Consider the following 108,239-nt stretch of genomic DNA (forward strand, 5'->3'; position numbering starts at 1 on the left):
CTTGTGGAAACACGTGGAGGAATTGGAGCGGCTCATCGAAGAAGTCGACCAGCACATCGACCGCCTGCTCGAGCCGTATCGCGAGGAAGTGAACCTGCTGATGACCATGCCCGGAGTGAAAAAACAAACCGCCGCCGTCATCATCGCCGAGATGGGAACCGACATGAGCGTCTTTGAAACGCCGGAACGGGCGGCTTCATGGACTGGATTGTCCCCCGGCAACCATGAAAGCGCCGGAAAGCGAAAGAGCACGCGCACGACAAAAGGCAATCCCCATCTCCGATCGGCGTTATGCGAGGCGGCATGGTCAGCAGCTCGATCCAAGACGCATCCCTTGTCCCGAAAGTTTTGGTCGTTGGCGGCCCGGTGCGGGAAGAAAAAAGCCCTCATCGCCATTGCTCGGCGGATGTTGGTGATCATCTTTTGCATGATCTCCCGCAAAGAGCCGTTCCGCCAACCACAACTTATTTAGTCTAGCCAAAAGGCAGACAGGTTATACGAGATGCCTAAAATCGGGCACCTCTGCTTTCCTATTGCCTTTTTTGGCCATTTTCAGTATACCCTCACGGATCAGGAGCGTATACCGCACTCACCAAGTGGTGGGGATTTTCACGGAAAAGTGAATTTGTGCCTTTCGTCGTGTTGAGACAGGCCCGCCAGTTGCCGCCAACGGTGATCTATGGTATAGTGAAAGTATTGCAATGTCGGTCGTTGGAGGTGTCAGGCATGCATGCCTTTCTTGTGACGCTGCTTGTCATTGTGTCGATCGCGCTGATCGCGGTGGTCTTGTTGCAGTCGGGCCGCAGCGCCGGGCTGTCGGGGGCGATCACCGGCGGCGCCGAGCAATTGTTCGGGAAGCAGAAAGCACGCGGGCTCGATGCGGTGTTTCAGCGCGTGACGGTTGTGTTGGCCGTTTTGTTCTTTGTGTTGGCGATTCTTGTTGTTTATGTCCAACCATCATAAGCAAAAAACGGGGGCGGTCCAAAGAGAAGCGGGCTGCCTTTTCTATTTCAGCAAGAAAGGAAGGAGAACGAATGATGAAAATTGTTCCGCCGAAGCCGTTTTTCTTTGAAGCCGGGGAGCGGGCGGTGCTGCTGTTGCATGGGTTTACCGGCAATTCCGCTGATGTTCGGATGCTCGGGCGTTTTTTAGAATCCAAAGGCTATACGTGCCATGCGCCGATTTACAAAGGACACGGCGTGCCGCCTGAGGAGCTCGTCCACACCGGGCCGGATGACTGGTGGCAAGATGTCATGAACGGCTACGAGTTTTTGAAAAACAAGGGCTACGAAAAAATCGCCGTCGCCGGACTGTCGCTTGGAGGCGTATTTTCATTGAAATTAGGTTACACTGTACCTATAGAGGGCATTGTGACGATGTGCGCGCCGATGTACATCAAAAGCGAGGAAACGATGTACGAAGGCGTGCTCGAGTATGCGCGCGAGTATAAAAAGCGGGAAGGAAAATCAGAGGAGCAGATCGAACAGGAGATGGAGAAGTTCAAGCAGACGCCGATGAAGACGTTAAAGGCGCTGCAGGAGCTGATCGCCGATGTGCGTGACCATCTTGATTTGATTTATGCCCCGACGTTTGTTGTGCAGGCGCGCCATGATGAGATGATCAACCCGGACAGCGCGAACATCATTTATAACGAAATTGAATCGCCGGTCAAACAAATCAAGTGGTATGAGCAATCAGGCCATGTGATTACGCTTGATCAAGAAAAAGATCAGCTGCATGAAGATATTTATGCATTTCTTGAATCGTTACATTGGTAATGGAGAAAGGAGGGGGTGGACAATGGATCATGTGTTGGCCGAACGCATCTTAACGTTTATGCGCGATGAGGCGTATAAGCCGCTGACGGTCGAAGAATTGGAAGAAGCGTTTGGCATCGAGGATGCCGATGGATTCAAGGAGTTTGTCAAAACGCTTGTCGCCATGGAAGAAGAAGGACTCATCGTCCGGACGCGCAGCAACCGCTACGGTGTGCCCGAGCGGATGAATCTCGTGCGCGGCAAGGTGATTGGCCACCCGAAAGGATTCGCGTTTGTCACACCGGAGGAGCCGGGACTGGATGATATTTTCATCCCGCCGTCCGAACTGAAAAACGCGATGCATGGCGACACGGTGCTTGTGCGCGTCCAAGCCGATTCATCGGGGGCGCGCCGCGAAGGAACGATCGTCCGCATTGTGGAGCGCGGGGTGAAAGAAGTCGTCGGCACGTACACGGAAAGCAAATATTTCGGCTTTGTCATCCCGGATGACAAACGGATCGTCAACGACATTTTCATTCCGAAAAACGCGGCGAACGGCGCGGTCGAAGGGCATAAAGTCGTCGTCCGGCTCACCTCGTATCCAGAAGGACGGATGAGCGCTGAAGGGGAAGTCGTCCGAATTCTCGGCCATAAAAACGACCCGGGCGTCGACATTTTGGCGATCATCTATAAATACGGCCTTCCGCTTCAATTTCCAGAAGACGTGATCGAGCACGCCAACCGGGTGCCGGATGTCATTACGGAGAAAGACTTGGAAGGGCGCCGCGATTTGCGCGGCGAGATGATCGTCACCATTGACGGCGAGGATGCGAAAGACTTAGACGATGCGGTGACGGTGACGAAGCTGGAAAACGGCAACTATAAGCTCGGCGTCCACATCGCCGACGTGAGCCATTACGTCGAAGAAGGCTCGCCGATCGACCGCGAGGCGTATGAACGCGGCACGAGCGTTTATTTGGTTGACCGCGTCATCCCGATGATTCCGCACCGGCTGTCCAACGGCATTTGTTCGCTCAACCCGAAAGTCGACCGGCTGACGCTGTCGTGCGAGATGGAGATCACCCCGCAAGGCGAAGTCGTCCGCCATGACATTTTCCAAAGCGTCATCCGCACGACAGAGCGGATGACGTATTCCGATGTCAATAAAATTTTGGTGGACAAAGACGAAGCCTTGCGGGAAAAATACGCGCCGCTTGTGCCGATGTTTGAGCTGATGGCTGAGCTCGCCGACATTTTGCGCACGAAGCGGATGAAGCGCGGGGCGATCGATTTTGATTTCAAAGAAGCGAAAGTGCTCGTCGATGAAAACGGCAAGCCGTACGATGTCGTCTTGCGCGAGCGGTCGGTCGCCGAGCGGTTGATTGAAGAGTTTATGTTGGCGGCGAACGAAACGGTCGCTGAGCATTTCCATTGGCTGAACGTACCGTTTATGTACCGCGTCCATGAGGATCCAAAGCCGGAAAAACTGCAACGTTTCTTGGAGTTCATCACGAACTTCGGCTATGTCGTGAAAGGAACGGGCAACCAAATCCATCCGCGCGCTTTGCAACAAATTCTCGAAGCGGTGCGCGGCGAGCCGGAAGAAATGGTGATCTCGACCGTCATGCTTCGGTCGATGAAGCAGGCGCGCTATGACGCCGAGAGCCTCGGCCATTACGGCCTGTCGACTGAGTTTTACACCCATTTTACGTCGCCGATCCGCCGCTATCCGGACTTGATCGTCCACCGGCTCATCCGGACCTACTTGATCAACGGGCAGATGGATCCGGAGACGCAGCGAAAATGGGCGGAAAAGCTGCCGGAGATTGCCGAGCATGCATCCAACATGGAGCGGCGCGCCGTCGAGGCCGAGCGGGAGACGGACGATCTGAAGAAAACCGAGTTTATGGAAGACAAAATCGGCATGGAATTTGACGGCATCATCAGCTCGGTGACGAACTTCGGCTTGTTCGTTGAGCTGCCAAACACGATCGAAGGCCTGGTGCACGTCAGCTACTTAACCGACGACTACTACCGCTATGACGAGCGCAGTTATGCGATGATCGGCGAGCGGACGGGAAAAATGTACCGCATCGGCGATGAAATCACCGTCCGTGTCATCAACGTCAACAAAGACGAACGGATCGTCGATTTTGAAGTCGTCGGCATGAAAGGACGCCGCCCGCCGAAGGCAAAAGCCGCGCCGGTCGTCATTGAAGGGAAAAAGCAAAAGAAAGGAAAAGCGAAGGCGGAGCCGAAAGCGCAAAGCGGCTCAAACCGCAGCGCGAAGGCGAAAAAGAAGAAAAAGAAAAAACGGTGAGGAAAAGCCGAACGGGCGGCTTTTCCTTCTTTTTCGTTTTTGGTAAAATAAGAAACGCTACAATGAGGAGGGGGAAAACGGATGCCGAAAGGCGAAGGAAAAGTGATCGCCCAAAACAAAAAAGCGCACCACGACTATTTCATCGAAGAAACGTATGAAGCCGGCCTCGTTTTGCAAGGGACGGAGATCAAATCGATCCGCAACGGCCGGGTGAACTTGAAAGATTCGTTCGCCAAAGTGGAAAAAGGGGAAGTGTTTCTCCATAACATGCATATCAGCCCGTACGAACAAGGCAACCGCTACAACCACGACCCGCTGCGGACGAGAAAGCTTTTGCTGCACCGGCGCGAAATCAACAAGCTGATCGGCTATACGAAAGAGCAAGGGTATACGCTCGTGCCGCTGAAATTGTATATTAAAAATGGCTTTGCCAAAGTGGAGCTTGGAGTGGCCAAAGGGAAGAAAAAATACGACAAACGGGAAGACATGAAGCGGAAAGAAGCGCAGCGCGAAATCGAGCGGGCGTTCCGCGAGCGGCAAAAGCTGTAGAGAGGCAAGCCGCCGAGCGGGCATTTGTCGAGGGCGGGAGCCTGAAACATCGGGCTTTTGGCGGGCATTGCCGGTTTGGGAACGGCGGAGGGATGTTTGGTTCATCGCGGCAAGCGGGGGCATTTCTTGCGTCGCCGTGTACGGAAAATGGGATGGGCTGATTTTTCTTGGCAAGTGCCAAGAAGCCGTGTTCTCAATCATCCGGCACAACATTCGGAGAAGAGCCTGTTTTTTGGCGAGATTGAAAACATTCCCATTGAAAATGCACCGCGTCATGGTATAATAAAAAGTGCAACAGCCAGTTATCCGATGCTTAAGCTGTTCCGATCTCTTCGCACCGCGGGGACGATCCGGATTCGACAGGGGTAGGTCGAGCTTAAGCGGCGAGCCGAGGGGGACGTCCTCGTAAAAACGTCACCTAAAGATAACTGGCAAACAAAACTACGCTTTAGCTGCCTAATTGCTGCAGCTAGCTCCTCCCGCCATCGCCCGCGTGGCGTTCGAGGGGCTCATATGAAGCGGGCTACGCCCAAATCCGCCGCCTGAGGATGAGGGAAGAGACGAACCAGGCTAGCCGCCGGGATGCCTGTCGGTAGGCGGAACGGACGGCGAAGCGAAATATACCGACTACGCTCGTAGATGCTTAAGTGGCGATGCCTCTGGACGTGGGTTCGACTCCCACCGTCTCCATTTCCAACATCCGAACGGTTCGGATGCGAAATCGTGAAACCCTTGATGCGACCGCGTTTGCGGTCGTTTTTCATTTTTGGGGAATCCTAAAGAGATCGATAGAATCCGAAAAAAACTAGCTGTTGCCCGGCTTGTTTCCATTCACCGAGCACTTCATCGCGTTGAGAAGTGAGCTGATCAGTGACAAATGCGCGGGAGACAGTGAGGAATAAGGTGCCAGTCGTGTCCGAGTGGGTTAAGGTGTACAGACGGCCGTTCACTGGTGACAGCTGGGTGATTCCAGCGGTCTGGGTGACGTGCAGTCGCTCGGGAGAGAGGTATTTCATGGCGGTCCTCCTTCTTCTGTGGAAAGTGGTCGATCTCATTCATCTATATAAGTTGAAACTTTGTTTTACATCCAGTAGAGCGCCCACCGCATTCTATCAAAATGACTTGTTATGAAGGAAAACAGAATCGAACAATCGGAAAATCTTTATTGCAACTTATATATATGTGCCTTTATTGGCGGCGATGACAAAACAAAACCGAACGGGACGGTCGATCCGCGTTCGGTTTTGCTTTATGGTTTTTCATGAGGTGGCGGTGGTTGCTTCTTTGTCCGCAGCGGCTTCATGATGGGCCAGCGGGGCGGCAGGATCGGCCCATTGCGGGCGCCAGGCGATGCAAAGCGCCCCGTCGATGATGCCGAGAATCGTGCCGACTAAGAAGCCGCCCAAGGCGCCCATGATCGACAGAATGGCACTGAACATGCCGATGATGCCGAGCAAGGTGGATAGCCGCGGCATGGCGTAGGAAAGAATCCCCATCAACATGACCATGCCGCCAAGGAAAAAGCCGGCGAACACCATGCTTCCGGGGACAAGCGAAATTTCATACAGCTGCATCGGAATCCATAAAATCACAAGGCTTGATAACAAGAGAAACGTCGCTCCCCAAAACGGGCGGCGTTTCCGCCAGCGACCGAACGCCTGCCAGCTGGAACGAATGATGCCCAATGTCCCTCATCCTTACCGAGAATTAGTTGAGTTTTTCAAAGTACACTTTCATGCCCGGCAGCGATACTTTTTGCTGGAACAAGTAGACGTTTTTGATATCACCGTTTTCGATCGTAATGCTGTCGGCTCCTTGTGTGAATTCTTTGGCCGCCTTCTCGACTGGGTTGCTCGTATCGCCGACATAGCTTTCTTTCATCGTCAAGCTGCCGAAGGAGATGTTGCCGTTGATTTGCGTCGCTTTTTGCACGAGGCCGTCAATCGAGACCGGTTGGCTCGCCACGATGACGACGCGAATGCCCAAGGCCGGGAAGTCTTTCGAAATCCGAAGACCTTGAATCGTCGCTTTGTCCATTTCATTGACGAAGACCGGCGTCTGTGGGGCATTGCCTGCTTCCGCCACGCCGCCGTACATTTTAAATCCGCTGCCGTTCAGTTTGTCAAATTGAACGGTGAACTCCCCGGCCCCACTGATCGGCACGGCATAGGCGACGCCTGTCAGCCCGAAGATCGACAGCAAGGCGCCTAACAGCAGGAACCCTCCCAACAGTGCGGCGATCAGCGGCTTTTTCGCTGTACGCCCCCCAATGATGACCGGTTTTGTTGCCATTTCCATGGCGTTTCTCCTCCCCCTTTTTTGAATGATCAGCGCTGTAAGCGCTTTAGTGAATCTGTTTAAATTTTATGACAATTATGCATTCCATTAAATCCCTATGTTTGTCGGATTTTTTTAGTGCTTTGGACAACCGTGACGGGCAAAAGAAGGAATTGACCGATCGAATTAAGAAAGTAGATGATCAAAGTAGTCGATCACTAGCGGGGATGCGGGGGGAGGATGGGGATGTCGAAGGAATTAAATGATCATTTGCTTCGTTTGCTTCATGAAGCGGCCGACATCTTGCATAGGTATGCGGCGGAATTGAACCGGGAATGGAAACGGATCGGCGAGGCGCTTGGCAAGCGGAATGCGCGGGTTCAAGAGGTGTTTTCCACGCTATGCGCATTCGTTCAGGCAAGATTGCTCCCGTACGGGGGCGAACATCCAGCGAATGGGCAGCTCGAACGCATTGCGGCGTTTCATCCGGAGATGGTCATATTTTCCCTGAATTTAATGGAAAATACGGTTCATCAAGTGTTGAAGGCGCATGCGTCAGCGGCTGCTGCGCTGCACCCAGCCGTGCGGTATTTGTTTTTCAAATGGAATGAATGGTTGTTGTATGAAGTGAATGAACAATCATTCAAACCCAGTAGCGATTCCGCGTGGAAAAAAGAATCCTTGTGGAAAGATGCCGTCATTTTGTTCAACGAATGGATTTTGCGGGCGCAGACGTTTGAGGAATCGGCGGCGCATATTTGTTTTGGTTTTTCCTATTTTCTTCCTTTCAGCCGCTGCGCTCTGTTTCAATTTGTCAATCAGGAGAGCACAGCCATCGGTCTGCACGGGCATGGCGTGGACAATGGGCAAATTCAGCGCTTGCGCGTGGAATTGGACAGCATTCCGATGTTGAAAGAAAGCGTGGGGAAATTGAAAGCGGAAGTGCATGAATTTCGCCATTTTCGTCCGATTTATGTGCCGAGGGCGAGCGAACAGTTTCCGCGCCTGTATGTGGATTTGTTCGGTTTGGCCTCACTGGTGATCGTTCCGGTGTATGTGCCGACGGAAGGGCGGATGATTGGAGGCGTCGTTCTCGACCGCGGACCGGGCCGCTTCTTTGCCGTTGACCGCCGTCTGTTTCCCGCGCTGATGAAATTTGGCCAAAGCGCGGGGGAGTTGTTGTTGAAATTGATCGAAGCGCCGGCGAGAAAAAAGGATGAGGGAGAGCATGAGCCGCTGTCGCCGCGGGAAATCGAGGTGTTGAAGCTGCTCGCTGATGGGGCATCGACATTGGAAGCGGCCTGTCAGCTTTATTTGAGCGAATTTACGGTGCGCGACTACATTTCCAGCGCCTTAAGGAAACTCAACGCGAAAAATCGGACGGAAGCGGTGGCAAAAGCGCTGCGTCTTGGGTTGATCGGATGATGAGGCGGACTGGTCTGTCCGGCCGTTTCATTTCACACCATTTTCGCCGATTGCTCACCGTTTTTTGGCTGTTTGACCGTTTTGTGGTGCAAAAGATTCCGAGCGTTCGCCGCTTTCTCGCGGCGTAACCATCGTTGGAAGCGGCTTGATGAGTAGGCATCAAGGCCGCTTTCTTTTTTAGGGCGCTTGGTTTTTTGTCATGTTTGGCACGGGGCGGCATATGGATAAAAGGGAATCTTCTTCAACGCATCAAAAGGGAGGAAATGAGAATGAACCAGCCCTACGTGTCCCATGCTTCGTCACCGCAGCTCATTGCCCTGGTTGACCCGTATGTGTACCACGCTTTCCAAGCTTTGAACGGCAAAGAAGTGGTAGTGGAAACCGTCCGCGGTTCGATCCAAGGAACGGTGAGGGATGTGAAGCCGGACCATATCGTCATCTCAGCGAATCAGGCGGTTTATTACATCCGCTTGGCGCAAGTGGTGTCTGTTCGCCTCGGCGATTAATGGAAAAGGAGGAAAAGAGTCGTGGTATTTCAGCGGATCGACCGGCTGGCGATTGAATTGCCGAAGCCCAAATACGCGGACCCCAATGCGGCTGCCGCTGTCCAGGAGCTGCTTGGCGGCCGTTTCGGAGAAATGTCGACGTTAAACAATTATTTGTTTCAGTCATTCAATTTTCGGCAAAAACAGAAGCTGCGCCCGTTTTACGAGTTGGTGGCGAGCATCACCGCCGAAGAGTTTGGCCATGTCGAGCTCGTGTCCAATGCGATCAACCTTTGCTTGACCGGCTCCACCCATCCAGGTGATCCGGATACAGCGCCGATGAAGGATGCGAAAGACAAGCGCAATACGTATCATTTTATCGCGACGGCGCAGACGGCGTTTCCCGGCGATTCGATGGGGAAGGCGTGGACGGGGGAGTACGTGTTCAACAGCGGCAACTTGATTTTGGATTTGCTTCACAACTTTTTCCTTGAATGCGGAGCGCGCACGCATAAAATGCGCGTCTATGAAATGACGGACCACCCTACCGCCCGCGAGATGATCGGCTACTTGCTTGTGCGCGGGGGCGTTCATGTTTTGGCGTACGCCAAGGCGTTGGAAGTGGCGACGGGCGTTGATGTGACGAAGCTTCTGCCAATCCCGAACCTCGATAACCGCGTGTTCGATGCGGCGAGAAAGTATGAGGATCAAGGCGTCCACCGCCGACTTTATACGTTCAGCGATCGCTATTACAAAGAAATCGTCCGCATTTGGAAAGGAACCCATCCAAGCGACGGCCAGCCGCTCGAGGTGGTCGAAGGAGCGCCCCAAGGGGGGGCGATCCCCGATTTGGACGAAGTGCCGGAAGAATTCGCTCCCGGGATTTCGGCCGAAGATTTTTTGGAAATCGCCAAGCGGCTGCAGCGGTCGGCAGGGTTGTGATGAGGCGCCCAACGGCGCCTGATTTTTTTTGGAAAGCCGGTCGTTGAACAAAAAGGGCGGCGCAACGAAGAGATGACGCCAATGTTGTTTTTTCCCTTCACTTGAGCGTCCATGATTGGAGGAATCGCTATCTTTCTTCATGTTGTCCGCCGGCGGCGCGGGCCGCAGCGGTTTGGAGCACGTCGAGGAATGTTCAGGCGCTTTTTGGCAAATACCGTTGTCGGTCGAGGATGGCGGCGGCTTCCGCTGTCATCGAAGAGTCGATGATCTCCAGCACCTTGATGACGGGGAGGCGAAACAAGGCTACAGTGGATTGCGGCACAATGGTGGCTCCGAGGCCTTGGGCGACAAGGGAGAGCAATATGGTCGCGTCCGGGCATTCGCATAGAACGTTCGGTTCAAAGCCATGGCGGCGGCATTCCTCGATGACCCGCTCGTACTGTCCGGCGCCGTGCACCCGGTGGAGAAGGAGAAGCGGCCGATCCGCAAAATCGCGCATGTATAACGCGGTTTGGCCGGTCTTCCATTGCGCCGGCAACACGCCGTTTGATGAGGAAGGAAACGTGGATTTTGCGGCGCTTGCCGCGCTCATCGATTGGCATATTGAAAGCGGCACGCACGGCATTTCCGTCACGGGAACGTCTTTTACGCGGAAATGGTGAAGACGCGCCTTGTTGGCGAGGCGTATCATGTGAATGGTCAGTTTTTAAACTATACCGTTTATAAACCAGTCGGCGTCGCCGGGCTCATTACGCCGTAATACGCCGTTTATGCTGGAAACGTGGAAGGTGGCTCCCGCGCTGGCGACCGGCAACACCGTTGTCTTGAAGCCGGCCGAATGGTCACCGTTGACGGCGAATAAACTGGCGGAAATCATCGATGAAGCCGGGCTGCCCCGCGGGGTGTTCAACGTCGTGCACGGGTTTGGCGAAACGGCGGGCGCCGCATTGGTTGCCCACCCGGATGTGCGCCTCATCTCGTTTACCGGCGAGACGACGACCGGCATGGAGATCATCCGCAACAGCGCGGCAACGTTGAAAAAAACATCGATGGAGCTCGGCGGCAAGTCGCCGCTCATCGTGTTCGCCGACGCCGATCTCGATCGGGCGCTTGACGCGGCGGTGTGGGGCGTGTTTTCGCTCAATGGCGAACGGTGCACGGCCAACTCGCGGCTGCTGCTCGAGCAGTCGATTTACGACGAATTTGTCGTCCGGCTGAAAGAGCGCGTCGACCGCATCGTCATCGGCGATCCGATGAACCCCGCGACCGAACTGGGACCGCTCATTCATCGCGATCATTGGGAGCGGGTGAACCGCTATATTGAGATCGCCAAACAGGAAGGGGCGGACGTCTATGCCCCGGGCGTTCCGAAAGGGCTGGAGCGCGGCAACTTTGTGCCCCCGACATTATTGCTTAACTGCCGCAACGATATGAAAGTGGCGCAGGAAGAAAATTTCGGACCGGTCATGGCCGTCATGTCTTTCACGAGTGAAGAAGAGGCTATTCGGTTGGCGAACGATGTGAAGTACGGATTGGCGGCGTACGTCTGGACGAACGACATGAAGCGCGGCCACCGCGTCGCCCAAGCGATCGAAAGCGGGATGGCGTGGGTCAACTCGCCGAACGTCCGCGATTTGCGCATCCCGTTTGGCGAGACGAAATACAGCGGCATCGGCCGCGAAGGCGGGCATTACAGCTTTGATTTCTATACGGAAGTGCAAGTTGTCCACGTCGCGGTCGGCGATCCGCCAATCCCCGCATTCGGCAAAGGGGAGAAACAGACCGCCTTGTCTGCCGAACAGGCATAATGGCTAGTCAATGTATACGATCTAGTATATGATAAACGTATGGAAACGAAAGCGAAAAACAAAACCCAATTGGCTTACGAGTATATTCTTTCTCGCATTGAAAACGGCGTCTATGGCCCGGGATACCGGGTCGTCATCGGCCAAATCGCCCGCGAGCTTGGACTCAGTAGCATCCCGGTGCGGGAGGCGATCCGCCAGCTTGAAGCGGAAGGGCTTGTCGAGCTCAAACCGTATACGGGCGCCGTTGTGAGCAACATCAACGAGAAAGAATATATCGAGACGCTGTCGGTGTTGGCTGTGCTGGAAGGCTATGCGACCGCGCTCGGCTCCCCCCATTTGACAAAGGAGGCGATCGATCGGCTTGAGCAAGTAAACGAGCGGATGGAGCGGGCGCTTGAAGAGCTGGAGCTGGAACGGTTCAGCGAGCTGAACTATGAATTTCACTCTCTGATTTACGCCCATTGCGGCAACGCCTATCTTGAAGAGCAAATCAAGCAAATTTGGCAGCGGATGAAGCGCATCCGCGCCTACGGCTTCACCTTTGTGCCGCAGCGGGCGAAAGCATCGATCGAAGAACATCGAGAGATCATCCGTCTGTTGCGTGAACAGGCGCCGCCGCATGAAATCGAACAATACGTTCGTCAACACAAAATCAACACCGCCGAAGCGTTTAAGCGGCGGCGCTGACCTTCTTCCGCTGAGCGGGTGGCAGAGGCGTACCTTGGAGCGGCGGGCCGCCGATGACAGCCGTATATCGTCGTTGTTTCTTTCCCCTATTTCTGCTATGATGGGGGTAGATTTGACCCTCATTTCGGCATGAATGGGGCCTAGCCATAGAGGCAAGATGTCGGACGAAGCGCCCGTCGTGTGGAAACATCAAGAAGGAAAGCCGCCCAACCGCCAGCTGAAGGCGTAGGGCTGCTGGATGACGAAAAGGGAAGGATGGGAGAAACGTATGGATGATCGTACATTTCGCAGAGCCATGGGAAAATTTGCGACCGGCGTGACGGTCGTGACGACCGACTTTCAAGGGGAAGCGAAAGGAATGACGGCGAACGCGTTTATGTCCGTTTCGCTCGACCCGAAACTTGTCGTCGTCTCCATTGGCCATAAAGCGCGAATGCATGACATTGTCAAGCAAACGGGGAAATTTGCCGTCAACATTTTGCGGCGCAATCAAGAGGAGTTGTCGCGCTTGTTTGCCAGCCAGTTGAAAGAAGAGCGCCCCGTTTCGTTTGATTGGGTGAACGGCCATCCGATTTTGCCGGAGGCGTTGGCGAATATTTTATGCAACGTCCACAGCACGTACGTGGCCGGCGATCATACGCTTTACTTTGGGGAAGTGACCGATATTTTGATGAAAGACGAACCGGGCGACCCGCTCTTGTTTTTTGAAGGGAAGTACCGGAGCATTGGACAATAAGCGCCCTTGGATGGATCGGGGCCGCTATTGTCATGCGGGGACGACGCGACAGACGTTTCAGGCCCGTCATCTTGCATTTCGGCCGTTTCCATGGCGCTATTTAGAAAAGGTGTCCCGCTGTTTGGGACACCTTCGTTGTTATTTTTTCAATACATCGTGATCGACGTACCGTTCGCCGTTCAGCTCGCTGATGACGTTGATGGCGACTTTCGCACCGTCGCCCGCTGTGATGATCGTATGGACGCTGACGCCAGCGACCGTCCCGGCCGCCCAAATGGCCGTCGATGTTCGTCTTGCCGTTGGCGTCGACGTCAAGCACCGTTTTAATGCGCGGCTCCGTACCCGGTTTGGTGCGCAGGCCGATTTTTTCCGCTAAATCGGTCGCCAAACCGGTGGCGAAGATGACGTGTTTCGTTTCATCCTATTTCGCGCAGGAGACTCCCACTTCAACGACCAAAGGGAGTAAGTGGGAGAGGAATGCGCGTTCCCCTTTTCTTTTGTGTATGATAGAATAAAGGCGTGGAGAAAACCGTTTAATAAAGGCACTCCAATAACTGTTACTCGATGTATGGAGTTGGTTACAGGAAACGTTGTAACCGTAAAACATCGAGCGTAGATCCGTCTGTTGTGTGTGGAATCCAAGTACTGCCAACAGACAGACCGAGAGAATCGGTAACGATGCAGGCATGACCTGCGTCGTTGGGTAGTTGTCAACCTGCCCTGATGCAACCCCAAGTCAAGGAAGGAGGACGAAGTCCGCTTGTACTTCTGGGGAGTTGCAAGCCCCCACTTCAAGCGTTAGCTAAGTGGGGGTAGTTGACAGGATCCAGCTTCTGTTTCGAGACGGAATCCCCCGTCTGTTTTTTGCACATCCGTCACTTGTGCTTCCACCAATTCTGCTCCGAATTTTGCGGCTTGTTTTTTCCCGGTTTCCACCAATTCCGGGCCGCTGATTTGCGGAACGCCGTAATGGTTTTCCACCCAAGCGCGCTTTGTCATGCCTTTGTCGCTGTCAAACAAGACCGTTCTCTTCCCGGCTTTGGCGGCGAAAATGGCGGCGCTTGCCCCTGCAGGCCCGGCGCCGATGATGGCGATGTCGTACATCGTGCATCCTCCCTTTGTTATTTGTTAGAATATTAACACTATGAGTGTAGCACAAATGGGAAGCGGAACAAAATCATCCGCACTATCATTTAATAATAATTTTTAATTTATATTTACTATAAACAAAAAGTGTGTATAATAGAATGTAGAAGGAGTGCAAAGGGGAGAAAGATCGATGAACAAGCCGATGATTTGTGAACAATGCCGCCAGCCTATTCGGCGGCTGAAACATTCATTGCTTTGCCAGTGCGGGATGAAAATGGTTGTGCAAAAATAATACAGCGAAAAGCGGCTTCCTGTTTCTGTCGCATTCAACCGGCGAATGGCGCCGGTTTTTTTATCTTCTCATTTACGAAATCGGAAAATCTTTATTGCAACTTATATAGGTACTGGCCTAAGCAACGGGCGTTTTTTCTGCATACAGTGGGACTAAAGCAAGTGGAAGGAGGAAAGCAAGATGAGCCATCTCCAAGCAGCGGATGAACGCATTTGGCGGCCGCACCCGTTTTTCTTCGGCGCTCCGTTTTTTGGCGGCTTTTTAGGCGGTTTGCTCGGGAGCGCATTAGTTCCGCTGTTTTTCTATCCGTTGTGGTATGTCCCCATTTGGTGGTGAGAAACCGGCAAGGGTTGGGCGGACGACCCACCCTCTTTTCTTGTTTGTTGCATATGAATACAGTGTAGCATTCTAGCTTTGGGGAAAGGAGAAGGAACGATGCCATTTCCAGGATTGTTGTTTGGCGCCCCATTTGTCGGCGGCTTCTTGGGCGGACTGCTCGGCGGCGCGTTAGCTCCGCGTCCGTTTTACCCGTATCCGCCGTATCCGCCGTATCCGCCGTATCTGCTATATCCGCCGTATCCGCCGTATCCAGACTGGTGGGATTGATCGTCTATTCATGAAAGAATAAGCATCCCTGTGGAACAAGAAGGGGTGCTTATTCAATGATCTCGGTGTCGCGGATGCGGACGTCGGCTGTTTGCAGCATGTTCCACACGGATTCGGATGGCGCTGCCATCCCTTTCTCCCCTTTCTGCACCCGGTCTTCTTAACGGATTGAGAAAGAGGATGTCCTTTTGCTGTTCGGACATCCTCTTGCTTTGTTATTGCATGACATTCCCTTGATAAGGGAGCTGATTCGTATACCCTTGGAACTGCTGGTACATTTGCTGAAGCTTTTGCGGATCGGCGGCTTCAAGTTTGTACCAGCCTTTTTTGAACATCAACTGTAGATGAGCAAATTCACTTACATAAATTGACAACTAAACAAAAAAGGAGACATGAACCGGACTCCTTGGGTAAAATAGATGTGCTCAAAACCCATTCACACAAGGAGGTTCATGTCTCATGAATAGATTAGCACATCACCAAGGAATCCACAAGTTTTTCTTCACGCTGGGGTTGACGCTGCAGCTTTCCAAACCGGTCATCAAGCATCTCATTCATATTGTCGATGCCTTGACCACCAAGGGATTCTCGGGAACATTGACTGATATTCATTACTGGAGCTTTCATCCGAATCATCGAACGACGCTCAGTCACTTTTTCACGAAAAGCCCTTGGAACGAGGAAAGGCTGCTTGGGAAGCTTCAAGAGTGGATCCTTTCCCAGGTCGAACGACTGGCCAAACGGAAGAATCAACCCCTTTTKGTTTCGATTGATGATACGATTTGCCAAAAAACAAAGCCTTCGTCACGGGCTGTGCACGCCATTCAAGGGTGCGACTGGCACTACTCGCATAAAGATCATCAATCGGTCTGGGGGCATTCGCTCGTTTGGCTGATGGTGCACACCTTCACGCAGGCGTTCCCATTTGCGTTCCGCCTGTATGACAAGAAAGCGGGAAAAAGCAAGATCGACCTGGCGATCGAGATGCTTTCCTCGCTCAAGGTGAAGCGGGCTCAGCGGGTGTATGTGCTCATGGATTCGTGGTATCCGTCYAARAAGCTCATCGAAGCCTGTCTGAAACAGGGATTCCATGTCATCGCGATGCTCAAGACGAACCGGATTCTCTACCCGAAAGGCATCGCCATCCAAGCCAAGCAGTTTGCCCGCTATATCGAGTCCAAAGACACCCGCCTCGTCACGGTGGGGCAGGAGCGTTATCGCGTGTATCGCTATGAGGGGGCCATCCATGGCCTCGATGACGCGGTGGTGCTGCTGGCTTGGAAGGCGGATCAGCCGATGGCGCCGGAACATCTTCATTGCATCTTGAGCACCGACCGGGAACTCGGGGACGAAGACATCTTGCGTTACTACGCCCAGCGCTGGACGATCGAGTGCTTTTTCCGGCAGGCGAAAGATCAACTGAAGCTGGATGGATACCGCGTTCGCCACATTCGGGCGGTGAAACGGTATTGGGCGGTGGTGCTGTTGGCCTGCGTGTACAGCATCGCCGAATCCCGACAAAACCTCTCCACCGGGCTGGAGCTTCTTCGGTCGCGGAAAGACCACAGCGTCGTCGAGTTCATTTATGACGCTGCAAAGCAAGAGATTCCCATTGATGTGATCAAAAAACAGCTCCGTATCGCGTAAGGGGTATCCTGTTTGTCTCTCTAACCATGGAAATTATTGTAATGAAAAATGCTCATCTACAGTATTCATTCCTTCTTCTTTGCGCAAATCCAACGTGAGCGACCGTTTATTGCGCGCCAGTCCGGGCCAGCGGAGCGGCTCCCCATCCTTGAACGGCCCGACATGGCGGAGCGTATCCCCTTTTCCTGGCAATTCCACCTTGATGACATCGGCGCCAAAATCACCGAGCAAAACCGCCCCAAACGGCGCCGCGATCATTGTCGACACATCGAGCACTTTGACGCCTTCCAGCGGCAAACGCGCCATGACAATCTCCTCCCCCATTTCGATTTATTGTCCGTATGTCATGATGACCGACAACGCGGTCCGGACGTCTTCAATCGGAATTTGCCCCGGCGCCGAGCTTTGCCGTCCGACTGCAAAGGTGACGGCAGAGCCGAACAATCCGCCTGCCAGGCGGGTGATGGCGCCCGATGCCCCCATCGACATCGTGATCAGCGGGATGTCCACCTCTTTTCGCGCTTCTTCCGTCGCCTGCAGCAGCGTGAGCACATCCCCCCGCGTTTTCGGCATCACAGCTGCTTTCGCGATGTCGGCGCCGCATTGTTCCGCTTGACGCATTTTCGCGACAAGCTCTTCCTTCGATGGCGTATGATCAAAATTGTGGTAAGACAACACAAGGCGCACTCCATATCGGCGCGTCAGCTCCCGGACGATCGGGATGCGCGGCCCATGGGCAAGCTCGTAATCAAGCAAATCGATCGCCCCGCTTTCACAGACGGTTTCAAACAACCGAATCTTTTCCTCTTCCGTCAACGAAATCGGTTGCCCGCCTTCCTGTTCGGAACGAACCGTAAACAAAATCGGGATGTCTCCGGCAATCGCCCGCATCTTTCTCGATGTGGCCGCCACTTCCTGTTCGTCCCGAATCGCCTCGAAAAAGTCCGCCCTCCATTCAATGAGATGCGGCTTTTTCTCCGTGATTTGCCTTGTTTCCTCCAACACTTGCTTCGCGTCCGCTCCGACGACCGGGGCGCAAATGCACGGTTCGTCTCCCCCGATCAAGACATTGCGCACACGGACAGCACGCTTTGCAATCGCCATATGCTCTCCCCCTTATGGTCGATAACCTAGTTTTTCGGAAATGGCTTGTGCTCCTTCTTTTACGAGCCTCTCGAATTGTTCCATCACTTCCCGTGTAAATCGATGCGCCGGCCCAGAGACGGACAAGCAGGCGCCCACTTCCCCGCGGATGTCGAAAATGGGCGCCGCAACGGCCGCAGAGCCGACTTCCCGTTCATCGATGCTAGACGCAACGCCGCGCTCCCGAATCACCTCAAGCTCCGCCGCTAGACGATCCAATCGTTCCTTTGTCGGCACTTGCGCAAAAATCCGCTCTTGAACTTCGGGCGATTGATAGGCCAACAATACTTTTCCCCCCGCCCCCGCCCAAAGCGGCAGCCGCTCGCCGATTCTCACCATATGGCGCAGCGCCTGAAGCCCCTCGCACTGTTCGACGCAAACGCGGGCATCTTGTTCCAGCACGTATAAGTTCACCGTCTCCCGCGTCTCGTCGCGCAGCCGCTCCATCACCGGCCGCGCGATTTCCCGCACTTTAATCGATTTGCCGGCAATATATCCTAAATAGTACAATCCTTGTCCAAGACGGTACTTTAACGTCTCCGGATCTTTGACGACCAAGCGGTTTTGCTCCAGCGTGGCGAGCAGGCGCGTCGTCGTCGATTTGGCGAGCGAAATCTTTTTCGCAATTTCCGTGAGTGATAGCTCTTGTTCCTCGAGGGTAAAACAATACAAGATGTCAATGGCCCGCTGCACCGTGCGCAAGCCGGCTTCGTGTTTTTTTTCTTCCTGCACCTGTTTGTTCCCCCCTTCCTTATGTTCCGTTAAACGGAATTTCATTTCTTTCAGTGGAAAATTACTCCCATTTTAGCATCTTCATTCACCGCCGTTCAAGCTTTTTTTCGCGTTTCTTTCCTTTTTGCTTTCAACAAGAGAAAGGGCGGCGAAGCCTTTTTTCATTTAAACGTCTGTGTGAAGGGACATATGCTGCGTTAGGCCTGTCTTCCTGCCCGTCCATTGTCTGAACGGATTGCATAAACAGTTCAAATTTTTCAGTAAGTTATGGACAAACGAAAGCGAACTTTGTTATAATTCATTCAAGAATTCCATTTAAAGAAAACAAGTTACATACAATGGAACAAAAAAGAGGGGGGATGATCAGCGAACATTTGAGAACCGATCACTTCATGGAATGATCGAACATCAAAACGCGATGTCCAGCGATTCCTCCCCCACTTACTCCCTTTGGTCGTTGAAGTGGGGGTCTCCTCGCCAAAGACAATGAAAGGGAACTCGCTATTTTGAACATATCCCTGTCAAGTAGACAGTGTGAAAAATACCCACCTTCTTCAGCTGCTTGTTAGGATAGTGGAATGAGGAAACGTTGTCAAGGAAAGCACTTGACAACGTCTCCTTCATTCCACTTCATCGTTGGCAAGCTGAAGAAGGAGACATTCTCAGCCGTTCGTCTGCTATATAGGTGCAATTTGAATCTTTAACATTTGTAGTTTTTACAGAGCGATTGGATCGACTGTCGGGCGAGCGAACAATGCCGCTTCCGGAACCATGTATGGGGCTGCGAAGCGGGTGATTGTTCGGTCACCGCCAGTCGAAAAGTGGATAAGCGACTTTTCCGTCAATGATATGTTAAACTTTTTCGTTGCATGTATATACACTTCGTTTTTTCACAGCGGCGCGAATTATCTGCTGATCGATTTGCAAGTTCATTTGTCGGAAAAAATGTGCAAAGGAAACTCTTAGTATTCTGCAAAAACAGAAACTTGTCCCTGAAAAAAGTTATAACTTGTTTGAAACTCACCCTAGTATTAAGAAGAGAATAGAAAATATTATATAGACTCCCATGACAAAAAAATTTCGTCACCATCGGAAGGATGAAAACAACCTTCTGTCGAATGGTCTCCTTGCAGCTGGGGTCATGAGGTCGTTGTATCTATGGTACGTAAAAGTCCGATATATAGACGGACCCCAGTAGTCTGGTGCACTACGGAATGTCGCTCCCTTGAGGGAAGCACGCAGGATAGAATGCTTGAACAAAGGCTACTGCACCAGCTGTTTTTGAGAACGAAGCAGGGAGGGAGACCGATGCGCGTCTTGTATGAACGCTGTTGCGCCCAGCTCGCCAAAGGGCGGCTGAAACAAAAAACGGAAGAGCTCCGGCGCGCGTTGAAAGGAGTGATAGGGCCGCATCAACGCATGATGCTGGCCGAGCAATGTGTAAACTAGCACATTATTTCAGAATCCCTTTTTCAAATTATTTCAGGCGGATTCGGAAATAATGTGCAAAATTTTTGCGGATTGCTCCGGATTTTGCACATTCTTTCGGAACGTTTGCACGCTCTTTCAGATGAAGATTTCCAGCGCGCCTGATGGACCTATGGAAAAGAGAAAGCACAAAAGAGGCCGATTCGGCCCCTTTCRTGCTAATACCCCATTTCCTCTGCGGCCATGCGCACCAYTTCTTCGTCAATGGCGTCCTTTTTCAGCTGATACCCGTATAACAGGCACGTCGTGGCCAACGTGTTGATCACCCGAGGCCATCCCCGCGACTGCAGGGCAATCGCCTCTAACGCCGATGGGGTGAAGATCGGATGCTTCGCCCCGGCCTGTTTCATCCGATGTTCGATGTAGCCCGCCACCTCTTCCTTCTCCAGMGGCCCCATCCGGTATCGCATGATGATCCGCTGGTCGAGAGGGCGGTGCTGATTGAGCCGCAGCTTCCCCTGTAAATGGGGCAGCCCGGCCAAAATCAAGACAAATGGGTTGGTCGAATCCATCTCAAAGTTGAACAAGATCGCGATGTCCTGTAAAAATGCATCCTTCGCTAAATGCATCTCATCCAAAATGAACACCGGCGTGATCCGCCGTTCATGATACAATCGCTCGATCGCCTGCTGGATTTGGCGGAAGAGGTCTACCTTGCGGTACTTCGGTTCCTCTCCTAATCCCAAGGCCAGTCCACGGTAAAAATCCATCACGCCTCCGGTGGATAACGGAAAGTAGACGACATGATACAATGATGGATTCAATGACTCTTTCAGCGCCCGAAGGGCGAACGTCTTGCCCGCCCCCGGCTCTCCGATCAACAGCCCGATCCCCCGGGTTCGTTTCACGTACTCCAGCGCCCGCAACGCTTCCTGAAATGACGCCCCTTGATACGCCTCGGACGGGTCTGTTTCTTTCGCAAACGGCTCCCGCGAAAGGGAGTAAAACGATTTATACACCGTGTTCTCCCTCCTTCGCCGGAATCGCCGCAAACGGGGACCGATGGCGTTTTACATAGGCRTTGTCCTCCAAACGCACCCGAATGGCTTCCGCCACCCGTTTGCCMTCTTCGTACACATAGACGCCTCGTTCGTCATAGCGGAGCTCAATCGATTGCCCAATGAACCGAGGCGGCACTTCGTATAGCTGTTTATTCAGGGTGATCGTGCCATCGGCTTTCACCTTGCGGTGCTCCCGTTTCAGAAAAATCGCATCCAGCCAATCGCCATCTTCGATGAACGACACGAGATGCACTTGCGATTGAAACACCTCATGCGGCGTTTTTCCGTCCAGTGAGGCGTGCGGTTTTCGATGATACTCCTCTTCAAGCCACTTCCAAAAACGCTCGTTCAACTCGTCAAGCGATTTCGGCGGATTCAGCTCCAACAGTGGATAAAACCGTGTCTGTACGGTGCGGAAGAACCGTTCGATTTTCCCTTTGCTTTGCGGRTCATACGGCTGGGTGTGGATGAGYGTAATCCCCATCTCGGCGCACGCATACTGCAGCACCTCGGACCGATAAATTTTCCCGTTGTCCGAGTAAATGCGYTTCGGCTTCCCGCAACGAAGCACCGCTTCCTTCGTGACGATCCGCAGCCCGTCAAACTTCTCCGAAGGGAAAAATTGGGCATATGGCACTAACCGCGAGCAGTCATCGATATACGCGATCAAAAACGTTTTCTGGGCTTTCCCATGGACGCGAATCGTGGGTCCATGGGATAAGTCCCCTTGCCATAGCTCATTGATCTGGTCATACGCAAAACGCTTTCGCTCCGGCATCGGCAAGATTTCTTTTCCCACCAGGTTGTGTTTTTTCAACAATCGGTATATAGTAAAGTARGAGGTATGATTTTCTGGGATTTCCCCCTGCTCGATCAGGTGTTCGTAGAACACCGTCACGGGCATGGTGGGATGTTCTTTTCTTAGGGCTAAAATATGATCCTCATCATCGGGCGACAGACGCCTTGAGTGGCCGCGGTCCGAACGGCGCTTCGGCTTTAAGGCGTCAAAGCCCCCTTTTTTGTATCGGGTGCACCAATCGAGGATCGTCTTGGCTGCGATTCGTTTGTCGCCCTGGTGGGGAACATGGTGCACTCGCTCGCTCACCTCTTTCAGATACGTCTTCGGTTCCACCTGCCCATTCACCAACGGAGCGATTAGCCCGTACCGAAACAGGGCAATGTCGTGTCTCATCGACTCATYCATTCRAATCTCCTCCTKGTCTCACTTGGAATCAGGACCGTTCCGGTCCGTCTGCCCTTATCGTACCGGATCGCTTTTTCTCCGTCGATAGGAAAGGTTTGTGGGAACCTCAACTATTTCCAATTTAGGATATGTATGTAAAATCAGGATCCCATTTGATTCGCAAAAGGGTGTCGGAATCCGTCCTTCCACATGTCTCTGATGACCGAATCAAGACCGTGTTTCTCCAACGTCCGGATCCACCAGGAAGCCCGTTCCTTTTCTTTTTTCACGATAGGGCCTATGATCCTCCACCGCCTCGCAAAAAAGCTGTGAAGGCTTGATAGGTTTCGGCAGAACCGTCGGACATAAAAGATGATGCCGTCCTTTGTCGGGAGAAACGGAGCCCGGTTCGTCCCCTCGGTCAATCCTAACTGCTCTTTCACGACTTGCCATATGGCGGACAACGTATACTGAAAATACGGGAGGAGAAAGGAAGGCAGCACACTCACCGTCTTCAAGCATTCCCGACAGCGATACCGGACAATCCAAATGCGATAATCACCATGTGGGGTCAATGCGTTTCGCTCATAGTAACCGTGGCGGTGCAACGGGCGCTTGGCCCGGCAATGCGGACACTTTTTCAGAAGAGGGAAGTCGTTTTCTTTTCCACGCTCTGCATACGTTTGGACGTCAATGCCAAAGTCATGAAATTGAATCACGTCCTCYTCCCCCTCCTATGAACCGATGGATTTTCTCTTCCGAAATAATTCACAAAAAATTTAGCACATTCTTTCAGAAAAGGGGAGAGGGCTTTCTGAAGGAATGTGCAAAAAAATGTCTCTTTTGTTCCGAAATAAAGTGATAATTTACATTTCCACTCTCATTTCCATAAATACCATTAAGAAAAAGGGAAAGAAGGTGAAGTTTTATACTGCAGCTGCGCTAGTGAATGCGTTATTAGAAGCAAATGACAAGGGATCACTAGGCAAATTTCTCAAACAAATCGAGAAATTAGACCTCTTGGTCATAGACGAATTGGGCTACATCCCATTGCATAAACAAGGAGCAGAATTGTTATTTCAAATTATTTCCATGTGTTATGAAGCTAAAAGTATCATCGTAACGACAAATTTACAATTTGGACAATGGAACAATGTATTTGGTGATCCAATATTAACAGAAGCAGTGATTGATCGATTGATACATCACTCCCATTTAATCATTTTTAAAGGCGATAGTCATCGCTATAAAGATTCAATCTCACTCAACCAATAACGGAATTTGGCAAGTGGCATTTTTAATTGCCATTTCATGCATTTTTTACTTGCCAAAAACACCCGGAAGCAATACTCATCACCCGGATTCCTAAAGATGCGAATTCTCTTGCTAGCGGTAATGTCATTCCGACAATGGCCCCTTTAGAGGCGCTGTAGGCAGCCTGTCCAATCTGTCCGTCAAAAGCAGCAACGGAAGCAGTATTGATAATCACGCCCCGCTCCCCGTGTTCATTCGGCTCGTTTTCAGCCATCTTTTCTGCTACCAGACGAATCATGTTAAACGTCCCGACAACATTAACTTGCAAAACTTTCTCGAAAAAAGCGAGATCATGCACGCCTTTTTTCCCTAATGTTTTTTTCGCAAGCGCCATGCCCGCACAATTTACTAAAATATGTACAGCACCAAAAGTTTCAATTGCTTTTTCAATCCCCAATCGAGTCTTTTCTTGTATTTTGCAAGTGAGTTTTATAAATACGGAATCAAGGTGATTTTTACATCAAGATGGTGTTGCAAAACTAGAGTAAAAACTCGAAGTTATGCATAAGGATGCAACATAACACATGCAGTACATATCGATGAAATCCATACCATCTTGGCTGTTCCAACCCGTCACTCTTTAACTCATTAAATACTCGTTCAATCTCACGACGAAGTCCAAACAGCCATTGGCCAAATCTCGTTTTCAAAAAGACAGGAAGAACCCGGCCATAGACATCTTTTCGTTCCTCGCTATTGCGGCGGTTGATAGGGGAAATGAATAGGATTCCTGACTGCTCTGCTGTTTGACGAACCTTTTCACTGTCATACGCGGCATCGCCCAATACAAATTCGATATCCCACTGCTTTAAAGAAACAAGCAATTCTGGTGCTACTGCCGCATCATTTCGATTCGCTGTGGTCAACACATGAGATAAAATGATTCCCTCGGCGGTGGTGCAGAGATGGAGTTTATATCCTTTAAACCAGTGATATCGGGTGGACACTCCCCACTTCGCCTGTGAATCGTAAAGACTGCTTCGAAGGGCCGTGCTGTCGATCAGCACGATTTGGGGATAACGTACTTCTAGATCTTTGAGTAGCTGTGCATGAAAAACAGGAAATCCTTGTTCCCGGAACCACTTCGCCGCACGGGAAAACGTAGAAAGGTGAGGGACTTCACCAAGCCCACAGGCCCGTTGAAAACAGCGAAAACGCTGCAGGATGCGCACTAATTTTCGCAAGGAATCAATGGAAAAATAGGTTTTCAAAAAGAAACATTTCAACAACGATTTTTTCGACACCGGCGGTCTTCCTGTCACATACGGTGTTTCCGGCAATGATAGCGAGTCGATATACCGAAATAATGCTTCTAAAATTGGGTCAATTTCATAAGTCCATGCATGTTCGCTGTTCCAATTGGAAATCATAATAGTGTCCACCCCTTGGAGAGTTGTTTTTTTGGTCACTGTATATGATTTCCAAGGTGGTGGATTTTTTATGTGCATTTATGCATTCGTTATGCGTTTTGCAACACGTTCATCAACAAAACAACCACCGTTCTCTCCTAAACTGTCGATCGAAGCACTATATGGGATTTTCGCACAAGTCGAGGGCCAGAATATTTCCGGTAGAAGAAAGGATACTATGAAACAATTTCCTTCTTCTATATTTGGATATAAACGGATTGGAAAAAGAAAAGATGTTAAGTACCCGTGGTGCTAGATAAAATCAAACAAGCATAAAAATAGCCCTTGCATGAAGGATCTCCTTTAAAATGAAAGTGCTACCAAACATTTAAAAGGAGAAGTCCCATGCAAGAGCACTTTCATTTTACAACAGACGAAGCGAAAATTCAAAAACAATATGCAGCGATTTTGTTCTTTGTATCTGGACAATTGTCTTTGATTCAGATGTATTTACAACGCCGAAATCACCATTTGTTGAAGCAAGAAGATGAAGTCATCATCGTCGTCCATGTTCTTGGAAAGTTGTTAGGTTTTACATCCGAACGAGCTTGGCACCGATTTGTGATCGGAAACTTATTTTCGAAAGATTTATTTCCTGAACGCTCTCGATATAACCGCCGTTGTCGAAATCTTGGCTTTGCCGTCAAATGGATACGATATCAACTAGCCAAACGCGGGCAACATCACGCTTATGCGGTAGTGGATAGCTTACCTATTGAACTCTGCCACCACGCACGAATGTATCGCGCCAAACGGTTTCAAGGAATCGCAGATATCGGGTATTGTGCATCCAAAAAGATGGCTTACTATGGTGTAAATTATCACTTTATTTCGGAACAAAAGAGACATTTTTTTGCACATTCCTTCAGAAAGCCCTCTCCCCTTTTCTGAAAGAATGTGCTAAATTTTTTGTGAATTATTTCGGAAGAGAAAATCCATCGGTTCATAGGAGGGGGAGGAGGACGTGATTCAATTTCATGACTTTGGCATTGACGTCCAAACGTATGCAGAGCGTGGAAAAGAAAACGACTTCCCTCTTCTGAAAAAGTGTCCGCATTGCCGGGCCAAGCGCCCGTTGCACCGCCACGGTTACTATGAGCGAAACGCATTGACCCCACATGGTGATTATCGCATTTGGATTGTCCGGTATCGCTGTCGGGAATGCTTGAAGACGGTGAGTGTGCTGCCTTCCTTTCTCCTCCCGTATTTTCAGTATACGTTGTCCGCCATATGGCAAGTCGTGAAAGAGCAGTTAGGATTGACCGAGGGGACGAACCGGGCTCCGTTTCTCCCGACAAAGGACGGCATCATCTTTTATGTCCGACGGTTCTGCCGAAACCTATCAAGCCTTCACAGCTTTTTTGCGAGGCGGTGGAGGATCATAGGCCCTATCGTGAAAAAAGAAAAGGAACGGGCTTCCTGGTGGATCCGGACGTTGGAGAAACACGGTCTTGATTCGGTCATCAGAGACATGTGGAAGGACGGATTCCGACACCCTTTTGCGAATCAAATGGGATCCTGATTTTACATACATATCCTAAATTGGAAATAGTTGAGGTTCCCACAAACCTTTCCTATCGACGGAGAAAAAGCGATCCGGTACGATAAGGGCAGACGGACCGGAACGGTCCTGATTCCAAGTGAGACAAGGAGGAGATTCGAATGGATGAGTCGATGAGACACGACATTGCCCTGTTTCGGTACGGGCTAATCGCTCCGTTGGTGAATGGGCAGGTGGAACCGAAGACGTATCTGAAAGAGGTGAGCGAGCGAGTGCACCATGTTCCCCACCAGGGCGACAAACGAATCGCAGCCAAGACGATCCTCGATTGGTGCACCCGATACAAAAAAGGGGGCTTTGACGCCTTAAAGCCGAAGCGCCGTTCGGACCGCGGCCACTCAAGGCGTCTGTCGCCCGATGATGAGGATCATATTTTAGCCCTAAGAAAAGAACATCCCACCATGCCCGTGACGGTGTTCTACGAACACCTGATCGAGCAGGGGGAAATCCCAGAAAATCATACCTCTTACTTTACTATATACCGATTGTTGAAAAAACACAACCTGGTGGGAAAAGAAATCTTGCCGATGCCGGAGCGAAAGCGTTTTGCGTATGACCAGATCAATGAGCTATGGCAAGGGGACTTATCCCATGGACCCACGATTCGCGTCMATGGGAAAGCCCAGAAAACGTTTTTGATCGCGTATATCGATGACTGCTCGCGGTTAGTGCCATATGCCCAATTTTTCCCTTCGGAGAAGTTTGACGGGCTGCGGATCGTCACGAAGGAAGCGGTGCTTCGTTGCGGGAAGCCGAAACGCATTTACTCGGACAACGGGAAAATTTATCGGTCCGAGGTGCTGCAGTATGCGTGCGCCGAGATGGGGATTACACTCATCCACACCCAGCCGTATGACCCGCAAAGCAAAGGGAAAATCGAACGGTTCTTCCGCACCGTACAGACACGGTTTTATCCACTGTTGGAGCTGAATCCGCCGAAATCGCTTGACGAGTTGAACGAGCGTTTTTGGAAGTGGCTTGAAGAGGAGTATCATCGAAAACCGCACGCCTCACTGGACGGAAAAACGCCGCATGAGGTGTTTCAATCGCAAGTGCATCTCGTGTCGTTCATCGAAGATGGCGATTGGCTGGATGCGATTTTTCTGAAACGGGAGCACCGCAAGGTGAAAGCCGATGGCACGATCACCCTGAATAAACAGCTATACGAAGTGCCGCCTCGGTTCATTGGGCAATCGATTGAGCTCCGCTATGATGAACGGGGCGTCTATGTGTACGAAGATGGAAGGAAGGTGGCGGAGGCCGTTCGGGTTCGTTTGGAGGACAACGCCTATGTAAAACGCCATCGGTCCCCGTTTGCGGCGATTCCGGCGAAGGAGGGAGAACACGGTGTATAAATCGTTTTACTCCCTTTCGCGGGAGCCGTTTGCGAAAGAAACAGACCCGTCCGAGGCGTATCAAGGGGCGTCATTTCAGGAAGCGTTGCGGGCGCTGGAGTACGTGAAACGAACCCGGGGGATCGGGCTGTTGATCGGAGAGCCGGGGGCGGGCAAGACGTTCGCCCTTCGGGCGCTGAAAGAGTCATTGAATCCATCATTGTATCATGTCGTCTACTTTCCGTTATCCACCGGAGGYGTGATGGATTTTTACCGTGGACTGGCCTTGGGATTAGGAGAGGAACCGAAGTACCGCAAGGTAGACCTCTTCCGCCAAATCCAGCAGGCGATCGAGCGATTGTATCATGAACGGCGGATCACGCCGGTGTTCATTTTGGATGAGATGCATTTAGCGAAGGATGCATTTTTACAGGACATCGCGATCTTGTTCAACTTTGAGATGGATTCGACCAACCCATTTGTCTTGATTTTGGCCGGGCTGCCCCATTTACAGGGGAAGCTGCGGCTCAATCAGCACCGCCCTCTCGACCAGCGGATCATCATGCGATACCGGATGGGGCCKCTGGAGAAGGAAGAGGTGGCGGGCTACATCGAACATCGGATGAAACAGGCCGGGGCGAAGCATCCGATCTTCACCCCATCGGCGTTAGAGGCGATTGCCCTGCAGTCGCGGGGATGGCCTCGGGTGATCAACACGTTGGCCACGACGTGCCTGTTATACGGGTATCAGCTGAAAAAGGACGCCATTGACGAAGAARTGGTGCGCATGGCCGCAGAGGAAATGGGGTATTAGCACGAAAGGGGCCGAATCGGCCTCTTTTGTGCTTTCTCTTTTCCATAGGTCCATCAGGCGCGCTGGAAATCTTCATCTGAAAGAGCGTGCAAACGTTCCGAAAGAATGTGCAAAATCTGGAACAATCCGCAAAAATTTTGCACATTATTTCCGAATCCGCCTGAAATAATTTGAAAAAGGGATTCTGAAATAATGTGCTAATTTACATCGGGCGTTTAAGGAATCCCTGAATCTGTCACTGTATCACGTCGTTTATTTTCCATTGTCAACGGGAAGCGTGATGGACTTTTATCGCGGCCTTGCCTTCGGGCTCGGGGAAGAGCCGAAATACCGCAAGGTCGACTTGTTTTATCAAATCCAACAAGGGATCGAGCGCTTGTATCATGAACAACGGGTAACGTCAGTGTTCATCCTCGATGAAATGCATTTAGCGAAGGATGCCTTTCTGCAGGATATCGCGATCCTGTTCAACTTTCACATGGACTCAACAAATCCGTTTGTCTTGGTTTTGGCGGGGCTGCCCCATTTACAGGCAAAACTACGGTTGAATCAACACCGTCCGCTTCACCAACGAATCATCATGCGATACCAGATGGGGCCTCTTGATAAGGAAGAAGTGGTAGGATATATCGAACACCGCCTGAAACAGGCGGGGGCGAAACACCCGATTTTTACCCCAGCTGCCTTAGAAGCGATCGCCCTGCAGTCGCAGGGGTGGCCGCGGATCATCAACAACCTCGCCACCACTTGCCTGTTATACGGCGCTCAATTAAAAAAACATATGATTGACGAAGACATTGTGCGTATGGCAGCCGAAGAAATGGGGTACTGACACAGCAGGGGCTGATCGGCCCCTGTTATGTTTCATCCCGATCCATCCTCATTCTAGTTAATCATCCGAAATAATGTGCAAATGTTCGGAAATAATCTGCAAAACCTGGAATAATTCGCAAAGATTTTGCACATTATTTCCGAATCCGTCCGAAATAATTTGAAAAAGGGATTCTGAAATAATGTGCTAATTTACACAGGAGGGACATCAAACACTTGACGGATATCGACTTTGAACGGTTTGACTTCACGCAAAGAAGCTCCACATCCTTGACACGTATGCACACGGTGGACGACACGATGATGTGGATGTTCCACTTGACGGAGCGTCTTCCCCTCATGTCCCTCTTGCCCACCAGGCTTTTTGCCAGACGGCTCGCGGGAGGAACGCTTTTTCTCAAAACGGTCAGAAGATGGGGGCAAATGGCTATTGGAGCTGTTTTTTTTCGTGCGTGCTTCCAGCTCTTGAACACGGTACTTCAGTTGTTCATTTTCTTTGCGTAGCTGTTTGTTTTCTTTCAACAGTTGCTCAATGACTTGTTGCTGGTGAGTAATGAGCTGCTTTTGTTGTTGGACTTTGCCGATTAAGCTCTCAACTGTAAATACAGCTTGTTGTACCGTCAACATGTGATTCACCTCCTTGTCTATCAGTATTCACATCATAGACAAGGAAAGAAGAAAATATTCAGCTCACTTTATGATGTGGCTGAATAGTTACCCCGTACCCTTCTTCCTCAATCATCCCCTTTTTGCGTTTGATGGTTGGTTGGACAGAAATGTCTCCATCTGCGTATTTCTTGACCGTTCTCCAGTTATATCCCGTTTCACGGGAAATTTCCGCAATCGATAACCCTTTCTTTTCACGCAGTTTTCTGATACGATTAATTTCGGGCATTGCCAGCATCCTTTCGCTCCTCCACTGTTTGGTTATGTGTTCACAACTTCCACAGTAGAGGAAATGTTAGAGGCTGGCAAGCCTTTTTTCTTTGCCTTCAGCTCTGCACTTTTCGTTGCAGAACTCTGTATTTTTATTTTGCACTAAACAAGTATCGCCTTTGGATCGCGCGGTACGCTTCTGAGAATGCCGCAAAACCGTGAGTGTGCTGCCTTCTTTCCTCCTCCCGTATGTTCAATTCAATATACCCAATCCGTCATCTGGCAAGCGGTCAAAGCATGGCTCGAAACGCCAAGACGAGGAGCGAAGACCAAACAGGTTGGTTTTCCCACCAAGGAGGTCATCTTATTTTATGTCCGACGATTTTTACGGAATCTCTCCCGCTTGCATCACGCGGCGGTGAGAAGGTGGGGGATCATCGGCCCTGTGGGGAACGCAAGAACAGAACGGGCGGTTTGGTGGATGCAGACCTTGGAGGGACGGGGGGTGGGCTCGATCATCCAAGACCTGTGGACAAACGAGAGGTGGCATCCGTTTGCGGATCAAATTGCTTCCTGATTTTCTACTTAACACCAAAAACGGAGATGGTTGATGTTCCCACAAACCCTTCCTCTCGACGAATCTCGAGCCGTTTCGTAAGATAGGAGGCAGAGGGACCGGAACGGTCCAACATCACAGGGAGACAGGGAGGAGATCCGGATGGATGAATCGATGAGACACGACATCGCGCTGTTTCGGTACGGGCTGATCGCTCCGTTGGTGAATGGCCAGGTGGAGCCCAAAGCGTATTTGAATGAGGTGGGCGGGCGAGTGCATTCGATTCCTCATCAAGGGGACAAGCCCATTGCGGCGAAGACGATTCTGGATTGGTGCGCCCGATACAAAAAAGGGGGCTTCGACGCCTTGAAGCCGAAGCGCCGTTCGGACCGCGGCCGCTCCAGACGTCTGTCCCCCGATGATGAGGATCATATTCTAGCATTGAGGAAGGAACATCCCACCATGCCCGTGACCCTATTCTACGAACAACTCACCAAGCAGGGGGACATTCCCACCACCCTCTCATACTTTACTATATACCGATTGTTGAAAAAACACAACCTGGTGGGAAAAGAAATCTTGCCGATGCCGGAGCGAAAGCGTTTTGCGTATGAAGAGATCAATGAGCTATGGCAAGGGGACTTATCCCATGGACCCACGATTCGCGTCCATGGGAAAGCCCAGAAAACGTTTTTGATCGCCTATATCGATGACTGCTCGCGGTTGGTGCCGTATGCCCAATTTTTCCCTTCGGAGAAGTTTGACGGGTTGCGGATCGTCACAAAGGAAGCGGTGCTTCGTTGCGGGAAGCCGAAACGCATTTACTCGGACAACGGGAAAATTGATCGATCCGAGGTGCTGCAGTATGCGTGCGCCGAGATGGGGATTACACTCATCCACACTCAGCCGTATGACCCGCAAAGCAAGGGAAAAATCGAACGGTTCTTCCGCACCGTACAGACACGGTTTTATCCACTGTTGGAGCTGAATCCGCCGAAATCGCTTGACGAGTTGAACGAGCGTTTTTGGAAGTGGCTTGAAGAAGAGTATCATCGAAAACCGCACGCCTCACTGGACGGAAAAACGCCGCATGAGGTGTTTCAGTCCCAAGTGGAACGAGTGGTGTGGATCGAAGACATCGATTGGCTGGACGCGATTTTTCTGAAACGGGAGCACCGCAAGGTGAAAGCCGATGGCACGATCACCCTGAATAAACAGCTATACGAAGTGCCGCCTCGGTTCATTGGGCAATCGATTGAGCTCCGCTATGACGAACGAGGCGTCTATGTGTACGAAGATGGCAAACGGGTGGCGGAAGCCATTCGGGTGCGTTTGGAGGATAACGCCTATGTGAAGCGCCACCGGTCGCCGTTTGCGGCGGTTTCGGCGAAGGAGGGCGAACAGGATGTATAAAACGTTTTATTCCCTCTCGCGGGAGCCGTTTGCGAAAGAAACCGACCCGTCCGAGGCGTATCAAGGGGCGGCGTTTCAAGAAGCGCTGCGGGCGCTGGAGTACGTGAAGCGAACGCGGGGAATCGGGCTGTTGATCGGAGAGCCGGGGGCGGGCAAGACGTTCGCCCTTCGGGCGCTGAAAGAGTCATTGAATCCATCATTGTATCATGTCGTCTACTTTCCGTTATCGACCGGAGGCGTGATGGATTTTTACCGTGGACTGGCCTTGGGATTAGGAGAGGAACCGAAGTACCGCAAGGTAGATCTCTTCCGCCAAATCCAGCAGGCGATCGAGCGATTGYATCATGAACGRCGGATCACGCCGGTGTTCATTTTGGACGAGATGCATTTAGCAAAGGATGCATTTTTACAGGACATCGCCATCTTGTTCAACTTTGAGATGGATTCGACCAACCCATTTGTCTTGATTTTGGCCGGGTTGCCCCATTTACAGGGGAAGCTGCGGCTCAATCAGCACCGCCCTCTCGACCAGCGGATCATCATGCGATGCCGGATGGGGCCGCTGGAGAAGGAAGAGGTGGCGGGCTGCATCGAGCATCGGATGAAACAGGCCGGGGCGAAGCATCCGATCTTCACCCCATCGGCGTTAGAGGCGATTGCCCTGCAATCACGTGGTTGGCCCCGTGTCATCAACACGTTGGCCACGACGTGCCTGCTGTACGGGCATCAGCTGAAAAAGGACGTCATTGACGAAGAAGTGGTGCGCATGGCTGCAGAGGAAATGGGGTATTAGCACGAAAGGGGCCAAATCGGCCTCTTTTGTGCTTCCTCTTTTTCATCGGTCCATCAGGCGCGCTGGAAATCTTCATCTGAAAGAGCGTGCAAATGTTCCGAAAGAATGTGCAAAATCCGCAATAATTCGCAAAAATTTTGCACATTATTTCCGAATCCGCCTGAAATAATTTGAAAAAGGGATTCTGAAATAATGTGCTAATTTACAGCGATGACATGGAATCCCTTTTTCAGACAGGCTTCGATGAGCGTTTGGGACGGATACCACGAATCCATGAGCACATACACCGGCCGATCCGGTTCCACCTTGAGTGAGGAAAGCATCTCGATCGCCAGGTCGATTTTGCTCCTTCCCGCCTTCTTGTCATACAGGCGGAACGCGAACGGAAACGCCTGCGTGAAGGTGTGCACCATCAGCCAAACGAGCGAATGCCCCCAGACCGATTGATGATCTTTGTGAGAGAAATGCCAACCACACCCTTGAATGGCGTGCGTTGCCCGTGACGAAGGCTTCGTTTTTTGGCAAATCGTATCATCAATCGAGACAAAGAGAGGCTGATTCTTTCGCTCGACCAGGCGCTCGATTCGGCGGAGGATCCACTCTTGAAGCTTCCCAAGCAGCCTTTCCTCATCCCAAGGGCTTTTCGTGAAAAAGTGACTGAGCGTCGTTCGATGATTCGGATGAAAGCTCCAGTGATGAATATCGGTCAATGTTCCCGAGAATCCCTTGGTGGTCAAGGCATCGACGATATGAATGAGATGCTTGATGACCGGTTTGGAAAGCTGCAGCGTCAACCCCAAAGTGAAGAAAAACTTGTGGATTCCTTGGTGATGTGCTAATCTATTCATGAGACATGAACCTCCTTGTGTGAATGGGTTTTGTGCACATCTATTTTACCCAAGGAGTCCGGTTCATGTCTCCTTTTTTGTTTGGTTGTCAATTTATGTTAGTGAATTTGCTCATCTACAGTCATCAAGTTTCTTTGGGCTTTAAGGGGGCCGCAGAAGGCTTCGGTTTCTTCTCGTATCTTTTGGGAAGAGAGGGGCGAGAGTACGTGAGTTGAGGATGGTGGAAGGAAAGAGAAAAGCGGTCATGGAAATGGATCATTCCTGAAACGAGCATTCCTGTTAGGAGCTTTTCCGGGGACTTGATCAAAAAAAGTCCTCTTGGTATGATGCAGGGGTGTCAAACAATACCTACCATCATGCCAAGGAGGACTTCAGATGAATTGTACACAAAATTGTAAATTAGCACATTATTTCGGAATTCACCGAAAGTTGTACTTGACTATTTCAGAACATGCATTCTTTGTACTTATAAGGAAAAATCAGTAAATCAAATTTTACGTACACGGTGGCTCAAGAAAATCCCCTTTTAACCGAAGGCGAATAGATGGATGTGGCGGATTCGGCCGACGGAACACCAAGGAGAATCTTTATGATCAAGAGAATAAAGTTTATACTGTCCACTTTGAAGAACAAGTGCTGCGCTTTTTAGACTACAAGGCGGTCAAGCTGACGATGTTGATTTCTTTGATTACGATCATTGTCGGGGATATCATCTATCGACGCACGTAATCGGATGCGCAATGTGAACGAAAGGGGACGCCGGGCGTTGGTGCCCGGCAAGTTTGTTTAGGCGCCAGACGGCGATGAGACGATCGCTGTCTTTTTTTGGTTCACGAAGGTCGGCGGCGAGAACCGTTTTGGTGTGAAAGGAGCTTCTGGCCCAGCAAGGCGCAAACGACAACACCGCTTCCAGCGCCGTGCATCGTCTGGAAGCGGCGCTATCGCATCGGGCGCGGCCGTTGTGAACGGATGTTGGCAGCCGTCAAAGCGGCGAATGCGAAGAGTGAAGGCTGCTTGCCGCCGTTTTTCCCCTTTCGCCCGCCGCCGCGATGGCGAAGGCTATCCGTGAAAAGGCGGAAACACGTTCCAACGCAAGCCGATGGCAAGCTGGCAGCACGGGAACGATCCAGGCGGCGGCGACAGCGTCAGGCGGATGCCGTCGGGATTAAAATACACTTCAGTTTGCGAGCGGATGCCGAGCGAGCGGATGAGGCGCTTCACTTCCTCCGTTTTTCCTTCTTGGGCGGCGGACATGATCGTGGCGGCAAACGAGCGCGATTCGGCCAGCCTTTTTAAAATGACTCCAGCATCGTTCATGAGCGTCTGGGCGGTGGCAGCCGATTGGGAGAAGATGGCGGGGTTGACCGACGGGTACGGCCTTGCCCATGCCGCAGGGGGCAGGAAATAAACCATGGGCTTGCTCCTCCTGTTCAACGTGATTACTACTTATATACTCGCTGCGCTGCAAGCCGGTGCCATAGAAACGAGGCGATTGGCAGCGTAAGGGGAAACTTTTTTAGGAATTTTTCGCATACAGATAGGCGGCGAAAGTCTGGCTTGATTTTCAGCAGACCGTTGTGCCGACAGAGGCGGGAGTTTATGATACAATACGAAGTAGGATAAGCGGGGCGATGTGAGGGGAAACAATAGGGAAGGAGGATGGTTCATGTTAAACTTGGCAATTGTCTCACCACTGATTTATGCTTTATTCGTTCCGTTTTTGTATAAATATGTGCGTTCGATTCATACCGGATGGTTTGTGCTCCCACTACCGGTCTTATTGTTTTTATATTTTATTCAACATCTCCCTCTTACCCCCTACGGACAAACGATCCCTTGGATTCCGTCTCTAGGAATGGATTTTCAAGTCTATATGGATGGGTTAGGGCTGCTCTTTTCGTTGCTAATCACAGGGATCGGTTCTCTTGTCGTGCTGTATTCGACTTACTATTTGCCAAAGGAAAAGGAAAAACTCGGCCACTTTTACGTGTATTTGCTTTTGTTTATGGGAGCGATGCTTGGCGTCGTTCTTTCGGACAACGCAATGGCGCTCTATCTATTTTGGGAATTGACATCGTTTTCATCCTTTTTATTGATTGGCTACTGGAATGAGCGTGAACGCTCGCGGTATGGGGCGCAAAAATCGATGCTCATCACCGTGCTTGGCGGGTTGTCTTTGCTTGGAGGATTTTTATTGCTTTCGGTCATGAGTGGAGGGTCGTACAGTATTCGCGATTGGATGGCTATGGCGGATGCGTGGCCGCAACATCCGTTATTTTTTCCGGCGATGCTCTTGATTTTGCTTGGCGCGTTTACCAAATCCGCGCAGTTTCCGTTTTACATTTGGCTTCCGGACGCGATGGAAGCGCCGACGCCGGTCAGCGCGTATTTGCATTCGGCCACCATGGTGAAAGCCGGCATTTATTTAGTGGCTCGCTTCACTCCGATTTTTGCTGTTTCTTCGCTATGGGTTTGGTTGGTGATGGGCATTGGAATGGCGACGCTTTGTTGGGCATCGTTTCATGCCGCTCGCCAAACAGATTTGAAAGGATTGCTCGCCTATTCGACGGTGAGCCAGCTCGGGTTGATTATGTCGCTGCTTGGCGCTGGAGCGCTGGCTTTTCATGGCGATCCGGGCGATCGTCGTTTATATATGGCGGCCGTGGTGGCAGCAGTGTTTCACTTAATCAACCATGCGACGTTTAAAGGAAGCTTGTTTATGGCTGCCGGCATTGTCGATCATGAGACCGGGACGCGGGATATCCGGCGTCTTGGCGGGCTGCTCAGCGTTATGCCCGTCACGTTTACCGTTGCGGTCATCGGTTCATTGTCGATGGCAGGTGTGCCTCCGTTTAACGGATTTTTAAGCAAAGAAATGTTTTTTGCGGCCATGGTGCAGGTGGCGAACGCCCATTTGTTTTCGCTTGATGTCTGGGGGATCTTGTTTCCGGTGCTCGCTTGGGTGGGGAGCGTGTTCACCTTTTTGTACAGCCTTCTTTTTGTTGGGAAAACGTTTCTTGGCGCTCCGAGGCCTTCGGAATGGCCGAAACGGCCGCACGAAGCCCCGGTGGGGATGCTTGTGGCGCCGGTGGTGCTGGCCGTCCTTGTCATCGGTTTTGGACTGTTTCCGAATGTGTTGTCCAACACGGTGATTGCTCCGGCGGTGGATGCTGTTGTTAACGGCTTGTTCCGTCGGGAAGGGCTTTCCGTGCACATTAGTCATTGGCACGGATGGACGATTGAAGTGTGGATGACGATCGGAGTGATTGTCCTTGGCGTGTTGCTATATCGGAAGTTTGATTCATGGAGGCGCGTGTACGGCGCGTTTTCGCAGCGGCTTTCACTGAATCACTTATATGACACGGTCGTGCGGCAGATGGAAGAGCGGTCGTATTCGCTGACAAGCCGTTACATGACCGGGTATGTTCGGACGTATTTCTTGTATATTTTGTCCGTAATGATCGCGCTGCTTGTCGCAACGATTGTTTTGAAAGTAGATGGAAGGCTCTCGCTAAGCCATTTAGCGGAAGTGGGCATCCATGAACTGATATTGGCGTTGGTCGCCTTGATCGGAACAGCGACGACTGTGGCGGCCAAATCACGTCTTGTTGCGATTATCGCGTTAGGTTCGGTCGGCTATACGGTTTCCCTTTTCTTTGTGTTGTTCCGGGCACCTGACTTGGCATTGACCCAGCTTGTCATTGAAACGATTTCTGTTTCGCTGTTTTTGCTTTGCTTCTATCATTTGCCGAAGCTCAGCCGCCATGAGAAAGGCGTTCGATTCCGGCTTGGGAACGCTCTTATTTCGCTTGGCGTCGGCGCGTTGGTCAGCGTGATCGCCTTGTTGGCGTACAGTGAGAAAAACTTTGCATCGATCGCTCAATACCATATTGAAAACGCGTATGAAAAAGCGGCTGGAAAAAATATTGTCAACGTGATCTTAGTCGACTTCCGCGGATTTGATACACTTTTTGAAATTTGTGTGCTGGCGATCGCGGCGCTCGGCATTTACGCTTTAGTGAAGCTGAAAGCTCCGAAAGGGGAGAGCGGCAAATATGAATGAGCTCATTTTGCGCACGGTAACGGCCGTTGTCACGTTTATGATCATTTTATTTGGGATTCAGCTTTTTTTCGCCGGCCACTATTACCCAGGCGGCGGATTCATTGCCGGTCTCGTTACCGCCGGCGCCATTATTTTGCTGCTGCTGGCGTTTGACATCAAAACCGTCCGGTCGATGATCCCGGTTTCGTATCGCACGCTCATTGGTGTCGGGCTGCTGTTTGCCTTAGGAACAGGTCTTGGCGGCTTATTATTCGATGTCCCGTTTTTAACGCACGCCCATGGCCATGTCATGCTGCCGCTGCTTGGGGATGTGTCGCTCCATACGGCCGTCTTGTTTGACTTAGGAGTCTATTTGGTCGTTGTCGGGGTGACCATGACGATTATCGAAACGATAGGAGAGGATGAATAAATGGAAGTCGTCATGATTATTGTCATCGGCTGTTTGTTTGCCGGCGCTACGTACTTAATGTTAAGCAAAAGTTTGCTTCGGATCATTATCGGCACGGGATTGCTAAGCCATGGAGCGCACTTGCTGTTATTGACGATGGGAGGATTGAAAAAAGGAGCGCCGCCGCTGCTTGACGTGCAGGCGGAACACTATGTCGACCCTGTTCCGCAGGCGCTGATTTTGACGGCGATTGTCATTAGTTTTGGGGTCACGGCGTTTTTGCTCGTTTTGGCGTATCGTTCTTATCAGGAGATCGGGACGGACAACATTGAACGGATGAGGGGAAAGGAAGACCATGACTAATGCAGTAATTTTTCCGATTGCGATTCCATTGACGACAGCAGTTCTCTTGATGTTTTGCGTGAAATCATTGAGAGCGCAAAAAATGATTTCCCTCGTGTCAGCAGGGGCGCTCATCGCTGCGGGCGCTTGGCTTGTGCGTCTTGTCGACCATGAAGGGATGCAAAAGCTCGACGTCGGAAACTGGCCGGCGCCGTTTGGGATTACGCTCGTCTCCGACATGCTTTCAGCGCTCCTGGTGTTGACAACGAGCGTGATCGCGCTCGCTTGCCTGCTGTATTCATTTTTCACGATTGATTCGAAACAGGCGTCTATGTACTACTATGTTTTTTTTCAGTTTCTCATTGTCGGAGTGAACGGGGCATTTACCACAGGGGATATTTTTAATTTATTCGTGTTTTATGAAGTGATGCTTATGTCATCGTATGCGCTTCTCGTTCATGGCGGCACGAAAATCCAGCTTCAGGAAACGATGAAATATATGGTGATCAATGTGTTTTCATCAGCGTTGTTTGTCATCGCCGTCGGCTATTTGTACGCCGTGACCGGCACATTGAATATGGCGCACTTAGCCGTACGGATTTCTCAAGCAGACAACACTGCTGTATTGACGGTCATTTGCTTGCTTTTTCTCATTGTCTTTGGGTTAAAGGGGGCGTTGTTTCCGTTTTATGTTTGGATGCCGGGGGCTTATTCCGCTCCGCCGTCAGCTGTGCTTGCGTTGTTTGGCGGCTTGTTGACAAAAGTCGGTGTGTATTCGATCTTGCGCACTTTCTCGCTCATTTTCCGTCAAGATGTCGGCTATACGCATACGATTTTAGCGTGGTTGGCGATCGCGACCGTTGTATTTGGCGTCATTGGCGCCGTGGCTTACCGCGATATGCGGCAAATCGCCATTTATAACATTGTGGCGGCCGTCGGTGTGATGGCGTTTGGCATTTCTTTAATGACAGAAGAAAGTATGGAAGGCACGATCTTTTACTTGCTGCAAGACATGGTCATGAAAACGGCGCTCTTTTTCATTATCGGGGCGATTGCGTATGTCGCGGGAACGAATCAACTCGGGCGGTTCAGCGGACTGCTCGGTTCGTATCCACTGCTTAGCTGGACCGTATTCCTTTCCGCTCTTGCGCTAAGCGGCATTCCTCCGTTCAGCGGGTTTATCGGAAAAGCGCTCATTATTCGGGCGGCGTTTGAAAAAGGACAGCTTCTGTTTGCGCTGGTTGTGTTATTATCCAGCTTGCTTGTGCTTTATTCGGTGATGAAAATTTTTATTCAATCTTGTTGGGGAGAAGCGCGCGGGTATGAGCAAAAACGAGTCGCCCCGCTGTATGTGCCGATTGTCGCGCTTCTTTCCTTGGCCGTTTTATACGGCGTCGGGGCCGAATTTGTTCGTCCATATATCGCTCAGGCGGCGGCGACGTTGGCGGATCCGTCAATATATATTGAGTCCGTGCTGAAGGAGTAGAGGCAAATGGCGCAACAATTGCTGATCAATGTGATATTGGCATTCGTTTGGATGTTTCTTGCTGATTCGTTTAGCGGATCATCGTTTGTCATTGGATATCTTCTTGGTTTCGGCATCATTTTTGTGCTGCGAAGATATTTCTCGACGACGTTTTATGCCGTACCGTTGTTTGTGATTGGAAAGCTGGCGCTCATTTTCATCAAAGAGTTGTTGTTGGCCAACTGGGCTGTTTTGAAGATTGTTCTTTCCCCGTCGCTGGACATGAAACCTTGCATTTTCGCTCTTCCTCTTGAGGTGAGAAGGAACTGGGAAATTACGCTGTTGTCGAGCTTGATTACATTGACGCCCGGAACGTTTGTGATCGACGTCTCTGATGATAAGAAAGAGATTTATATTCATACGATTGATGCTCCGGATGTGGATGAAGTCATCCGACAAATCAAGACATCATTTGAAAAAACGATTTTGGAGGTGAGCCGGTGATGGTGGTGTTCAATGTCGCGCTGACGTTGTTGTCGCTTGCTGTCATCTGCTTTCTGTATCGGGTTGTCAAGGGCCCGACTGTGGCGGACCGGGTCATTGCGCTTGATGCGATTGGGATTTGTCTGGCAGGCATTGTGGCGGTGCTGTCCATCATATTGGAGACGAGCGTGTTTTTAGAAATTATTTTGCTGATTGGAATTTTGGCATTTCTTGGCACGGCGGCGTTTGCTAAGTTTTTGCAAAAGGGGGTTGTGATTGAACGTGACGGAAATCATTGATGGGGTGATCATGTTGCTCGTCATGGTTGGCGCGCTGTTAACGTTGATTTCGGCCATCGGCGCCCTCCGCCTCCCTGACGTCTATACGAGAAGCCATGCCATTAGCAAAAGCACTACTCTAGGGATGATTTTTATCTTAATGGGGACGTTATTTTACTTTTGGTTGAAGCACGATCATTTCAATTCCCGTTTGTTGTTGGCTATTGTCTTTCTTTTTTTAACATCTCCGGTGTCAGCTCATTTGATCAGCCGTGCGGCGTACTACTCCGGCGTTCGCCCGTGGGAAGGGACGGTTCGCGATGATTTAGCCGAACGGAGAGAACGTATAACGAAAAGCGCAAAGTAGAGAAGAAATAGCGGGATGTCCTTTGGGTTTCTCCAGACCACTCCGCTTTCACGGCATCCGCCTCTTTTTCGCCCTTTTCTGAAAAAAGAAATAAACAATGGCTTCTACGTGATATAATAATAAGTAAGACCCATTACGGCTGTATGGAAGAAAGGGGGGAAGCGGCGATGGATGACCCGCAATATTTGTTTCTCGATTTCGAATTTACGATGCCGGAGACGAAAACGAATCCGAGCGGGTTTTGCCCGGAAATTATCGAAGTCGGCCTTGTTGCGGTTGTTGAGGAGCAAATCGTGAGCCAATTTTCCTCCTATGTGAAACCGCTCCGTTTTCCGCAACTCACCGACCGGTGCAAATCGTTCCTCAACATCACCCAAGCGCAAATTGATGGCGGCATGAGCTTTTTTGATCTCGTTTCCTTGCTCCGGCGGTATGACCGAGAGCGCCCGACGACCGTCATTACATGGGGCGGCATGGACATGAAAGTGCTCCGGGAAAACTGTCAGTCGGCGCAAGTCGCATTTCCATTCACCGGCGAACACCGCGATTTGGCTTTGGAGTATAAACGGTTTTTCGGCAACAAAAACCAAACCGCCTTGCGCAAAGCGGTGCAAGAGTATGGAAACGAAGCAGTTGGAAAAGCCCATTGTGCGCTCGATGATGCGTTTACCGCCTACACGATCTTCCGGCTCATCGAAAACGACAAAAAGTATTTGGCGAAGACGAAGCCGCCGACGCTCGGCGAGCGGATCGATTTCACCCAGCTGAGGAAAAAGTTTGCGTTATAGCCGGCTGCGTTGGCAGCGGCTTTTTTATGCTATAATGATAGATGATTTTACGGCAGAAAGGTTGTTTGCGATGTGGCCATGGGTGTTGAACTTGTTTTTGTACTTTCCGGAAGACAAGCGTGAATACATTCCGGCGGCGATTTCCTTTGCCGTCTTTTTCTTGATGGCGGTGTTTACCATGCGGCTCATCGTCGTCATTTCCCGGCGTCAGGAGAAGGAGGCGAAGCAGCTGGAAGAACAGCTGCTCGGCAAACAGGACAGACAAAAACAGCCACCGCATGTATAAACCGGCGCTTCCCCGGCAATAATGGCGGATAACGGATGTGAAGCTGGGGGGAGTTTGTGTTGCGTGGATCATATGCGATCATGTCCGCCGTGCTGCTCGTGTTGTCCGGCTGCGGGCAAGATGAAGGAACGAGCCGGACGGTGGAGATGATCAATGCGGACGGCGATCGGATCGGTACGGTGGAATTGACGGAGCAAGCCGAAGGAGTGCGGTTGAAGCTCGATTTGGAAGGGCTCCCGCCGGGGGAGCACGCCATTCATATTCATGAAAAAGGAAGTTGCCAGCCGCCTGATTTTCAGTCGGCGGGCGGGCATTACAACCCGGACGGGAAAAAGCACGGCCTTCTCCATCCGGAAGGGGCGCACGCCGGCGATTTGCCGAACATCATTGTGAAGGAGGACGGCACGGTCAACGTGGAGCTGATGGCGCCGAATGTGACGCTCCGGGGAGGGGAAAAAGGGACGCTCTTGACGAAAGACGGAACATCGATCGTCATTCACGCCAAGAAAGACGACGGCATGACCCAGCCGGCCGGCGCCGCCGGCGGGCGGATCGCCTGCGGGGAAATCAAGTCGTCATGAAACAGGGGCTCGCGTGCGGGCCCCTGTTTCACGTTGCCGGGACAGCTCTTCGCATGGCAAATGCGCGAAAGCGACGGTTGCACGGCCTCTGCGGCACATGGTTGGCAGAACAGAGAATGGGAAGGAACGATCGTTTGGCTTCCTTTTCTTTTTTGATTGACATGGATAGAGGAATCCCGCAACGGATTTGGTGCTGTTTCGTTTCCGTTTCGCCATTCGCTTGGCCGCACTTCTTTGGCGCAAAGCTAGCCTAGCGCCGCCCCCAGCCGCCGCAGCCCTTCTTCGAGCGTCGGGCGTGGGCAGGCGGCGTTTAAGCGGATGAAGCCGGCGCCTTCGGGACCGAATTTGCTGCCGAATTCAACAGCCAGTTTTCCACTTTCCAACAGCCGCCGTTTCAGCTCCTCCTCGGAAAGGCCGAGGCCGCGGCAGTCGATCCAGATGAGATACGTTGCCTGCGGCCGGATGAGGTGAAGCGCCGGCAGACGGTCGGCCAAATAGGCGGCGACCGCCTCGATGTTTTCCTGCAAGTAGGCAAGCAAGGCGTCGAGCCACGACCCGCCGCATCGGTACGCGGCCTCCGCCCCGACAACGGCGAACGCATTCAACGTAAAAAAGCCGTGACGCTGCTGGATGCGGCGGAACGCCCGGCGCCGCGAATCGTCGGGAATGACCGCTTCGGCCGCCTGCAAGCCGGCCAGGTTGAACGTTTTCGTCGGCGCGCGGAATGTGGCGCTTTGCGCCGCAAACTCGGGACGAAGCGCGGCGAACGGCACATGCTGGTGCGGCGGAAGCGTCAAATCGGCGTGAATTTCGTCCGATAAGACGAAGACGCCGTGTTTGAGGCACAGCTCCCCGAGCCGCTCGAGCTCGGCGGCCGTCCACGATTTGCCTCCGGGATTGTGCGGATGGCAAAGGATGAGCAGCTTTGCCCCGGGTAGTTTGGCTTCCAAGTCGTTCCAGTCGATGACGTAGTTCTCTTCCGCCAGCCGGAGCGGGCTGAATATGAGCGTGCGTCCGTGGCGGCGGACGAGATCAAACAGCGGCCGATAGACGGGCGAGAACACGACGACGCCATCCCCCGGCTCCGAAAACGCCTCAATGGCAGCGGCGACCGCCGGCACAACGCCAGGGGCAAACACGAGCCAAGACGGATCGATCGTCCAGTCATGACGGCGTTCAAGCCATTGGCACACCGCTTCTTTGAGTGAATCGGGAATGACGGTGTAGCCAAACACGCCGTGTTCAACCCGCCGCTGCAGCGCTTCCTGCACTTCGGGCGGCGCCGGAAAATCCATATCGGCGACCCACATCGGCCAGACGTCTTCATGCCCGAATATGCGCTTTGTATCATCCCATTTCACGGACAGCGTGCCCCGGCGGTCAATCACGCGGTCGAACAGGGACGCGGCCGTTCCTTCCCCGTTTTGGGCATGGCTTTTTCCCTCATCGGACGGAAACATTGTTGCATCTTCTCCCTTCTTTTTTTCGAATCGATGGCTTATAATTGGTTATATCATAGCAGCAAGAAAGGTGGATGGACAGCATGGACGGACAGCAGTTGAACCGGCTGCTTCTTGAGACCATCGGCGCCTGGGACCCGTTCGGTCTCGGAAACGGCGCCTACGAGGTGGAAGCGGTCGACGTTCTTCAGGCGGTGTACGATACGGATGATCCCCGCACGCTGGCCGCCCGTATTCAGTCCATATATGAATTCGCGTTTGACAAAACGATTCCTGCCCGCGACTGTCAAAAACTCGCCCGCCGGCTTCTCAAACTGAAACACGCCGCATCTTGTTCGCTCCCGTGACGGCATCCAGCGGCCGGTTTGCGGAAATGGATGAAAGGGAGGAAGACAAAGTGAAACTGAGTGAAAAAGAACTAGAAATTGTAAAAATATTAGAAAAAGATGCGCGTACGCCGCTTGATATGTTGGCGAAAATGGTCGGCCTGCCAGTTGCGGAAACGGAGGCACTCGTCAAAAAGCTGGAAGAGGAGAAAGTGATCGTCCAATATACCGCGCTCGTCGACTGGCGGAAGGTGGACGGTCATGAAGGGGTGACGGCGATGATCGATGTGAAAGTGACCCCGAAGCGCGGCGTCGGCTTTGACGAGGTGGCGGAGCGCATTTACCGCTTTCCGGAAGTGACATCCGTCTATTTGATGTCCGGCGCCTACGACTTGTCGGTCGTCATTGAAGGGCGGTCGATGTCAGAAATTGCCCAGTTTGTATCGGAAAAGTTGTCGACGCTCGATTCTGTCATTTCAACGACGACCCATTTCATTTTGAAAAAATACAAACATGACGGCATCGTCTTTGGTCAAGGAGATCAAGATCGCCGCATCGTGGTGTCGCCATGAAGCCGCAAATGCGAAACACATACGTGTCGAAGACGGTCGCCGCCTTGAAGCCGTCCGGCATCCGCCGCTTTTTCGATCTCGCTTCCGGCATGGAGGGTGTCATTTCGCTCGGCGTCGGCGAACCGGATTTTGTCACGTCCTGGAGCGTCCGCGAAGCGAGCATTTTGTCGCTTGAGCAAGGCTATACGTCCTATACCCCAAACGCCGGGCTTTTGGAGCTCCGCCAAGAGATCGCCGCCTATTTGCGCCGCAAGTTTCACGTTGACTACCGGCCGGAGACGGAAATTTTGGTGACGGTCGGGGCGAGCCAGGCGATCGATTTGGCGCTGAGGGCGATTCTCGACCCGGGCGATGAAGTGATCGTCGTCGAGCCAAGCTTCGTGGCGTATGAGCCGCTTGTCGTGCTTGCCGGCGGGACGCCGGTGGCGGTGCAGACAACGGGCGCAGACGGGTTTCAACTCCATGTGGCGCAGCTGGAGCAGGCGCTCACCGCGCGGACGAAAGCGATCATCATTTGCTCGCCGAACAACCCGACCGGTACGGTTCTCCGTCCGGCTGAACTTGAAGCGCTCGCCCGCCTGGCGAAAGAGCACGATTTGCTTGTCATCGCCGACGAAATTTACGCCGAACTGACGTATGACGGCGGCTATATGAGCATGGCCGCCGTCAGCGGCATGCGCGAGCGGACGATTTTGATTTCCGGGTTTTCGAAAGGGTTCGCGATGACCGGCTGGCGGCTCGGATTTGCTGCGGCGCCGGAAGACATTTTGCAGGCGATGTTGAAAATCCATCAGTATGCGATCATGTGCGCGCCGACGATGGCGCAATACGGGGCGCTTGAGGCGCTTCGCAGCGGGGAGCGCGATGTCGCCGAGATGCGCAGCAGCTACCGGCGGCGGCGCAATTATTTCGTGTCGTCGCTCAATGAAATCGGCTTGCCATGCCATATGCCAGGTGGCGCGTTTTACGCGTTTCCATCCATTCGGCATACCGGCATGACGTCAGAGCAGTTCGCCGAGCGGCTGCTCATCGAAGAAAAAGTGGCGGTCGTCCCCGGCAGCGTCTTTGGCCAAAGCGGAGAAGGACATGTTCGCTGTTCGTACGCGTCGTCGCTTGAACAGCTGCAGGAAGCCGTCAAACGAATAAAACGGTTTTTGGCGCGTTTGTAGCCGGCGGCCAAGGCGCCCACGCGGAAGCGGGGCGCCTTTTTCCGTTTTCGCATGCACACGCCCTCATCCATACGGAGCGGTAATGGCGGCTTGGTTCGGAACCGCTGTTTGCGCCGGCTTTTTCTTGACGCCTATACGTGCGAAAGAGCGGCAAGGACACGACCGGGGGGCGGCCGGTTTAGGAAAAAATCCATCGGGTCGGCAGTTGGCGGCGAGCCGCGCGCCACGGAGCAAGCACATTCGTGCAAGAAAAACAATCGCTTGGGCCTATCCCCTCATTTTTGGGTTTTGCCTTCCCCTTATGTTATAATACAGAAACGATGAAATTCACCAATAGGAGTGTTTTGCTTGCCAACGATCAAACGAGGAGCCATTGTGAAAGGGAAGGTGACAGGTATTCAGCCGTACGGCGCGTTCGTCCAGCTTGAGGGCGGCATGCAGGGGCTCATCCATATTTCCGAGATTTCGCACCGATTTGTCAAAGATGTGCGCGATTATGTCAATGTCGGCGATGACGTGACCGTCAAAGTGCTTGATGTCGACTGGAAGATGAAGCGGGCGAGCTTGTCCTTGAAGGCGCTTGAACCAGGCGCGGAGAAGCGCCAGGCGCGCATCAAAATGCCGCTTGAGCCGGGATTCCGCTCGCTAAAAGAAAAGCTGCGTGAATGGATCGAGCAGTCGAAGAAGGAAGATTTGCCAAAACAATAAAACACTCACCGCCAAGCGGTGAGTGTCCGGTTTCGCCCGCAAACTGCGGTGTCCCGCCCCGTTCAGGTGCGGGTCGGTTTCGGTTCAGTGCGCTCGAGCTCTTCGGCCGGTTTGAACAACAACGCCAGGTTGATCAAGCCGGCGATGCCGACAAGGCTGTAAATGATGCGCGACCAAACGGCGTCCTGGCCGCCGAAAATGGCGGCAACCAAATCAAATTGAAAAAACCCGATTAGTCCCCAGTTTATCGCGCCAATGATCGTCAATAACAAGGCGATCCGCTGCCACGCTCCCATCGTGTCCACCTCCTTTGGGCAAGATCTTTCATTCGCTTATAGAATGAATCATAGCGGTTGAAAATATGCACGGCTGCTTTGGAAAGCAATCGGCTTTACAACGATGGCCGCGGCCGCCATAATAGAAGCCATAGAAGCCAAAGGAGGGAAACGAGATGAAACCGTTTACATTCCGCAACCCGACGAAACTCATTTTCGGGAAGGGGCAAATTGAACAGCTGAGGCAGGAAGTGCCGCGCTACGGCAAAAAGGTGCTGCTTGTCTACGGCGGCGGCAGCATCAAACGAAACGGATTGTATGATGAAGTGATGGCCATCTTGGCCGGCATTGGCGCCGACGTTGTTGAGCTGCCGGGCGTCGAACCGAATCCCCGCGTCTCGACCGTCCGGAAAGGGGTTGATCTTTGCCGGAAGGAAGGGGTTGAGTTTTTGCTCGCTGTCGGCGGCGGCAGCGTGATTGACTGCACGAAGGCGATCGCGGCCGGGGTGAAATTTGACGGCGATCCGTGGGAATTCATCACAAAAAAAGCGGTCGTCACCGACGCGTTGCCGTTTGGCGTGATTTTGACGCTGGCAGCGACAGGGTCGGAGATGAATGCTGGTTCGGTCATTACGAACTGGGAGACGAAAGAAAAATACGGCTGGGGCAGCCCGGTGACGTTTCCGCAGTTTTCGATTTTGGATCCGACCTATACAATAACGGTCCCGAAAGAACATACGGTGTACGGGATCGTCGATATGATGTCGCACGTGTTTGAGCAATATTTCCACCACACGCTGAACACGCCGCTTCAGGACCGGATGTGCGAAGCGGTGCTCAACACGGTCATTGAGGCGGCGCCGAAGCTGGTCAATGACCTGGAAAACTACGAGCTGCGCGAAACGATCATGTACTCGGGCACGATCGCCTTAAACGGATTCCTGCAAATGGGCGTGCGCGGCGACTGGGCGACGCACAACATTGAGCACGCCGTTTCCGCGGTGTATGACATTCCGCACGGCGGGGGATTGGCGATTTTGTTTCCGAACTGGATGAAGCATGTTTTGGATGAAAACGTCAGCCGCTTCGCCCAGCTTGCGGTGCGCGTCTTCGGAGTTGATCCGGCCGGAAAAGCGGAGCGCGATGTGGCGCTTGAAGGCATCGAGCGGCTGCGGGCGTTTTGGTCAAGCCTTGGGGCGCCGTCGCGGTTGATGGACTACGGCATTGGCGACGAGCAGCTCGAACTGATGGCGGATAAAGCCATGGCGTTCGGCGAGTTCGGCCATTTCAAAAAGCTGAACCGTGACGATGTGCTCGCCATTTTGCGCGCGTCGCTTTAACATCTTTCTCACTTCGAAACGAAGTGAAAGTAGGAGATGAATGTCGGTTGGCGTTAGCCAACGAATAGGATAAAATATGGTCCGAACCGACATCTTCGGAACGAAGGGAAGCGTAAAGGGTTCTTGTGTGTGGCTTGCTGTTCGGTGGACACGCACAAGTCGCTTGAAGCCCCCACCTCTAAGCGAAGCGTAGGTGGTGGGTCGTTTACTGGAAAAGCGGGGGCTCTCCAAGATGAAGCGGTTTTGCAACAGCCAGCCGGCGGCTTTAGGCCAAAGCTGGCTGTTTGCTGTCCGTCCCCGGCAAGGCTGGCGATGGAAGAGAAAAGCTGCCGTCATGACCGTGTTCAAAGCGGGAAATGTTGCTTTTCTCGCCGCTCCGGCATCGTCGGTTTGGCGGGCATGGCTGTGTTGCCCGGCTTTCTAGGAGTCGGAAAAGGGTCGGAAAAGGCAGCCAAAACGCACTTTCACAAGCGGCTCCCTTTGCCATTGCCTCTTCGTTTGTGGCAGAATTCTCAATTGGGCGAAACCGCCGTTGTTCGTCGGCTTTCGTCCGAAAACACGCAGCGAAAATTGTCGGAATTGAATCCGTTTGCAAACGCGGACTGCGGCTTGATTTCCCCCGTCTATTCCGCTAAAGTGAAAGAAGGAAATGAACATGAAAGGGAGGCGGAATGGATGACCCATATTCGGTTCGATTATTCGAAAGCGCTCGCCTTTTTTGGCGAACATGAGCTTACATACTTGCGCGATGCGGTGAAAGTCGCGCATCATTCTCTTCACGAAAAAACCGGAACCGGGAACGACTTTTTAGGCTGGCTTGACTGGCCGGTCGACTATGACAAAGACGAATTCGCCCGCATCAAGGAGGCGGCGAAAAAGATTCAATCAGACTCCGATGTCCTTCTTGTGATCGGCATCGGCGGCTCGTATCTTGGCGCGCGCGCGGCGATTGAGATGCTGCATCATTCGTTTTACAACGCCTTGCCGAAAGAGAAGCGGAAAACGCCGCAAATCATTTTTGTCGGCAACAACATCAGCTCGACGTACATGAAAGACGTCATCGATTTCTTGGAAGGAAAAGACTTCTCGATCAACGTCATTTCCAAATCGGGGACGACGACCGAGCCGGCGATCGCGTTCCGTATTTTCCGCAAACTGCTCGAGGATAAATACGGCAAAGAGGAAGCGCGCCGCCGCATTTATGCGACGACGGACAGCAAGCGCGGCGCGTTAAGAACGCTCGCCAACGAGGAAGGGTATGAAACGTTTGTCATTCCGGATGACATTGGCGGCCGCTATTCGGTGTTGACCGCGGTCGGGCTATTGCCGATTGCTGCCAGCGGCGCGGACATCGACGCGATGATGGAAGGCGCGGCGAAAGCGCGCAGCGATTTCAGTTCCTCGGAGCTTGAGGACAACGCCGCCTACCAATACGCCGCCATCCGCAACATTTTGTACAACAAAGGGAAAACGATCGAACTGCTTGTGAACTACGAACCGGCGCTGCACTACTTCGCCGAATGGTGGAAGCAATTGTTTGGCGAAAGCGAAGGGAAAGACCAAAAAGGGATTTACCCGGCGTCGGCCGACTTTTCGACCGACTTGCATTCGCTCGGCCAATACATTCAAGAAGGGCGCCGCGATTTGTTTGAAACGGTGCTGAAGCTAGAAGAACCGCGCCATGAATTAGTCATCGAAGCGGAAGACAGCGACCTTGACGGACTCAACTATTTGGCGGGAAAAACGGTCGATTTCGTCAACACGAAAGCGTTCGAAGGGACGCTGCTCGCCCATACGGACGGCGGCGTGCCGAACTTGGTCATCACCTTGCCGAAACTGGATGAGTACACGTTTGGCTATCTCGTCTACTTCTTTGAGAAAGCGTGCGCTATGAGCGGCTACTTGCTCGGGGTGAATCCATTTGACCAACCGGGAGTGGAAGCATACAAAAAGAACATGTTCGCCCTCTTGGGCAAGCCGGGGTATGAGCAGCTGAAAGAAGAGCTGGAAAAACGGCTGAAATGACAACGCGGCTCACCGCTGTCCGCCATGCTGCGACGCGTCCCAAACGGCCAAAAAAACGCCTCTTCCCTTTTGCGAGGGAAGAGGCGTTTTTTTTTGGCCTGACCCCGTTGTGAACCAGCCATTTGGCTGCTTAGCGCCCGGGCGCGGCTATATCGCCCCCTGCCGTTTTTCACCAGGCGTCTGAAGTCGCCGCGGTCAAATAATCCCCATCAAACGGGAAACGATAAAAAAGAAGGAGGGGTTGTCTATGATTGAACTTCCGTCGCGTTTGGAAGGGAAGCAATTTCAGCTGTACCATTTGGAAGAGCAATTAAAACCACTCGGTTATGTGATCGGCGGCGGCTGGGATTACGATCACGGGTATTTTGACTACAAAATCGCCGACGACTTAGGTTACCAGTTTTTGCGCGTGCCGTTTCGGGCAGTCGACGGGCAGCTTGATTCGCATGGCACGACGGTGGAGCTTGGGCGGCCGTTTTTGCTTGCGCATAAATATCAACAAGGAATTGATGATTTCGCCGATGTGGGCAATGTGGGGGCGACGTTCAACCAGTTTGCCGAACCGCAAGACCCGGATGCGACCGTTCCCGAGCGGTATATTTCCGTCGGTAAAGCGCTCGTTCAAGAGTTGGAGCGCCGCCTGCTCGATTAAGGAACGATCGCGAACAGGCGGTCTCCTTCTTCAATGAGGCGCTGCGGCGAAACGGAAACGGTCCGGTTGTCGGCGCAGACGACGGCAAGCGCGGTGATGTGGCGCCCAAGCAGCCGTTGTTGCACGTCATGAAACGTCTGTCCGATGCATTCGGCATCCGGCTCAAGCAAGGAGAGCGTCTGCGTGCCCGGGCGGCTGAGCATCGCCGTAAGCGCGCTGGCGACGCCCGGGGAGCGGAGGCTGGCGGCCATGGCGAAACTCGCCAGCAAGTTCGTCTCAATCACCTCGTCGGCGCCGGCGCGGAAGGCGTTTGCGACGTTGCGCGCCGTTAAGATTTCGACGATGGCGTACACCGACGGGTTGAGGCTTTTGGCTGCCAGCAGCGTCACGATCGCGTCTTTGTCCGCTTCTGCCTCGGCTTTGTGCGGATTCGCAGTAATGAGCAAAAATCGCGCTTTTTGAATGTTCGCCTTCTCCAACACCGCATCATCGTCGGCCGACCCTTTAATGAAATGAACGGGAACATCAGGGAGCGGGTGGGACGGCACGGTTGCGTCGATCAGCACAAAACGGAGCGACGGCTCGCGCCGGGCGAGGCGAAGCAGCACTTCTCGCGCCCGTTCGTTCCAGCCGACCACGATGGCGTGATCCTGGTCCCGATACTCAAAGCGCCCGCTTGTGCGCGCCGTTGCTTGGGTGGCGGCCGCCGCGGAGACGGAAGCGAAATAGCCGGTGAGAATGCCGGTGCCCAGTGCGATGAGCACGATGGCCGCTATCTTTCCAGCGACTGTTTTGGGCACGATGTCGCCGTAGCCGATCGTGGCCGCGGTCACAATCGCCCACCAAATGCCGTCAAACACGGTGCGGAACGTCTCCGGTTCAATGAGGCGCATGAGCGCGCCAAACAGCACAATCGTGGCGCTCGCAGCGGCAAACAAACGGATGATGGCCGGCCAGCGCCAGTATGCGAACAACACATCCCTCGTTTTCATCGCATTCCCTCTCTCGGATTTTTCTCCCTTTAGTGTGGACCATTTTTGCATAATCATTCCTATTCCCTCGCATACTAGGAAACGGAGCACGACGGAAAGGGGGAAAGCGGCGATGGAGATGAACCGCGTCAAACAAATCGTTTCGTCGCCCGCTGATATTCCGGTCTATTACAACGGGGTATCGGTCTGGATCGACGCGTATGACGAAGAACGGCAAATGGCGACCGTCCATTTGCGCGACGGCCGGCTCAATGAGCGCCTGGATGTGCCGGTCGCCGAGCTGACTGAGGAGCGCGAATGACCCGCAGGACGGGCGAGAAACCGCTGACGAACCAATTCGCTGGCAACGGCAAGGTTACGGACGAAATGTCTGTAACCTTATTTTATTGGCCCCGCTGTTCGGCGGTTGCCCCGGTGTTTTTTTAATTTCTTGATATATGACTGTCCGGTCGGTAACATATGGTCATGACTAATGGGTCAACGACTGGAAATATCGAAAGGAGAGAGAACGGGCGGGGAACGTCATTCGATTTTCATTAAACAATAAGCTGGCCGTTGCGAAGCGGCGATGTATACGCTAAGGCCAAAAAGCAGCACTGTACGCCGCCCTTTTCGGTCGGTGAGCGGTCCGTAGATGATTTGCATCATCGCAAGGAAAAAGGTGAAAATCGAAATCGTCAAGTTGATCCAAAATGAAGAAGTCGCCAATGCGGCCGTCACTTCTGGTAAAATAGGGGTGTAAACCGTCTGCGTAAACGGGCCGAGAAAGGCGGCAAGCGAGACGAGATAGACGACAAGCTAGCGTTTCATGTTGTTCTCCTTTCTTTGTTTGTACATACGTTTTGATTATACTCCCCGCTTGTTTCGTTTTTGGAAACGAAATGCGCTGCAAAAAAAGCGGCTTTGGACGCAAAAGAGAAATCGAAAAGGGGAGATTTCAGATGGAACAATGGGTGATCCGCGATGCGACGGCGGCCGATTTGCCGCACATCGTCCGCATTTACAACGAAACGATCCCAAGCCGAATGGTGACAGCGGATTTGGAACCGGTGTCGGTGGAAAGCCGAAAGGCGTGGTTTGAAGCGCATGATCCTCACCATCGGCCGCTTTGGGTGGTGGAAGATGGCGGCGATATTTGTGCCTGGCTCAGTTTCCAATCGTTTTACGGCCGCCCGGCGTACCGCCATACGGCGGAGGTGAGCATTTATATTGCCGAATCGCACCGCGGTCAAGGATTGGGGACGAAGTTGCTGAAGCAAGCGGTCGACAAGGCGCCAGCGCTTGAAATAAAGACGCTGCTCGGCTTTATTTTTGCGCATAATGAACCAAGTTTACGGCTTTTCTCCCGCTTCGGATTTGAACGGTGGGGATATTTTCCGCGCGTGGCGGAACTGGATGGGGTGGAACGCGATTTGGTCATCGTCGGCAAACGGCTTGTATAGAATGGCGTCCGATGGGGCACGGATAATCATGACAATGCCAAGAAAGAGGGAATGACATGAACGTTATGCCGATTCGGCTGTTTACGATTCAAGACGGCGAAGGATTTGTCGCCGACGCCTTTCAATGCCCGGTGACCGGCAATTTGATTTATAAATCGTCCGGCACGCCGTCTGTCATCGCGTACACCGATCTCACAGACTGGCAAATTGCGCGCTTGGAGGAATACGGATTCCGCCGGCTCGAGGCGGCGTCCGGGCGAACGGCCGCCCACGAAGGCGGCATTGAAGAACTGCTCCCGAAACAATAGCAGCGGGTTGTCCTGCAGCCCGCACCAAAACAGCCTGTCCGCACCGGACAGGCTGTTTCATTGGCAGGGCGTCAAGATGCGGGCAACCGGGCGTTTCGAGCTGCCATCATCCGCCCGCACCGGTCATGTCCCCCGGCGGACGAACCAATAGAGCGCGGCCGCCGCCAGCAAACCAAGCAACGCATAAACAACGGGATGACCCGCGCGGTCTTTCGGCGCCGCCTCTTGATCGGAAGCAGACGGTTGATCGGCGGCCGGGCTGCCAGCGGGCTTCTCGTTTGACGGCGTGTTGCCATCAGGCGGATGGTCCGCCCCGTTTGGCGTTGGCTTTTCATCCGCCGCTCCCCTTCCGTACATGCCCGTCCCCGTCCGTTTTGCCTCGTTCAACGCGGCGCGGACACGGTCTTCGTATTTGTAATCGCCATAGTCATAAAAGTCTTCCACCAATCCCGCTTTGGCAATCTCCTCTTGCAACAGGCGACCGTCCACCCACACCCAGGAGAGCAGCCGCTGGTATTTGTCGAACAACGTATTCCCGTCTGTTTCAAGCACAATGTCCCCTTTTTGCAGGCGGGAGCACGTGAACTGGCTCGCTTCTTTTCCATATGGCTCGACTTCGATCGTGCTTTCCGGGGTGTCAATGAACAAAAAGCGGGTTGTATACACATGGCCGTTCACACGGAATTTGGCCGTGTCACCGTCCACGCACCCTACCAATGCCGCTTTGTATGTCCGGCCCAGCCGCAGCGAAGCATCGCCCTCTTTTCCCCCGAGCGCATGGCCGTCGAGGTCAATGCGGTCAGGAGTGAGGTTTCGCTTGCATCGTTCATTGCCGTTGTATTTCTGAATAAGTTGGACAAGCTCTTCTTTCGTTTTCGCCTGTTTCGCGAGCGCAGTCGGTTCATGCAGCAAGTACGTGCAGTCGCTGTTGCGAAAATGTCCGCCCAATTCATCTAGTTCGCCACGATGGGCGGCTGCATATATCGGGGCCATCAGCACCAAACAAACGATCATGATCATCATTCGCTTCATCGTGATCCCCTCTCCGCGAAATCAGAAAACAAAAAACCCTTGCCACGCAAGGGTTTGACGGATGGAGCATACCGGGCTCGAACCGGTGACCTTCGCGCTGCCAGCACGACGCTCTCCCAACTGAGCTAATGCCCCAAACGGTATGGATCATCTGCCCATGTTCCATTATATTATAGTTTGTCGGCTGTTTGCAATCCTTTTTTCATCAGCCGCTTTCAATATCGACATGGACGACGGCGTCGATGGAGCGAATGATGTAGTAAAGCTCGGCGGTCGAGCGCTTTTGGTCAATGACGGCTCTTAGTTTCAGCAAATGCTCATGTTCCTCAACGTCTTTAATGCGGATCGTTTTAATATTGATGCGCTGCTGTTTTAAATGGTCAATCACTTTGGTGATGTTTTTCGCCTCATCGACCGTAATTTGCAGCATCACCTCTTTTTCGCGCAGCTGCTTCGGCCCGAAAAAGTTGATTAAAAATGGAATGAGTTCGACGCTGACAATGAGCAGCGCCACACCGAACGCCGATTCCCAATAAAAGCCCGCGCCAACCGCCACGCCAATCCCTGCCGCCCCCCAAATGATCGCGGCGGTCGTCAGCCCGGTAATGCTGTCGTTGCCGCGGCGCAAAATGACGCCCGCTCCCAGGAACCCAACCCCGGATACGATTTGCGCGGCAAGGCGGAGCGGGTCCATTGTGATATGGTCTTTAAGAGGAAAGACGTACGCCGATTCGATCGAAACGATCGTAAGCAGGCAACTGGAAATGGAAATGACAAGGCACGTTTTCAAGCCGACCGGTTTTCGCTTCAATTCCCGTTCCAACCCGATAATCAGCCCGAGGATGGCGGAAATCCCTAATTTGAGGAACGGATCAAACATCATTTTTTCTCACCTCGTTCATGGTATAATGAATGTAAAAAAATGTTGGTGAGGAGATGGAAACATGAAGCCGCCAAGCGTAGCGAAATCGTATGCTGCGTTATTGATCGGCGCGCTTGCTGTGTCGACATCGGCCATTTTCGTCAAATGGTCGGAGGCGCCGTCGGCCGTTATCGCGTTTTACCGGCTTTTTTTCGCGGTCGTCATCATGACGCCGTTTTTTCTTCGCCATATCCGCGAACTGAAGCGTATTTCCCGACGCGACTGGTGGTTTTCGATTTGTTCCGGCGTGCTGCTTGCGTTTCATTTTATTCTTTGGTTTGAATCGCTCGACTATACTTCCGTCGCCAGCTCGGTCGTGCTTGTGACGCTGCAGCCACTGTTCGCCTTTGCGGGCGGGGCGCTCTTTTTCCGTGAGCGGCTGACGGCGGGCGCGCTCGCAAGCGCTGTTTTGGCGATTGCGGGAAGCGTCTTGATTAGCTGGGGCGATTTTCGCGTCAGCGGCGAAGCGCTCTATGGGGACATGTTGGCGTTGGTGGCGTGCGCGATGGTGACGGCGTACTGGCTGTTCGGCCAAGAAGTGCGCCAACGGTTGTCGCTCATGACGTATACATATATCGTCTATGGCATCAGTGCGGCGGTGTTGTGGCTGTACGCGATGCTGTTTCGCCTTTCGCTGGCGGCGTATCAGCTGACGGATTGGCTTTGTTTTCTCGCCCTTGCCGTCATTCCAACGCTGCTCGGCCACTCGGTGATGAACTGGGCCGTCAAATGGGTGAGCGCCTCGACGGTGTCGATGGCGATTTTGTTTGAACCGGTCGGCGCTTCGGCGTTGGCGTACTGGCTACTCGATGAACCGATCCGCCTGTTTCAATGGATCGGCGGCATTTTTATTTTAACAGGAATCGGGCTGTATTTGTGGGAGAAAAACGAAAAAGGCCCGCTAACGATACAAGAAAGTAGCGGACCCTAACGTCCCGGCGATCCATGGCAGACGGCCGAGCGGCAGGCGGAGTTCGTCGAAGCGGCGGGCGAATTGGGATAAATAAGCGAAGTTCATTTGTGTAATATGAGGAAGAAGATAGGCGGATTTCGTCGCCCACTGCTTCCGCCTCCGGTTGAGGGCGGCGATGATGCCGTCCGCTGTCTCGATGCCGATTCCGTGTCCGTAAAACAAGCCATCGCCCAAATAGATCGTGTTCTCCCCTTGCCATTGCGGCGTCAGCGGATCAACGTCCGGGTTTTTAAAATAAAGGCAGTCCCCGGGGAGAAAGTGTTCTCCCTTTTTCGTTTCGATACCGAGGTCTTTGTCCGTATGCCAGTCATACAGCAGCAAATGGGCAAACAAACGATTGAACGCCGACACGTCAATCCCTTCAAGCACCGCTTTATAAAAAACGATGACGATCGCCGTCGCGCACTCAAAGGCGTACAGTTCGCTGTTGACAAAAATATCATTGATGGCGTCCGATGGAAGAACGTCTGGCCGAAGCTGAAACCCCCCGCGCTCATCCCGCAGCCAGAACTGGCTGTTGCAGCGCGAAAAACGGAAAATGGCAAACTGCGCCCGGCTTTTCGCCAAGTCCACCGAGGCTTGAACGATCTGGCTGCGAAGCTTGATTTCAAACAGCAGTTGCTGTTCGTTCGGATACGTATATAGTTCAGGGGAAGACACAAGGGCGTGCAAAATGCGCTGTTCATTCGGCGGAAGCGAGGACGAGCCGGAAACGTGAAAACCGGACGGAGATGACAAGATGCGAATCAACGCCAAGATGCCTCCTTCAAGAAAGTAAAAATCAAGTAAGTGATGATAGATATATTATTGAAAATGTATGCGCCCGCCGCTCCGCATATTCGTCTGTCTTAGGCGGACAAGTTGCCAAGGCAGCGGGCGCCGTATTCCAACATGATATAAAGGAAGAAGGGGGCAGCAGCGTCGCAAAAAAAATAAAAAAAGGTATTGCATTTTTGTTTTTGAGGTGATATATTAAATAGCGTCGCTGCTAGAACGAACAGTTCGGACGCGACGGGCAAGAAAAACAGTTGACAACGAAAAGATGTTATGTTAGTATAAAGAAGCTGCTTGCGAGAGACAACGGGTTGATGAGGAAGTGAAATTCCTTGCATCCAAGCAGTGCGATCGTTCCTTGAAAACTGAACGAAACGAAGCGCGACGAAAAGCGGAGGTCCGCGGGTCGCCGCGACGGGCAAATGTTCTTCGCCTGCAAGGGTGCTTGCGCCCGGAAGGCGAAGGTTATTTGACCCCCGAGCGGCGGCGGACCGAAGCTGGACAATACGAAAAGCGGAGGTCCGCATGGGCCGAAGCAAAAGCCAATCAACTTTCTTTGGAGAGTTTGATCCTGGCTCAGGACGAACGCTGGCGGCGTGCCTAATACATGCAAGTCGAGCGGACCGGATTGGGGCTTGCCTTGATTCGGTCAGCGGCGGACGGGTGAGTAACACGTGGGCAACCTGCCCGCAAGACCGGGATAACTCCGGGAAACCGGAGCTAATACCGGATAACACCGAAGACCGCATGGTCTTCGGTTGAAAGGCGGCCTTTGGGCTGTCACTTGCGGATGGGCCCGCGGCGCATTAGCTAGTTGGTGAGGTAACGGCTCACCAAGGCGACGATGCGTAGCCGGCCTGAGAGGGTGACCGGCCACACTGGGACTGAGACACGGCCCAGACTCCTACGGGAGGCAGCAGTAGGGAATCTTCCGCAATGGGCGAAAGCCTGACGGAGCGACGCCGCGTGAGCGAAGAAGGCCTTCGGGTCGTAAAGCTCTGTTGTGAGGGACGAAGGAGCGCCGTTCGAAGAGGGCGGCGCGGTGACGGTACCTCACGAGAAAGCCCCGGCTAACTACGTGCCAGCAGCCGCGGTAATACGTAGGGGGCGAGCGTTGTCCGGAATTATTGGGCGTAAAGCGCGCGCAGGCGGTCTCTTAAGTCTGATGTGAAAGCCCACGGCTCAACCGTGGAGGGTCATTGGAAACTGGGGGACTTGAGGGCAGGAGAGGAGAGCGGAATTCCACGTGTAGCGGTGAAATGCGTAGAGATGTGGAGGAACACCAGTGGCGAAGGCGGCTCTCTGGCCTGCACCTGACGCTGAGGCGCGAAAGCGTGGGGAGCAAACAGGATTAGATACCCTGGTAGTCCACGCCGTAAACGATGAGTGCTAAGTGTTAGAGGGGTCACACCCTTTAGTGCTGCAGCTAACGCGATAAGCACTCCGCCTGGGGAGTACGGCCGCAAGGCTGAAACTCAAAGGAATTGACGGGGGCCCGCACAAGCGGTGGAGCATGTGGTTTAATTCGAAGCAACGCGAAGAACCTTACCAGGTCTTGACATCCCCTGACAACCCAAGAGATTGGGCGTTCCCCCTTCGGGGGGACAGGGTGACAGGTGGTGCATGGTTGTCGTCAGCTCGTGTCGTGAGATGTTGGGTTAAGTCCCGCAACGAGCGCAACCCTCGCCTCTAGTTGCCAGCATTCGGTTGGGCACTCTAGAGGGACTGCCGGCGACAAGTCGGAGGAAGGTGGGGATGACGTCAAATCATCATGCCCCTTATGACCTGGGCTACACACGTGCTACAATGGGCGGTACAAAGGGCTGCGAACCCGCGAGGGGGAGCGAATCCCAAAAAGCCGCTCTCAGTTCGGATTGCAGGCTGCAACTCGCCTGCATGAAGCCGGAATCGCTAGTAATCGCGGATCAGCATGCCGCGGTGAATACGTTCCCGGGCCTTGTACACACCGCCCGTCACACCACGAGAGCTTGCAACACCCGAAGTCGGTGAGGTAACCCGCAAGGGAGCCAGCCGCCGAAGGTGGGGCAAGTGATTGGGGTGAAGTCGTAACAAGGTAGCCGTACCGGAAGGTGCGGCTGGATCACCTCCTTTCTAAGGACGAAAAGCGGAAGCGCCGCGTTCGGCTCTCGAARCCAAATGTTCTTCACCCGGAGGGGTGCTGGCACCCCGAGGGGGAAGGTTATTTGGCAGAAGAGAGCCAGGCGCTGGAGCTAGACAAGACGAAAAGTGGAGGCCGCAATGGCCAACTGTCGATACACAGCGCTTTCGTTTCGTTCAGTTTTGAGGGAATGAGAAATTCCTTCAGTTGCTTTGCGTCTGCGTCTACAAGTGAATTCAGAGAAGCTGGATTCCTCGACGCAAGACTGCAGAGAAGCAAATTCAAGAAGTAGTCTCGTTCCTTGAAAACTAGATAACCGGAAAAGCGGAGGCTCGCGGGTCGCCGCGATGGGCAAATGTTCTTCGCCTGCAAGGGTGCTTGCACCCGGAAGGCGAAGGTTATTTGCCCCCGAGCGGCGGCGAGCCGACGCTAGACAATAAGGAAGAAGCCGAGAGCGCTGTAGGTTAAGCTAGAAAGGGCGCACGGTGGATGCCTTGGCACTAGGAGCCGATGAAGGACGGGGCAAACGCCGAAACGCTCCGGGGAGCTGTAAGCAAGCGTTGATCCGGAGATGTCCGAATGGGGGAACCCACTGTCCGTAATGGGGCAGTATCCATGCCTGAATCCATAGGGCATGGAGGGCACACCCGGGGAACTGAAACATCTTAGTACCCGGAGGAGAAGAAAGCAAACGCGATTCCCTGAGTAGCGGCGAGCGAAACGGGAACAGCCCAAACCAAGAGGCRTGCCTCTTGGGGTTGTAGGACCGCTCATTGTGGGAGTGAGAAAGGAACGGGGTAGACGAACCGGTCTGGAACGGCCGGCCAGAGAAGGTGACAGCCCTGTAGTCGAAACTTCGTTCCCTCCCGAGCGGATCCTGAGTACGGCGGGACACGGGAAATCCCGTCGGAAGCAGGGAGGACCATCTCCCAAGGCTAAATACTCCCTAGTGACCGATAGTGCACCAGTACCGTGAGGGAAAGGTGAAAAGCACCCCGGAAGGGGAGTGAAAGAGAACCTGAAACCGTGTGCCTACAAGTAGTCAGAGCGCGTTCATGCGTGATGGCGTGCCTTTTGTAGAATGAACCGGCGAGTGACGATGGCGTGCGAGGTTAAGCCGAAGAGGCGGAGCCGCAGCGAAAGCGAGTCTGAACAGGGCGAAAAGTACGTCGTCGTCGACCCGAAACCAGGTGATCTACCCATGTCCAGGGTGAAGGCCGGGTAACACCGGCTGGAGGCCCGAACCCACGCACGTTGAAAAGTGCGGGGATGAGGTGTGGGTAGGGGTGAAATGCCAATCGAACTTGGAGATAGCTGGTTCTCCCCGAAATAGCTTTAGGGCTAGCCTCGGGATGGAGAGTGTTGGAGGTAGAGCACTGATTGGGCTAGGGGCCCTCATCGGGTTACCGAACCCAGTCAAACTCCGAATGCCAACGACTTATGCCCGGGAGTCAGACTGCGAGTGATAAGATCCGTGGTCGAGAGGGAAACAGCCCAGATCGCCAGCTAAGGCCCCAAAGTGCACGTTCAGTGGAAAAGGATGTGGAGTTGCAAAGACAACCAGGATGTTGGCTTAGAAGCAGCCACCATTTAAAGAGTGCGTAATAGCTCACTGGTCGAGTGACTCTGCGCCGAAAATGTACCGGGGCTAAACGTGCCGCCGAAGCTGCGGGATGACCGTTGGTCATCGGTAGGGGAGCGTTCTAAGGGCGTTGAAGCCAGACCGGAAGGACTGGTGGAGCGCTTAGAAGTGAGAATGCCGGTATGAGTAGCGAAAACAGAGGTGAGAATCCTCTGCGCCGAAAGCCTAAGGGTTCCTGAGGAAGGTTCGTCCGCTCAGGGTTAGTCGGGACCTAAGCCGAGGCCGAAAGGCGTAGGTGATGGACAACAGGTTGAGATTCCTGTACCACCTCCTTCCCGTTTGAGCGATGGGGGGACGCAGGAGGATAGGGCGAGCAGGCGGCTGGAAGAGCCTGTCCAAGCCGTGAGGCTGATCCGCAGGCAAATCCGCGGATCATAAGGCCAAGCGGTGACGGCGACGGATTGATCCGGAAGTCCCCGATTTCACACTGCCAAGAAAAGCCTCTAGCGAGGGAAGAGGTGCCCGTACCGCAAACCGACACAGGTAGGCGAGGAGAGAATCCTAAGGCGCGCGGGAGAACTCTCGTTAAGGAACTCGGCAAAATGACCCCGTAACTTCGGGAGAAGGGGTGCTCTTTGGGGTGAAGAGCCCTGAAGAGCCGCAGTGAAAAGGCCCAAGCGACTGTTTATCAAAAACACAGGTCTCTGCGAAGCCGAAAGGCGACGTATAGGGGCTGACACCTGCCCGGTGCTGGAAGGTTAAGGGGAGCGCTTAGCGGAAGCGAAGGTGCGAACCGAAGCCCCAGTAAACGGCGGCCGTAACTATAACGGTCCTAAGGTAGCGAAATTCCTTGTCGGGTAAGTTCCGACCCGCACGAAAGGTGTAACGACTTGGGCGCTGTCTCAACGAGAGACCCGGTGAAATTATACTACCTGTGAAGATGCAGGTTACCCGCGACAGGACGGAAAGACCCCGTGGAGCTTTACTGCAGCCTGATATGGAATTTTGGTATCGCTTGTACAGGATAGGTGGGAGCCTGGGAAGCCGGAGCGCCAGCTTCGGTGGAGGCGGCGGTGGGATACCACCCTGGCGRTATTGAAATTCTAACCCGCACCCCTTAGCGGGGTGGGAGACAGTGTCAGGCGGGCAGTTTGACTGGGGCGGTCGCCTCCCAAAAGGTAACGGAGGCGCCCAAAGGTTCCCTCAGAATGGTTGGAAATCATTCGGAGAGTGCAAAGGCACAAGGGAGCTTGACTGCGAGACGGACAGGTCGAGCAGGGACGAAAGTCGGGCTTAGTGATCCGGTGGTTCCGCATGGAAGGGCCATCGCTCAACGGATAAAAGCTACCCCGGGGATAACAGGCTGATCTCCCCCAAGAGTCCACATCGACGGGGAGGTTTGGCACCTCGATGTCGGCTCATCGCATCCTGGGGCTGTAGTCGGTCCCAAGGGTTGGGCTGTTCGCCCATTAAAGCGGTACGCGAGCTGGGTTCAGAACGTCGTGAGACAGTTCGGTCCCTATCCGTCGCGGGCGCAGGAAATTTGAGAGGAGCTGTCCTTAGTACGAGAGGACCGGGATGGACGCACCGCTGGTGTACCAGTTGTCCCGCCAGGGGCACCGCTGGGTAGCTATGTGCGGACGGGATAAGCGCTGAAAGCATCTAAGCGTGAAGCCCCCCTCAAGATGAGATTTCCCACCGCGTCAGGCGGGTAAGATCCCTCGAAGATGACGAGGTCGATAGGTCCGAGGTGGAAGCGTGGCGACACGTGGAGCTGACGGATACTAATCGATCGAGGGCTTAACCTAACAAGAAAAGTGGAGGCCGCCTGCTTATCGGCGAGGCGCGCTGGAGGGCCTGCGAGCGGGCTTAGCCCGCCGCAGCAGGACCGAAGCGTCGCGAGCCGATGGCGGCCGGAACTAGACAGCGAAAAGCGCAGGCGAGCGGCGGCGAGCCGGAGCTAGACAATGAAAAGTGAAAGCGCCCCGGCTTCTTCCTGAAACGGTTATCTAGTTTTGAAGGAATGAACTTCCTGTTGACAAATAAAGCAAGGTGGATATAATAATTATTGTCTAAAGCAAATCGATCATCCATTGCCTAGTGGTGATAGCGGAGGGGAAACACCCGTTCCCATCCCGAACACGGAAGTTAAGCCCTCCAGCGCCGATGGTAGTTGGGGCCAGCGCCCCTGCAAGAGTAGGTCGCTGCTAGGCAATGTTATTCACTTCGCAATAGCTCAGCGACGAGCTTTAGCATCGTTGAATTTACTTTGAGTTGTCCCGATGTATCTGACTCCTTATGAATTGGCTGGCAGAGGAAGAGGCAACAAGCACATTGAGAAGATGTGCATGACATATAGTTTATTCATCATTCCGCAATAGCTCAGCGGTAGAGCAACCGGCTGTTAACCGGTAGGTCGTAGGTTCGAATCCTACTTGCGGAGCCATTTTTATGCTTCCATAGCTCAGTAGGTAGAGCACTTCCATGGTAAGGAAGAGGTCACCGGTTCGAGCCCGGTTGGAAGCTCCATTTCTCACTGGCCCGTTGGTCAAGTGGTTAAGACACCGCCCTTTCACGGCGGTAACACGGGTTCGAATCCCGTACGGGTCACTTTCGTTCAAATCAACCGCCCTTCGAAGGGCGGTTGATTTGAAAATGTATAGCCACATGGCAACAGTGACATAATAATTACCGGATATCGAATCGTTTCACAGCGTTGGGCTATAGCCAAGCGGTAAGGCAACGGACTTTGACTCCGTGATGCGCTGGTTCGAATCCAGCTAGCCCAGCCATTATTTTTTGTACATAAAATTTACATGCTATGGGTCATTAGTTCAGCAACGAGCGTTACATCATCGAGTTGGCTTCGAGTTGCCCCGACGCATCTGACATCTTCGAATATGCTAGTAGAGGAAGGGGCATCGTTGTCTCGGAGTGTTATTGAACCCATGAGCCATTAGCTCAGTAGGTAGAGCAACGAGCGTTGCATCATCGAGTTGGCTACGAGTTGTCCCGACGCATCTGACATCTTCGAATAAGCTTGTAGAGGAAGGGGCATCGTTCACTGTGAGTGTATACCTAACCATGAGCCATTAGCTCAGTAGGTAGAGCATCTGACTTTTAATCAGAGGGTCGGAGGTTCGAGTCCTCCATGGCTCACCATAGCGCGGAAGTAGTTCAGTGGTAGAACACCACCTTGCCAAGGTGGGGGTCGCGGGTTCGAGTCCCGTCTTCCGCTTGGGCGGGGCCTTAGCTCAGCTGGGAGAGCGCCTGCTTTGCACGCAGGAGGTCATCGGTTCGATCCCGATAGGCTCCATCAAGAGCAGACTGCTTGACAACCACAAGCAGTCTGCTCTTTTTTGTTATATCGGTATAAATATTCAAAATTTTGTCAAGTTGAGTCATCCCCTTTCTTTCCTCTACAATAAAGACGTAACGAAAGGAGTGGGAGACAGCATGAAGCCAATTTCAATTATCGGGGTTCCGATGGATTTAGGGCAGACACGCCGCGGCGTTGATATGGGGCCGAGCGCAATGCGTTATGCAGGCATCATCGAACGTCTGGAACGTCTTCATTACGATATTGAAGATTTGGGAGATATTCCAATTGGGAAAGCAGAGCGGTTGCACGAGCAAGGAGATTCACGGTTGCGCAATTTGAAAGCGGTTGCGGATGCGAATGAGAAACTCGCGGCGGCGGTTGACCAAGTCGTTCAGCGGGGGCGCTTCCCACTTGTGCTGGGCGGCGACCATAGCATCGCCATTGGCACGCTTGCCGGGGTGGCGAAACATTATGAGCGGCTTGGAGTGATCTGGTATGACGCGCACGGCGACGTCAACACCGAGGAAACGTCGCCGTCTGGAAACATTCATGGCATGCCGCTGGCGGCGAGCCTCGGGTTTGGCCATCCGGCGCTGACGCAAATCGGCGGATACAGCCCCAAAATCAAGCCGGAACATGTCGTGTTGATCGGCGTCCGTTCCCTTGATGAAGGGGAGAAGAAGTTTATTCGCGAAAAAGGAATCAAAATTTACACGATGCATGAGGTTGATCGGCTCGGAATGACAAGGGTGATGGAAGAAACGATCACCTATTTAAAAGAACGAACGGATGGCGTTCATTTGTCGCTTGACTTGGATGGCCTTGACCCAAGCGACGCACCAGGAGTCGGAACGCCTGTCATTGGAGGATTGACATACCGCGAAAGCCATTTGGCGATGGAGATGCTGGCCGAAGCACAAATCATCACTTCAGCGGAATTTGTCGAAGTGAACCCGATCTTGGATGAGCGGAACAAAACAGCATCAGTGGCTGTAGCGCTGATGGGGTCGTTGTTTGGTGAAAAACTCATTTAATGCATGTGAGCAAAGAGGGTTGGTTGCGGGATTTACGGATATGATGATGATTTGTTCCCGCTGTTTGTGAAAGAGGGGCTGCCATTTGTTTGGTGTCTCCTCTTTTTCAGTTGTATGATACAATAAATATGTTGCATGAAACTTTTCTTGATCGAGCGCCGTAATATACAGTAAGCCGTGAGGCGGGGGTATTGTATTTTATGGATCTATTTATTAAAAAGAGAATTAAGGCGATCCAAAAAGGGGATCAAAACGCATACGCGGATCTTGTCGATTTGTATAAGGACAAGATTTACCGCCTTTGCTATCGAATGTTGGGCAATCGGCATGAGGCGGAAGATGCGGCGCAGGAGGCGTTCATCCGCGCCTACATCCATATTGATACGTACAATCCTGAAATGAAGTTTTCCACTTGGCTGTACCGGATCGCGACGAACTTGACGATCGATAAATTGCGGAAACGGAAGCCGGACGTGTATTTAGATGAAGAGGTCGGAGGCACGGACGGGTTGACGATGCAGGCTCAGCTTCCTTCCCTCGAAACATCCCCGGAGGAGGCAGTGGAAAGCCTGGAGCTGCAAGAGACGGTGCAGCGAGCGATTGAGCAGTTGCCGGAAAAATACCGGAGCGTGATCGTGTTGAAATATATGGAAGATTTGTCGTTGCAAGAAATCAGCGAGATTTTAGGGTTGCCGGTCGGCACGGTGAAAACGCGGCTGCATCGCGGCCGCGAAGCGTTGCGCAGGCAATTGGGTCATTTATAAGAGGGTGGGAGACTATGGAATGTCCGAAAGAAATCGTGTTGCTCATGCACAGCTATTTTGATGGAGATCTCCAGCCAGAAGGAGAGCAGCAGCTGAAAGAACATTTGCGTTCGTGCGCTGCGTGCGCTGCCCATTTTCACGAGCTGAAAAAGACGGTTGCTTTCCTCCAATATGCCGCCCACGTTGCGCCGCCGTCGTCGTTTGCAGCCAAGGTTATGGAGGCGATGCCGAAAGAGAGAAAGACCGCGCGGCTGCGCCGCTTCCTGCATCGCCACCCGCTGCTTACGGCTGCCTCGTTGTTTTTAGCGCTCACTTTCGGCAGCTTAGCTTCTTCATGGGGGGAAAGAGGCGCGTTTTCCGTCTCAGCTGATGAACATGTCATCATCCGCGATCATACTGTCATCGTGCCGAAAGGAGAAACGGTCAAAGGGGATATTGTCGTCCGCAATGGCTCGATTCGGATTGAAGGAACGGTTGATGGGGACGTGACTGTGATCCATGGAAAGAAATATATGGCGTCCGCCGGGCAAGTGACAGGGGAAGTGGAGGAAATTAATCAAGTGTTTGAATGGATTTGGTATAATATTAAAGAAAGGTTCAATCGTGCGCTCCAATCGATTGAATGATGGCAGCCATCGTTCGATGGCTTTTTCCGTGGCCATCAACAGATTGGAATTAGAGATAAAGGAAGTGTGAAGATGTCCTTCGGAGAGCTCCCCATCGTGTCATATTTGTTAAAAGTGGTTGATATCCTTGTCGTTTGGTATGTGATTTACAAGTTGATCATGATGATTCGCGGGACGAAGGCCATTCAGCTGTTAAAAGGCATTTTTTTAATTATTTTGGTTCGTTTCGTGAGCAATTACCTCGGATTGACGACGTTGCAATGGCTGATGGATCAGGCGATCATTTGGGGATTTCTCGCGATCATCATCATTTTCCAACCAGAATTGCGGCGCGCCCTGGAGCAGCTCGGCCGCGGACGGCTGTTCACCCGCAATACGGTCAATGAAGATGAAGAGCGGATGCGAATGGTGGAAGCCATTGTCAAAGCGACCGAGTATATGGCGAAGCGACGCATCGGCGCGCTGATTTCCATTGAGCGGGAAACCGGAATGAACGATTATATCGAAACCGGCATTATGTTAAACGCTCATGTGTCGTCGGAACTGCTCATTAATATTTTCATTCCGAACACGCCGCTTCATGACGGGGCGGTCATTATTCAAAAAAACCAAATCGCTGCGGCGGCCTGTTATTTACCATTATCGGAAAGTCCGTTTATTTCGAAAGAGCTCGGAACACGCCATCGGGCGGCGCTCGGCATCAGCGAAGTGACGGACAGCGTCACCGTCGTCGTGTCGGAAGAGACGGGAGCAGTATCGTTGACGAAAAACGGCGAGCTGCACCGCGATTTAACGATCGATGAGTTTCGGGAGCTGTTGACCGGCGAACTTGCTCCAGCGACGAAGGCGCCCGCTTCTTCCCGTTGGCAATGGAGGGGGAAGAAACATGGATAAGTTGATGGACCATCCTTGGTTTATTCGCGTTGTCTCCTTATTGCTGGCGATTATGCTGTATATGTCAGCCAATGTCGGGGCGAAAACCGGTGAAACGCGCAACACGTTTGGCCAGGAAGATACGGAAACGTTGATCGATATTCCGGTGGTCGCTTACTATGATGAAGACAACTTGGTCGTATCTGGCGTCCCGAAATACGTGAACGTTACGCTCCAAGGGCCGGCCAGCATTGTCAAACCGACGGCTCTGCAGCGAAATTTCGAGGTGTATGTCGATTTAACGGAATTGCCGTTAGGGACATACACGGTGCCGATCAAATACAGGGACATCTCTGACAAGTTGAAAGTGACGATTCAGCCTTCCTCGGCCAAAGTGACGATTCGTGAAAAAGTGTCGAAACGGTTTCCTGTCGGTGTTGAATTTTTCAATCGAAACAAAATGCCGGATGGCTATTCCGTTGGAGAACCGACTGTGAAACCAGATGCCGTGACGATTACCGGGGCGAAGGAACTAATCGACGAGATTGCGTTTGTCAAAGCCATCGTCGACTTAGATGGGGCGACGGAAACGCTGACGAGAGAAGCGCGCGTTCGGGTGTACGATCGACGGGGAAATGAGTTGGATATTGAGCCAGAGCCATCGTCGGTGGAAGTAACCGTGCCGGTGAAAAGCCCGAGCAAGACGGTGCCGGTTCAAGTGCGAACAACTGGGGAGTTGCCGGATGGTGTGCATCTTGTCAGCATCACGCCGGAGCCGGATCGAGTGACGATTTATGGACCGAAGGAAGTGTTGAACCATATTGACAAGCTGGAAGGATTGACCGTTGATTTGGACGATATTACGGATGATGCGACGGTAGAACTTGACGCTCCGCTCCCTGATGGCGCAAAAAGCGTCAACCCAGACAAAATCAAGGTCCATATTGATGTGGAAAAAGACGTCACGCAAACGTGGAAAGACGTGCCGATCGCTGTCGTCGGCTTGCCGGATTCATACAAAGCTGAATTTGTCAAACCGCTTGAAGGCAAAATTACGGTCCGCCTTGTCGGTCCGCCCGATGTCGTCCGCGGGTTGACAAAAGACGATATTCGTTTGTATGTCGATGTCGGTGGACTTGACACCGGCGAACATCAAGTTCCCATTCAATGGAACCACCCTAAACAAGTCCAATGGCAACCGTCGGCGGAAACGGCGATGGTCCATATTCGCGACAAAGCAACTGCACAATAAACTGCATAGTAAGGAGAGAGTGAACGAATGGGCAAATATTTTGGCACTGATGGTGTACGAGGAGTCGCAAATCGTGAATTGACGCCAGAGTTGGCGTTTCAAATCGGCCGCTGCGGCGGATACGTGCTGACCAAAAGCGCTGAGCGCCCGAAAGTACTGATCGGGCGCGACACCCGCATTTCCGGCCATATGTTGGAAGGCGCCCTTGTCGCCGGGCTTTTGTCGATCGGGGCGGAAGTGATGCGCCTTGGTGTCATTTCCACGCCAGGCGTCGCCTATTTGACGAAGGCGCTTGGAGCGCAGGCCGGCATTATGATTTCCGCCTCCCACAACCCGGTGCAAGATAACGGCATTAAATTTTTCGGTCCGGACGGGTTCAAGCTGTCGGATGAGCAGGAAGCGGAAATTGAGGCGCTGATCGACAGCGCGGAGGATATGCTGCCGCGGCCGATCGGGGCTGGGCTTGGGCAAGTAAACGACTATTTCGAAGGCGGGCAAAAGTACTTGCAGTATTTAAAACAAACGATTGATGAAGAAGATTTTTCCGGGATGAAAATCGCCCTCGACTGCGCGCACGGGGCGACGTCATCGCTTGCGACGTACTTATTTGCCGATTTGGATGCGGATGTCGTGACAATGGGGGCTTCGCCCAATGGGCTCAACATTAACGAAGGGGTCGGGTCCACCCATCCGGAAGCGCTCGCCGCATTTGTCAAAGAAAAAGGAGCGGATGTCGGGCTCGCCTTTGACGGCGACGGCGACCGTCTCATTGCCGTCGATGAGAACGGCAACATCGTCGATGGCGACCAAATTATGTACATTTGCGCCAAATATTTAAAAGAAACCGGCCGCCTCAAGCACCAAACCGTCGTCTCAACCGTCATGAGCAACCTTGGGTTTTACAAGGCGCTTGAGGCGCAGGGAATCAAAAGTGTACAAACGGCCGTTGGCGACCGCTATGTCGTCGAGGAAATGAAGAAGAACGGCTATAATCTCGGCGGCGAGCAGTCCGGACACATCATTTTCCTTGACTACAACACGACGGGGGACGGAATGTTGACGGCGCTCCAGCTTGTCAACATCATGAAAATCAAAGGCAAGCCGCTTTCCGAATTGGCGGGGGAAATGAAAAAATACCCGCAGCTGCTTGTGAACGTCCGGGTAAAAGATAAAGAAAAAGCGATGGAAAATGAGCAAGTGAAAAAAGTGATCCAGGAAGTGGAGGCAGAGATGAACGGCAACGGCCGCGTTCTTGTCCGCCCATCGGGGACTGAGCCGCTTGTGCGCATTATGGCGGAGGCCCCGACCGAAGAAGCGTGCCGCGCCTACGTGGAGCGGATCGCGGATGTCGTTCGCCGTGAAATGGGAGTGGAATAACCGACCGCTTGGACAACCACCCTATGCATAGACGGAACGTTCGCTTCCGTTTATGCATAGGTTATTTTATATAAAGGGATGGATAGATGATAGTTGACGCCGCTGGGAATGTCCTGTAATATTAACGTTGTTGCTTTTTTCTTGAAAGGAGGCGATGGCAGGGCGGAACAAGGAGATCAGGAACAGCAGTTGTTCCAGCGGATGGAACGTTTCAAAAAGAAAAACCGGTTGGTTGTTGCAATCGTTTTGACGACAAAAGCGCCTGGACTAAGCGTTGGACGGAAGAACGCTTAGTTGACGAGGAGGAGGTTTATCGAGGTTTTCGGCGGATGCCTCCCGGCTGGAGCGATGACAGCCGCAAGTCCTCTCTTAAAACAAAGGGGTGACCCTTTGCACAAAGGGGAGGATGTCATCGCGCGAAACGAAGAAGGGAGTCTGCCGCCCGTGGATCGGCGAGGCCCCGTTGTTCTTTGACAACTGAACATGGAAGGATCTCATTAGCGGCAGCCTCCAAGATGAAAAGGAGGAACATTTGCCATGTGCGGCATTGTTGGCTATATCGGTAATCAAGATGTGAAGGAAATTTTATTGCGCGGATTGGAAAAACTCGAGTATCGCGGCTACGATTCGGCGGGGATCGCTGTGTTGAACGAAAGCGGCGTGCATGTGTTTAAGGAAAAAGGACGGATTGCTGATTTGCGCCGCATCGTCGACCCGAACGTCAACGCGACGGTCGGCATTGGCCATACACGCTGGGCGACACACGGGGCGCCAAGCCGAGTGAACGCCCACCCGCATCAAAGCGCTTCAGGCCGTTTTACGCTTGTGCATAACGGTGTCATTGAAAACTATGAAATGGTCAAGCGCGATTATTTAGCCGATGTTACGTTTCAAAGCGACACGGACACGGAAGTGATCGTTCAGCTCGTGGAAAAATTCGTCCGTGACGGGCTGACAACGGAAGAAGCGTTCCGAAAAACGCTCTCGCTGCTAAAAGGATCGTACGCCATCGCCATGATCGATGCACAAGACGAAAACACCATCTATGCGGCGAAAAACAAAAGCCCGCTTCTCGTCGGCTTGGGCGATGGGTTTAACGTCGTGGCGAGCGACGCGATGGCGATGCTTCAAGTGACGAATCAATTCGTCGAACTGATGGATGGGGAGCTCGTTATCGTCACGAGCGAGAACGTCACGATTCAAACGCTCAACGGCGAAACAGTCGAACGGAAGCCATTTACGGCTGAGCTCGATGCGAGCGACATTGAAAAAGGGACGTATCCGCATTACATGCTGAAAGAAATTGATGAGCAGCCGTTCGTCATCCGCCGCATCATTCAAAAATACCAAGACGAAAACGGCGGATTGACGATTGACCAAGCGATCATCAACGAAGTGCTGAACGCTGACCGCCTGTACATTGTCGCGTGCGGAACGAGCTACCATGCAGGTCTCGTCGGCAAGCAGTTGATCGAATCGTGGGCGAAAATTCCGGTGGAAGTGCATATCGCCAGCGAATTTTCGTACAACATGCCGCTGTTGTCGGAAAAGCCGCTCTTCATCTTTATCTCGCAAAGCGGCGAAACGGCCGACAGCCGCGCCGTGCTCGTGCAAACGAACAAACTCGGCTATAAAGCGATTACGATCACGAACGTCCCAGGTTCGACGCTGTCGCGGGAAGCCGATTATACGCTCCTGTTGCACGCCGGTCCGGAAATCGCCGTTGCCTCGACAAAAGCCTATACGGCGCAAATTGCCGTGTTGGCGATTTTGGCCGCCGCGGCGGCGAAAGCGAAAGGCTTTGAGCTGGACTTTGACTTGACGAAAGAGCTCGCCATCGTCGCCAATGTGATGGAAATGCTGTGTGATGCGAAAGAAGAAATGGAGAAAATCGCAAGCGACTACTTGACGCTGACGCGCAACTGCTTCTTCATCGGCCGCGCCGTTGACTACTATGTCTGCCTAGAAGGCGCGCTGAAGCTGAAGGAGATCTCGTACATCCAAGCGGAAGGGTTCGCCGGCGGCGAGCTGAAACACGGCACGATCGCCTTGATTGAGGACGGCACGCCGGTGATTGCCCTCGCCACCCAAGAGCACGTCAACTTAAGCATTCGCGGCAACGTAAAAGAAGTCGTCGCCCGCGGCGCGAACCCGTGCGTCATCTCGATGCGCGGCCTGGAAGGCGACGGCGACCGCTTTATCATCCCATCCGTCCATCCGGATCTTACGCCGCTTGTCTCCGTCGTGCCGTTGCAGCTGATCGCATACTATGCCGCCTTGCACCGCGGCTGCGACGTCGACAAACCGCGCAACTTGGCGAAGAGCGTGACGGTGGAGTGAGCGGTTCATTGGTCGGAAAGACTGTTGTTAAGTGACAAAAAAAGCCTTATACTCGCGATCGGTATCGAAGCGAAACAAATTCAATTCAGTTTGATTGGCAACGAGGATGGGATTCCAATTAGGGAGAAGGAAATAGGATTGAAGGGAATCGAGAAAGGTACCTAAAGGTGCTTTTCTCGATTTTTTATTTGGAGCCAAAAGAGGAGAAATGGATCGTGAATGTTAGTTAATTGATCAAGCAAGGCTTAGCAAAGAGATAAATTAGAATCGAAACAAAAATTTTACATATAAGGGGGTTTATTAAGATAAAAAATATGGTATAATTTACAAAAAATGAATTCAATATGTTGCATTGAAACTCCTTCCGAAGTCGAGAAAAAGGAAAAACCCCTTTATATTCAAGGGGTTTTTCTAGTTTTGTAGGGAATTGTTGAATGCAACATAATATCTATAAGGATCTAACCTGTTCGGGTTTCATGGCGGCGAATGGCCACCGCTTTTTGAGGGTTTCTTTTCCTCGCGATGTTTCCGTTTGCCCGTGTGCTCTTGTCACGCCAGACTGAGCCATTGCATAAGATAGTGGCAGATTCCAAGTGTGAGGAGAGTGAACAGGCAATTGAATCCGAATTACGTCCATCCGTATATTAGCACTCAGTGGCCCTACCCGATGTCCAGTTACTTCCCCCCTCATTATGGCTGGTGGAGCTGGTCACCGTATGCTTATGGTATGCTACAACATGCAAGGAACGACAGGTTTCCTCCCATCAAATTGAGAGATTACGGCGGAAAACCGTTCGTTGTCAATATTGAGAGAGCCGCCGAGCAAAATCAAAATTTCCGAACCGCATTATGGACAGGAAAACATTTGCAAGTGACGTTGATGAGCATTGAGGTAGGAGGAGATATCGGACTGGAAGTTCATCCGAATGTGGACCAGTTTATTCGTATTGAACAAGGACAGGGTCTTGTGCAGATGGGGGAACGAAAAGACCGTCTGGATTTTGAAAGAAGAGTGTCCGAAGATGACGCGATCATGATTCCAGCTGGGACGTGGCATAATGTGACCAATATAGGGCATGTTCCCTTGAAGCTATATTCCATTTATGCTCCGCCCGAGCATCCGTTTGGCACGGTTCACAGGACGAAAGCCGAGGCCATGGCCGATGATCGGTGACTGATTTGGCAGTTTCGTTGGAAACCAGAGTTATGTCAGGTTTTCAATTGATTATAGGAAAAAGTAGCCGCAGAGCCCTTCGTCAGGGGTGTTCTGCGGTTTTTGCTTTCAAACGAGGGGTGCCGCCTGCAACATTTAGGGGTTCGTTTGGCAGAACGTCGCGGCTCATCAAAGCGTTTGTGCAGCTTGTTCGCTTCGGTTGGGTGCAGGCGCAATCTTGCGTGTTTCCGGTTGTCATTTTTGCCTCATTGGCGCTGACGAAGATCGCGCCGCTTCCGCTATTGCCGCGGTATGATTGGCTGCTTGTTATTTGCCTGCTCATGCAATGGTGGATGGTGCGGTCAGGGATGGAAACGCGGGATGAACTCAAAGTGATCACCTTGTTCCACGTCATTGGACTTGCGCTCGAGCTGTTTAAAGTGCGCATGGGTTCGTGGTCGTATCCGGAAGAGGGGTATACGAAAATCTTTGGCGTGCCCTTGTACAGCGGCTTTATGTATGCGAGCGTCGCCAGCTATCTTTGCCAGGCGTGGCGAAGGCTGAAGGTGGAGTTGGTGCAATGGCCGCCGTTTTGGATGGTCGTTCCTCTCGCTTCGGCGATTTACTTGAATTTTTTCACCCACCATTATTGGGTGGACGTTCGTTGGTGGCTCTCAAGCCTCGTCATGCTTGTCTTTTGGCGGTCATGGGTGACGTATGAGGTCGGGGGAATCCGCTACCGGATGCCGTTTGTTTTGTCGTTTTTGCTGATCGGGTTTTTCATCTGGATCGCGGAAAACATCGCCACCTTTTTTGGCGCTTGGCAATATCCAAACCAGGCGAAGGCGTGGAGCCTTGTTCATCGTACGATAAGGAAGATCAACCGTAAAGCCGTTTTGTGTTCGCCGTGATCAGGTTTTGACTTGTTCGATATCTCGGCCATAGTGTGCCGCCACGGCTCGCGCGGAGTCCAATAGCCATAACGGCGTCGTCAGTTTTCCGGCAAACGGGCCTGCAAACGGCCATGGGCCGTCCGTTTCGAGGAGCAGCTGCTCGATGGGAACGAGGGATAACAGCTGCTTGTCGCGCTCGCGGTAGCACACTTCTGGGGTGACGGAAATGTAGCAGCCGTACTCGATGATTTGTTTGACCACGGCAGGCTCGGCCTTCAGCCAGTGGAGATGGGCGTGTCGGACGCCAGTTTGCCGCAAGATGGCCAAGGCGGTTTCGGCGCGGTCGTAGACGGCGTGAAGAACGAGCGGCAAGGAGGCATCCGCGGCGATGGCCGCGATTTCGGTTAATCGTTCTTGATACGCGGGCAGCTTGGCGCATGCTTCCGCTGAATAGTATGGCAGCCCGACTTCGCCGATGGCGGCGAGCAGCGGCCGCTCTTGTTTGACAAGCTCTGTCCATTCGTTCCAATCGGCTGCGCTTGGCAGCGGTTGCTCGGGATGAAAACCGATGGCGGCGTAGACGAAGGAAGGGAATCGCTGTTTCAACTCGAGCGTTCGGTGGCTTGAGCGCAAATCGGTGGATACGGCGACGACGCTGATGATGCCCGCTTCTTGCCAACGGTTGATTTGTTCCTCGATGTCCGTGTACTGGTCGAGATGAATATGAGCGTCGATCATCTACAGCGACCTCCCCTGTCCTTTTGGCCGTACGATCGCCAACTGCAGCTTATCCCCATTCCTTATCAATCTGGTACTTGCGGATGCGGTATTGCAAGTTTTGTCGGCTCAAACCAAGCGCTTTGGCCGTTTTGGTGATGTTGAAGCCGTGATGCTGCAGCGCCTTGCGGATGTAGTAAATTTCGACTTCTTCCATGTATTTGTCAAGCGGCAACATATCTTCTGTATCGAACAAAAAGTCCGTTTTCGCTTCGTCGGGCGCCAGCTTGGCTCGAAAAGGGGCAGGCAGATGGGCGAGGGTGATGGTTTGTTCTTGTTCCATCGTCGCCATCGTTTCCAACATGACGGCCTCAAGCTCGCGCACGTTGCCGGGCCAGCTGTAAGCAAGAAACGCCTCTTGCACGTCATCGCCGAGTCCTTCGACATGTAGGCCATAGCGCTCGTTGCCTTGACGGATGAAATGGATAGCGAGCGGCAAAATGTCCTCTTTCCGTTCGCGCAACGGCGGCAGGACGATGCAGTGGACGGCAATTTGGTAGTAAAGCGATTTGATCAATTCTCCGTTTTGGACCGCGTCAATCGGGTCGCCGCTTGTCGAGGCGATAAGGCGAACATCTGCACGAACCGGTTTTTGGCCATGGGCGCGGACAAACTGTTTTTCTTGCAGGAAACGGGCGAGTTTTTGTTGAAGCGGCAGGCTTAACAAGTCAATATCGTCAAGCAGGACGGTGCCGCCGTCCGCTTGTTCAAACAAACCGGGCTGGATCTCGCCACCTTCTTCGCTGCCAAACAGCATCGTTTCCATCCAATCGTCCGGAAGCGACAGGCACGTTTGCGCAAAAAACGGCTTGGCCCGCCGTTCGCTTTCATGGTGAATGCAGGAAGCGAGCAAGTCTTTTCCTGTCCCTTTCTCCCCAATGAGCAGCACGGATGCTTCGGAGCGGGCGGCATGACGCGCAAGGCGGATGGCCTTTTGCATGGCTTCGCTTTGGCCGATGATGTCCGCAAACGTGCGGCCGGCTTCCTTGCGTTGGTGGTGTTCTTGGATCAGTTTGCGGAACTTCGTGATGTCTTTGGCGATTTCCACGGCGCCGATGATGCGCCCGTCTTTTTGCAGCGGATGTGTTTGATTGACCGTTGTCACGGCTTGCCCTTTGTTATTGAAATAGGTTTGCTGCTTGTTCAGAATGCTTTCACCGGTGCGCAGCGCTTCAAGCAATGTGCTCGGCTGCTCCGGGTTGAAGCGGAAGACGTCCAAAATGTTTTTATCGAGCACGTCCTCGATGTTCATGCCCTCGATGTCCCGCATTTTTCGGTTGTAAATGACGGTTTTCCCATGTTGATCGACGGCATGGACGCCAAGGTCAATCAGTTCGAGAATTTGCTCATACATTGATAAAAGCGTTTCCATATCCCGGTTCACGATCAGCACCTCTCTTTTTTGTATTATAGCATAAGGCGGACGGGAGACAGGAAGGAAAGAAAGATGTGAAAAAATTTTTTTGCTAAATATATTGAAAATAGAAAAAAATAATTTCGTAATAAAGTTGTAATACATTATAAATTGAAAAATAATTTTGCATAAAAGGAGGTTGCTATTCGTTTGATAAAAATGTAAGCGATTGCGGAATCTATCATAGAGAGGGGAGAGTTTTCGGATGCAACCAGTGCAAGAACTGAAACGAGAGCTAAAAAGCAGGCATTTATCTTAATTAGGCGAGAAGACTCCCACTTCAACGAAGCGAAGCGGAGTAAGTGGGAGATGAATCGCCTTAACTATATTTTGCTGAAAATAGGATAGATTCAGTAAAATATAGACGGCAGATCATTCATCATTGATGGGCGGAGATTAAAAAGTATAAATCAATGGTTTAACAAAGAAAATGCCAGACTTCAAAGCATAAAAGATAAGCAAAAAATCAAAGGCACCACTCGTAAACAGGCTTTGCTTGCTATGAATCGCAATAATAAAGTGAATGATTATATCAACAAGACTTGCCGTTACATCATTAACTACTGTATTGAAAATCAAATTGGCAAACTTGTCATTGGCTATGCGGAAACATGGCAACGCAATATKAATCTAGGAAAAAAGACAAATCAAAACTTTGTCAATATTCCTCTCGGTAACATAAAAGAAAAACTAGAATATCTTTGTGAATTTTACGGCATTGAATTCTTGAAACAGGAAGAATCCTATACGTCTCAAGCCAGCTTTTTTGACGGCGATGAGATTCCTGAATATAATGCCGACAATCCAAAAGAATATAAGTTCAGYGGCAAACGTATTAAGCGCGGCTTGTATCGAACAAAGTCTGGCAAACTAATGAATGCTGATGTCAATGGCGCATTAAACATCTTAAAGAAAAGTAAAGCTGTAGACCTGAGTGTCTTATGCTCTAGCGGCGAAGTGGACACGCCTCAAAGAATAAGGATTGCTTGAAGCAGTCAAACTTCTTTGGAAGCCCCCACTTCAAATTTTCGCTAGAAAATTAAGTGGGGGTAGTTCACAATCATAAGTAGGATCGGATGAGAAGGGGGAACAATCAGAATGGAATGGTATGAACAGCTGTCGGCGTGGATTGCCGAGAAGCAGCCGGTGCGTGTAAAAACCTATCAAGGGGAAGCGGTCGTGCTGCCGGTCAAGCTGTATCAGGACACGCGCAAACTGTTTGTTTACAACCGGCAAATGCGTCTAATGAACATTCCGTTGGACCGGCTCATTTCCGTCGAGCCGACGCGCATCATCGGTTCCTTTGACCGTCAGGGAGAAGAGGCCATGGTACATACTCGTTGAACGGAGGGCACGCGTCTTTGGGCGCGTGTTTTTTTTTGATGGTGGTCGGCTGTTTCTGCCTGCGGTCTGTTCTGTTGCGCTGGGCTCTATCCCCAATGAAGGCGGCATTCGCGTTGCGATGTGCCAGGGAGCGGAATGGTTTTTTGTTGCATAGGCAAAGACCATCTTTTAGAATGGAAAGGACGAACGACTGACCATAAGGGGGAAGGAACATGCATGGCAAACGGATTGCCTTATGCGCGTCACGCAAACTGGACGAAATGACAACGCTTATTGAAAAGCAAGGAGGAACGGCCATCATTCGTCCGGCGCAAGGGACCGCCTTTTCAAAGGGAAGCGAACTGGGAGAGGAAATGCGAACCGTCATCGCCATGCGGCCGGACTGGATCGTATTTACGACGGGAATCGGCTTTGAGGCGCTGTTGGAAGCGGCCAACCGGGAGGGAATGGCTGCTCAATGGCATCGAACGATCAAGGAAGCGAACGTGGCTGCCCGCGGCTATAAAACGGTGACGGCGTTGAAACAAATCGGCGTCACCCCGGTGGCCGCAAGCGAGGACGGGACGACGAAAGGGTTGATTGCTGCTCTTTATGGGCACGACTTTGCGGAAAAAAACGTTGTTGTACAGCTGTACGGCGATACCGCGCCAGCCTTGAAGCAGTTTTTTCTTGAACAAGGCGCTTTGTATACGGAATTGTTGCCATACCGGCATATCGCTCCGGATGAGGAGACACTGGCGACATTGTATAAAGAAATCGTCGGGCGCGAAGTCGATGCCGTCTGTTTTACATCGGCGATGCAAGTCCGCTTTTTCTTTTCGTTCGCCCGCGAGAAAAAAGAGATCGCACCGCTCTTTGACGCGTTTCGCACCGATGTCGTGGCCTGCGCCGTTGGCAAAGTGACAAAAGAAGCATTGGAAGAAGAGGGAGTCGATCGCGTCATCGCCCCGGAACATGAGCGGATGGGAGCGATGATTGTGACGCTTGCCCGTTATTTTCAACAATAAGCTCTGTTGAGGGTTGTTTTATATCAATTGTCCAACCTGCTATATAAGAGATCATCTTTTTGTTAAATGTTTTATATTGTGTTTCATCAAAAATGCTAAACTGTTTATTTTTTGTCACAGTTTTTCGAACATTTTCCGCTTATAATAAAACTGGGTATGTATTTTTCATATGAAAGGGCGGGGTGAGCATGAAACGAAGCTCATTCCAGCAGATGGCGAGCACGGTTCGGCGGGGATTTGCTACGGCGCGTCGCTCATGGGGGCGAGCGCGCTGTTTTTTTTGCGCTTGCCTGTCGGCGGTGTGATATGACTCACAACGATGGAGATGCTGCACACAGTATAATGGAAACAACGGACGGATCATAAAAAGGAGGAATTGATGATGCATTCATTTTGCCATATGGGCGGCCCTGAAGGGGTGAAATTATGCGCCGGTCTGGCGCAATTAAAACAAGAACACGGCCCGCTGCGCGCCCAAATGGAGCAGCTGCTTGCCGCAGCGGAGGCGATCGGCCGCGGGGAAAATGACCGCAACTGGCGTGAGCCGCTCGCTGATTTGAGAGAAAAAGTTGAATCGTTCGTCGCCGCCCTAGATCCGCATTCGGAGCGGGAAGAAGGCGTATTGTTCCCAATGATGGCTCGGTACATCGGGCGGACGACCGGCCCTATCGCCGTTATGGAATACGAACACGAACAGGCGAAAACGCGCCTTTCCATGTTTTTAGAAAAGACCGCCCAGCTGCCGGAGAACATCGACAGCAGGCAGGCGTTGACGCTTGCCGGCGCGGTGATTGAGGCGTATCATATTTTGGATGAGCACTTCATGAAAGAGGAGAACGTACTCTTCCCGATGGCCGAGCGGTTGTTGTCCGATGCGGAGAAAGAGGAGCTGTTTGCGCACATTAACTAAGTAACAAATGGAAAACAGGATGCCCCAAACGACGGGCATCCTGTTTTTTATTATTGGTTCATTTGTTGGCCGGTTGTTATGCATGATCGTTAGGGTATGCGGAAGCGCACGTTGTTTCGTTCCCGCCGCCGTTAAAGTTGACAGGCCGGCTGTTAGGCAATCGGTTGCCCCCTCCGCCTGTTCAGTTTAGGGTTCCTGATGTGACGCCCGCCGCTCGCTTACTTGGCGCGGTTGACCGGCTCTGCTTGTTTTGGCATTCGCTTTCGATAGACGACGTAGCTGCGCTGCAAGTAGCGGAGCGGGAAGCTGAATACGTGAACGAGGCGGGTGAACGGCCAGACGGCGAACAAACCGAATGCAGCGAGAATATGAATCTGAAACCAAAGCGGCACCGCTTCCATATAAGCTGGGTTCGGACGGAACGTAAGAAGGCCGCGAAACCACGGGCCGATTGTCGTCCGGTAATCAAACCCGTGCGAATCGATGTTCAGAAACGTCGACGACAACCCGCTGGCGATCACGACAAGCAAAAATCCGAGCGCGACCCAGTCGCCGGTGCTGCTTGTCACCCGTACGCGCTTGACCGTCAAGCGGCGGCGAAAAAGGATCACGAAACCAACGAAGGCCGCCAAGCCGGCCGGAATGCCGCCTGCCAAGGCGAGGGCGTGGTACATCTCTTCTGTCACGCCAAGCGCCTCGTAAAACGGCTCGGGAATGAGAATGCCCATCACGTGGCCGACAAACACGAACAAAATGCCCCAGTGAAAGAGAAGGCTTCCAAGGCGCAACTGCCGTTTTTCAAGCAGTTCGCTTGATTTGGATGTCCAGCCAAACTGGTCGTGCTGGTAGCGCCAAATATGGCCGGCGACAAATAGGACAAGCGCTAAATACGGAACAATCACCCAGAGAAATTGGCTGGCCATGCCGTTGCACCTCCTTTCGGGAGCGGCGTCACGCCGAGTTGAGTGAATGTGTGATTGAGCGCGTCAAACAGCTGTGCATACGGGCTGCCTGCCGCTGCCAGCCGGTCGCCGATTTCGCGGATATGGCCGGCATAATCGGCGAGCAAGGCGGTCGTATGCTCTTGATCTGCATAGGCCATCCATTCAAGCATGAGCGGCAAGTAGTCGGGCAGCTCGTGATCGGAGACGGCGAATCCGGCCGCCTCGTAGCGCGCTTTTAAGGCGACGAGTTCGATTCCGCGCTCCCGCTGCTCGCCGTTTGTCATATACGTCAAGTACAAATTCGTTTTTTTGCCGAAATCAAATGTTTCGACATATTGCTCCATCCGCTCTCGAGCCGGGGTGACCGCGAGCTGTTCGGCCACTGCCAAAAGCGGCGCGCGGACGGTTTCATCGTCAAGCGAGCGGATGGCGTCTAGGCAGTCAGGAAGCGATTCGGCCCACTGTTCGTCCGGGTAAGACAACAAATACGATACACATAGAAAGACCGTTTGTTGTTGTTCGCTGTTCATCGTAAATCCTCCATTTCATTATTGAAGGGGGCGGGGCTCGCCTTCTTTCTCCTTTTACAGCGTGCCGCAAGCGCCCGGGCCGCCGGCGAACGCCAGCCCGCAGCTGCCTTGTTCGGCGTAGAGGTCAGCGACTTCTTCGCGGTGCGATGCTGGAATGACGAAGCGGTCTTCGTATTTGGCAATCGCGAGCAAACGGTACATCTCTTCAATGTCTTCACGGCTTAAGCCGAGCGATTCAATGAGACGGGTGTCCGGCTGTTTGTTCGTTTGTTTCGCCCGCATATACGAACGCATGGCCGCCATTTTTTTCAACGTCGTACGGATGTGCGCCGTATCGCCCGCCGTCAGCAAATTCGCTAAATATTCGATCGGAATGCGCATTTCATCAATGGCCGGGAAGATGTCATCGGCGCTCGCTTGGCTTCCTTTTCCTTCGATCGTATTCATGATCGGGCTCAGCGGCGGAATGTACCATACCATTGGCAGCGTCCGGTATTCCGGATGCAGCGGCAAAGCGATTTTCCAGTCGACGATCATTTTGTAAATCGGCGAGCGCTGTGCGGCGGCGATCCATTCGTCTGGGATGCCCGCTTCTTTCGCGGCGGCGGCGACGGCTGGATCGTTTGGATCAAGGAAAATATCAAGCTGGGCGTGGTACAGCTGTTTCTCATCTGTGACGCTCGCCGCTTCTTTCACTTTGTCAGCGTCATACAGCATCACACCGATGTAACGGATGCGGCCGACGCACGTTTCCGAACAAATCGTCGGCATGCCGGCTTCGATGCGCGGGAAGCAGAGCGTGCATTTTTCCGCTTTGTTCGTTTGCCAGTTGAAATACACTTTTTTGTACGGACAGCTTGTGACGCAATACCGCCAAGCGCGGCAGGCGTTTTGGTCGACGAGGACGATGCCGTCCTCGTCGCGTTTGTACATGGCGCCTGACGGGCAGCTCGATACGCATGACGGATTGAGGCAATGCTCGCAAATGCGCGGCAAGTACATCATAAAGACATTCTCAAATTCCGTTTGGATCGCCTGCTCCATTTTGACAACGTTCGGATCACGCAAACCGGTGATATGGACGCCGGCCAGATCGTCTTCCCAGTTCGGCCCCCATGACAGCTCCATCCATTCGCCGGTGATGCTTGATTTCGGCCGCGCCACTGGCTGGTATTGTTTTAGCGGGCTGTTCGTCAACGTTTCATAGTCGTAATTCCACGGTTCGTAGTAATCGTCGATCGTAGGCTGGTACGGATTGTAGAACAAGTTGACGAGCCGCATCGCTTTCGAGCCGGATTTGAGCCGCAGTTCGCCGTTTTTCAACTCCCAGCCGCCTCTATACTTCTCTTGGTTTTCCCATTGTTTCGGATAGCCGATTCCGGGTTTCGTTTCAACGTTGTTAAAGTACATGTATTCAGCGCCGGGGCGGTTCGTCCATGTGTTTTTGCACGTGACGCTGCACGTATGGCAGCCGATGCATTTGTCCAAATTCATCACCATGCCGACTTGCGCTTTAATCTTCAAGCCAATCAACCTCCTCGAGTTTGCGGATGACGACGTACAGGTCGCGTTGGTTGCCCGTCGGTCCGTAATAGTTGAATCCGTAGCTTAACTGTGCATATCCGCCGATCATATGCGTCGGCTTTACGTGGATGCGCGTCGGGCTGTTGTGTGTGCCGCCGCGGTTGTTTGTCAGCTTCGTGCCCGGCACGTTAATATGACGGTCTTGCGCGTGGTGCATAAACGCCATGCCGCGCGGCAGCCGGTGGGAGACGACGGCGCGGGCGACGACGACGCCGTTTTCGTTGAAACATTCGATCCAGTCGTTGTCGTTGATGCCGGCTTCGGCCGCATCATCTTTGTTCATCCACACGGTCGGCCCGCCGCGGAAAAGCGTCAACATCGGCAAGGAGTCGAAATACATGCTGTGGATCGACCATTTGTTATGCGGCGTCAAATAGTTCAAGATGACTTCCTTTCCGTTTTCTTTCGGGCGTTTGTTTGAAAACGGACGGTGCGGCAACACCGGCTTGAACGTCGCCATCGTTTCGCCAAACTCGCGCATCAGTTCATGATCGATGTAAAACGACTGCCGGCCGGTCAACGTCCGCCACGGGATGAGCCGTTCGACGTTCGTCGTAAACGGCGAGTAGCGCCGCCCGCCTTTTTCCGAGCCGCTGAACGCCGGCGAGGTGATGACCGTTTTCGGCTGGGCGGTGATTTGTTCAAACGTAAAGCATTCTTCCTCGCGTTCTTTCGCTAAATCGGCCAATTTCAAATCCGTCTTTTTCTCAAGCGCCTCCCACGCTTTCACCGCCATTTTGCCGTTTGTAGTTGATGACAGCGTCAAAATCGCTTCAGCCGCTTTTTTCGCTTCGCTGATATCCGGGCAGCCGTCGGCGATGGAAGCGCGCCGGACAGTGCCGAGCCGGCGTTTCAACTGTTCATACTCGTCTTTCGCTGACCAGGCAATCCCTTTTGTGCCGATCGGCTGGCGGGCGACGTTCGGACCCAGGGCGGTCATTTGATCGTAAATGAGCGTATAGTCGCGCTCGATGACATGAATGTTCGGCATCGTTTTGCCCGGAATCGGTTCAGTTTCGCCTTTGCTCCAGTCTTTCACTTCACCGAACGGCTGCGCCAGCTCTTGCGCCGTATCGTGCAACAGCGGAGTGGCGACGACTTCTTTCATTGGCTTTAAGCCGGCTTGTTTGGCGACATCAGATACGGCTTTCGCGAGTGATTTGAAAATATCCCAGTCCGAGCGCGCTTCCCAGAGCGGAGGCACGGCTGGATTGAATGGATGGACGAACGGATGCATATCCGTGCTGCTTAAGTCATGTTTTTCATACCATGTCGCTGCCGGCAGGACGACATCGGAGTAGAGCGCTGTGCCGGCCATGCGGAAGTCCAAGTTGACAAGCAGATCGAGCTTGCCTTCCGGCGCTTCATCGCGCCAGCGGATTTCTTCCGGGCGCAGGCTGTCGCGGTCATCGTTTAACAAGCCGTTCGTCGTGCCAAGCAAATGTTTTAAGAAGTATTCGTGCCCTTTGCCGGAGCTTGAGATTAAGTTGGCGCGCCAGACGATCAAGTTGCGCGGAAAATTCGCCTCGTTGTCCGGATCTTCGATCGCAAACTGCAATTCTTTCTTTTTCAGCTGTTTCGCGACGTAGGCGCCGATCTCTTCCGGCGTGCGGGCTCCATGGCTTACTGCTTCGTTATACAGCTCGATGCCGTTTTTGTTAAACGTCGGGTACGACGGCAGCCAGCCAAGCCGCGCGGCCAAGACGTTGTAATCGCCAGGGTGTGAATAGCGCGCTTTTTTGGCCAGCGGTGAGATGAGCTCATCGACCGGCCGCTCTTCATAGCGCCATTGGTCGGTCGCAAAGTAAAAGAATGACGTGCCGTTTTGCAATTTCGCTGGTCCGACCCAGTCGCGAGCGGTGGCGATTGTCTGCCATCCTTCCACCGGCCGCAGCTTTTCCTGCCCGACGTAATGGGCCCAACCGCCGCCATTCACCCCTTGGGCGCCGACGAACAAGACAAGGTTCAAGACGGCGCGGTAAATCGTATCGGAGTTGAACCAATGGTTGATCCCGGCGCCGACGATGATCATCGACCGGCCGTTTGTGTCGATCGCGTTGTCGGCAAACTCACGGGCGATTTTCACGACGAGTTCGCGGTCGACGCCGGTGATCGCTTCTTGCCATGCTGGCGTGAATGGCACCTCGTCATCGTACGAGCGGGCGACTGTGCCGCCGATGCCGCGGTCAATGCCGTAGTTGGCCAAAATCAAATCATAGACGGTCGTGACGTAAACGTCTCCTGTTACGGTTTGCACTTTTTTCACTGGAACCGCGCGTTCGATCGTTTTTCCGCCCTCAGCGGTGAAATATGGAAGCTGGATCGAGATGACTTCATCTTCGCTCCCTAAAAACGACAGGCGTGGCTCAAGCGGCTGTTCTGTTTCCTCATCAACAAGACGCAAGTTCCATTTTCCTTTGTCTTCCCAGCGAGCGCCGATCGTTCCATTCGGCACGACAAACGAGCCGGTGTTTTCATCATAGATGACCGGCTTCCATTCGGCATTGTTCGTTTGTTTGCCAAGGTCTTTCGCCAACAAGAAGCGGCCGGCCGTCCATGTGCCGCCGTTTTGTTTTAAGGTGACGACAAACGGAAAATCGGTGTACGTTTTGGCATATCGTTCAAAATATGGAACGGTCCGTTTGACGTAATATTCGTTTAAAATAACATGTCCCATCGCCATCGCCAAGGCGCCGTCCGTCCCTTGCTTCACCGACAGCCAGTCGTCGGCGAATTTTGTCGACTCGGCGTAATCTGGGCTGACGGAGACGACTTTCGTGCCGCGGTAGCGCACTTCGGCTAAAAAGTGAGCGTCCGGAGTCCGGGTGAGCGGGACGTTCGAGCCCCAGGTGATGATGTAGCCGGCGTTGTACCAGTCGCTTGACTCCGGCACGTCCGTTTGGTCGCCCCAAATTTGCGGCGACGCCGGCGGCAAGTCGGCGTACCAATCATAGAAGCTTAACATCGGCCCGCCCATCAGCTGCATGAAGCGCGATCCGGCGGCATGGCTGACCATCGACATGGCTGGAATCGGGGAGAAGCCGACGTTGCGGTCCGGGCCGTATTTGACGACCGTATACAATAAAGAAGCGGCGACAAGCGTCAATGCTTCATCCCAGCTGACGCGCACGAATCCGCCCTTCCCGCGCGCCTGTTTGTAGCGCTTCGCTTTTTCGCGGTCTTCAACGATGCTTTTCCACGCCTCAAGCGGGTTGTTTGGATGATGGGAGAGCGCCTCGCGCCACATGTCAAGCAAGATGCCGCGGACATACGGGTATTTGACGCGCAGCGGGCTGTACATATACCATGAGAAGCTCGCGCCGCGCGGGCAGCCGCGCGGTTCAAAGTCCGGCATATCCGGCCCGGTCGACGGATAGTCGAGCTGCTGTCCTTCCCAGGTGACGATGCCGTTTTTGACGTAAATGTTCCAGCTGCACGACCCCGTGCAGTTGACGCCATGGGTCGAGCGGACGACTTTGTCGTGCTGCCAGCGGCGACGGTACGCATCTTCCCAGGCGCGGTCGCCGTAGGTTGTTTCGCTATGGCCGTCGGCTTGGCGCTCGATCGGCCGAATATATTTGAAACGGTTGGTGAGCGGAGATCGTTTTCGTTTCATTTGCTTCACTCCTTATTAGCGTTGTGCACTTTTAACTATAGCCATGATGTCAATAACGCGATGTTAACTTTGTCACACTTGGTATCATTGTCACAAATCCGTCAAAAAAACGAACGAATATTCTTTTCTGTGGTATAATGGGGAAAACGATAAAAGTTTGAGGGGATTTCGTTGCGATACTCCAGCCATGTCATTGCCACATTATGCCTCGGCGCGGCGGCGGCCGCGCATACAAAGCTGCCGTTTACCGCCGCCTATACGGCGGGGCTTGTCATCGGCAGCCTTCTTCCTGACATTGACGAGCCGTCGTCATACGTCGGCCGCCGTTCGTTCGGCGTCGCGGGGAAAGTAAAAGAAGCGTTCGGCCATCGCGGCATGACGCATTCGCTCATCGTCTGGGGGGTGCTTGCCGCCCTCGTCTGGCGCGACTCGGCGTCGCTGTTTACCGCTGGGCTCGTGCTCGGCTACTTGTTTCATATTGTGGAAGACTTTTTTTCTGTTCAAGGGGTGCCGCTGTTTTGGCCGTTTTCGTCCAAGCGGTGGAAAGTGCCGCTCTATCGGACGGGAAAAGGGATGGAGAAAGCATTGGTTGGCATCGCTTGGATCGCATTCGTCTATTTTGGCGTCAACGGCTTGTTTCACGAATGGTGGCGGTCATGGTTGTCGATGTGGTAACGGCGTCCGATCAAAAAAAGGAAAAAAGAGGTGCGGCGGCGAGCTGCCGAGGTATCTGGATTCGATCGGTTCGGACTTGAAAAATCCGGATGTGAAAGAGCTGGCATACGAGAAAACGCCGACCGCTTCGCTTCTTCAGCTGGCTAGGCTGATGGCACAGACAAAAGCGAAACTCGATCGCATCGTCTGTCCGGCGTTGATTTTTGTCTCCGACGAAGATCACGTCGTGCCGCCGGGAAACGCCGACATCATCTTTCAAGGTATTTCATCGACGGAGAAAGAGATCGTCCGCCTCCGAAACAGCTACCATGTGGCGACGCTCGATTACGACCAACCGATGATTATTGAACGGTCTCTCGAATTTTTCGCCAAGCACGCCGGATAAAACGAATCGGTATATGGCTGATCCTGTTCAAAGGAGAGGCCATTTTTTGTTTGTCGGTATTTTTGTGAAAAAATATGTGGCTGTTTTGCCGGGCTTGTTCTACACTTAATAAATAGCTGGAAAAAGAATAAGGGAGTTTCTTTGTATGAATCATATCAAACCGATCGCATTGCTCGTTGAAGAAAAACGAATCGTGGATGCCCTTGCCCAGGTGCGGCCGCATTTAGAAAACATGGGATTGTTTCAATGGCGGCCGCTCATGGCTTCGTGGGACGAGATCGAACCGTTTCGGACGCTTGTCCGCCTGTTCGACTACGCGCTTATGTACCGGCATAGCGGGCTTGTCGCCCGGTACGCCCACCGGAAGTTCAACACGCTGCAGACGCTCGCGTGGTTGTGCGACGAATGGCTCGATCAACGCCGGCCGCTCGATGTGGAAGAGGCGCTCACTCCGCGCCTGACCGCCGCGCTCGAAGGCCGGGTGGAGGAGCCGAGGGAAGCGATCGCCCGGGCGGCGTTTGCGTTGGTGCGCGCTTTATTGGATATGCAGCGGATCGATGAGGCGCACGAATGGATGGATGTGGTTGCCCGCTATGAAACGGCGCCGATGCATGACAAGTGGGGCTATTTTTATATCGAGACCGGCGACCGGAAGCGCGCCGAACAGGTGATTCGCGCCGGTCTCGATGACCCGGAGCGCGGCGATATGTGCTATTTGCTTCTTGCCGATTTGTATGCGCTCGATGGCCGCCACCGCGAGGCGCTTGCCGTTTTGGAAGAAGGAAAGCAGCGTTTTCCGCAAGTGTTAGCGTTTTACGCTGAGCGCGTGCGCCGCCTGCGCGATGTGCGCGCCTACCGCGAGGCGCTCGCGGCGATGGAGGAGCTTGACCGCCTGAATCCGCTTCATATGCATCGCCGTTATTTCGCCCATTTGCGCGCCGAACTGTATTACCAGCTTGAGGAATGGGAGAAGCTTGAATCGCTTGTGAAAGCGGAGCCGCAGCTTGAAAAAACGCCGTACGCCCGCGCGCTTGGGCGGAAAGGGAAACGGTCGGTGGCGCTGCCGCTTGTGCCGGTCGTGCAAAAGCACAACTATTGCGTGCCGGCGAGTCTGGAAATGATGCTTCGATTGCTTGGTTCCCCCCGCACGCAGGATGAAGTGGCGGAACATATTTTTGATGTGCGCGGATCGAAGTTGTCCACGACCGTACATTATTTGGAAGATATTGGATTTGTTTGCCGCTTTTTCATCGGCACGCTGCCGCGCTGGAAGCGGCTCATTGATGAGGGCGTTCCGGTGCTGTTAAGCGTCGATTACGAACAGTCATCACACGTCCAAGTGCTGTTTGGCTATGACGAACGGCTCGAGGCGTTTTATGTGCAAGACCCGAATCTGTTTGATCCGTTTGTCGTTTCCGAGGACGAGCTTGCCAAGTGGTATGCAGGGACGCATTATTTGTCGATTGTGGCGCTTCCCCGGGAAAAAGCGGCGCTCGCCGCCGAGCTTCCGGAGGAGGAGGACCGCTATTTCCGTGAGCTGCACGCGTTGGCTGAAAAGATGGACGAGGACGAACAGGCGCATTTCGCCGCCTTTGTCGCCTTTTTGCGCCAGCATGAGCACATCCCGTACACATGGCTGTATGTCATGAAGCATTTCGGCATCGACGAGGCGAAGCCGCTTGTATTGGAGTATACGGAACGAGTCTTGAACGAGTATCCGGAACATAACGACTTGCTGCTGATGGCGGCGAAAGCGTACGTCTACACGCAAGAAATGGAGAAGGCTGAAGACGTGCTCAAACGGGTGAAAGGAAAGGCGCAAAGCCCGCTCTACCATTATTTGCGCGGCCGAATCGCCTTTTTTGCCAGCCGCTATGAAGAGGCGGCTCGCTATTTTCGCACCTCGCTCCAGTTGGACCCAGACCAGCCGGAAGTGTGGAGCTATTTCGGGCTCGCCTCGGCGTACGCCGGTCATATCGAAAAAGGGCTCATCTCTTCGCGCGTGGCAGTCAGCCTGTATCCGGGCGATTTGTTTATCGAAACGAATCACGGTGTGCTGTTGTTCCATGCGAAGCGGTTTGCCGAAGCGCGCGACTGGTTTGATCGTCTTGTGCGCCGCGAGCGGCGGGATGCCCAGCTTTGGTATGAGCGGGCCCGCTGCGATCGGGAGCTCGGCCGCCGGCGCAAGGCGGAACGCGGCTTTTGCGTCGCCAAAGCGCTCGACCCGCAGGAACCGTACCCGTATTTGATGTTGGCTGACTTGTATGATGACGACGGTGATCGGGAAAAAGCGAAAGCGGTGTTGGAAGAGGGATTGGCCGCCGCCTGGCGGTTGGCGCCGCTTTACGTCCGCCTTGGTGATCTCTATATGGAGGAAGGAGAGGCGGAACAAGCGGTTTCGTGCTACAAAGAGGCGATCCGCCATGACAGCGATGACGTGTTCGCCCATCTCGGCTTGGCGGCCGCCCTCGCGGAGCGCGGGGATGTGGAAGCGGCGCGCCGGTATGTAATCAAGCAGCGCACCCGTTTTGCCAACAACAGCGAATATTGGCTGAACGCGGGAAGATGGCTTGTCGCCCATGGGTTCGCCGACGAGGAGGAAGGACGCGAGACGGCGCTGTCGTGGTTGGAAGAAGGGTTGCGTCTGGCTGAGTTTGAGGCGGAAGAAGCGTACGAGTTTTACCTTGATCAGCTGGCAACGCCGTCTTTAGAGGAACGCGGCCGGGCGTTTTTAGAGCAGCTTGTCTCGGCTCGCCCGACACTCGCTTCGGCCCATTCCGCTCTCGGCGCCCTTTATGAACGGCAAGGCCGGCCGTCGAAGGCCATGGCGTTTTACCGAGAAGCTGCCGCCATGGGCCATGCGCTTTCCCTCTTCCGGCTCGCGGAGCTGTGCGCCTCGCTTGGACGCCACGAAGAGGCGAAACAACAGTATGAGGCTTGTCTCAAAGCCGATCCATCGTTTGTCCTTTGCCATTTTCGCTTAGCTTCACTCTATGAGGCGGAAGAAAACGAAGAGCGGCAGCACGCGCATTTGCTTCAGGCGGTGCGCTTGGCCCCGAAGCGCATCGATATGGAGCAGCTTGCCGCGATCGCGGAGCCTTCCGCGCTTCTCCGCGCGTTGGCTGACGCCCGTCCGCATGCAGGGGAGGTGTGGTATTACGACAGCCTTGGATATGTTTATGGAGCGCTTGAGCGCCGCGATCAAGAAAAGGCGGCCGTCGAGAAGGCGCTTGCTCTTGACCCGGACCATCCTGAAGTGCTCCGCCATTGGGCGATGGTGCTGATCGCGGAAGGAAGCCAAAAAGAGGCGGCGAAACTGCTCGAACAGTTGATGGTGCGCCATCCGGACGATGAATCGTTGTACCCGTTGTATGTGGCTCTCTTTCCGAAAACGATGCGCGGCTTAGGGAAGCTGCGCCATCGACTCGAGCGGCTGAAGGCAAGCCGCGAGGCGAAAAGCGTGATGTATCGGAACACCGCCTCGGCTCTTTTCCCGTATTTTGGCGAGGAGCAGGGGGGGAATGACGAACCGGTGCGATGGTGGACAAAAGCGAAAGAATGGGTCGGCACCGTTGTCTTGTTTTCGATTGTGACCGATTTCTACGACGAAGCGATTCGCCTCAACCGCAGCGATGCGGAAGCCTACAGGCGGCTCGCCCGCTTATATGCCGCGCTCGAATTGGACAGCGATGCCGTGAAAACGTGGCGCAAAGCGCTTGCCCGCGTTTGGGATCCGTCTTTGGCGCAAGAATTTGTGGAATATTTATTGGCCGCCGATGAGGAAAGAAAACGCGAGGAAGCGAAGCGTTGGCTGGAGCGGCTGCTGGCTGATGACCCGGATGATGTCGACCTGCGCGTGTTGCAGGCGGTCGTTTGGTTTCAAGAAGGACAGCGCGAGAAAGCCGAGCGGCAGCTCGAGGAGATTGTGGCGGAAGAACCGCTCGCCCGTGAGGCGCTCATGTTGCTTGGCGAGCATTATATGGAAACGGGCCGCTATCAAGAAGCGGCGGCGCTTTGGGAGCGCTATGCTGATTGGTATCCTGAGGATGAAGAGTTCCATATGCAGCTTGCGGCTGTTTATGAAGAAGCGGGGCGCATCGATCAGGCGCTCGCGGCCATCGAGCGGTGCGTCCATATGGCCAACGATGCCCGGCTTCGCTACGAACGAGCCCGCTATCTCGCGCTGCTTGGACGCTTCGATGAGGCGAAAGAAGAGCTTCGGGCGGCGCTGGCGGCCGATGAAAGCGGGGAGCTGGCCGTCTTGGCAGCCGACGAGCCGGCATTTCACCGCTTGGAGCGGATGTGATCAATTGTTGCTTTTCTTTCGGTTGAAAGTTTGCTATTGTATGGAAAGAGAACAATCGGCAGGCGAAAGGGAGGTGGACGCATGGAAGCGCCTATTGATTTGCTTGTGTATATGTCGCTTGTCGGCGCGCTATGGATCATCATGAAAGGACATACGAGCGCGCGCCGGATGGCAGGTTCGCTGTTTTATGAACCGGCGTTGGCCGCGGTTCGCGAGCATGAAGCAGAGGGAGGCGCCGAACGGGCGGCGCTTCCATGGCGCCCGCTGTTTTTGCCGCAGCGGCGGAAAATTCCCGTTCGGGAACGGACAAGCCGAACGGATGAGGATGGAAGGCCCTTTCCTTTATGTTGAAACGGCATGATTTTGCAACATGATATTGAAGGAGGGCTTTTCATGAAAAAATGGGTATTGGTGCTGCTTGGCGCCGTTTTGCTTCTTGCCGGCTGCAACCGCAACGAACCGATCGACGAACATAGCCAAGGCATTTGGAACCATTATTTTGTCTATCCAATGTCGAAGCTTCTTTTGACGCTTGGGCACTGGTTTGGCGACAATTACGGCATCGCCATTATCGTGCTGACGCTCATCGTCCGCTTTTGCTTGCTGCCGCTCATTTTGAAGCAGTTCCGCGCATCGATCGCCATGCAAAAACTGCGCCCGGAGCTTATGAAGCTGCAAGAAAAATATAAAAGCAAAGACCTGGAAACGCAGCGCAAGCTCCAGCAAGAAATGATGCAGCTGTATCAAAAGCACGGCGTCAACCCGGCGAGCGGCTGCCTGCCGGTGCTCATTCAAATGCCGATTTTTATGGCGCTGTATTACGCGATTTCGCGGACGCAAGAAATTAAAACGCATTCGTTCTTATGGGTCGAGCTCGGCCATCGCGATCCGTATTTCATTTTGCCCGTTTTAGCGGCGTTGACGACGTTCATCTCGCTCCGCCTGTCGCCGTCGATGGCTGAAGAACAAATGCCGCAAATGGCGATGATGTCGTACATCATGCCGGTCATGATTTTTATCGGCGCCAGCTCCGTTCCATCGGCGCTGTCGCTCTATTGGGTCGTCGGCGGCTGCTTCTCGATCATCCAGTCGCTCATTTTGCGTGCTCAAATGAAAGCGGCCAAAGCGGCGGAAAACAGCTAAAACGACTTCGACAATCCCCTGTCTGCTTCAAAGCAGGCAGGGGATTTGTTGTCTTGTCTGCTGTCCATATTGCTATGGTATAATGGTAGAAAAGCCCAACAAGATGTAGGTGGGATGAAAAAACAGCAACCCGACCATGCAGGAAGAGGAAAAGGAGTGAACGGGAATGAACAAAGCGCTTATTAACATCGACTACACCGTCGATTTCATCGCTGATCATGGCGCGCTTACATGCGGGAAACCGGGGCAGGCGATTGAAAAAGAGCTCGTGCGGGTGACGAAACAGTTTATTGACAACGGTGATTTTGTCGTCTTTGCCATTGACAAGCATGTGGCGGGAGACGACTATCATCCGGAAACGAAGTTGTTTCCGCCGCATAACATTGAAGGGACGGAGGGGCGAAAGCTGTACGGGGAGCTCGAGGCGGTGTATCAGGGGAACAAGCATAAAAACAATGTGTATTGGATGGACAAAACGCGCTACAGCGCGTTCGCCGGAACGGATTTGGAGCTGAAATTGCGCGAAAGAGGCATCACGGAAGTGCATTTGGTCGGCTGCTGCACCGATATTTGCGTTCTTCATACGGCGGTCGATGCGTACAACAAAGGATTTCGCATCGTCGTCCACCGGCGGGCGGTGGCGAGTTTCGACGCGGCGGGACACGAATGGGCGCTCCGCCATTTTCGCCATACGCTAGGCGCGGAAATAGTGGAATAATGGAGAAAACGTGATAGAATAGACGATGAACATTGTTTTATTCGGCGGCGCCGTCATTCGTGTGTTGGAGGTAGCAATTCATGAAGACATATGCTGATGACAGTTTGATGCTTCATACGGACTTATATCAAATCAATATGGTCGAGACGTATTGGGAAGATCGTATGCATGAGCGCCGCGCTGTGTTTGAAGTGTTTTTCCGCAAGCTGCCGTTTGGCAACGGCTATGCGGTGTTCGCTGGGTTGGAGCGCGTCATTCAGTTTTTGCAGCAGTTCCGATTTTCTGACAGCGACATCGACTATTTGCGCCAAGAGCTTGGCTACCGTGATGACTTTTTAGACTATTTGCGGACGCTTCGCTTCACCGGCACGGTCCGTTCGATGCGCGAAGGGGAAGTGGTGTTTGCCAACGAGCCGATTATGCGCATTGAGGCGCCGCTTGCGGAGGCGCAGCTCATTGAAACCGCCATTTTAAACATCATCAATTTTCAGACGCTCATCGCCACGAAAGCGTCGCGCATTAAGCATATTCTCGGGGATGAGCCGGCCTTGGAGTTCGGCAGCCGGCGGGCGCAGGAGATGGATGCGGCGCTTTGGGGCGCGCGCGCAGCGTATATCGGTGGGATTGAGGCGACATCAAACGTGCGTGCCGGGAAGCTGTTTGGCATTCCGGTCGCCGGAACGCACGCCCATTCAATGATTCAAGCGTATCAGGATGAATACACGGCCTTTTTGAAGTATGCACGCCGCCATAAAGACTGTGTCTTTCTTGTCGATACGTACGATACGTTGAAGTCGGGGGTGCCAAACGCCATTCGCGTCGCGAAGGAGCTGGGCGACCAAATCAACTTTATCGGCATCCGCATCGACAGCGGCGATTTGGCCTATTTGTCGAAAGAAGCGCGGAAAATGCTCGATGAAGCCGGATTTCCGAACGCGAAAATTTTCGCCTCAAACGATTTGGACGAAGATACGATTTTAAACTTGAAGTCGCAAGGGGCGAAAATCGATGTGTGGGGGATCGGCACCAAACTCATTACGGCGTACGATCAGCCGGCGCTCGGCGCCGTGTACAAAATGGTGGCGATCGAAAACGAACGCGGTGAGATGGTCGATACGATCAAAATCAGCGGCAATCCGGAAAAAGTGACGACGCCGGGGCTGAAGCGGGTGTACCGCATCGTCAACAAAATCAACCATAAAGCGGAAGGCGACTACATCGCCTTAGAGAGCGAAAACCCGCAGCAAGAAGAGCGGCTGAAAATGTTCCATCCGGTGTACACGTTCATCAGCAAATTCGTCACCAATTTCGAAGCGCGTGACTTGCATGTGACGATCTTCGACAACGGCCGGCTGGTGTATACGTCGCCGCCGCTTCCGGACATTCAAGCGTACGCAAAAGAAAGCTTGCGCTTGTTTTGGGAGGAGTACAAACGGACGCTCAATCCCGAGCAATATCCCGTCGATTTGAGCCAAGCGTGTTGGGACAATAAGATGGAAAACATCCGCAAGGTGAAAGAAAAAATTGCAGGCGCATCTTTAAGTGAATAACTGTCTTGGCTGCGGGGCAAGCGCATGATGTCGCTTTGTGCGCGATCGCCCGCCTTAACCGGTCCCGCGCGTTGCAACGCAAAGCGATATTCTTTTTTCCGCCGCAATAACAAAGGTGTCCCGAACGGCGCGGGACACCTCTTTCATGTATATAGATGTAACGAAGAAGTTTAACATATCCTTGACGGAAAAGCGGTTTGTCCATTTTCGACTGTCGAAGGCAAGCGTGTGGCTTGCCTCCGTCACGCCTTAGCGTGACGGAAGACCGAACAACGACTCGCTTCACAGACCCATTCATGGGTCTTTAAGCGGCGTTGTTCGGTCACTCGACAGTCGGATGCAATGACCGGCAAAGACGAAAAATGTTAAAGCTTTAAATTGCATCTATATAGACCGCTGACGGTTTTGGCTTGACAGCTGCCGATCGAGTTCGTCAACGAGTTCGGCGAAATGACCTAAGACCCGCTCGATCGGTTCGGGGCTTGTCATATCCACTCCGGCTCGCTTGAGCAGACGGATCGGATCATCGGATGCGCCGGAGCGCAAAAATTGTTTGTACCGCTTCACCGCCTTGCCGCTTGTATCGGTTTGGATGCCGCTCACAATGGTGTACGACGCCGCGAGCGAAGTGGCATATTTGTATACATAAAAGGCGTCATAAAAATGCGGGATGCGCAGCCAGCCGTGCGCGGCGCCGGGATCGGCGGCGTACGCCGGGCCGTAATACATTTTGAGCAGGCCAAGCCAAAGATGGTTCAGTTCGTCCGCTGTCAGACTGCCGCCTTGGCGCACTTTGTCATGAATCATCCGTTCAAATTCGGAATACATCACTTGCGTGTACAACGTGCCGCGGATTTGCTCGATTTGTTCGACGAGCAGGCGGAGTTTTTCTTCTTTTGTTTTCGCCTGTTTGTACAAATAATCGAGCATGAGCCATTCGTTCGCGGTCGAGGCGACTTCGGCGGTGAAAATCGAATGACCGGAATAATGGTACGGCTGCGCGCGGTTCGTGTAGACGGAATGCATGGCGTGCCCAAGCTCGTGAGCCATCGTCAATACGCCATCAAGCGAACCGTTGTAATTGAGCAAGATGAACGGATGGGTGTCATACGCTCCCGTGTTGTAGCCGCCGGTATATTTTTTCGGGCGCGGGAAGACATCAAGCCATCGCTCTTGAAACGCTCGGTGCACCTGTTTGATATAGTCGGCGCCGAGCGGCTTGAGCCCTTCGACAATGAACGTTTTCGCTGTTTCAACTGGGATCGATTTCGCCGTTTCGCCGACAAGCGGCACGTACAAATCATAGCTGTGAACGCGGTCAAGCCCGAGCGCGCGCCGCCGCAATTCGATATAGCGGTGCAGCGCCGGCAAATGGCGGCGGGTGGCGGCGATTAAGTTGTCGAACACTTCCTTCGGGACATCGTCGGCGGCCAGAGCGGCGGCCAGGCCGGATGGATAGCGGCGCACGTTCGCATACAATTCGTCCGCTTTGACCGAGGCGTACAACGTCGCCGCGGCGGTCTGCTCGAGCGCCTCATAGCTTTTCGCTTTCGCTTCAAACGCCGCCTTTCGATAGCGGCGGTCCGGGTGCTCGAGCATGGCGGCGTATTGGTCGTCGGTCAATGTCACTGTTTTTCCATTCGGCATCGTGACAGACGGCGGCTCGTAATCGCCGCGGACGGCGTGGTCATAAATGTTCTCCGTCTCGCCGAGCACCGGCGATAGTTTCGCGAGCAGCCGTTCTTCGCGTTTCGTAAGCGTATGCGGCTTTTGCTCGCGCAACTCATGGAAGTAATAGCGGTACGCTTTCAGCTCTTTGCTCGTTTGGAGCTTCTTGAGCGTCCGCTCGGGTAGGGCGAGCAGTTCCGGCTCGATGAACGCTGTTTTCGCCGCATATTGGGCGGCGAGCGCTTCCACTTTTGCCCCAAGCCGGGCCGCTGCCTCGTCTTCAATGTTCAGATCGCGTTTTAAATGGGTGTAAAGCGCCAGTTTTTCGAGCTTGCGGGCCGTTTGTTCGTTGAGGGCGAACAGTTTGGCGATCGTCTTTTCATCATCGAGTTTTCCTTCAAACGCCGCCAGTTTCGGCAAGGCGTTTTGCACCGCCTTGTAGTCGTGCATCCACTCGGCTTCGGATGGATAAATGTCGGCTAGGTTCCATTCGTATGCGGTTTCGGCGGCTGATGCCGGCCATGGGGAGGCGAAAAGAAGCACAGCGGCGAGCCCAAGAAGCCAGCGCTTCATATCATCACGTCCTTTCCGTTTTTTCCTCTTGTTGGTAGTATGCGCAAGCGGAACGATTTTAGCCAAAAATAAAGAAAGGGAGACAATCAATGGAACGAATTCGGTTGGCGGACGATTTGACGTTTTCCCGCCTCATTCACGGCTGTTGGCGGCTTGCGGACTGGGGCTATTCGCGCGAGCAGCTGCTCGGGCTCATTGAATTTTGTCTTGAGCGCGGCATTACGACGTTTGACCATGCTGATATTTACGGCGACTATACGTGTGAATCGCGCTTTGGCGAAGCACTGGCGTTAAAGCCAAGCTTGCGCGGTCAGATCGAGATCGTGACGAAATGCGGCATCAAGCTGCCATCGAAGTACGGGATGAAATTATACGATACAAGCAAAAATCATATCATCGCTTCGGTTGAGCAATCCCTTCGACACTTCCATACCGATTATATTGATGTATTGCTTATCCACCGCCCGGATCCGTTTATGAACCCGGAAGAGGTGGCCGAGGCGTTTCTCCAACTCAAGCAGGATGGAAAAGTGCGCTATTTTGGCGTTTCCAACTTTAAACGTTTGCAGTGGGAAATGCTTCAGTCGTATTTGCCGTTTCCGCTCGTGACCAACCAAATCGAAGTATCGGCGTATCGGTTGGAAAATCTTGAAGACGGCACCGTTGACCTTTGCCTTGAGAAGCGCATTCCGCCAATGGTATGGTCGCCGCTCACCGGCGGGGCGATTTTTTCCGCTGACGATGACCGGGCGGTGCGGTTGCGCGGGACGCTTGAACAAGTGCGGGGTGAGGTGGGCGCTGAGACGATCGACGAAGTGTTGTACGCGTGGCTTCTCGTTCATCCAGCGCGGATGATGCCGATTGTCGGCTCGGGGAAACAAGAACGCATCGAGCGGGCGGTGCGGGCGTTGTCGCTTCCGCTTTCCCGCGAGCAATGGTTCGCTATCTTACAAAGCTCCATGGGGCATGATGTGCCGTAAGGGGAGAGGACGATGAAGGTCATTATCGCGGAAAAGCCGGACCAAGGGGCGACGCTCGCCTCGATTTTTCGGACGAAAAAACGGCAAGGCTATATCGAAATTTTGCCGAATGACTTGTTTCCCGACGGGGCGTATATGACATGGGCGATCGGGCATTTGTTCCAGCTCGCCCCGCCGGAGCGGTATCGGCCGGAGTGGAAGCGGTGGACGCTCGGCACGTTGCCGATCATCCCGGAACGGTTTGAGTATGAGATCGAAAAAGCGAAGGCGAAACAGTTCAAGGTTGTGAAAGAATTGCTGCGAAAGCCGGAAGTGACGGAAATCATCCATGCCGGCGACGCGGGGCGCGAAGGGGAGCTCATTGTGCGCAACCTCATCCGCCTAAGCGGCGTGAACAAGCCGATGAAGCGGCTTTGGCTGTCGTCCTTGACTCCGAAGGCGATCGAGGAAGGGTTCCGCCGCCTGCTTGATGAACGGACGACGCGCCCGCTCTATGAGGAAGCGTACGCCCGCGCCTGCGCGGATTGGCTCGTCGGCATGAACGCCTCGCGCGTGTACAGCCTCTTGCTGAAGGAGCGCGGGATGAACGATGTGTTTTCCGTCGGGCGCGTGCAGACGCCGACATTGGCGCTGATCGTCCGGCGTGAGCGGGAAATTGAGCAGTTCCGCCCTGAACCGTTTTGGGAAGTCGTCGCCTCGTTTGTCATTGGCGACAAGCGTTATGAAGGAAAATGGACGGATAAAAACGGCCAAACGCGTCTTGGGGACGAGGAGATGGCGAAAAAGATCGCTGCCTTTTGCCAAGGAAAACGGGCGGAAGTCGCCGACGTCCACACAGAGCGGAAAACGTATCAGCCGCCGCTGTTGTTCAACTTATCGACGCTGCAAGCGACAGCGAACAAGTTGTACCGCTTCTCGCCGAAAAAGACGCTTGATGTGCTGCAATCGCTCTACCAAAAAGGGATCGTTTCGTATCCTCGTTCCGATTCGATGCATGTGACGAAAGGGGAAGCGGAAACGTTTCCCGCCATTTTGCAAAAGCTGTCCTCGTTTCCGGCGTACGCTTCGTATTTTCCGCTGCCGCAGCCGTCGATTTTACAGAATAAACGTTATGTAAACGAGAAAAAGGTGACGGACCATTACGCCATTATCCCGACCGAGCAAGTGGTGGATCCCGAGAAGCTGTCAGCCGACGAACGGAAGGTGTACGATTTGGTCGTCCGCCGCCTAATTGCCGCCCACCATCAGGCGGCGGTCATCGATTATACGACCGTCACAACGCTCGTTGACGGCCGGGCCCGCTTTGTTTCGAAAGGAAGACAAGTCGTCGAGGAAGGATGGCGCGCCGTCATCCGTCCGCATGAGGAGGAGAAAGATGCTGCGCTGCCTCTCCTTGAGCGAGGGGAGGCGGGGGAAGCGGCCGCTGTCAAGGTGAAAGAAGGGAAGACCGAGCCGCCGAAACGGTATACAGAAGGCGAACTCATCACCTTGATGAAAACGGCGGGAAAATTTTTGGACGATGAGGAACTGGAAAAAGTGCTCGCCAAAACGGAAGGGCTCGGCACGGAAGCAACAAGGGCGGCGATCATTACCATGCTGAAAGAGCGGAAGTATATTGAAGTGAAAAACAACCTCGTATATGCGACCGACAAGGCGAAAGTATTGATCGAGGCGCTCGGCGGCACGATTCTCGCCTCGCCGGAAATGACGGCGAAATGGGAGCAGCGCTTAAGCGAAATCGGCGAAGGGAGCGCCTCTCCCGCTGCCTTTATGGAACAGGTGAAAAAGTTGGCGCAAAAAGTGGTCGCTGACGCCATCGCCGCTGCGCCGAATTGGAATTTCAGAGGGGTTGACACCGCCTCGATCCAACGGACAAGGAAGAAAAAAACGATGGGCGAGAAGCTTGGACCGTGCCCGCTTTGCGGCGGGACCGTCGTCGACAAAGGAACGTTGTACGGCTGCGACCAGTACGCGAAAACAAAATGCCCGTTTACGATCTCCAAACGCATTCTCGGCAAATCGATTTCGGCGGCCAATGTGAAAAAACTGCTGGCGCAAGGGAAAACGAATGTCATCAAAGGGTTTAAAAAAGGCGAAAAAACGTTTGACGCCATCCTTGTCTGGGATGAAAACGAGAAGAAATTATCGTTTCAGTTTCCGAAGCGGTGACAAGGGCGGGGGAGGAAAGGATGGAGCGCTTGGCAAAAAGGCGGACCGATGGCGGACCGCCGATCTGACCTCCCGATTTATAACAAGGGATGGAGATTTTTTATTTTTACATCCTTCTTCATGTTCATTGGTTGTCATTTCTTCTTTTTTCACTGTCTTTAAATTAAAATTGTTCAACATTTCACAAACTATTCAATAATAGATGATTCTAAGCATCCAAAAATATAGTATCATAGAGATGAGATCTGTTATATATGATTGTTCTGAACAATTGGGAGGGGATCTGTTATGAAACAAGCTGTTGCTGTATTAGACCCGTGGCGAAATTTTAAAGGGTCTAAATGGAAAAAGTCCATTGACGTCCGTGACTTTATTTTAAACAACGTAACCGTTTACTATGGGGATGAATCGTTTTTAGAAGGACCGACCGAAGCAACGAAAAAACTTTGGGAACAAGTGATGGAATTGTCGAAGCAAGAACGCGAAAAAGGCGGCGTTCTTGATATGGACACATCCATTGTTTCCACCATCACTTCCCACAGACCAGGTTATTTAAACAAAGACTTGGAAAAAATCGTTGGCTTTCAAACGGATAAACCGTTTAAGCGCGCATTAATGCCGTTCGGCGGCATCCGCATGGCGCAGCAATCATGTGAAGCATACGGCTACAAAATAAGCGACGAAGTGAAAAAAATCTTTACGGAATACCGAAAAACGCATAACCAAGGTGTATTTGACGTTTACACCGAAGAAATGAGATTAGCGCGCAAAGCAGGAATCATCACCGGTCTTCCAGACGCGTACGGACGCGGCCGCATTATTGGCGACTATCGCCGTGTAGCATTATACGGTGTCGATCGTCTGATTGAAGAAAAACAAAAGGATTTGAAAAACACCGGCGCAAGAACGATGACGGAAGACATTATCCGCCTTCGCGAGGAAATTGCTGAACAAATTCGCGCGTTAAACGAATTGAAACAAATGGCATTAAGCTACGGTTACGACATTTCCAAACCAGCGCGAAACGCGCATGAAGCATTCCAATGGCTCTATTTCGCTTATCTCGCCGCCATTAAAGAACAAAACGGCGCAGCGATGAGCTTAGGGCGCGTTTCCACCTTCTTAGATATTTATATCGAACGCGACCTACAAGAAGGTACACTAACAGAAAAAGAAGCGCAAGAGCTTGTCGACCATTTTGTGATGAAATTGCGCCTTGTCAAATTCGCAAGAACGCCGGAATATAACGAACTATTTAGCGGCGACCCGACATGGGTAACAGAATCAATTGGCGGAGTCGCTATCGACGGTCGTCCGTTAGTAACGAAAAACTCGTTCCGTTTCCTTCATACGTTAGATAACTTAGGACCTGCGCCAGAACCAAACTTAACCGTACTTTGGTCGAAACAATTACCGGAAGCGTTCAAAGAATATTGCGCGAAAATGTCGATTAAAACAAGCTCGATTCAATATGAAAACGACGACTTAATGCGCGTTGAATTTGGCGATGATTACGGAATTGCCTGCTGCGTATCGGCGATGCGAATCGGTAAACAAATGCAATTTTTCGGAGCGCGCGCCAACCTCGCGAAAGCATTGTTATATGCGATTAACGGCGGCGTCGATGAAAAATTAAAAATTCAAGTTGGTCCTGAATTTGCGCCAATTACATCCGAATATTTAGATTATGGCGAAGTAATGCGTAAATTCGATCAAGTGCTTGAATGGCTTGCCGAACTTTATATTAATACACTCAATGTCATCCATTACATGCACGACAAATATTGTTACGAACGCATTGAAATGGCGCTTCATGATACCCACGTTTTGCGCACAATGGCAACTGGTATTGCCGGGCTATCGGTTGTCGCCGATTCGTTAAGCGCGATCAAATATGCAAAAGTAAAACCGATTCGCGATGAAAACGGCATTGCTGTTGATTTTGAAATTGAAGGCGACTTCCCGAAATACGGAAATAACGATGATCGCGTCGACCAAATTGCGGTTGATTTAGTCGAACGCTTTATGACGAAATTGAAAAAACATAAAACGTATCGCGATTCAAAACATACGTTATCGATTTTAACGATTACATCAAACGTCGTATACGGTAAAAAGACAGGCAATACACCAGATGGCCGCCGCGCTGGCGAACCGTTTGCTCCAGGAGCGAACCCGCTACACGGCCGCGACATGAAAGGTGCGCTCGCTTCGTTAAGCTCTGTGGCAAAATTGCCGTATGAACACGCCCTAGACGGTATTTCAAACACGTTCTCGATCGTTCCGAAAGCGTTAGGAAAAGACGAGGAAACACGTATTCACAATCTTGTCGCTATTTTAGACGGTTACATGGAAAAAGGCGGGCATCATCTCAACATTAACGTGTTGAATCGCGAAACATTATTAGACGCGATGGAACATCCAGAAAAATATCCGCAATTAACGATTCGCGTCTCTGGATATGCCGTCAACTTCATTAAACTAACTCGTGAACAACAAATTGACGTCATTAACCGCACGTTCCATGAAACAATGTAATCTCTCCCCCCTCCTTCTTGTGAGGGGGTATATTTCTCTTAGGAAGGAGAACATGCGTATGAAAGGATTTATTCACTCCATCGAATCATGCGGTACCGTCGATGGCCCGGGCCTTCGTTATGTCATCTTTACACAAGGATGTGTATTGCGCTGCCAATATTGCCATAACGCCGATACATGGGAAATCGGAAAAGGAAAAGAAATGACCGTAGAAGAAATTATCGATGACGTGAAAACGTACTTGCCGTTTATCAACGCTTCCGGCGGCGGGATTACCGTCAGCGGCGGAGAACCTTTGCTACAAATCGACTTTTTAATTGAGCTATTTAAAGCATGCAAAAAACTCGGCATTCATACAGCAATCGATTCGTCAGGGGGATGCTACACGACAGAAGCATCGTTCCAGCAAAAATTAAATGAATTGCTTTCCTATACGGATTTAATTTTGCTTGATTTAAAACATATCGATGAAAAAAAACATCGGAAACTGACAGGAAAAACAAATAAACACATTTTACAATTTGCTCGGTTTTTATCCGAAAAAAACGTTCCTGTTTGGATCCGGCATGTTCTCGTTCCAACCATTACCGATGACCCTAATGACTTGCGCCGTCTCGCCGCTTTTATTCGTACGTTAAATAATGTGGAAAAAATTGAAATTCTCCCGTACCATAAACTAGGGGTATACAAATGGAAAGCGCTTGGATTGAAGTATCCTTTGGAAGGAATTGAACCTCCTTCGGAAGAAAGCGTACAAATGGCCCAACAAATCTTAAATGGAACGGAAAATAGCACGCCTCTTACGTAATGTAAGAGTTTTTTTCTGATTTCACATATATATACCCGTGGTGCTAGTTGAGCTTTATCGCTCAACTAGCCCAAGTGTAACCAGGGAATAAGCTAACAATATACCGTCTAGTGCCACTTCAAATCCGATAATCGAATTGGCTCGGATCCCCGTGATGCGATAGTGATCAACCAGAACCGAGAACACCGTCTCGATCACTTTGCGTTTTTGTTGGATCCACTGCTCCCATGTCTCAGACGCACGATGTTTCTGGTTTTTTCGAGACGGAGTCCAAAGCGCCATTTGGTATTCTTCGTACAGCCTTTTTTGCAAGTCACGGCTAATGAATCCTTTGTCCCCAAAGTTATACGGGTGGGGAATTTGGGTCATCACGCTTTCGGCTGCGATTCGATCGTGGCAAGATGCTTCCGTCACCACATAYCCCATTGGCAGCCYTTGATCGGTCACTTGAAGGTGCAGCTTCAACCCGTAGTACCATTGCTTTTTGGAAGCGCAATACCCGATGTCGGCGATCTCTTGAAACCGTTTRACGCGATGCATTCTTGCCGTATGGCACAACGGGAGCGGCAAGCTGTCMACGACGGCATAGGCATGATGTTGACCGCGTTTTGCCAGCTCATGMCGGATCCATTTGATGGCGAAACCAAGCGCCCGGCAACGGCGGTTGTATCGGGAGCGTTCAAGAAACGAGCCGTTTGTGAACAAATTTCCCGTGACAAAACGATGCCACGCCCGTTCAGAAGTAAAACCGAGCAGCTTTCCTAAAAGATGAATGGCGATGATGACAGCGTCCTCTTGCTTGACCAAATGGCGATTTCGACGATGAAGATGCACCTGAATGCATGAAAGTTGAGCAGAAACAAAAACGAAAATGGCGGCATATTGCTTTTGAATCTTGGCTCGATCTGTAGTAAAATGAAAGTGCTCTTGCATAGGGATCCTCCCTCTAGAAATGTTGATCTATCAAGGCTTTTCGGCCTCTCAGGGGTGTCCAAAAAATATTTTTCGACAAAATCCCTTACATCCTTTTTCAGTTTTGTGGATATCTTACAGACCTAGGGTGCGCTTCGCGGCCACGGCTGGTTATATTTTCCTGCCGCGGGGGGGAAGCATATTCGATGCACCCTTTGGATCTCCGCGTCGCTGATGAGGACGAACCCTCCCATGTCTCCGGGCGTCTTCGCGCCAACATTCCCTCGTTCGGTCTCGTCATCAGGCGGAGGCCGGCCAAGCTCCTTTVGGGACTCAAGGTCGAATGGATGAAATCACGCCAGCTTCTCCGGTGTCATCTCGTTGTCCAACGATTCTTCCGTTCGCAGGGGGGAGGCCTTAGGCCGCCCGTTGCACCTGGGACAAGACGTCCTGTTTCATTCGCTCCGCGTCAAACGCTTGTTTCTTCGTACAAATCGCAAACAGCACATTCAACAGCTTCCGGCACAAGGCGACGATGGACTGCTTTCCGGTCAGCGGATTGACGGAKCGGGTCGTATAATACTCATGCAGCTCGCGAAACGCCTCGTTGTGCCGAATCAGCGGAATCATCGCCCGAAACAGCACCGAGCGCAGCCGTTTCCGTCCCCGTTTGGAGATGTGCTTTTGCCCTTTGCGCTGGCCGGAGGAGTTCTCCTTGAGCGTCAGGCCCGCCAACTTCACCAATTGGCGCGGGTCCCGATAATGGGCGAAGCTGCCGATCTCCGCCAGCAGATCGATGATCGTGGCGTCTCCCAACCCGTCGACCGTTTTCAACCATTGGTACTCCATCGTCGTTTGAACCAATGCCTTCAACTCGGCGTCCAGTGCAGCGATCTCCGCCTCCAATTGGCGGTATCGGCGGACGAGCGCGGCGATCTCAAACCGGGCCATCGTCGTCCCTTCCGTCACCCCAATCGAGTCCTTCGCGGTGTTGATCAACGCCTGAATTTTGGCCTTCTGCGGGCATTTCATCCCTTCGCTTTGCCGGTACACCTCGATGAGCTCCTCGGCGGTCCGGCCGGCCATATCAGCCGGAAGCGGCGTCCACTCCAGCACCGAAAGCGCCGTTTTCCCCAGGTCGCGAAACACCGTCCAAAACTCCGGAAAATATCGGTCGGTCCAGCGGACGATCGCGTTTTTCACCGCCGTCTGTTCCTTGCGGAGCTTCTCTTTGAGCGTGCTTCCCACGCGCAAATCGGCTTCGATCTCGTGCAGCAGCCGGGGGACGAGGAATCGTCCGTCTTTTGCCAGTCTGGCAATGACCAGGGCGTCTTTGGCGTCGTGTTTCGTCGGCAGGTTGTCATCGAGTTCTTTCGACCGGCACACATGCGCCGGGTTGACCATGACCAACGGGATCCCGTGCTCCTCGAGGAAGTAGGCCAGGTTCAACCAGTAGTGCCCGGTCGGCTCCACCGCGACGATCACCTCTGACTTCCCAAACGCTTGCATCGCCTCCTGAATCGCTTTATACAGCTGCTGAAACCCCTCTTTCGACTGGAAGATCGGGAACGACTTGCGAAGCACGCGCCCCCGGTCATCCACGAAGCAGGCGTAGTGGGTTCGTTTCGCGATATCGATGCCCACGACAAGCGTTTGTTCCGTAACTTGATCAATTTTATAGTTTTGTGTACAATTCATCTGAAGTCCTCCTTGGCATGATGGTAGGTATTGTTTGACACCCCTGCATCATACCAAGAGGGCTTTTTTTGATCAAGTCCCCGGAAAAGCTCCTAACGGGAATGCTCCTTTGTTTTGGCTGTTGGGTGTCGTTACCTCAATGATGGCCGAAAACAACGGGGGTGGCAAGCTTTTTTTCTTCCAACCGTTGAAACTCAAGGGAAAACCGTGAGTGTGGAGGATAAACTTTTGACAATACCTTAAAACGAAGGGAGGGATCATAGATGAAAAAGAAAATTGCATTTGTTTCTTCATTTGCGCTAGCAACATTGTTAGTAGTCGGACAGTTTTCTTATGCGGAAAAGCCAGACAGCATGACGAACATGATGAATGGAAACGGTATGATGAAGATGATGGAAGCGATGAATTCTCCTCAAGGACAAAAAATGATGGTAACTATTCACCCCAGTGCTAGTGTATAAAAAAGCCCAGCACAAATAGGGCATTTCGGTCATAGAAAATGCCCTAGGTAGCGGAAAGAACTCGATCGATCGTTTCGCCTGCCAACAGAAGACATAACGAATCCCACACGTTTTTTTCGTGTTTCGTCAGTGTGGAAACGATGCTTCTTGCGATGCAAAACGACTGCGCGAATGTTTCTTCGCGAAACGTACCCGAAATGTTCTCTTTGACTTTGACCATGCGAAGATCGCGTTCGGCTTGGTTGTTATCAAAGGGAACATGTACTT

General features: G+C 52.7%; 90 protein-coding genes, 8 tRNA genes, 3 rRNA genes, 1 other RNA gene and 18 pseudogenes. 83 read left to right on the forward strand and 37 right to left on the reverse strand.

Annotated elements, in window-relative coordinates; translation table 11 throughout:
* The 6 genes and pseudogenes from AP057_RS05865 to ssrA form a co-directional block, all read left to right on the forward strand.
* A pseudogene (locus tag AP057_RS05865) lies at positions 1-472 on the forward strand (IS110-like element ISGka2 family transposase); the annotation flags it as partial.
* Between the two features lie 254 nt (positions 473-726).
* On the forward strand, positions 727-963 hold the full coding sequence (secG, locus tag AP057_RS05870) for a preprotein translocase subunit SecG (protein ID WP_055358280.1): 237 nt from the start codon (positions 727-729) through the stop codon (positions 961-963).
* A gap of 74 nt (positions 964-1,037) precedes the next feature.
* Positions 1,038-1,778, forward strand: a complete 741-nt coding sequence (gene estA, locus AP057_RS05875) for a carboxylesterase (protein ID WP_055358281.1) — start codon at positions 1,038-1,040, stop codon at positions 1,776-1,778.
* A gap of 22 nt (positions 1,779-1,800) precedes the next feature.
* Complete coding sequence (rnr, locus tag AP057_RS05880; protein WP_055358282.1) at positions 1,801-4,077, forward strand: ribonuclease R; 2,277 nt, start codon at positions 1,801-1,803, stop codon at positions 4,075-4,077.
* An 81-nt stretch (positions 4,078-4,158) separates the two neighbouring features.
* Positions 4,159-4,626: an SsrA-binding protein SmpB gene (gene smpB / locus AP057_RS05885; RefSeq protein ID WP_013144268.1), complete on the forward strand. Its 468-nt coding sequence runs from the start codon at positions 4,159-4,161 to the stop codon at positions 4,624-4,626.
* Positions 4,627-4,967: 341 nt separating this feature from the next.
* Positions 4,968-5,319, forward strand: a transfer-messenger RNA (tmRNA) gene (ssrA, locus tag AP057_RS16095).
* A gap of 83 nt (positions 5,320-5,402) precedes the next feature.
* Here ssrA and AP057_RS05890 read toward each other — a convergent pair.
* The 3 genes from AP057_RS05890 to AP057_RS05900 all read right to left on the reverse strand — a co-directional run bounded on the left by AP057_RS05890 (position 5,403) and on the right by AP057_RS05900 (position 6,924).
* Positions 5,403-5,642, reverse strand: a complete 240-nt coding sequence (locus AP057_RS05890) for a staygreen family protein (protein WP_235468486.1) — start codon at positions 5,640-5,642, stop codon at positions 5,403-5,405.
* A gap of 243 nt (positions 5,643-5,885) precedes the next feature.
* On the reverse strand, positions 5,886-6,311 hold the full coding sequence (locus AP057_RS05895) for a DUF6114 domain-containing protein (protein WP_055358283.1): 426 nt from the start codon (positions 6,309-6,311) through the stop codon (positions 5,886-5,888).
* Between the two features lie 22 nt (positions 6,312-6,333).
* A complete protein-coding gene (locus tag AP057_RS05900) occupies positions 6,334-6,924 on the reverse strand; it encodes a DUF6230 family protein (protein ID WP_055358284.1) in 591 nt (196 codons plus the stop codon).
* A gap of 225 nt (positions 6,925-7,149) precedes the next feature.
* On the opposite strand from AP057_RS05900, the gene AP057_RS05905 reads away from it, so the two are divergent.
* The 4 genes from AP057_RS05905 (at position 7,150) to AP057_RS05915 (ending at position 9,755) form a co-directional block, all read left to right on the forward strand.
* Positions 7,150-8,328, forward strand: coding sequence for a response regulator transcription factor (locus AP057_RS05905; RefSeq protein WP_055358285.1), 1,179 nt, complete (start codon positions 7,150-7,152; stop codon positions 8,326-8,328).
* Positions 8,328-8,456: a hypothetical protein gene (locus AP057_RS18040; protein WP_255350132.1), complete on the forward strand. Its 129-nt coding sequence runs from the start codon at positions 8,328-8,330 to the stop codon at positions 8,454-8,456. Before AP057_RS05905 ends, AP057_RS18040 begins: the two co-directional genes overlap by 1 nt.
* Positions 8,457-8,597: 141 nt before the next feature.
* Positions 8,598-8,834 (forward strand): YuzF family protein, encoded by a 237-nt coding sequence (locus AP057_RS05910; protein ID WP_049624150.1) that lies wholly within the window; start codon positions 8,598-8,600, stop codon positions 8,832-8,834.
* A gap of 21 nt (positions 8,835-8,855) precedes the next feature.
* On the forward strand, positions 8,856-9,755 hold the full coding sequence (locus AP057_RS05915) for a manganese catalase family protein (RefSeq protein WP_055358286.1): 900 nt from the start codon (positions 8,856-8,858) through the stop codon (positions 9,753-9,755).
* A 127-nt stretch (positions 9,756-9,882) separates the two neighbouring features.
* On the opposite strand, the pseudogene AP057_RS05920 reads toward AP057_RS05915, so the two are convergent.
* Positions 9,883-10,299: pseudogene (locus tag AP057_RS05920) on the reverse strand (LysR family transcriptional regulator substrate-binding protein); the annotation flags it as partial.
* On the opposite strand from AP057_RS05920, the pseudogene AP057_RS16955 reads away from it, so the two are divergent.
* The 4 genes and pseudogenes from AP057_RS16955 to AP057_RS05935 all read left to right on the forward strand — a co-directional run.
* A pseudogene (locus AP057_RS16955) lies at positions 10,253-10,399 on the forward strand (dihydrodipicolinate synthase family protein); the annotation flags it as partial. The pseudogenes AP057_RS05920 and AP057_RS16955 sit on opposite strands and share 47 nt — an antisense overlap.
* Positions 10,399-11,563: pseudogene (locus AP057_RS05925) on the forward strand (aldehyde dehydrogenase); the annotation flags it as partial. The pseudogenes AP057_RS16955 and AP057_RS05925, both read left to right, overlap by 1 nt.
* A 39-nt stretch (positions 11,564-11,602) precedes the next feature.
* Positions 11,603-12,250, forward strand: a complete 648-nt coding sequence (locus AP057_RS05930) for a GntR family transcriptional regulator (RefSeq protein WP_049624151.1) — start codon at positions 11,603-11,605, stop codon at positions 12,248-12,250.
* A 268-nt stretch (positions 12,251-12,518) separates the two neighbouring features.
* Positions 12,519-12,986, forward strand: a complete 468-nt coding sequence (locus tag AP057_RS05935) for a flavin reductase family protein (protein ID WP_055358287.1) — start codon at positions 12,519-12,521, stop codon at positions 12,984-12,986.
* 138 nt (positions 12,987-13,124) lie between these two features.
* Here AP057_RS05935 and AP057_RS05940 read toward each other — a convergent pair.
* Together AP057_RS05940 and AP057_RS05945 are read right to left on the reverse strand one after the other, a co-directional pair.
* A pseudogene (locus tag AP057_RS05940) lies at positions 13,125-13,404 on the reverse strand (pyridine nucleotide-disulfide oxidoreductase); the annotation flags it as partial.
* Between the two features lie 404 nt (positions 13,405-13,808).
* Positions 13,809-14,090 (reverse strand): annotated as a pseudogene (locus tag AP057_RS05945) (FAD-dependent oxidoreductase); the annotation flags it as partial.
* 457 nt (positions 14,091-14,547) lie between these two features.
* On the opposite strand from AP057_RS05945, the gene AP057_RS17420 reads away from it, so the two are divergent.
* Together AP057_RS17420 and AP057_RS17425 are read left to right on the forward strand one after the other, a co-directional pair.
* Positions 14,548-14,703, forward strand: coding sequence for a hypothetical protein (locus tag AP057_RS17420; RefSeq protein ID WP_162839636.1), 156 nt, complete (start codon positions 14,548-14,550; stop codon positions 14,701-14,703).
* Between the two features lie 99 nt (positions 14,704-14,802).
* A complete protein-coding gene (locus AP057_RS17425) occupies positions 14,803-14,973 on the forward strand; it encodes a hypothetical protein (RefSeq protein ID WP_183085371.1) in 171 nt (56 codons plus the stop codon).
* A 215-nt stretch (positions 14,974-15,188) separates the two neighbouring features.
* On the opposite strand, the pseudogene AP057_RS17800 reads toward AP057_RS17425, so the two are convergent.
* A pseudogene (locus AP057_RS17800) lies at positions 15,189-15,311 on the reverse strand (spore coat protein); the annotation flags it as partial.
* A gap of 121 nt (positions 15,312-15,432) precedes the next feature.
* On the opposite strand from AP057_RS17800, the gene AP057_RS05950 reads away from it, so the two are divergent.
* Positions 15,433-16,620, forward strand: a complete 1,188-nt coding sequence (locus AP057_RS05950; protein WP_055358288.1) for an IS701 family transposase — start codon at positions 15,433-15,435, stop codon at positions 16,618-16,620.
* 66 nt (positions 16,621-16,686) lie between these two features.
* On the opposite strand, the pseudogene AP057_RS05955 reads toward AP057_RS05950, so the two are convergent.
* The 3 genes and pseudogenes from AP057_RS05955 to AP057_RS05965 all read right to left on the reverse strand — a co-directional run.
* A pseudogene (locus AP057_RS05955) lies at positions 16,687-16,926 on the reverse strand (CoA transferase); the annotation flags it as partial.
* A gap of 24 nt (positions 16,927-16,950) precedes the next feature.
* The gene (gene aroD, locus AP057_RS05960) at positions 16,951-17,724 is read right to left on the reverse strand and encodes a type I 3-dehydroquinate dehydratase (RefSeq protein WP_049626866.1); all 774 of its coding nucleotides are present in this window, start codon (positions 17,722-17,724) and stop codon (positions 16,951-16,953) included.
* Positions 17,725-17,736: 12 nt separating this feature from the next.
* A complete protein-coding gene (locus tag AP057_RS05965; RefSeq protein WP_055358289.1) occupies positions 17,737-18,540 on the reverse strand; it encodes an IclR family transcriptional regulator in 804 nt (267 codons plus the stop codon).
* Between the two features lie 1,263 nt (positions 18,541-19,803).
* On the opposite strand from AP057_RS05965, the gene AP057_RS16970 reads away from it, so the two are divergent.
* Entirely contained in the window at positions 19,804-19,944 is a 141-nt protein-coding gene (locus AP057_RS16970) for a hypothetical protein (protein WP_200910057.1), read from the forward strand.
* 197 nt (positions 19,945-20,141) lie between these two features.
* Here AP057_RS16970 and AP057_RS05970 read toward each other — a convergent pair whose 3' ends face one another.
* The 3 genes from AP057_RS05970 to AP057_RS17805 form a co-directional block, all read right to left on the reverse strand.
* Positions 20,142-20,942: an ExeA family protein gene (locus AP057_RS05970; RefSeq protein ID WP_055358290.1), complete on the reverse strand. Its 801-nt coding sequence runs from the start codon at positions 20,940-20,942 to the stop codon at positions 20,142-20,144.
* Positions 20,935-22,188 (reverse strand): IS481 family transposase, encoded by a 1,254-nt coding sequence (locus tag AP057_RS05975; protein WP_055358291.1) that lies wholly within the window; start codon positions 22,186-22,188, stop codon positions 20,935-20,937. The genes AP057_RS05970 and AP057_RS05975 overlap by 8 nt, the downstream gene beginning before the upstream one ends.
* Positions 22,189-22,328: 140 nt before the next feature.
* Positions 22,329-22,886: a DUF6431 domain-containing protein gene (locus tag AP057_RS17805; protein WP_055358292.1), complete on the reverse strand. Its 558-nt coding sequence runs from the start codon at positions 22,884-22,886 to the stop codon at positions 22,329-22,331.
* Between the two features lie 148 nt (positions 22,887-23,034).
* On the opposite strand from AP057_RS17805, the pseudogene AP057_RS05985 reads away from it, so the two are divergent.
* Positions 23,035-23,442, forward strand: a pseudogene (locus tag AP057_RS05985) (ATP-binding protein); the annotation flags it as partial.
* A gap of 55 nt (positions 23,443-23,497) precedes the next feature.
* Here the strand turns inward: AP057_RS05985 and AP057_RS05990 are convergent.
* Positions 23,498-23,920, reverse strand: a pseudogene (locus AP057_RS05990) (SDR family NAD(P)-dependent oxidoreductase); the annotation flags it as partial.
* 40 nt (positions 23,921-23,960) lie between these two features.
* A complete protein-coding gene (locus AP057_RS05995) occupies positions 23,961-24,851 on the reverse strand; it encodes an ISNCY family transposase (protein WP_055358293.1) in 891 nt (296 codons plus the stop codon).
* 384 nt (positions 24,852-25,235) lie between these two features.
* Between AP057_RS05995 and AP057_RS06000 the strand changes: the two are divergent.
* The 5 genes and pseudogenes from AP057_RS06000 to AP057_RS06020 form a co-directional block, all read left to right on the forward strand.
* A pseudogene (locus tag AP057_RS06000) lies at positions 25,236-25,715 on the forward strand (IS982 family transposase); the annotation flags it as partial.
* Between the two features lie 139 nt (positions 25,716-25,854).
* Positions 25,855-26,412, forward strand: a complete 558-nt coding sequence (locus AP057_RS17810) for a DUF6431 domain-containing protein (RefSeq protein WP_055358292.1) — start codon at positions 25,855-25,857, stop codon at positions 26,410-26,412.
* 140 nt (positions 26,413-26,552) lie between these two features.
* Positions 26,553-27,806: an IS481 family transposase gene (locus AP057_RS06010; protein WP_055358294.1), complete on the forward strand. Its 1,254-nt coding sequence runs from the start codon at positions 26,553-26,555 to the stop codon at positions 27,804-27,806.
* A complete protein-coding gene (locus AP057_RS06015; RefSeq protein ID WP_055358290.1) occupies positions 27,799-28,599 on the forward strand; it encodes an ExeA family protein in 801 nt (266 codons plus the stop codon). Before AP057_RS06010 ends, AP057_RS06015 begins: the two co-directional genes overlap by 8 nt.
* Before the next feature lie 208 nt (positions 28,600-28,807).
* Positions 28,808-29,431, forward strand: a pseudogene (locus AP057_RS06020) (ExeA family protein); the annotation flags it as partial.
* A 194-nt stretch (positions 29,432-29,625) separates the two neighbouring features.
* On the opposite strand, the pseudogene AP057_RS06025 reads toward AP057_RS06020, so the two are convergent.
* Together AP057_RS06025 and AP057_RS06030 are read right to left on the reverse strand one after the other, a co-directional pair.
* Positions 29,626-30,057, reverse strand: a pseudogene (locus AP057_RS06025) (DUF6444 domain-containing protein); the annotation flags it as partial.
* An 82-nt stretch (positions 30,058-30,139) separates the two neighbouring features.
* Positions 30,140-30,334: pseudogene (locus tag AP057_RS06030) on the reverse strand (IS21 family transposase); the annotation flags it as partial.
* 690 nt (positions 30,335-31,024) lie between these two features.
* Here AP057_RS06030 and AP057_RS06035 point away from each other — a divergent pair.
* Positions 31,025-32,275: an IS481 family transposase gene (locus tag AP057_RS06035; protein WP_033845209.1), complete on the forward strand. Its 1,251-nt coding sequence runs from the start codon at positions 31,025-31,027 to the stop codon at positions 32,273-32,275.
* The gene (locus AP057_RS06040; RefSeq protein WP_055358296.1) at positions 32,268-33,068 is read left to right on the forward strand and encodes an ExeA family protein; all 801 of its coding nucleotides are present in this window, start codon (positions 32,268-32,270) and stop codon (positions 33,066-33,068) included. Before AP057_RS06035 ends, AP057_RS06040 begins: the two co-directional genes overlap by 8 nt.
* A 203-nt stretch (positions 33,069-33,271) precedes the next feature.
* Here the strand turns inward: AP057_RS06040 and AP057_RS06045 are convergent.
* Both AP057_RS06045 and AP057_RS06050 read right to left on the reverse strand, forming a co-directional pair.
* Positions 33,272-33,916, reverse strand: a pseudogene (locus AP057_RS06045) (transposase); the annotation flags it as partial.
* Between the two features lie 1,059 nt (positions 33,917-34,975).
* Positions 34,976-35,329, reverse strand: a complete 354-nt coding sequence (locus AP057_RS06050; RefSeq protein WP_055358297.1) for a hypothetical protein — start codon at positions 35,327-35,329, stop codon at positions 34,976-34,978.
* A gap of 253 nt (positions 35,330-35,582) precedes the next feature.
* On the opposite strand from AP057_RS06050, the gene AP057_RS06055 reads away from it, so the two are divergent.
* The 10 genes from AP057_RS06055 to AP057_RS06100 all read left to right on the forward strand — a co-directional run bounded on the left by AP057_RS06055 (position 35,583) and on the right by AP057_RS06100 (position 42,957).
* Positions 35,583-37,979: a Na+/H+ antiporter subunit A gene (locus AP057_RS06055; RefSeq protein ID WP_055358298.1), complete on the forward strand. Its 2,397-nt coding sequence runs from the start codon at positions 35,583-35,585 to the stop codon at positions 37,977-37,979.
* Positions 37,972-38,388: a Na(+)/H(+) antiporter subunit B gene (locus tag AP057_RS06060; RefSeq protein ID WP_055358299.1), complete on the forward strand. Its 417-nt coding sequence runs from the start codon at positions 37,972-37,974 to the stop codon at positions 38,386-38,388. The genes AP057_RS06055 and AP057_RS06060 overlap by 8 nt, the downstream gene beginning before the upstream one ends.
* Positions 38,389-38,730 carry a Na(+)/H(+) antiporter subunit C gene (locus AP057_RS06065; RefSeq protein ID WP_033010707.1) on the forward strand — a complete coding sequence of 114 codons (342 nt, stop codon included), beginning with the start codon at positions 38,389-38,391 and terminating at the stop codon, positions 38,728-38,730.
* On the forward strand, positions 38,723-40,195 hold the full coding sequence (locus AP057_RS06070) for a Na+/H+ antiporter subunit D (RefSeq protein ID WP_055358300.1): 1,473 nt from the start codon (positions 38,723-38,725) through the stop codon (positions 40,193-40,195). The genes AP057_RS06065 and AP057_RS06070 overlap by 8 nt, the downstream gene beginning before the upstream one ends.
* A 6-nt stretch (positions 40,196-40,201) precedes the next feature.
* Complete coding sequence (locus AP057_RS06075; protein WP_033016295.1) at positions 40,202-40,678, forward strand: Na+/H+ antiporter subunit E; 477 nt, start codon at positions 40,202-40,204, stop codon at positions 40,676-40,678.
* Positions 40,678-40,956 (forward strand): Na(+)/H(+) antiporter subunit F1, encoded by a 279-nt coding sequence (locus AP057_RS06080; protein ID WP_183084033.1) that lies wholly within the window; start codon positions 40,678-40,680, stop codon positions 40,954-40,956. The genes AP057_RS06075 and AP057_RS06080 overlap by 1 nt, the downstream gene beginning before the upstream one ends.
* A 10-nt stretch (positions 40,957-40,966) precedes the next feature.
* Positions 40,967-41,302 carry a monovalent cation/H(+) antiporter subunit G gene (mnhG, locus tag AP057_RS06085; protein ID WP_049624271.1) on the forward strand — a complete coding sequence of 112 codons (336 nt, stop codon included), beginning with the start codon at positions 40,967-40,969 and terminating at the stop codon, positions 41,300-41,302.
* Positions 41,303-41,469: 167 nt separating this feature from the next.
* The gene (kapD, locus tag AP057_RS06090) at positions 41,470-42,090 is read left to right on the forward strand and encodes a 3'-5' exonuclease KapD (protein ID WP_033016292.1); all 621 of its coding nucleotides are present in this window, start codon (positions 41,470-41,472) and stop codon (positions 42,088-42,090) included.
* Positions 42,091-42,160: 70 nt separating this feature from the next.
* A complete protein-coding gene (locus tag AP057_RS06095; RefSeq protein ID WP_033010715.1) occupies positions 42,161-42,376 on the forward strand; it encodes a hypothetical protein in 216 nt (71 codons plus the stop codon).
* 80 nt (positions 42,377-42,456) lie between these two features.
* Positions 42,457-42,957 carry a superoxide dismutase family protein gene (locus AP057_RS06100; protein ID WP_369813956.1) on the forward strand — a complete coding sequence of 167 codons (501 nt, stop codon included), beginning with the start codon at positions 42,457-42,459 and terminating at the stop codon, positions 42,955-42,957.
* A gap of 245 nt (positions 42,958-43,202) precedes the next feature.
* On the opposite strand, the gene AP057_RS06105 is transcribed toward AP057_RS06100, so the two are convergent.
* A complete protein-coding gene (locus tag AP057_RS06105; protein WP_082432197.1) occupies positions 43,203-44,417 on the reverse strand; it encodes a MalY/PatB family protein in 1,215 nt (404 codons plus the stop codon).
* Positions 44,418-44,500: 83 nt separating this feature from the next.
* Between AP057_RS06105 and AP057_RS06110 the strand changes: the two genes are divergently transcribed.
* The 4 genes from AP057_RS06110 (at position 44,501) to yugI (ending at position 47,192) form a co-directional block, all read left to right on the forward strand.
* Positions 44,501-44,764, forward strand: a complete 264-nt coding sequence (locus AP057_RS06110) for a DUF1871 family protein (protein WP_033016289.1) — start codon at positions 44,501-44,503, stop codon at positions 44,762-44,764.
* Positions 44,765-44,814: 50 nt separating this feature from the next.
* Complete coding sequence (locus AP057_RS06115; RefSeq protein WP_049624269.1) at positions 44,815-45,315, forward strand: Lrp/AsnC family transcriptional regulator; 501 nt, start codon at positions 44,815-44,817, stop codon at positions 45,313-45,315.
* Positions 45,312-46,484, forward strand: coding sequence for an aminotransferase (locus tag AP057_RS06120; protein ID WP_033016287.1), 1,173 nt, complete (start codon positions 45,312-45,314; stop codon positions 46,482-46,484). The genes AP057_RS06115 and AP057_RS06120 overlap by 4 nt, the downstream gene beginning before the upstream one ends.
* Before the next feature lie 348 nt (positions 46,485-46,832).
* Positions 46,833-47,192, forward strand: coding sequence for a S1 domain-containing post-transcriptional regulator GSP13 (gene yugI / locus AP057_RS06125; RefSeq protein WP_055358303.1), 360 nt, complete (start codon positions 46,833-46,835; stop codon positions 47,190-47,192).
* Between the two features lie 62 nt (positions 47,193-47,254).
* Here the strand turns inward: yugI and AP057_RS06130 are convergent, their stop codons facing one another.
* On the reverse strand, positions 47,255-47,488 hold the full coding sequence (locus AP057_RS06130; RefSeq protein WP_033010722.1) for a DUF378 domain-containing protein: 234 nt from the start codon (positions 47,486-47,488) through the stop codon (positions 47,255-47,257).
* Between the two features lie 155 nt (positions 47,489-47,643).
* Here AP057_RS06130 and AP057_RS06135 point away from each other — a divergent pair, with 155 nt between their 5' ends.
* The 3 genes from AP057_RS06135 to AP057_RS06145 all read left to right on the forward strand — a co-directional run bounded on the left by AP057_RS06135 (position 47,644) and on the right by AP057_RS06145 (position 51,484).
* Positions 47,644-48,807, forward strand: coding sequence for an iron-containing alcohol dehydrogenase (locus AP057_RS06135; protein WP_055358304.1), 1,164 nt, complete (start codon positions 47,644-47,646; stop codon positions 48,805-48,807).
* Positions 48,808-49,482: 675 nt separating this feature from the next.
* Positions 49,483-50,832, forward strand: a complete 1,350-nt coding sequence (locus AP057_RS06140; RefSeq protein ID WP_049624801.1) for a glucose-6-phosphate isomerase — start codon at positions 49,483-49,485, stop codon at positions 50,830-50,832.
* A 247-nt stretch (positions 50,833-51,079) separates the two neighbouring features.
* Positions 51,080-51,484: a YugN-like family protein gene (locus AP057_RS06145; RefSeq protein WP_033016282.1), complete on the forward strand. Its 405-nt coding sequence runs from the start codon at positions 51,080-51,082 to the stop codon at positions 51,482-51,484.
* Here the strand turns inward: AP057_RS06145 and AP057_RS06150 are convergent.
* Entirely contained in the window at positions 51,481-52,476 is a 996-nt protein-coding gene (locus AP057_RS06150; protein ID WP_033016281.1) for a TrkA family potassium uptake protein, read from the reverse strand. The genes AP057_RS06145 and AP057_RS06150 overlap by 4 nt on opposite strands.
* A gap of 112 nt (positions 52,477-52,588) precedes the next feature.
* Here AP057_RS06150 and AP057_RS06155 point away from each other — a divergent pair, with 112 nt between their 5' ends.
* Positions 52,589-52,777, forward strand: coding sequence for an H-type small acid-soluble spore protein (locus AP057_RS06155; protein ID WP_033016280.1), 189 nt, complete (start codon positions 52,589-52,591; stop codon positions 52,775-52,777).
* Positions 52,778-52,998: 221 nt separating this feature from the next.
* On the opposite strand, the gene AP057_RS17815 is transcribed toward AP057_RS06155, so the two are convergent.
* Positions 52,999-53,196: a hypothetical protein gene (locus AP057_RS17815; protein ID WP_235468488.1), complete on the reverse strand. Its 198-nt coding sequence runs from the start codon at positions 53,194-53,196 to the stop codon at positions 52,999-53,001.
* Positions 53,197-53,417: 221 nt separating this feature from the next.
* Between AP057_RS17815 and AP057_RS06165 the strand changes: the two genes are divergently transcribed.
* Positions 53,418-53,918 (forward strand): GNAT family N-acetyltransferase, encoded by a 501-nt coding sequence (locus AP057_RS06165; RefSeq protein ID WP_033010730.1) that lies wholly within the window; start codon positions 53,418-53,420, stop codon positions 53,916-53,918.
* Between the two features lie 56 nt (positions 53,919-53,974).
* Positions 53,975-54,226: a hypothetical protein gene (locus AP057_RS06170; RefSeq protein WP_033016279.1), complete on the forward strand. Its 252-nt coding sequence runs from the start codon at positions 53,975-53,977 to the stop codon at positions 54,224-54,226.
* A 123-nt stretch (positions 54,227-54,349) separates the two neighbouring features.
* Here AP057_RS06170 and AP057_RS06175 read toward each other — a convergent pair whose 3' ends face one another.
* The 3 genes from AP057_RS06175 to AP057_RS06185 all read right to left on the reverse strand — a co-directional run bounded on the left by AP057_RS06175 (position 54,350) and on the right by AP057_RS06185 (position 56,141).
* A complete protein-coding gene (locus AP057_RS06175; RefSeq protein WP_055358306.1) occupies positions 54,350-55,258 on the reverse strand; it encodes a thermonuclease family protein in 909 nt (302 codons plus the stop codon).
* Between the two features lie 62 nt (positions 55,259-55,320).
* Positions 55,321-55,393: transfer RNA gene (locus AP057_RS06180), tRNA-Ala, on the reverse strand.
* Positions 55,394-55,463: 70 nt separating this feature from the next.
* Positions 55,464-56,141, reverse strand: a complete 678-nt coding sequence (locus tag AP057_RS06185) for an MgtC/SapB family protein (protein WP_033016277.1) — start codon at positions 56,139-56,141, stop codon at positions 55,464-55,466.
* A 61-nt stretch (positions 56,142-56,202) separates the two neighbouring features.
* On the opposite strand from AP057_RS06185, the gene AP057_RS06190 reads away from it, so the two are divergent.
* The gene (locus AP057_RS06190) at positions 56,203-57,111 is read left to right on the forward strand and encodes a DMT family transporter (RefSeq protein WP_055358307.1); all 909 of its coding nucleotides are present in this window, start codon (positions 56,203-56,205) and stop codon (positions 57,109-57,111) included.
* Here the strand turns inward: AP057_RS06190 and AP057_RS06195 are convergent.
* Positions 57,082-57,903: a protein-glutamine gamma-glutamyltransferase gene (locus tag AP057_RS06195; protein ID WP_055358327.1), complete on the reverse strand. Its 822-nt coding sequence runs from the start codon at positions 57,901-57,903 to the stop codon at positions 57,082-57,084. The two genes, AP057_RS06190 and AP057_RS06195, sit on opposite strands and share 30 nt — an antisense overlap.
* 577 nt (positions 57,904-58,480) lie before the next feature.
* Between AP057_RS06195 and AP057_RS06200 the strand changes: the two genes are divergently transcribed.
* The 19 genes from AP057_RS06200 (at position 58,481) to AP057_RS06300 (ending at position 75,280) form a co-directional block, all read left to right on the forward strand.
* Positions 58,481-60,039, forward strand: a 16S ribosomal RNA gene (locus tag AP057_RS06200).
* Between the two features lie 469 nt (positions 60,040-60,508).
* A 23S ribosomal RNA gene (locus tag AP057_RS06210) occupies positions 60,509-63,436 on the forward strand.
* Between the two features lie 288 nt (positions 63,437-63,724).
* Positions 63,725-63,841, forward strand: a 5S ribosomal RNA gene (rrf, locus tag AP057_RS06215).
* The 16S, 23S and 5S rRNA genes sit together here with 7 tRNA genes alongside, the layout of an rRNA operon.
* A 158-nt stretch (positions 63,842-63,999) precedes the next feature.
* Positions 64,000-64,074: transfer RNA gene (locus tag AP057_RS06220), tRNA-Asn, on the forward strand.
* Between the two features lie 7 nt (positions 64,075-64,081).
* Positions 64,082-64,157, forward strand: a tRNA-Thr gene (locus tag AP057_RS06225).
* Positions 64,158-64,166: 9 nt separating this feature from the next.
* Positions 64,167-64,238 (forward strand) — tRNA-Glu (locus AP057_RS06230).
* A 107-nt stretch (positions 64,239-64,345) separates the two neighbouring features.
* A tRNA-Gln gene (locus tag AP057_RS06235) sits at positions 64,346-64,420 on the forward strand.
* Between the two features lie 294 nt (positions 64,421-64,714).
* Positions 64,715-64,790, forward strand: a tRNA-Lys gene (locus AP057_RS06240).
* A 4-nt stretch (positions 64,791-64,794) separates the two neighbouring features.
* A tRNA-Gly gene (locus tag AP057_RS06245) sits at positions 64,795-64,866 on the forward strand.
* Positions 64,867-64,871: 5 nt separating this feature from the next.
* Positions 64,872-64,944: transfer RNA gene (locus AP057_RS06250), tRNA-Ala, on the forward strand.
* Positions 64,945-65,084: 140 nt separating this feature from the next.
* Positions 65,085-65,984 (forward strand): arginase, encoded by a 900-nt coding sequence (gene rocF, locus AP057_RS06255; RefSeq protein WP_055358309.1) that lies wholly within the window; start codon positions 65,085-65,087, stop codon positions 65,982-65,984.
* Positions 65,985-66,184: 200 nt separating this feature from the next.
* The gene (sigW, locus tag AP057_RS06260) at positions 66,185-66,748 is read left to right on the forward strand and encodes an RNA polymerase sigma factor SigW (RefSeq protein ID WP_055358310.1); all 564 of its coding nucleotides are present in this window, start codon (positions 66,185-66,187) and stop codon (positions 66,746-66,748) included.
* Positions 66,749-66,762: 14 nt separating this feature from the next.
* Positions 66,763-67,374, forward strand: a complete 612-nt coding sequence (gene rsiW, locus AP057_RS06265) for an anti-sigma-W factor RsiW (protein WP_055358311.1) — start codon at positions 66,763-66,765, stop codon at positions 67,372-67,374.
* 72 nt (positions 67,375-67,446) lie between these two features.
* Positions 67,447-68,268 (forward strand): diadenylate cyclase CdaA, encoded by an 822-nt coding sequence (gene cdaA, locus AP057_RS06270; protein WP_033016924.1) that lies wholly within the window; start codon positions 67,447-67,449, stop codon positions 68,266-68,268.
* The gene (locus tag AP057_RS06275; RefSeq protein ID WP_055358312.1) at positions 68,261-69,499 is read left to right on the forward strand and encodes a YbbR-like domain-containing protein; all 1,239 of its coding nucleotides are present in this window, start codon (positions 68,261-68,263) and stop codon (positions 69,497-69,499) included. Before cdaA ends, AP057_RS06275 begins: the two co-directional genes overlap by 8 nt.
* Before the next feature lie 27 nt (positions 69,500-69,526).
* Positions 69,527-70,876, forward strand: coding sequence for a phosphoglucosamine mutase (gene glmM, locus AP057_RS06280; protein ID WP_033016922.1), 1,350 nt, complete (start codon positions 69,527-69,529; stop codon positions 70,874-70,876).
* Positions 70,877-71,413: 537 nt separating this feature from the next.
* Entirely contained in the window at positions 71,414-73,216 is a 1,803-nt protein-coding gene (glmS, locus tag AP057_RS06290; RefSeq protein ID WP_055358313.1) for a glutamine--fructose-6-phosphate transaminase (isomerizing), read from the forward strand.
* A gap of 616 nt (positions 73,217-73,832) precedes the next feature.
* A complete protein-coding gene (locus AP057_RS06295) occupies positions 73,833-74,390 on the forward strand; it encodes a cupin domain-containing protein (protein ID WP_049626605.1) in 558 nt (185 codons plus the stop codon).
* A gap of 167 nt (positions 74,391-74,557) precedes the next feature.
* Positions 74,558-75,280 (forward strand): DUF817 domain-containing protein, encoded by a 723-nt coding sequence (locus tag AP057_RS06300; protein ID WP_055358328.1) that lies wholly within the window; start codon positions 74,558-74,560, stop codon positions 75,278-75,280.
* On the opposite strand, the gene AP057_RS06305 is transcribed toward AP057_RS06300, so the two are convergent.
* Both AP057_RS06305 and AP057_RS06310 read right to left on the reverse strand, forming a co-directional pair.
* Positions 75,281-76,000: a TatD family hydrolase gene (locus AP057_RS06305; protein ID WP_235468491.1), complete on the reverse strand. Its 720-nt coding sequence runs from the start codon at positions 75,998-76,000 to the stop codon at positions 75,281-75,283.
* 49 nt (positions 76,001-76,049) lie between these two features.
* A complete protein-coding gene (locus tag AP057_RS06310; protein WP_055358314.1) occupies positions 76,050-77,423 on the reverse strand; it encodes a sigma-54-dependent Fis family transcriptional regulator in 1,374 nt (457 codons plus the stop codon).
* A gap of 393 nt (positions 77,424-77,816) precedes the next feature.
* Between AP057_RS06310 and AP057_RS06315 the strand changes: the two are divergent.
* The 5 genes and pseudogenes from AP057_RS06315 to AP057_RS06335 all read left to right on the forward strand — a co-directional run.
* A pseudogene (locus AP057_RS06315) lies at positions 77,817-78,443 on the forward strand (RNA-guided endonuclease TnpB family protein); the annotation flags it as partial.
* A gap of 108 nt (positions 78,444-78,551) precedes the next feature.
* Positions 78,552-78,797 (forward strand): hypothetical protein, encoded by a 246-nt coding sequence (locus tag AP057_RS06320; RefSeq protein WP_055358315.1) that lies wholly within the window; start codon positions 78,552-78,554, stop codon positions 78,795-78,797.
* 212 nt (positions 78,798-79,009) lie between these two features.
* Positions 79,010-79,804, forward strand: coding sequence for a uroporphyrinogen-III synthase (locus AP057_RS06325; protein ID WP_049625990.1), 795 nt, complete (start codon positions 79,010-79,012; stop codon positions 79,802-79,804).
* A gap of 169 nt (positions 79,805-79,973) precedes the next feature.
* A pseudogene (locus AP057_RS06330) lies at positions 79,974-80,069 on the forward strand (pyruvate synthase alpha chain); the annotation flags it as partial.
* Between the two features lie 117 nt (positions 80,070-80,186).
* On the forward strand, positions 80,187-80,714 hold the full coding sequence (locus tag AP057_RS06335) for a hemerythrin domain-containing protein (RefSeq protein WP_055358317.1): 528 nt from the start codon (positions 80,187-80,189) through the stop codon (positions 80,712-80,714).
* Between the two features lie 218 nt (positions 80,715-80,932).
* Here the strand turns inward: AP057_RS06335 and narI are convergent, their stop codons facing one another.
* Genes narI through AP057_RS06355 form a run of 4 tightly spaced genes read right to left on the reverse strand, consistent with a single transcriptional unit; the run spans position 80,933 to position 87,388 of the window.
* Positions 80,933-81,637: a respiratory nitrate reductase subunit gamma gene (gene narI / locus AP057_RS06340; protein WP_055358318.1), complete on the reverse strand. Its 705-nt coding sequence runs from the start codon at positions 81,635-81,637 to the stop codon at positions 80,933-80,935.
* Complete coding sequence (gene narJ / locus AP057_RS06345; RefSeq protein WP_014195921.1) at positions 81,613-82,188, reverse strand: nitrate reductase molybdenum cofactor assembly chaperone; 576 nt, start codon at positions 82,186-82,188, stop codon at positions 81,613-81,615. Before narJ ends, narI begins: the two co-directional genes overlap by 25 nt.
* A 54-nt stretch (positions 82,189-82,242) precedes the next feature.
* Positions 82,243-83,712 (reverse strand): nitrate reductase subunit beta, encoded by a 1,470-nt coding sequence (gene narH, locus AP057_RS06350; protein WP_055358319.1) that lies wholly within the window; start codon positions 83,710-83,712, stop codon positions 82,243-82,245.
* Positions 83,702-87,388: a nitrate reductase subunit alpha gene (locus AP057_RS06355; RefSeq protein WP_055358320.1), complete on the reverse strand. Its 3,687-nt coding sequence runs from the start codon at positions 87,386-87,388 to the stop codon at positions 83,702-83,704. Before AP057_RS06355 ends, narH begins: the two co-directional genes overlap by 11 nt.
* Positions 87,389-87,559: 171 nt before the next feature.
* Here AP057_RS06355 and AP057_RS06360 point away from each other — a divergent pair, with 171 nt between their 5' ends.
* The 7 genes and pseudogenes from AP057_RS06360 (at position 87,560) to AP057_RS06390 (ending at position 96,165) form a co-directional block, all read left to right on the forward strand.
* Entirely contained in the window at positions 87,560-88,063 is a 504-nt protein-coding gene (locus tag AP057_RS06360; protein ID WP_049625993.1) for a metal-dependent hydrolase, read from the forward strand.
* Between the two features lie 34 nt (positions 88,064-88,097).
* Positions 88,098-88,448, forward strand: a pseudogene (locus AP057_RS06365) (alpha/beta hydrolase); the annotation flags it as partial.
* A gap of 145 nt (positions 88,449-88,593) precedes the next feature.
* Complete coding sequence (locus AP057_RS06370) at positions 88,594-92,754, forward strand: bacteriocin-processing peptidase family protein (protein ID WP_055358321.1); 4,161 nt, start codon at positions 88,594-88,596, stop codon at positions 92,752-92,754.
* 81 nt (positions 92,755-92,835) lie between these two features.
* The gene (locus AP057_RS06375; protein WP_015374914.1) at positions 92,836-93,105 is read left to right on the forward strand and encodes a hypothetical protein; all 270 of its coding nucleotides are present in this window, start codon (positions 92,836-92,838) and stop codon (positions 93,103-93,105) included.
* Between the two features lie 42 nt (positions 93,106-93,147).
* Entirely contained in the window at positions 93,148-93,897 is a 750-nt protein-coding gene (yidC, locus tag AP057_RS06380; protein ID WP_055358329.1) for a membrane protein insertase YidC, read from the forward strand.
* A gap of 166 nt (positions 93,898-94,063) precedes the next feature.
* Entirely contained in the window at positions 94,064-94,615 is a 552-nt protein-coding gene (locus AP057_RS06385; RefSeq protein ID WP_015374912.1) for a cysteine hydrolase family protein, read from the forward strand.
* Between the two features lie 80 nt (positions 94,616-94,695).
* The gene (locus tag AP057_RS06390; protein ID WP_015374911.1) at positions 94,696-96,165 is read left to right on the forward strand and encodes a nicotinate phosphoribosyltransferase; all 1,470 of its coding nucleotides are present in this window, start codon (positions 94,696-94,698) and stop codon (positions 96,163-96,165) included.
* 384 nt (positions 96,166-96,549) lie between these two features.
* Here the strand turns inward: AP057_RS06390 and pepF are convergent, their stop codons facing one another.
* Positions 96,550-98,406: an oligoendopeptidase F gene (gene pepF / locus AP057_RS06395; RefSeq protein ID WP_055358322.1), complete on the reverse strand. Its 1,857-nt coding sequence runs from the start codon at positions 98,404-98,406 to the stop codon at positions 96,550-96,552.
* 89 nt (positions 98,407-98,495) lie between these two features.
* Here pepF and AP057_RS06400 point away from each other — a divergent pair, with 89 nt between their 5' ends.
* From AP057_RS06400 to pflA, 4 genes are all read left to right on the forward strand, one after another.
* Complete coding sequence (locus AP057_RS06400; RefSeq protein ID WP_055358323.1) at positions 98,496-99,386, forward strand: aldo/keto reductase family oxidoreductase; 891 nt, start codon at positions 98,496-98,498, stop codon at positions 99,384-99,386.
* Positions 99,387-99,398: 12 nt separating this feature from the next.
* Positions 99,399-101,555 (forward strand): DNA topoisomerase III, encoded by a 2,157-nt coding sequence (locus AP057_RS06405; protein ID WP_049625997.1) that lies wholly within the window; start codon positions 99,399-99,401, stop codon positions 101,553-101,555.
* 288 nt (positions 101,556-101,843) lie between these two features.
* Positions 101,844-104,093 carry a formate C-acetyltransferase gene (gene pflB, locus AP057_RS06410; RefSeq protein ID WP_033016989.1) on the forward strand — a complete coding sequence of 750 codons (2,250 nt, stop codon included), beginning with the start codon at positions 101,844-101,846 and terminating at the stop codon, positions 104,091-104,093.
* Positions 104,094-104,151: 58 nt separating this feature from the next.
* On the forward strand, positions 104,152-104,901 hold the full coding sequence (pflA, locus tag AP057_RS06415; protein ID WP_033016988.1) for a pyruvate formate-lyase-activating protein: 750 nt from the start codon (positions 104,152-104,154) through the stop codon (positions 104,899-104,901).
* Between the two features lie 54 nt (positions 104,902-104,955).
* Here pflA and AP057_RS06420 read toward each other — a convergent pair whose 3' ends face one another.
* The gene (locus tag AP057_RS06420) at positions 104,956-105,834 is read right to left on the reverse strand and encodes an IS982 family transposase (RefSeq protein WP_055358161.1); all 879 of its coding nucleotides are present in this window, start codon (positions 105,832-105,834) and stop codon (positions 104,956-104,958) included.
* 396 nt (positions 105,835-106,230) lie between these two features.
* Positions 106,231-107,511, reverse strand: a complete 1,281-nt coding sequence (locus AP057_RS06425) for an IS110 family transposase (protein WP_055358324.1) — start codon at positions 107,509-107,511, stop codon at positions 106,231-106,233.
* A gap of 263 nt (positions 107,512-107,774) precedes the next feature.
* On the opposite strand from AP057_RS06425, the gene AP057_RS17275 reads away from it, so the two are divergent.
* Positions 107,775-107,972, forward strand: a complete 198-nt coding sequence (locus AP057_RS17275) for a hypothetical protein (RefSeq protein ID WP_055358325.1) — start codon at positions 107,775-107,777, stop codon at positions 107,970-107,972.
* Positions 107,973-108,015: 43 nt separating this feature from the next.
* On the opposite strand, the gene AP057_RS06435 is transcribed toward AP057_RS17275, so the two are convergent.
* A partial coding sequence (locus tag AP057_RS06435) for a transposase (protein ID WP_152968867.1) occupies positions 108,016-108,239 on the reverse strand: 224 nt, incomplete at its 5' end.

It is taken from the genome of Geobacillus sp. Sah69 (assembly GCF_001414205.1).
Classification (GTDB): domain Bacteria; phylum Bacillota; class Bacilli; order Bacillales; family Anoxybacillaceae; genus Geobacillus; species Geobacillus stearothermophilus.

Coding starts and splice junctions, on each gene's coding strand:
- glmM (WP_033016922.1), top strand. CDS start 69,527: ATGGGCAAATATTTTGGCACTGATGGTGTACGAGGAGTCGCAAATCGT.
- rocF (WP_055358309.1), top strand. CDS start 65,085: ATGAAGCCAATTTCAATTATCGGGGTTCCGATGGATTTAGGGCAGACA.
- AP057_RS05905 (WP_055358285.1), top strand. CDS start 7,150: ATGTCGAAGGAATTAAATGATCATTTGCTTCGTTTGCTTCATGAAGCG.
- AP057_RS05930 (WP_049624151.1), top strand. CDS start 11,603: ATGGAAACGAAAGCGAAAAACAAAACCCAATTGGCTTACGAGTATATT.
- AP057_RS06055 (WP_055358298.1), top strand. CDS start 35,583: ATGTTAAACTTGGCAATTGTCTCACCACTGATTTATGCTTTATTCGTT.
- AP057_RS05995 (WP_055358293.1), bottom strand. CDS start 24,851: ATGATTTCCAATTGGAACAGCGAACATGCATGGACTTATGAAATTGAC.
- estA (WP_055358281.1), top strand. CDS start 1,038: ATGAAAATTGTTCCGCCGAAGCCGTTTTTCTTTGAAGCCGGGGAGCGG.
- kapD (WP_033016292.1), top strand. CDS start 41,470: ATGGATGACCCGCAATATTTGTTTCTCGATTTCGAATTTACGATGCCG.
- AP057_RS06375 (WP_015374914.1), top strand. CDS start 92,836: ATGGAAGCGCCTATTGATTTGCTTGTGTATATGTCGCTTGTCGGCGCG.
- AP057_RS17425 (WP_183085371.1), top strand. CDS start 14,803: ATGCCATTTCCAGGATTGTTGTTTGGCGCCCCATTTGTCGGCGGCTTC.
- rsiW (WP_055358311.1), top strand. CDS start 66,763: ATGGAATGTCCGAAAGAAATCGTGTTGCTCATGCACAGCTATTTTGAT.
- pflB (WP_033016989.1), top strand. CDS start 101,844: ATGAAACAAGCTGTTGCTGTATTAGACCCGTGGCGAAATTTTAAAGGG.
- AP057_RS05965 (WP_055358289.1), bottom strand. CDS start 18,540: ATGAAATTCCGTTTAACGGAACATAAGGAAGGGGGGAACAAACAGGTG.
- AP057_RS18040 (WP_255350132.1), top strand. CDS start 8,328: ATGAGGCGGACTGGTCTGTCCGGCCGTTTCATTTCACACCATTTTCGC.
- rnr (WP_055358282.1), top strand. CDS start 1,801: ATGGATCATGTGTTGGCCGAACGCATCTTAACGTTTATGCGCGATGAG.
- sigW (WP_055358310.1), top strand. CDS start 66,185: ATGGATCTATTTATTAAAAAGAGAATTAAGGCGATCCAAAAAGGGGAT.
- AP057_RS06150 (WP_033016281.1), bottom strand. CDS start 52,476: ATGAAAACGAGGGATGTGTTGTTCGCATACTGGCGCTGGCCGGCCATC.
- mnhG (WP_049624271.1), top strand. CDS start 40,967: ATGTTGCTCGTCATGGTTGGCGCGCTGTTAACGTTGATTTCGGCCATC.
- AP057_RS17420 (WP_162839636.1), top strand. CDS start 14,548: ATGAGCCATCTCCAAGCAGCGGATGAACGCATTTGGCGGCCGCACCCG.
- AP057_RS06135 (WP_055358304.1), top strand. CDS start 47,644: ATGAAACCGTTTACATTCCGCAACCCGACGAAACTCATTTTCGGGAAG.
- AP057_RS05900 (WP_055358284.1), bottom strand. CDS start 6,924: ATGGAAATGGCAACAAAACCGGTCATCATTGGGGGGCGTACAGCGAAA.
- AP057_RS06320 (WP_055358315.1), top strand. CDS start 78,552: ATGGAATGGTATGAACAGCTGTCGGCGTGGATTGCCGAGAAGCAGCCG.
- AP057_RS05935 (WP_055358287.1), top strand. CDS start 12,519: ATGGATGATCGTACATTTCGCAGAGCCATGGGAAAATTTGCGACCGGC.
- AP057_RS06400 (WP_055358323.1), top strand. CDS start 98,496: ATGGAACGAATTCGGTTGGCGGACGATTTGACGTTTTCCCGCCTCATT.
- AP057_RS06405 (WP_049625997.1), top strand. CDS start 99,399: ATGAAGGTCATTATCGCGGAAAAGCCGGACCAAGGGGCGACGCTCGCC.
- AP057_RS06175 (WP_055358306.1), bottom strand. CDS start 55,258: ATGAAGCGAATGATGATCATGATCGTTTGTTTGGTGCTGATGGCCCCG.
- AP057_RS06335 (WP_055358317.1), top strand. CDS start 80,187: ATGCATTCATTTTGCCATATGGGCGGCCCTGAAGGGGTGAAATTATGC.
- AP057_RS06190 (WP_055358307.1), top strand. CDS start 56,203: ATGAAGCCGCCAAGCGTAGCGAAATCGTATGCTGCGTTATTGATCGGC.
- narI (WP_055358318.1), bottom strand. CDS start 81,637: ATGGCCAGCCAATTTCTCTGGGTGATTGTTCCGTATTTAGCGCTTGTC.
- secG (WP_055358280.1), top strand. CDS start 727: ATGCATGCCTTTCTTGTGACGCTGCTTGTCATTGTGTCGATCGCGCTG.
- AP057_RS06070 (WP_055358300.1), top strand. CDS start 38,723: ATGACTAATGCAGTAATTTTTCCGATTGCGATTCCATTGACGACAGCA.
- AP057_RS06100 (WP_369813956.1), top strand. CDS start 42,457: ATGTCCGCCGTGCTGCTCGTGTTGTCCGGCTGCGGGCAAGATGAAGGA.
- AP057_RS17275 (WP_055358325.1), top strand. CDS start 107,775: ATGAAAAAGAAAATTGCATTTGTTTCTTCATTTGCGCTAGCAACATTG.
- AP057_RS06390 (WP_015374911.1), top strand. CDS start 94,696: ATGAAGACATATGCTGATGACAGTTTGATGCTTCATACGGACTTATAT.
- AP057_RS05890 (WP_235468486.1), bottom strand. CDS start 5,642: ATGAAATACCTCTCTCCCGAGCGACTGCACGTCACCCAGACCGCTGGA.
- smpB (WP_013144268.1), top strand. CDS start 4,159: ATGCCGAAAGGCGAAGGAAAAGTGATCGCCCAAAACAAAAAAGCGCAC.
- AP057_RS06130 (WP_033010722.1), bottom strand. CDS start 47,488: ATGGGAGCGTGGCAGCGGATCGCCTTGTTATTGACGATCATTGGCGCG.
- AP057_RS06355 (WP_055358320.1), bottom strand. CDS start 87,388: ATGAAACGAAAACGATCTCCGCTCACCAACCGTTTCAAATATATTCGG.
- AP057_RS06105 (WP_082432197.1), bottom strand. CDS start 44,417: ATGTTTCCGTCCGATGAGGGAAAAAGCCATGCCCAAAACGGGGAAGGA.
- AP057_RS06385 (WP_015374912.1), top strand. CDS start 94,064: ATGAACAAAGCGCTTATTAACATCGACTACACCGTCGATTTCATCGCT.
- AP057_RS06325 (WP_049625990.1), top strand. CDS start 79,010: ATGCATGGCAAACGGATTGCCTTATGCGCGTCACGCAAACTGGACGAA.
- cdaA (WP_033016924.1), top strand. CDS start 67,447: ATGTCCTTCGGAGAGCTCCCCATCGTGTCATATTTGTTAAAAGTGGTT.
- aroD (WP_049626866.1), bottom strand. CDS start 17,724: ATGGCGATTGCAAAGCGTGCTGTCCGTGTGCGCAATGTCTTGATCGGG.
- AP057_RS06060 (WP_055358299.1), top strand. CDS start 37,972: ATGAATGAGCTCATTTTGCGCACGGTAACGGCCGTTGTCACGTTTATG.
- AP057_RS06185 (WP_033016277.1), bottom strand. CDS start 56,141: ATGATGTTTGATCCGTTCCTCAAATTAGGGATTTCCGCCATCCTCGGG.
- AP057_RS06065 (WP_033010707.1), top strand. CDS start 38,389: ATGGAAGTCGTCATGATTATTGTCATCGGCTGTTTGTTTGCCGGCGCT.
- AP057_RS06155 (WP_033016280.1), top strand. CDS start 52,589: ATGGAGATGAACCGCGTCAAACAAATCGTTTCGTCGCCCGCTGATATT.
- AP057_RS16970 (WP_200910057.1), top strand. CDS start 19,804: ATGCGCGTCTTGTATGAACGCTGTTGCGCCCAGCTCGCCAAAGGGCGG.
- AP057_RS06140 (WP_049624801.1), top strand. CDS start 49,483: ATGACCCATATTCGGTTCGATTATTCGAAAGCGCTCGCCTTTTTTGGC.
- AP057_RS06275 (WP_055358312.1), top strand. CDS start 68,261: ATGGATAAGTTGATGGACCATCCTTGGTTTATTCGCGTTGTCTCCTTA.
- AP057_RS06170 (WP_033016279.1), top strand. CDS start 53,975: ATGAACGTTATGCCGATTCGGCTGTTTACGATTCAAGACGGCGAAGGA.
- AP057_RS06080 (WP_183084033.1), top strand. CDS start 40,678: ATGGTGGTGTTCAATGTCGCGCTGACGTTGTTGTCGCTTGCTGTCATC.
- AP057_RS06035 (WP_033845209.1), top strand. CDS start 31,025: ATGGATGAATCGATGAGACACGACATCGCGCTGTTTCGGTACGGGCTG.
- narJ (WP_014195921.1), bottom strand. CDS start 82,188: ATGAACAGCGAACAACAACAAACGGTCTTTCTATGTGTATCGTATTTG.
- AP057_RS06165 (WP_033010730.1), top strand. CDS start 53,418: ATGGAACAATGGGTGATCCGCGATGCGACGGCGGCCGATTTGCCGCAC.
- pepF (WP_055358322.1), bottom strand. CDS start 98,406: ATGAAGCGCTGGCTTCTTGGGCTCGCCGCTGTGCTTCTTTTCGCCTCC.
- glmS (WP_055358313.1), top strand. CDS start 71,414: ATGTGCGGCATTGTTGGCTATATCGGTAATCAAGATGTGAAGGAAATT.
- AP057_RS06370 (WP_055358321.1), top strand. CDS start 88,594: ATGAATCATATCAAACCGATCGCATTGCTCGTTGAAGAAAAACGAATC.
- AP057_RS06110 (WP_033016289.1), top strand. CDS start 44,501: ATGGACGGACAGCAGTTGAACCGGCTGCTTCTTGAGACCATCGGCGCC.
- pflA (WP_033016988.1), top strand. CDS start 104,152: ATGAAAGGATTTATTCACTCCATCGAATCATGCGGTACCGTCGATGGC.
- AP057_RS06075 (WP_033016295.1), top strand. CDS start 40,202: ATGGCGCAACAATTGCTGATCAATGTGATATTGGCATTCGTTTGGATG.
- AP057_RS06095 (WP_033010715.1), top strand. CDS start 42,161: ATGTGGCCATGGGTGTTGAACTTGTTTTTGTACTTTCCGGAAGACAAG.
- AP057_RS06145 (WP_033016282.1), top strand. CDS start 51,080: ATGATTGAACTTCCGTCGCGTTTGGAAGGGAAGCAATTTCAGCTGTAC.
- AP057_RS06305 (WP_235468491.1), bottom strand. CDS start 76,000: ATGATCGACGCTCATATTCATCTCGACCAGTACACGGACATCGAGGAA.
- yidC (WP_055358329.1), top strand. CDS start 93,148: ATGAAAAAATGGGTATTGGTGCTGCTTGGCGCCGTTTTGCTTCTTGCC.
- AP057_RS06120 (WP_033016287.1), top strand. CDS start 45,312: ATGAAGCCGCAAATGCGAAACACATACGTGTCGAAGACGGTCGCCGCC.
- AP057_RS06050 (WP_055358297.1), bottom strand. CDS start 35,329: ATGGTTTATTTCCTGCCCCCTGCGGCATGGGCAAGGCCGTACCCGTCG.
- AP057_RS05910 (WP_049624150.1), top strand. CDS start 8,598: ATGAACCAGCCCTACGTGTCCCATGCTTCGTCACCGCAGCTCATTGCC.